The sequence below is a fragment of the Blautia sp. OF03-13 genome, from assembly GCF_003460685.1.
Taxonomy (GTDB): Bacteria; Bacillota; Clostridia; order Lachnospirales; family Lachnospiraceae; genus Fusicatenibacter; species Fusicatenibacter saccharivorans.
Window position 1 is genome coordinate 1 of sequence record NZ_QTVR01000010.1, and the last position, 115,343, is coordinate 115,343.

At 46.0% G+C, this 115,343-nt stretch carries 115 protein-coding genes, 2 tRNA genes and 6 pseudogenes (1 of these 123 running past the window's edge); 109 read left to right on the forward strand and 14 right to left on the reverse strand.

Annotation, left to right across the window (positions count from 1 at the left end; all coding sequences use genetic code 11):
* The 3 genes and pseudogenes from DXA55_RS17410 to DXA55_RS09115 form a co-directional block, all read left to right on the forward strand.
* Positions 1–241, forward strand: a pseudogene (locus DXA55_RS17410) (ABC transporter permease); the annotation flags it as partial.
* A gap of 19 nt (positions 242–260) precedes the next feature.
* Entirely contained in the window at positions 261–938 is a 678-nt protein-coding gene (locus DXA55_RS09110) for a response regulator transcription factor (protein WP_023922618.1), read from the forward strand.
* Entirely contained in the window at positions 935–1,918 is a 984-nt protein-coding gene (locus DXA55_RS09115) for a sensor histidine kinase (protein WP_242998447.1), read from the forward strand. Before DXA55_RS09110 ends, DXA55_RS09115 begins: the two co-directional genes overlap by 4 nt.
* Before the next feature lie 90 nt (positions 1,919–2,008).
* Here the strand turns inward: DXA55_RS09115 and DXA55_RS09120 are convergent, their stop codons facing one another.
* On the reverse strand, positions 2,009–2,257 hold the full coding sequence (locus DXA55_RS09120) for a DUF6061 family protein (protein WP_117813853.1): 249 nt from the start codon (positions 2,255–2,257) through the stop codon (positions 2,009–2,011).
* Positions 2,258–2,690: 433 nt separating this feature from the next.
* Between DXA55_RS09120 and DXA55_RS09125 the strand changes: the two genes are divergently transcribed.
* From DXA55_RS09125 to DXA55_RS09180, 10 genes are all read left to right on the forward strand, one after another.
* Complete coding sequence (locus DXA55_RS09125; RefSeq protein ID WP_023922615.1) at positions 2,691–2,861, forward strand: hypothetical protein; 171 nt, start codon at positions 2,691–2,693, stop codon at positions 2,859–2,861.
* Positions 2,862–3,002: 141 nt separating this feature from the next.
* Complete coding sequence (locus tag DXA55_RS09130; protein ID WP_023922614.1) at positions 3,003–3,902, forward strand: hypothetical protein; 900 nt, start codon at positions 3,003–3,005, stop codon at positions 3,900–3,902.
* Positions 3,903–4,329: 427 nt separating this feature from the next.
* Positions 4,330–4,683 carry a helix-turn-helix domain-containing protein gene (locus tag DXA55_RS09135; protein ID WP_023922613.1) on the forward strand — a complete coding sequence of 118 codons (354 nt, stop codon included), beginning with the start codon at positions 4,330–4,332 and terminating at the stop codon, positions 4,681–4,683.
* Between the two features lie 10 nt (positions 4,684–4,693).
* Positions 4,694–6,496 carry a hypothetical protein gene (locus DXA55_RS09140; protein WP_023922612.1) on the forward strand — a complete coding sequence of 601 codons (1,803 nt, stop codon included), beginning with the start codon at positions 4,694–4,696 and terminating at the stop codon, positions 6,494–6,496.
* Between the two features lie 851 nt (positions 6,497–7,347).
* Entirely contained in the window at positions 7,348–7,875 is a 528-nt protein-coding gene (locus DXA55_RS09155; RefSeq protein ID WP_117813855.1) for a replication initiator protein A, read from the forward strand.
* Positions 7,875–8,690, forward strand: coding sequence for an ATP-binding protein (locus DXA55_RS09160; protein ID WP_117814001.1), 816 nt, complete (start codon positions 7,875–7,877; stop codon positions 8,688–8,690). Before DXA55_RS09155 ends, DXA55_RS09160 begins: the two co-directional genes overlap by 1 nt.
* Entirely contained in the window at positions 8,687–8,896 is a 210-nt protein-coding gene (locus tag DXA55_RS09165; protein WP_117813857.1) for a MerR family transcriptional regulator, read from the forward strand. Before DXA55_RS09160 ends, DXA55_RS09165 begins: the two co-directional genes overlap by 4 nt.
* 133 nt (positions 8,897–9,029) lie before the next feature.
* On the forward strand, positions 9,030–10,229 hold the full coding sequence (locus DXA55_RS09170) for a site-specific integrase (protein ID WP_117813859.1): 1,200 nt from the start codon (positions 9,030–9,032) through the stop codon (positions 10,227–10,229).
* Between the two features lie 179 nt (positions 10,230–10,408).
* Positions 10,409–10,873 carry a low molecular weight protein-tyrosine-phosphatase gene (locus tag DXA55_RS09175; RefSeq protein WP_117814003.1) on the forward strand — a complete coding sequence of 155 codons (465 nt, stop codon included), beginning with the start codon at positions 10,409–10,411 and terminating at the stop codon, positions 10,871–10,873.
* A gap of 229 nt (positions 10,874–11,102) precedes the next feature.
* Entirely contained in the window at positions 11,103–12,041 is a 939-nt protein-coding gene (locus DXA55_RS09180) for a hypothetical protein (protein ID WP_117813861.1), read from the forward strand.
* Between the two features lie 122 nt (positions 12,042–12,163).
* Here DXA55_RS09180 and DXA55_RS09185 read toward each other — a convergent pair whose 3' ends face one another.
* Positions 12,164–12,418, reverse strand: a complete 255-nt coding sequence (locus DXA55_RS09185; protein ID WP_022461058.1) for a heavy-metal-associated domain-containing protein — start codon at positions 12,416–12,418, stop codon at positions 12,164–12,166.
* A gap of 289 nt (positions 12,419–12,707) precedes the next feature.
* Between DXA55_RS09185 and DXA55_RS09190 the strand changes: the two genes are divergently transcribed.
* Positions 12,708–13,610, forward strand: a complete 903-nt coding sequence (locus DXA55_RS09190; RefSeq protein ID WP_055228413.1) for an AraC family transcriptional regulator — start codon at positions 12,708–12,710, stop codon at positions 13,608–13,610.
* 10 nt (positions 13,611–13,620) lie between these two features.
* Here the strand turns inward: DXA55_RS09190 and DXA55_RS09195 are convergent, their stop codons facing one another.
* Positions 13,621–14,955: an MATE family efflux transporter gene (locus DXA55_RS09195; protein ID WP_022461056.1), complete on the reverse strand. Its 1,335-nt coding sequence runs from the start codon at positions 14,953–14,955 to the stop codon at positions 13,621–13,623.
* 314 nt (positions 14,956–15,269) lie between these two features.
* Between DXA55_RS09195 and pckA the strand changes: the two genes are divergently transcribed.
* A complete protein-coding gene (gene pckA, locus DXA55_RS09200) occupies positions 15,270–16,874 on the forward strand; it encodes a phosphoenolpyruvate carboxykinase (ATP) (RefSeq protein WP_022461055.1) in 1,605 nt (534 codons plus the stop codon).
* A gap of 33 nt (positions 16,875–16,907) precedes the next feature.
* Positions 16,908–17,108: a hypothetical protein gene (locus DXA55_RS16965; RefSeq protein WP_118601346.1), complete on the forward strand. Its 201-nt coding sequence runs from the start codon at positions 16,908–16,910 to the stop codon at positions 17,106–17,108.
* 6 nt (positions 17,109–17,114) lie between these two features.
* Here the strand turns inward: DXA55_RS16965 and DXA55_RS09205 are convergent, their stop codons facing one another.
* Both DXA55_RS09205 and DXA55_RS09210 read right to left on the reverse strand, forming a co-directional pair.
* Positions 17,115–18,605, reverse strand: coding sequence for an AAA family ATPase (locus DXA55_RS09205; protein WP_055228411.1), 1,491 nt, complete (start codon positions 18,603–18,605; stop codon positions 17,115–17,117).
* A 302-nt stretch (positions 18,606–18,907) separates the two neighbouring features.
* Entirely contained in the window at positions 18,908–19,834 is a 927-nt protein-coding gene (locus tag DXA55_RS09210; protein ID WP_117813863.1) for a DMT family transporter, read from the reverse strand.
* A 146-nt stretch (positions 19,835–19,980) separates the two neighbouring features.
* Here DXA55_RS09210 and DXA55_RS17075 point away from each other — a divergent pair, with 146 nt between their 5' ends.
* The 13 genes and pseudogenes from DXA55_RS17075 to DXA55_RS19285 form a co-directional block, all read left to right on the forward strand.
* Entirely contained in the window at positions 19,981–20,136 is a 156-nt protein-coding gene (locus DXA55_RS17075; protein ID WP_158565065.1) for a hypothetical protein, read from the forward strand.
* A 13-nt stretch (positions 20,137–20,149) separates the two neighbouring features.
* On the forward strand, positions 20,150–20,479 hold the full coding sequence (locus DXA55_RS09215) for a hypothetical protein (protein ID WP_117813865.1): 330 nt from the start codon (positions 20,150–20,152) through the stop codon (positions 20,477–20,479).
* 44 nt (positions 20,480–20,523) lie between these two features.
* On the forward strand, positions 20,524–22,077 hold the full coding sequence (locus DXA55_RS09220; RefSeq protein ID WP_158565066.1) for an ABC transporter substrate-binding protein: 1,554 nt from the start codon (positions 20,524–20,526) through the stop codon (positions 22,075–22,077).
* A 99-nt stretch (positions 22,078–22,176) separates the two neighbouring features.
* Entirely contained in the window at positions 22,177–23,181 is a 1,005-nt protein-coding gene (locus DXA55_RS09225) for an ABC transporter permease (protein ID WP_022462698.1), read from the forward strand.
* 15 nt (positions 23,182–23,196) lie between these two features.
* Positions 23,197–24,372, forward strand: a complete 1,176-nt coding sequence (locus DXA55_RS09230; RefSeq protein ID WP_199605771.1) for an ABC transporter permease — start codon at positions 23,197–23,199, stop codon at positions 24,370–24,372.
* Positions 24,373–24,459: 87 nt separating this feature from the next.
* Positions 24,460–25,467, forward strand: a complete 1,008-nt coding sequence (locus tag DXA55_RS09235) for an ABC transporter ATP-binding protein (protein ID WP_022462700.1) — start codon at positions 24,460–24,462, stop codon at positions 25,465–25,467.
* Complete coding sequence (locus DXA55_RS09240; RefSeq protein ID WP_022462701.1) at positions 25,460–26,278, forward strand: ABC transporter ATP-binding protein; 819 nt, start codon at positions 25,460–25,462, stop codon at positions 26,276–26,278. Before DXA55_RS09235 ends, DXA55_RS09240 begins: the two co-directional genes overlap by 8 nt.
* A 198-nt stretch (positions 26,279–26,476) precedes the next feature.
* Complete coding sequence (locus tag DXA55_RS09245; RefSeq protein ID WP_117813869.1) at positions 26,477–28,057, forward strand: sensor histidine kinase; 1,581 nt, start codon at positions 26,477–26,479, stop codon at positions 28,055–28,057.
* 255 nt (positions 28,058–28,312) lie between these two features.
* A complete protein-coding gene (locus tag DXA55_RS09255) occupies positions 28,313–29,761 on the forward strand; it encodes a response regulator (protein WP_022462703.1) in 1,449 nt (482 codons plus the stop codon).
* On the forward strand, positions 29,754–31,511 hold the full coding sequence (locus DXA55_RS09260; protein WP_117813873.1) for an ABC transporter ATP-binding protein: 1,758 nt from the start codon (positions 29,754–29,756) through the stop codon (positions 31,509–31,511). The genes DXA55_RS09255 and DXA55_RS09260 overlap by 8 nt, the downstream gene beginning before the upstream one ends.
* 115 nt (positions 31,512–31,626) lie before the next feature.
* Positions 31,627–31,896, forward strand: coding sequence for a spore coat associated protein CotJA (locus DXA55_RS09265; RefSeq protein WP_242998449.1), 270 nt, complete (start codon positions 31,627–31,629; stop codon positions 31,894–31,896).
* A gap of 105 nt (positions 31,897–32,001) precedes the next feature.
* Positions 32,002–32,172, forward strand: coding sequence for a spore coat protein CotJB (locus DXA55_RS18715; protein ID WP_330415203.1), 171 nt, complete (start codon positions 32,002–32,004; stop codon positions 32,170–32,172).
* A gap of 3 nt (positions 32,173–32,175) precedes the next feature.
* Positions 32,176–32,274, forward strand: a pseudogene (locus tag DXA55_RS19285) (manganese catalase family protein); the annotation flags it as partial.
* A 63-nt stretch (positions 32,275–32,337) separates the two neighbouring features.
* Here DXA55_RS19285 and DXA55_RS09280 read toward each other — a convergent pair.
* Together DXA55_RS09280 and DXA55_RS17305 are read right to left on the reverse strand one after the other, a co-directional pair.
* Positions 32,338–33,768: a recombinase family protein gene (locus tag DXA55_RS09280; RefSeq protein WP_117813877.1), complete on the reverse strand. Its 1,431-nt coding sequence runs from the start codon at positions 33,766–33,768 to the stop codon at positions 32,338–32,340.
* 181 nt (positions 33,769–33,949) lie between these two features.
* Positions 33,950–35,404 (reverse strand): GIY-YIG nuclease family protein, encoded by a 1,455-nt coding sequence (locus DXA55_RS17305; protein WP_199605773.1) that lies wholly within the window; start codon positions 35,402–35,404, stop codon positions 33,950–33,952.
* 638 nt (positions 35,405–36,042) lie between these two features.
* On the opposite strand from DXA55_RS17305, the gene DXA55_RS16970 reads away from it, so the two are divergent.
* Positions 36,043–36,228, forward strand: coding sequence for a hypothetical protein (locus tag DXA55_RS16970; RefSeq protein ID WP_147342007.1), 186 nt, complete (start codon positions 36,043–36,045; stop codon positions 36,226–36,228).
* 10 nt (positions 36,229–36,238) lie between these two features.
* On the opposite strand, the gene DXA55_RS09295 is transcribed toward DXA55_RS16970, so the two are convergent.
* From DXA55_RS09295 to DXA55_RS09305, 3 genes are read right to left on the reverse strand one after another with little or no spacing between them, the layout of a single operon-like run.
* On the reverse strand, positions 36,239–36,685 hold the full coding sequence (locus tag DXA55_RS09295) for a hypothetical protein (protein WP_117813880.1): 447 nt from the start codon (positions 36,683–36,685) through the stop codon (positions 36,239–36,241).
* A gap of 15 nt (positions 36,686–36,700) precedes the next feature.
* A complete protein-coding gene (locus DXA55_RS09300; RefSeq protein ID WP_117813882.1) occupies positions 36,701–37,159 on the reverse strand; it encodes a hypothetical protein in 459 nt (152 codons plus the stop codon).
* Between the two features lie 4 nt (positions 37,160–37,163).
* Positions 37,164–37,610, reverse strand: a complete 447-nt coding sequence (locus DXA55_RS09305; protein ID WP_117813884.1) for a helix-turn-helix domain-containing protein — start codon at positions 37,608–37,610, stop codon at positions 37,164–37,166.
* A 174-nt stretch (positions 37,611–37,784) separates the two neighbouring features.
* On the opposite strand from DXA55_RS09305, the gene DXA55_RS09310 reads away from it, so the two are divergent.
* Positions 37,785–38,000, forward strand: coding sequence for a DUF739 family protein (locus tag DXA55_RS09310; protein WP_117813886.1), 216 nt, complete (start codon positions 37,785–37,787; stop codon positions 37,998–38,000).
* A gap of 185 nt (positions 38,001–38,185) precedes the next feature.
* On the opposite strand, the gene DXA55_RS09315 is transcribed toward DXA55_RS09310, so the two are convergent.
* Positions 38,186–38,731, reverse strand: a complete 546-nt coding sequence (locus DXA55_RS09315; protein ID WP_117813888.1) for a hypothetical protein — start codon at positions 38,729–38,731, stop codon at positions 38,186–38,188.
* 189 nt (positions 38,732–38,920) lie between these two features.
* Here DXA55_RS09315 and DXA55_RS17080 point away from each other — a divergent pair, with 189 nt between their 5' ends.
* The 59 genes and pseudogenes from DXA55_RS17080 (at position 38,921) to DXA55_RS18105 (ending at position 91,126) form a co-directional block, all read left to right on the forward strand.
* Complete coding sequence (locus tag DXA55_RS17080; protein ID WP_158565067.1) at positions 38,921–39,070, forward strand: hypothetical protein; 150 nt, start codon at positions 38,921–38,923, stop codon at positions 39,068–39,070.
* Between the two features lie 103 nt (positions 39,071–39,173).
* On the forward strand, positions 39,174–39,311 hold the full coding sequence (locus tag DXA55_RS17085; protein WP_158565068.1) for a hypothetical protein: 138 nt from the start codon (positions 39,174–39,176) through the stop codon (positions 39,309–39,311).
* An 11-nt stretch (positions 39,312–39,322) separates the two neighbouring features.
* Complete coding sequence (locus DXA55_RS17090; RefSeq protein WP_158565069.1) at positions 39,323–39,496, forward strand: hypothetical protein; 174 nt, start codon at positions 39,323–39,325, stop codon at positions 39,494–39,496.
* A 192-nt stretch (positions 39,497–39,688) separates the two neighbouring features.
* A complete protein-coding gene (locus DXA55_RS09320) occupies positions 39,689–40,516 on the forward strand; it encodes a rolling circle replication-associated protein (RefSeq protein ID WP_199605775.1) in 828 nt (275 codons plus the stop codon).
* A complete protein-coding gene (locus DXA55_RS09325; RefSeq protein ID WP_117813890.1) occupies positions 40,455–40,877 on the forward strand; it encodes an RNase H family protein in 423 nt (140 codons plus the stop codon). The genes DXA55_RS09320 and DXA55_RS09325 overlap by 62 nt, the downstream gene beginning before the upstream one ends.
* 1 nt (position 40,878) lies before the next feature.
* Positions 40,879–41,364, forward strand: coding sequence for a hypothetical protein (locus DXA55_RS09330; RefSeq protein WP_117813892.1), 486 nt, complete (start codon positions 40,879–40,881; stop codon positions 41,362–41,364).
* A 9-nt stretch (positions 41,365–41,373) separates the two neighbouring features.
* Positions 41,374–43,506: a PcfJ domain-containing protein gene (locus DXA55_RS09335; protein ID WP_117813894.1), complete on the forward strand. Its 2,133-nt coding sequence runs from the start codon at positions 41,374–41,376 to the stop codon at positions 43,504–43,506.
* Between the two features lie 9 nt (positions 43,507–43,515).
* Positions 43,516–44,739: a hypothetical protein gene (locus DXA55_RS09340; protein ID WP_117813896.1), complete on the forward strand. Its 1,224-nt coding sequence runs from the start codon at positions 43,516–43,518 to the stop codon at positions 44,737–44,739.
* Between the two features lie 20 nt (positions 44,740–44,759).
* Positions 44,760–45,017, forward strand: a complete 258-nt coding sequence (locus DXA55_RS09345) for a winged helix-turn-helix transcriptional regulator (protein WP_117813898.1) — start codon at positions 44,760–44,762, stop codon at positions 45,015–45,017.
* Positions 45,010–45,429, forward strand: coding sequence for a single-stranded DNA-binding protein (locus tag DXA55_RS09350; protein WP_117813900.1), 420 nt, complete (start codon positions 45,010–45,012; stop codon positions 45,427–45,429). The genes DXA55_RS09345 and DXA55_RS09350 overlap by 8 nt, the downstream gene beginning before the upstream one ends.
* Before the next feature lie 18 nt (positions 45,430–45,447).
* A complete protein-coding gene (locus DXA55_RS09355) occupies positions 45,448–45,798 on the forward strand; it encodes a hypothetical protein (RefSeq protein WP_117813902.1) in 351 nt (116 codons plus the stop codon).
* Positions 45,799–45,808: 10 nt separating this feature from the next.
* Entirely contained in the window at positions 45,809–46,045 is a 237-nt protein-coding gene (locus DXA55_RS09360; protein WP_147342008.1) for a hypothetical protein, read from the forward strand.
* Positions 46,046–46,048: 3 nt separating this feature from the next.
* Positions 46,049–46,219: a hypothetical protein gene (locus DXA55_RS17095; protein ID WP_158565070.1), complete on the forward strand. Its 171-nt coding sequence runs from the start codon at positions 46,049–46,051 to the stop codon at positions 46,217–46,219.
* 48 nt (positions 46,220–46,267) lie between these two features.
* Positions 46,268–46,690, forward strand: coding sequence for a hypothetical protein (locus DXA55_RS09365; protein WP_117813906.1), 423 nt, complete (start codon positions 46,268–46,270; stop codon positions 46,688–46,690).
* Positions 46,691–46,976: 286 nt separating this feature from the next.
* Positions 46,977–47,049, forward strand: a tRNA-Asn gene (locus DXA55_RS09370).
* A gap of 96 nt (positions 47,050–47,145) precedes the next feature.
* Complete coding sequence (locus DXA55_RS09375) at positions 47,146–47,442, forward strand: hypothetical protein (protein WP_242998451.1); 297 nt, start codon at positions 47,146–47,148, stop codon at positions 47,440–47,442.
* Positions 47,443–47,445: 3 nt separating this feature from the next.
* Entirely contained in the window at positions 47,446–47,970 is a 525-nt protein-coding gene (locus DXA55_RS09380; RefSeq protein ID WP_117813908.1) for a TRADD-N-associated membrane domain-containing protein, read from the forward strand.
* Positions 47,971–48,043: 73 nt separating this feature from the next.
* Complete coding sequence (gene terS, locus DXA55_RS09385) at positions 48,044–48,817, forward strand: phage terminase small subunit (protein ID WP_117813910.1); 774 nt, start codon at positions 48,044–48,046, stop codon at positions 48,815–48,817.
* A complete protein-coding gene (locus DXA55_RS09390) occupies positions 48,804–50,162 on the forward strand; it encodes a PBSX family phage terminase large subunit (protein WP_117813912.1) in 1,359 nt (452 codons plus the stop codon). Before terS ends, DXA55_RS09390 begins: the two co-directional genes overlap by 14 nt.
* A 2-nt stretch (positions 50,163–50,164) precedes the next feature.
* Entirely contained in the window at positions 50,165–51,499 is a 1,335-nt protein-coding gene (locus DXA55_RS09395; protein WP_242998453.1) for a phage portal protein, read from the forward strand.
* A complete protein-coding gene (locus DXA55_RS09400) occupies positions 51,489–52,895 on the forward strand; it encodes a minor capsid protein (RefSeq protein WP_117813914.1) in 1,407 nt (468 codons plus the stop codon). Before DXA55_RS09395 ends, DXA55_RS09400 begins: the two co-directional genes overlap by 11 nt.
* A gap of 196 nt (positions 52,896–53,091) precedes the next feature.
* Entirely contained in the window at positions 53,092–53,424 is a 333-nt protein-coding gene (locus tag DXA55_RS09405) for a YjcQ family protein (protein WP_055268078.1), read from the forward strand.
* Between the two features lie 65 nt (positions 53,425–53,489).
* Positions 53,490–53,987 (forward strand): DUF2829 domain-containing protein, encoded by a 498-nt coding sequence (locus tag DXA55_RS09410; protein ID WP_117813916.1) that lies wholly within the window; start codon positions 53,490–53,492, stop codon positions 53,985–53,987.
* The gene (locus tag DXA55_RS09415; RefSeq protein ID WP_117813918.1) at positions 53,988–54,275 is read left to right on the forward strand and encodes a ribosomal-processing cysteine protease Prp; all 288 of its coding nucleotides are present in this window, start codon (positions 53,988–53,990) and stop codon (positions 54,273–54,275) included. It abuts the gene before it with no gap.
* An 88-nt stretch (positions 54,276–54,363) separates the two neighbouring features.
* Positions 54,364–55,032 (forward strand): DUF4355 domain-containing protein, encoded by a 669-nt coding sequence (locus DXA55_RS09420; RefSeq protein WP_242998455.1) that lies wholly within the window; start codon positions 54,364–54,366, stop codon positions 55,030–55,032.
* Positions 55,033–55,044: 12 nt separating this feature from the next.
* Entirely contained in the window at positions 55,045–56,247 is a 1,203-nt protein-coding gene (locus DXA55_RS09425) for a hypothetical protein (RefSeq protein WP_242998457.1), read from the forward strand.
* A gap of 16 nt (positions 56,248–56,263) precedes the next feature.
* The gene (locus tag DXA55_RS09430) at positions 56,264–56,479 is read left to right on the forward strand and encodes a hypothetical protein (protein WP_117813922.1); all 216 of its coding nucleotides are present in this window, start codon (positions 56,264–56,266) and stop codon (positions 56,477–56,479) included.
* A gap of 18 nt (positions 56,480–56,497) precedes the next feature.
* Positions 56,498–56,824: a phage head-tail connector protein gene (locus tag DXA55_RS09435; RefSeq protein WP_055267288.1), complete on the forward strand. Its 327-nt coding sequence runs from the start codon at positions 56,498–56,500 to the stop codon at positions 56,822–56,824.
* Complete coding sequence (locus tag DXA55_RS09440) at positions 56,821–57,123, forward strand: hypothetical protein (protein WP_117813924.1); 303 nt, start codon at positions 56,821–56,823, stop codon at positions 57,121–57,123. The genes DXA55_RS09435 and DXA55_RS09440 overlap by 4 nt, the downstream gene beginning before the upstream one ends.
* A complete protein-coding gene (locus DXA55_RS09445; protein ID WP_199605789.1) occupies positions 57,123–57,458 on the forward strand; it encodes an HK97-gp10 family putative phage morphogenesis protein in 336 nt (111 codons plus the stop codon). Before DXA55_RS09440 ends, DXA55_RS09445 begins: the two co-directional genes overlap by 1 nt.
* A 4-nt stretch (positions 57,459–57,462) precedes the next feature.
* Positions 57,463–57,849 (forward strand): hypothetical protein, encoded by a 387-nt coding sequence (locus DXA55_RS09450; RefSeq protein ID WP_117813928.1) that lies wholly within the window; start codon positions 57,463–57,465, stop codon positions 57,847–57,849.
* A gap of 9 nt (positions 57,850–57,858) precedes the next feature.
* Positions 57,859–58,389: a phage major tail protein, TP901-1 family gene (locus tag DXA55_RS09455; protein ID WP_117813930.1), complete on the forward strand. Its 531-nt coding sequence runs from the start codon at positions 57,859–57,861 to the stop codon at positions 58,387–58,389.
* Between the two features lie 55 nt (positions 58,390–58,444).
* On the forward strand, positions 58,445–58,876 hold the full coding sequence (locus tag DXA55_RS09460; RefSeq protein WP_117813932.1) for a tail assembly chaperone: 432 nt from the start codon (positions 58,445–58,447) through the stop codon (positions 58,874–58,876).
* Positions 58,877–58,905: 29 nt separating this feature from the next.
* Positions 58,906–59,241 carry a hypothetical protein gene (locus DXA55_RS09465; RefSeq protein WP_147342009.1) on the forward strand — a complete coding sequence of 112 codons (336 nt, stop codon included), beginning with the start codon at positions 58,906–58,908 and terminating at the stop codon, positions 59,239–59,241.
* Positions 59,216–62,668 (forward strand): phage tail tape measure protein, encoded by a 3,453-nt coding sequence (locus DXA55_RS09470; RefSeq protein ID WP_117813936.1) that lies wholly within the window; start codon positions 59,216–59,218, stop codon positions 62,666–62,668. Before DXA55_RS09465 ends, DXA55_RS09470 begins: the two co-directional genes overlap by 26 nt.
* A gap of 55 nt (positions 62,669–62,723) precedes the next feature.
* Positions 62,724–64,229 carry a distal tail protein Dit gene (locus tag DXA55_RS09475; RefSeq protein ID WP_158565071.1) on the forward strand — a complete coding sequence of 502 codons (1,506 nt, stop codon included), beginning with the start codon at positions 62,724–62,726 and terminating at the stop codon, positions 64,227–64,229.
* Positions 64,226–70,690 carry a phage tail spike protein gene (locus DXA55_RS18100; protein WP_158565072.1) on the forward strand — a complete coding sequence of 2,155 codons (6,465 nt, stop codon included), beginning with the start codon at positions 64,226–64,228 and terminating at the stop codon, positions 70,688–70,690. The genes DXA55_RS09475 and DXA55_RS18100 overlap by 4 nt, the downstream gene beginning before the upstream one ends.
* Positions 70,691–70,709: 19 nt before the next feature.
* A complete protein-coding gene (locus DXA55_RS09485; RefSeq protein ID WP_117813942.1) occupies positions 70,710–70,985 on the forward strand; it encodes a hypothetical protein in 276 nt (91 codons plus the stop codon).
* 15 nt (positions 70,986–71,000) lie between these two features.
* Positions 71,001–71,171, forward strand: coding sequence for a hypothetical protein (locus tag DXA55_RS17100; RefSeq protein ID WP_158565073.1), 171 nt, complete (start codon positions 71,001–71,003; stop codon positions 71,169–71,171).
* Between the two features lie 16 nt (positions 71,172–71,187).
* Complete coding sequence (locus DXA55_RS09490; protein WP_055267310.1) at positions 71,188–71,547, forward strand: hypothetical protein; 360 nt, start codon at positions 71,188–71,190, stop codon at positions 71,545–71,547.
* A 141-nt stretch (positions 71,548–71,688) separates the two neighbouring features.
* Positions 71,689–72,042, forward strand: coding sequence for a hypothetical protein (locus tag DXA55_RS09495; RefSeq protein WP_117813944.1), 354 nt, complete (start codon positions 71,689–71,691; stop codon positions 72,040–72,042).
* Positions 72,043–72,070: 28 nt separating this feature from the next.
* Entirely contained in the window at positions 72,071–73,627 is a 1,557-nt protein-coding gene (locus DXA55_RS09500) for a phage tail tip lysozyme (RefSeq protein WP_117813946.1), read from the forward strand.
* Between the two features lie 288 nt (positions 73,628–73,915).
* A pseudogene (locus DXA55_RS09505) lies at positions 73,916–74,485 on the forward strand (manganese catalase family protein); the annotation flags it as partial.
* Between the two features lie 165 nt (positions 74,486–74,650).
* Complete coding sequence (locus tag DXA55_RS09510) at positions 74,651–74,941, forward strand: phage holin family protein (RefSeq protein ID WP_022462708.1); 291 nt, start codon at positions 74,651–74,653, stop codon at positions 74,939–74,941.
* A gap of 61 nt (positions 74,942–75,002) precedes the next feature.
* Positions 75,003–76,115, forward strand: a complete 1,113-nt coding sequence (locus DXA55_RS09515; RefSeq protein WP_117813950.1) for an N-acetylmuramoyl-L-alanine amidase — start codon at positions 75,003–75,005, stop codon at positions 76,113–76,115.
* Between the two features lie 189 nt (positions 76,116–76,304).
* A complete protein-coding gene (locus DXA55_RS09520) occupies positions 76,305–77,294 on the forward strand; it encodes a hypothetical protein (RefSeq protein ID WP_117813951.1) in 990 nt (329 codons plus the stop codon).
* Positions 77,295–77,299: 5 nt separating this feature from the next.
* Positions 77,300–78,151, forward strand: coding sequence for a glycerophosphodiester phosphodiesterase (locus tag DXA55_RS09525; RefSeq protein ID WP_147342011.1), 852 nt, complete (start codon positions 77,300–77,302; stop codon positions 78,149–78,151).
* Between the two features lie 30 nt (positions 78,152–78,181).
* Positions 78,182–79,414: an FtsW/RodA/SpoVE family cell cycle protein gene (locus DXA55_RS09530; RefSeq protein ID WP_082426238.1), complete on the forward strand. Its 1,233-nt coding sequence runs from the start codon at positions 78,182–78,184 to the stop codon at positions 79,412–79,414.
* 95 nt (positions 79,415–79,509) lie between these two features.
* The gene (gene acpP / locus DXA55_RS09535) at positions 79,510–79,743 is read left to right on the forward strand and encodes an acyl carrier protein (protein ID WP_022462712.1); all 234 of its coding nucleotides are present in this window, start codon (positions 79,510–79,512) and stop codon (positions 79,741–79,743) included.
* A gap of 142 nt (positions 79,744–79,885) precedes the next feature.
* On the forward strand, positions 79,886–81,337 hold the full coding sequence (gltX, locus tag DXA55_RS09540) for a glutamate--tRNA ligase (RefSeq protein WP_117813956.1): 1,452 nt from the start codon (positions 79,886–79,888) through the stop codon (positions 81,335–81,337).
* Positions 81,334–83,154, forward strand: coding sequence for an ATP-dependent helicase (locus tag DXA55_RS09545; protein ID WP_117813958.1), 1,821 nt, complete (start codon positions 81,334–81,336; stop codon positions 83,152–83,154). The genes gltX and DXA55_RS09545 overlap by 4 nt, the downstream gene beginning before the upstream one ends.
* A gap of 150 nt (positions 83,155–83,304) precedes the next feature.
* Positions 83,305–84,296, forward strand: a pseudogene (locus tag DXA55_RS09550) (2-hydroxyacid dehydrogenase).
* Positions 84,297–84,459: 163 nt separating this feature from the next.
* Positions 84,460–84,819: a zf-HC2 domain-containing protein gene (locus DXA55_RS09555; RefSeq protein ID WP_055267330.1), complete on the forward strand. Its 360-nt coding sequence runs from the start codon at positions 84,460–84,462 to the stop codon at positions 84,817–84,819.
* The gene (gene polA, locus DXA55_RS09560) at positions 84,816–87,491 is read left to right on the forward strand and encodes a DNA polymerase I (protein WP_117813960.1); all 2,676 of its coding nucleotides are present in this window, start codon (positions 84,816–84,818) and stop codon (positions 87,489–87,491) included. Before DXA55_RS09555 ends, polA begins: the two co-directional genes overlap by 4 nt.
* A gap of 34 nt (positions 87,492–87,525) precedes the next feature.
* Positions 87,526–88,125 (forward strand): dephospho-CoA kinase, encoded by a 600-nt coding sequence (gene coaE / locus DXA55_RS09565; protein WP_055218848.1) that lies wholly within the window; start codon positions 87,526–87,528, stop codon positions 88,123–88,125.
* Positions 88,112–88,909, forward strand: a complete 798-nt coding sequence (locus tag DXA55_RS09570; protein ID WP_055218850.1) for an MBL fold metallo-hydrolase — start codon at positions 88,112–88,114, stop codon at positions 88,907–88,909. The genes coaE and DXA55_RS09570 overlap by 14 nt, the downstream gene beginning before the upstream one ends.
* Positions 88,910–89,008: 99 nt before the next feature.
* Positions 89,009–89,281, forward strand: coding sequence for an ACT domain-containing protein (locus DXA55_RS09575; protein ID WP_022462719.1), 273 nt, complete (start codon positions 89,009–89,011; stop codon positions 89,279–89,281).
* Positions 89,282–89,300: 19 nt separating this feature from the next.
* On the forward strand, positions 89,301–90,665 hold the full coding sequence (locus tag DXA55_RS09580) for a PFL family protein (RefSeq protein ID WP_055267333.1): 1,365 nt from the start codon (positions 89,301–89,303) through the stop codon (positions 90,663–90,665).
* Between the two features lie 227 nt (positions 90,666–90,892).
* Positions 90,893–91,126, forward strand: a complete 234-nt coding sequence (locus DXA55_RS18105; RefSeq protein ID WP_055267335.1) for a hypothetical protein — start codon at positions 90,893–90,895, stop codon at positions 91,124–91,126.
* Here DXA55_RS18105 and DXA55_RS17730 read toward each other — a convergent pair.
* A pseudogene (locus DXA55_RS17730) lies at positions 91,047–91,229 on the reverse strand (IS66 family transposase); the annotation flags it as partial. The gene DXA55_RS18105 and the pseudogene DXA55_RS17730 sit on opposite strands and share 80 nt — an antisense overlap.
* Positions 91,230–91,707: 478 nt before the next feature.
* Here DXA55_RS17730 and DXA55_RS09595 point away from each other — a divergent pair.
* The 3 genes and pseudogenes from DXA55_RS09595 (at position 91,708) to DXA55_RS09605 (ending at position 95,207) form a co-directional block, all read left to right on the forward strand.
* Positions 91,708–93,882: a hybrid sensor histidine kinase/response regulator gene (locus DXA55_RS09595; protein WP_117813963.1), complete on the forward strand. Its 2,175-nt coding sequence runs from the start codon at positions 91,708–91,710 to the stop codon at positions 93,880–93,882.
* A 24-nt stretch (positions 93,883–93,906) separates the two neighbouring features.
* Positions 93,907–94,644: pseudogene (locus DXA55_RS19560) on the forward strand (substrate-binding periplasmic protein).
* Between the two features lie 257 nt (positions 94,645–94,901).
* Positions 94,902–95,207 carry a response regulator gene (locus DXA55_RS09605; protein ID WP_055228394.1) on the forward strand — a complete coding sequence of 102 codons (306 nt, stop codon included), beginning with the start codon at positions 94,902–94,904 and terminating at the stop codon, positions 95,205–95,207.
* Between the two features lie 275 nt (positions 95,208–95,482).
* On the opposite strand, the gene DXA55_RS09610 is transcribed toward DXA55_RS09605, so the two are convergent.
* Positions 95,483–96,832 carry a tRNA(Met) cytidine acetate ligase gene (locus DXA55_RS09610; RefSeq protein ID WP_117813965.1) on the reverse strand — a complete coding sequence of 450 codons (1,350 nt, stop codon included), beginning with the start codon at positions 96,830–96,832 and terminating at the stop codon, positions 95,483–95,485.
* Positions 96,833–97,047: 215 nt separating this feature from the next.
* On the opposite strand from DXA55_RS09610, the gene pta reads away from it, so the two are divergent.
* From pta to ilvA, 11 genes are all read left to right on the forward strand, one after another.
* Entirely contained in the window at positions 97,048–98,043 is a 996-nt protein-coding gene (gene pta / locus DXA55_RS09615) for a phosphate acetyltransferase (RefSeq protein WP_022462726.1), read from the forward strand.
* 99 nt (positions 98,044–98,142) lie between these two features.
* Positions 98,143–99,339, forward strand: coding sequence for an acetate kinase (locus DXA55_RS09620; RefSeq protein ID WP_022462727.1), 1,197 nt, complete (start codon positions 98,143–98,145; stop codon positions 99,337–99,339).
* A 74-nt stretch (positions 99,340–99,413) separates the two neighbouring features.
* Complete coding sequence (locus DXA55_RS09625; protein ID WP_117813967.1) at positions 99,414–99,941, forward strand: YceD family protein; 528 nt, start codon at positions 99,414–99,416, stop codon at positions 99,939–99,941.
* 2 nt (positions 99,942–99,943) lie between these two features.
* Positions 99,944–100,123, forward strand: a complete 180-nt coding sequence (rpmF, locus tag DXA55_RS09630; protein ID WP_022462729.1) for a 50S ribosomal protein L32 — start codon at positions 99,944–99,946, stop codon at positions 100,121–100,123.
* Positions 100,124–100,332: 209 nt separating this feature from the next.
* Positions 100,333–101,115 carry a hypothetical protein gene (locus tag DXA55_RS17745; protein WP_242998459.1) on the forward strand — a complete coding sequence of 261 codons (783 nt, stop codon included), beginning with the start codon at positions 100,333–100,335 and terminating at the stop codon, positions 101,113–101,115.
* Between the two features lie 266 nt (positions 101,116–101,381).
* Positions 101,382–102,422: a phosphate acyltransferase PlsX gene (gene plsX / locus DXA55_RS09640; protein WP_117813969.1), complete on the forward strand. Its 1,041-nt coding sequence runs from the start codon at positions 101,382–101,384 to the stop codon at positions 102,420–102,422.
* Positions 102,412–102,645: an acyl carrier protein gene (gene acpP, locus DXA55_RS09645; protein ID WP_022462732.1), complete on the forward strand. Its 234-nt coding sequence runs from the start codon at positions 102,412–102,414 to the stop codon at positions 102,643–102,645. Before plsX ends, acpP (DXA55_RS09645) begins: the two co-directional genes overlap by 11 nt.
* Before the next feature lie 105 nt (positions 102,646–102,750).
* Positions 102,751–103,443 (forward strand): ribonuclease III, encoded by a 693-nt coding sequence (rnc, locus tag DXA55_RS09650; protein ID WP_022462733.1) that lies wholly within the window; start codon positions 102,751–102,753, stop codon positions 103,441–103,443.
* Positions 103,444–103,450: 7 nt separating this feature from the next.
* Positions 103,451–107,011, forward strand: coding sequence for a chromosome segregation protein SMC (smc, locus tag DXA55_RS09655; RefSeq protein WP_117813971.1), 3,561 nt, complete (start codon positions 103,451–103,453; stop codon positions 107,009–107,011).
* Between the two features lie 60 nt (positions 107,012–107,071).
* On the forward strand, positions 107,072–108,013 hold the full coding sequence (ftsY, locus tag DXA55_RS09660) for a signal recognition particle-docking protein FtsY (protein ID WP_022462735.1): 942 nt from the start codon (positions 107,072–107,074) through the stop codon (positions 108,011–108,013).
* A gap of 36 nt (positions 108,014–108,049) precedes the next feature.
* Complete coding sequence (ilvA, locus tag DXA55_RS09665) at positions 108,050–109,261, forward strand: threonine ammonia-lyase (RefSeq protein WP_055219017.1); 1,212 nt, start codon at positions 108,050–108,052, stop codon at positions 109,259–109,261.
* 204 nt (positions 109,262–109,465) lie between these two features.
* On the opposite strand, the gene DXA55_RS09670 is transcribed toward ilvA, so the two are convergent.
* Positions 109,466–109,550, reverse strand: a tRNA-Leu gene (locus tag DXA55_RS09670).
* 203 nt (positions 109,551–109,753) lie between these two features.
* On the opposite strand from DXA55_RS09670, the gene DXA55_RS09675 reads away from it, so the two are divergent.
* From DXA55_RS09675 to DXA55_RS09695, 5 genes are all read left to right on the forward strand, one after another.
* On the forward strand, positions 109,754–110,761 hold the full coding sequence (locus DXA55_RS09675) for a deoxyguanosinetriphosphate triphosphohydrolase (protein WP_055218880.1): 1,008 nt from the start codon (positions 109,754–109,756) through the stop codon (positions 110,759–110,761).
* A 16-nt stretch (positions 110,762–110,777) separates the two neighbouring features.
* The gene (dnaG, locus tag DXA55_RS09680) at positions 110,778–112,556 is read left to right on the forward strand and encodes a DNA primase (RefSeq protein WP_055218882.1); all 1,779 of its coding nucleotides are present in this window, start codon (positions 110,778–110,780) and stop codon (positions 112,554–112,556) included.
* Positions 112,557–112,661: 105 nt separating this feature from the next.
* Positions 112,662–113,804 carry an RNA polymerase sigma factor RpoD gene (gene rpoD / locus DXA55_RS09685; protein WP_117813973.1) on the forward strand — a complete coding sequence of 381 codons (1,143 nt, stop codon included), beginning with the start codon at positions 112,662–112,664 and terminating at the stop codon, positions 113,802–113,804.
* Positions 113,805–113,826: 22 nt separating this feature from the next.
* The gene (locus DXA55_RS09690; RefSeq protein WP_117813975.1) at positions 113,827–114,525 is read left to right on the forward strand and encodes a tRNA (adenine(22)-N(1))-methyltransferase; all 699 of its coding nucleotides are present in this window, start codon (positions 113,827–113,829) and stop codon (positions 114,523–114,525) included.
* A 118-nt stretch (positions 114,526–114,643) separates the two neighbouring features.
* Positions 114,644–115,343, forward strand: the beginning of a protein-coding gene (locus tag DXA55_RS09695) for a nucleoside kinase (protein WP_242998460.1). Its footprint extends 956 nt past the window's final position; 700 of the gene's 1,656 nt are visible here — the first part of the coding sequence; it begins with the start codon at positions 114,644–114,646; the stop codon falls past the right edge of the window.

Below are 115,343 nucleotides of genomic sequence, written 5' to 3' on the forward strand. Positions count from 1 at the left end.
GATTGCGTGGTTTATGGGACTTCCTGTATTGGTTGCAGCTGTCAGCAGTCTGTTTGGAGTCAGAGCGTTGTTTACAGGGATACTCTCGTCCCGAACCCGTGGGACAGTGTCTGAAATGCTACTTGTATCTACTGCTATGATTTTGCTGCTTTGCGTGATAGAATATATTTATATGAGAGTGGTCAAGCACTCCAGTGATCGGTATTTGCTGACACTGATGCAGTCGCAGAGAGAAGAATAATTGGGAAGGAGGTGCTGTCGTGAAAAGAATTGCTGTTGTGGAAGATGAAGTCTATATGCGGGAAGAACTCTGCAATATGCTCCAAAAGGACGGGTATCTTGTGGAGGCAATCACCGAGTTTGAAGATGCCGCTCGGCTCTTGGCAGCCCTCCGCCCTGACCTTGTGATCTTAGACCTGAATTTGCCGGAGATCAGTGGCTTTCAAATCTGCCAGGAGCTAAAGAATAAAACCGCTATCCCCGTCCTGGTGCTGACTTCCAGAGACCAGGTAAAGGATGAACTGCAAGCGTTCCAGTTGGGTGCAGATGAATATTTGACGAAGCCGTGCAGAAAAGACCGGCTTCTTGCCAGGGTATCCAATATTCTCAAAAGGTATGAAGGCCGTACCAACCTCATAGAGGGATTGGATTTCTTGTTGGATCAGCAGACTTACACACTTTATATTCATAACACCTCTGTGGTGCTTCCCAAAAATCAGGGAAAACTGTTGGTTGCTCTTTTGGCCAGTGGTGATGCTCTGGTCACGACGGAGCAGCTTTGCTTAGCACTATGGGGAACCACAGAATACATAGACGAAAATGCCTTGCAGGTTAACCTGACCCGGTTGAAAAAGACGATGTCCGGTCTGGAGATGAAGCAACGAATCGTTGCGGTTCGTGGGATGGGCTATCGTTTGGAAGCGGAGGTATCTCCATGAAGCAGTTTTGGCGCATAATAGAACGGTACTACCCTTGGCTGCTGTTGCTGCTGGGGGTGGATTGCTTTTGTTTTATCATTCTTTGGATTTCTGACATTCAGGCATTTCAGACCTTGATTGAGTTAGTGGTTCTGACAAGCATCCTTCTGTTTTCAGCGATCCTGTTTGTACTAAACAAGCGGGAGACCACCCGCCGGGAGCTGTTCCGGGATTTCCTCAGTGATCCTACCATCTGCAACGAGGAAAGGCTGCTCAGTGTCATCAGCCGGGAAGAAGGAGAATCTATCCGGCTTCTGGCCTCAGTTTTACAGGAACACAAAAATGAGAGCAGCAGTATGGCAGATGCCCTACGGGACTATGAAGAATATGTGGAAGGCTGGGCACATGAAGCGAAAACGCCCCTGTCGTTGCTGACCATGCTTTTGGATAACCGAATCGACGAAATATCGCCTTCCCTGCAAGCTAAGTTGGATTATGTCCGTAGTCAACTTCAGGAGAATGTCACGCAGATGCTTTACTATGCCCGGTTAAAGAGCAGTACAAAGGATTATCGGTTTGAAGATGTCAATTTGAATGACTGCTTGGGGGAAGTTCTGGAGGACTATGCCCCACTTCTGGAAGAAAAGCAGTTTGTAATTCTCAACAAACTGCAATATGAAACAGTTTATACAGACCGTAGAGGGATTCAGTTTATGTTGGGACAAATCGTGAGCAATTCCATCAAATATAGCAGCGATAGTCCCATGCTAATGATTTCCATGATACATTCGGAGACCGCAGATGTCCTTTCTGTTGAGGATAACGGCATTGGTGTAAAAAAATATGATCTGCCGTATATTTTTCAAAAGGGCTTTACCGGGGATTCTACTGACAGCCGAAAGAAAGCTACTGGTATAGGGCTTTACCTAGTTAAGAAGATGGCTGACGATCTAAACCTTCGTCTGGAGCTACTTCCCAGTGGGGAAAGGGCTTTAAGATAGTCATTTTCTTTCCAAAACTGAGATCCAACGGTGGAAAATAATATAAACAGAAAAACGCCCGCAGGATTTTCTCCTGCGGGCAGCATGTTGTCAGCTATCCAAAGGCTTGTATTCTGTTACAGTTTTCAAATAGGTTTCGGGATCGCCGTTCAAGATAAGGTCTGCATATCCAATCGGGTCATTATAAATCAGATAGTCAAGCTCTGACCGTTGATACATATTGTCGGCAACCTCGTTCTCCACTGCAATGGTATCAATCGCAATCATGCTGCTATCGGCGAATTTCAGTTCTACACAGCAGTTATCCATATTGTAGGCACAAGATATTAAGGTTTTCATGGTATGTCCTCCATAATTCGTAATATAAAGCGAAAATCCCGTCTGACTTCCTGTTAGAAATCAGACGGGATTTATCCGTATGCACCCCGGAAACCGTCAGCTAACAGTTGATAAGTAAATTAGTTCCTTATCACTGTTAAGCCAAGGCTTTGAGGTACTTTTTTTGATTTCAATGTGTCAAACTCCCGAAGAAGAGCAATGCAAAGGCGTTTTCCAGAAACAGTTCAAGATAATTTAATATAGCAGAAAGTGGCGCTTTGGCTTAGGCCGGGCGTTATTTTTGTGTGGTTTATTTTAGAGGTGTATGTTATTATAAAAAAGTATTGACAAACAGGATGATTGTGATATTCTATAGTATTCCAATTTATATTGGAATGGGCAACATGGCATACCGAGGTAATTGAAGCGTGGGCTTCAGAAAGGAGGTAGTGCTATGAGTAACTTATCCGTCACAATCGACTGGAAGTTTGTTGTTGCCCTTGGTGCGTCTGCAGTTGGAATCATTTTCGCAGTGAAAATGGATGACTACGCAGCCGAAAGAGTGTCAACCCAAATGGTTAATGCTTGCAAGGAGTTTGCAATTGCTGAACAGTGCAATTGTTAATTTCGTAGATAAGGGTGTATAGCCAAGAGGTTATATGCCCTTTTTTATTATTATGTTTGGGGGGGATTAAGTATGCATATACGAAATCGAATTTCAGATATAAAAAAAATAAGATGTAATGCGTGTCAGGACTATTTGAAGATGGTTGCTGTTGAAGATTGGAAAAATCAGTTATATGAGAAGACTCAGATAGCTGTAAAATATTCTCCAGCAAAGTATAAGCCTGCATATAAAATAATGAGAACAAGAGGTATCGAAAACTATGAAATTGACGATATGGATGTAACATTTATATCGGAGGTTATTCATAAATGTTCATATATATTCCCGTCCAAAGTTGAAACAAGAAAGGCAATAGAGCAACTTACGGAGGATAGAAATGTTAATGGTCATTCTGACGAAAATGAAGAGTGTGAGGAGTTATATAGATATGCGTTTCTTTCGCTTACGAATTTACAGCGTTTTATTGATACCGTTGATGAATGGGAAACTGATATCCCGGACGAGATTAGACTAGAATATAGGCAAAGATATTCAGCAGAAATTATTGAAATGCAAAAATCCATAGATGAAGAACGTATCGACCAGGTACAAAGAACAAAAGATATGGATAAAGACATTCAGAGGATTTTATCTAGTGACGATAGACTTAAAACTTGGTGTGACGTGATTAAAATCTATATGGATAGATCTTTTGTCATTGACCACAATATTGAGTTATATCAAGAGTTTATATTAAGAGCATCGAATGCAGGAATAATTCATGCACACGGACAAGCTGCCGACTACTATCTAAACACAGATAAGAATTGCGATGAAGCAGAGAAAAGAATGCGCTTATTGATGGAAGATAAGGATAATCTTTCAGCGGGGGATGTCCATTCTATTATGTCTGCAATTTCAATGTATATGATACGTGGAAATGTATTGTCAGATGGATTAGAAGATGTGGTGGTTACTTTGATAAACTGGGGATATCCGATTGAGAAGGATAGCACGGGTGTGTATGTAATGTTGAGCAAAAGGGAAAAATCTTTGTAGTCAACCATCCCGGTTTTACTACTATTTCGACTACTACATTTGTAGATGTACTTGCTAAATCTTTCCAAAGTGTAGTAAACTTTGGCAAAAATAATGAAAAAAGAGAAATGCCAAGAAATCCCGTAAAATGGGGCAAATCTTGGAATAAAGCGATAAATCACGAAACCTATTCTAAAGCTTTTCGTTTGCCAAGGCAGGACGCGTACTTTTTGGACAAAGCCTTATAAATCCAGTGCTTTTCTAATACATCTACATGATTTACATAGATTCCAGAAGACCTCGACTTGCAAAATAATCCTTTAGAAAACAACGGATAGCATTCGTGCTACCCGTTATTTTTTATGTATAATAGTCGGGAATGCTGACAAATTGGATGGGATATGATATATTGAAAGAAGTAAGTATATCTGACATTTTGGAGGCGAAGATGAAACGTACAATTGGAGAAAGATTAAAAAAAGCAAGAAAAGATGCCAAGATTCGACAGGGTGCTGCAGCTGAAAAGATGGAGATGTCTCGAACGACTTTAAGTGCAATAGAATCAGACAAAAGACTGGTCTGGGCTGAGGAGATTACAAAGTTTGCAGAGATGTATAAGGTAAGTGCGAATGAATTGTTATATGGATTTGCGGATGAATTTCCGGAGATAGAGTTCGAAGCGTTTCTTGGCAATTCTGAAATTAGAATGATCAACTATTCACTTCTTTATGATCGATTAAATGACAAAGACAAGGACAAAGTAATGAAGTATATAGTTTCTCTTTTAGAACAACAGAATTGAGGATTAATGGATGGATTTAGAAAAAATAGCAACCAGTGCAATCGTATCTTCAATATCTAAAACAGATACGTTGAGTGGATTTATAAATGATGGAGATAAAGAACCGTGTTGGGATGGCAATATTTATATACATGAAAATTCCAGACATTCGAAGAAGAATATTAAAAGAATACCTACTCAGGTTAAGGGGAAAGCTGTCAAGACAAAATCGGTGAAAGATAAAATTAAATATCGGGTCAAATATGATGATTTAAAAGCATACATGATGGATGGTGGAACATTGTTCTTTGTTGTGTATATTGAAAAAGAGACAGGTGAAGCACTTCAAATATACTACGCAGATCTTTTGCCTATTAGAATTATGAAAATACTGGAGCAAACGCAGGACTCTTATTCCATAGATTTTTTCAGTTTTCCATCAGATAATAAAGAAAAAATAGAAGTAGTTCTTAACGCATATAATGATGCTCAAAGACAAAAAAGTTTTGCAGGGAAAAGGTTGCCAACGATAGACGAATTGAACCGAAAGGGAATAATGGAAAGCCTCAGTTTTCACGTTACTCATGTAGGAAAAGAGATATCTCCAAATACAATTCCACAGGTAATGGAAGGCAAATCAATTACATTATATGCAAATATTAAAGGCAATCCTATAGGGATTCCAGTTGAACAACATCAGAATATTACACAGGTTACAACATGTCAGAAATTTGATAAGAAAATTTTTGTTAACGGAATAGAATACTATAATCATTATCTTGTTTTACATAGTGCATTTGATACGAAATTGATTATTGGTAATTGTCTAACGATGACAACACCGGTAGTTGCAGATGCAAATGAATCATCTATCAAAACCACAATTCATATCGATGTCAAAGGTACTTTACGAGAACAAATTAAAGGATTCGAGTTTATCCAAGCGGTTTACGCCAATAATGGATATGAGATTGAAAATACTCATATTTCAATCCTTCTAAAAGAAAAACACTTTGAAGAAAAAATACAAGGGTATTCTAATAGATTGAGTTGGTTAAAGTATATTTTGGATTTGTTGAAATCTATGCATGTTAAAAAAGATTTAGAAATTGAGAATTTCAGTGAGGAGGATGAGAAAAATCTTAATTTCTTGATTGCTGCACATGGCAAACATAAACCCGTTCGAGAGGAAGAGAGACAATTAGAGTGCCTTCAATTATTAAAAATATCAAATATTTCATTAGGTGTTATATATATCAAACACACTGATGGATACTATTATATGCATGATTATTTTGGAGAGCATCTGGAGTCTTATTGGAAAGATGGTGATAAAGCAACACGAATTTCACAGTTTACCGTAATGACTATGGCCGATTTCTTAAAATATGATAATATACGTCTTCCAATGATTGCTGATGATTTTAAATTATTACCATGTTCAGAGGAAATAATCAACGAGGCAAATCTTTTGATGCTCGAAATGATAAAGGCATATGATAAATCAAAAAATGATGAACTACTAGTTACAGCAAAAAAAATAAATGATTGGCTTCAGGAGCATCCTAAATTGATTGGAAGAGAAGTTTGTATTATCAATAAATACCAAATTAAGATCCGAAAAACATATCTAGGTTATTCTGATAAAGCGGAACTATTTTCGATTATTGAGAAATCAGAGAATAACAATTATCGGGCGGGGGCATTTATCTTATTGGGAGAATTTGATGAAGCAAAAAAGATTTTTGACTCTTATGGTGAAGAGCAAATGCAAGAGTTCATCAATTATCCAATATATACATTGTATCAGCAGAGCGGAGAGAACTTAATGTAGAATTGAATGATGAATTATAATAAATACATCAAGTCGAAACAAATTTCAGAGAGAGGAGGTGCTCAACATGATCGTATTGAGCTTTTTATGGGATACATTTAAATTAATTCTCAAATTACCGGTATTACTTTGCTTGGGGATTATATATTCAGTTGTAGGTATGATCAGAGGAATATACAGCATCTTCCACGCATTTTACTGGGTATTTCTTACACTTGCATGCAATGATACTATGGATAAATACCGTGTCAGCCATAAAATCAATTCTACGTTAAAAACATACCGTCTAGACAGCTACTTTTTTAGCTATTATCCAAAAGACATATAATATATAGGCTCAAATGGTGAAAGTGCCCATTTGGGCCTATTATTGTATGAATTCATGTGTACAACCAGAGCAAGATCCACCCGTGTATTACAGTATTGTCATTTTGACAATTTTGTATTACTTACGAGTAGCAGACTTGATGGAGATAACGTCCCCATACCCACGTGAAAATATAATTGCCGGCAATTACATTTTAGCAGATATGCAAGCATATCTGGATAAGAATTACAGACAACAAAATAATGAAATTTGATAAGGCATTCACTTGGAATAGGTGAGTGTTTTTTGTTTTCAAATATTTAATTAATCGAAAAAAATAAAAAAAAGTTTTCCTCAGGGGGCTATAAAAATGCCTCTCAGCGTTTCGTTTTATGTAAGGGTATTTTTGACAGGAAAAAATAAAAATTTTCATCAAGAGCCTGTATTTATGCCCTTCATCTTTTGAATATGTGTAAGGACATTTTTGAGCCGGCAGAAAAATGTTTTTTACAACAATTAGAAATAGAAACGAGGCGAGAAAAGAATGCAATATGAATACATGAAGGAGTCAGAGCAGATGCTTCAGTACTTCCAGTTTCCGAAGTTTTTGTTAAAGCTGTCAATCTCTCAAAATGCAAAATTTCTTTATATGATTTTGTATGACCGGGCACGGATATCGAGAAAGAATAGCTGGATAGACAAGTATGGAAATGTTTATCTGATATTTCCAATAGAGGAATTGTCTGTTCAAATCGGCAAATGCAAATCTTCTGTAAAAACAGCATTGAAGGAATTAGATGATATGGGATTATTGGTTCGCAGGTCCGGCGGATTTTCAAAACCCAATCATTTGTATGTGAGAATTCCATCTGATGAGATGGTTTTACAGCCGGTTGATGATAAGGCGGATGAAAAGATAGCTGCAACAGAGCCGGAAAAGCAACCATCATCTGGTCGTAAAAATGGCTGTGCAGAAGTCGGAAATATGGCACCTAGTAAAGTAACTGAGAAATATAAAAGAAATAAATATCATGAAGTAAATTATTGCTATGGGGAAGGAGAGAGTTTGTGATAAGAGAAGAAGATACTGTATGTGTAGGCAATGATGGTTTGCAATATTGCAAAGTCTGTGGGGAAGCGAAAGAAGTATTTTTCCCCAAGGGTGGATTTATGGGGATGAAGAAACATTCCAGGCAATGTGCCTGTGACAGAAAAGCGTATGAAGAAGAACAAAAATATTTTAAAGACAAAGAGCACCGGGAATTAGTTAGTAGAAATACGAGCATCTGTTTTGACGAGAGCAGAATGGAAGAGTGGACATTTGAGAATGCAGATATGTCAGATGCGGTAATGCATAAGGCAAAAAAATATGTTGATAACTGGGAGGAAATGAAAAGAAATCATATAGGCTGTTTGTTCTGGGGACCAGTTGGTACCGGGAAAAGTTATATTGCCGGGTGTATTGCCAATGCTCTTCTTAAACGAGAAGTAACGGTAAAGATGACAAATTTCAATACTATTATCGATGATATATTTCCGCTGGCAGACAAAACGGAATATATCAATGCATTGGCTTCTTACCAGCTTTTGATTGTTGATGATCTTGGAGTGGAACGAAATTCAGAATATGCGTTAGGAATTATTTTCAGTGTCATAGACCGCAGGATCCGTTCGGGACGACCTTTAATCATCACAACCAATCTTCCACTGAAAGAAATAAAAAACGAGACCATGTTAGATAAAAGACGTATCTATGACCGTATTTTAGAAATGTGTACGCCTATGTATGTTGGAGGCATAAGCAAACGAGAAGTGATTGCAAGTATGAAAATGGAGAAAGCGAAAAAGTTGTTGAATACAAACAAAGGGGAGGAGGACTGCGAATGAATCATACAGAAAAAACAATACCTGTTTGGAAGAAATATTCTTTAAATGTTTCCGAAGCGGCTGAATATTACGGAATTGGCGAAAAGAGATTAAGACAGATCGTAGGTGAAAATGAAGGAGCAGATTTTATTTTGGAAGTAGGTTCTCATATCCGATTCAAAAGGAAATTATTTGAAGATTATCTGGATACAGCCAGTACAGTTTAAGTAACAGAATAGAAAAATAGTAGTAAAAATAATGTTCATTTTATCTTAGCGAAGGGAAGGTCTTGTGGTATAATGAATAAACCGAGACGGTCTTCCAAGTTAAATGAACATTTAATGAAGGAGACGAAATATTATGAGTGAAAAAAGGAGAGATCATAGAGGACGTATATTACACAATGGAGAAATACAGTTATCTGATGGCAGATATCGATTTAAGTATGTCGATAAGATGGGAAAGGAGCACTGTGTATATAGCTGGCGCTTAGACCATAACGATGCAACTCCGAAAGGAAAGCGCCGTACTTTGTCGCTTCGGGAGATGGAGAAAAAAATCCAGGCGGACCATTTCGAGCAGATTGCAACAAATGGCGGAAATATGACGGTACTGGAACTTGTTGAAAAATATACATCAACCAAAACCGGTGTCAGACCTACTACAGTTGCAGGATACGGAACAGTTATCAATTTATTGAAGAAAGATCCATTTGGAAAAAGAAGGATTGATACGGTACGGATTTCAGATGCAAAATGTTGGCTGATACATCTTCAGCAGGTAGAAAAGAAAAGCTATAGTTCCATCCATTCAATCCGAGGAGTTCTTCGTCCGGCATTTCAGTTGGCGGTGGATGATGATTTGATCAGGAAAAATCCATTTCAGTTTCAGCTGATGGAAGTGGTCGTGAATGATAGTGTGACAAGAGAGGCAATCAGCAGAGCACAGGAACGAAAGTTTCTGCGGTTTGTGAAGGAGGATCCTCATTTTTGCAGGTATTATGAAGGAATCTACATATTATTCAAGACAGGTCTTCGCATCTCGGAATTTTGTGGTTTAACGATTTCTGATATTGATTTCAAGGAGCATACGATCAACATCGATCATCAATTGCAGAAAAAATCAAAAATCGGATATTATATTCAAGAAACAAAGACAACCAGCGGAACAAGAAAGATACCTATGACTGCAGATGTAGAGGAATGCTTTCGGAAAATAATAGAAAAACGAAACCCGCCCAAAGCAGAACCTATAGTAGATGGAAAAAGTGGATTCTTATACTTTGATAAAAACGGAAGTATTTGTTATTCTCTGCACTGGGAGCATTACTTTCAACACATCATTCAGAAATATAATAATACTTACAAAGTACAGATGAATGTTATCACACCGCATGTATGTCGGCACACCTATTGCTCAAATATGGCAAAATCCGGAATGAATCCAAAAGCATTGCAATATTTGATGGGCCACTCAGATATCAGCGTAACGCTGAATACATATACGCATGTAAATCTTGAGGATGCCAGAGAAGAAATCGCCAGACTTCGGATTGTGTAATTACGATTTTTAATTGATAACAGCAAGGTGTAAAATAGAAAAATATACACCTTATTTTACACCTTTTGCGGACGATATTATGCGAAAATAAACCAGGTTATGCCAGAAAGCAAAAATTTACAAAGGCTTACAAAGCCCGAAAAACCAAGAAAAACTAAGAAATGCGAGGTTATGCAACAATGATAAAAGTACTCTTTATTTGTCACGGCAATATTTGCCGCTCGACTCTTGCTGAGAGCGTATTCACCCACAAAGTAAATTCCCTCGGCCTTACCCACAATTTTGAAATCGACAGCTTCGCCACCAGCCGTGAGGAGATCGGCAATCCGCCGCACTACGGGACAGTCAATAAACTGCGCGAGGAGCACATTCCGCTCGTGCCGCATCACGCAAAGCAGATTACATGGAAGGATTACGAGCGCGCCGACTACATCATCGGCATGGATACCGCGAATATCCGCAATCTGAACCGGATGCTGAAGAATGATCCGGATGGAAAGGTTTACAAATTTCTTTCCTTCACCGGTTCCGGCCGCGATATTGCGGATCCGTGGTATACGGGAGATTTTGAGGCGACGTACCGCGATGTCGTGGAGGGATGCAACGGCTTTCTGGCGTATCTGCGCCGGGAAGGAAAAATCTGAAAAACAAAAAGCGCCGAAAACAAGGCCAGTGCCCATTTGCAGAGAATGCGGCACTGGCCTTTTACTATAAGAAAATCCTATAGCCACTCCAAAGAATTAGCAATTAGACGTAACCAGACAGATATGGTATGATAACCGCATAGAAAACATAGCGAAATAATAGGAAAACAAAAGCTTTCTTATTTGAAAATTCATTCGATAGAACACGCGAAAGAGAGGCAGAAAATCAATGGCGAATTATGATTATGAGATTATAAATGGAAGAAAAATCCGCGTAAGACCAAAAGAAACCGTATCGGAGATCGACAAAAACGGCTATTTCCGCAGACAGCCGAATCACTTCACGACTCTGTTCGGCGACGGTGAAAACGATCTGAAGGCAGAAGGTAATAAGAGATACCGTCTCGTCTGGGCAAAGCTGTGCCACTGGTCCAACCGCGCGGCGATCGTAAGAGAGCTGGAGGGCCTGGAAGATCAGATTTCCGTCAATATGGTAGAACATGCCCCGCATGAGAAAAACCTTGGCTGGGAATACGTTTACAATGAAAACAACATCGACCCGGTGCTCGGTGATCAGTTCCTCTCTGAGGCGTATTACCGTGCTGATGATGATTACCAGGGAAGAACGACCGTTCCGGCGCTGATCGACACAACGACGGGAAAGGTAGTCAACAACGATTACAACTGGCTGACCACTTATTTCGAGGTCAACTTCCGCCCATGGCACAAAAAAGGCGCGCCGGAGCTGTATCCGGTGGAGCTGCGGGAAGAGATTGACAAGATGAATCTCTGGCTCTTCGATAATATCAACAACGCGGTATACCGCAGTTCCTTCTCCAGAAGCAACGAAGGCCATTTCGACGGTGTGAACACCTTCTTTGCAGATTTTGCCGTGCCGCTGGCAGACGCCAAGGGAAGAATTGAGGGAGAGGAAGACGGCTTCCGCGCCAGCACACACTACGATCTGGCACTTCCGAAGATTGACTGGGATGCACAGTGGAAGGTTTCGACCGAGCGCGCCTACCTGTCCTCAGACCCGACCCATCCGATCTATCTTGGAAACAACCGCAGATTCTACATCGACCCGACCTGGTACGATCTGGGCGCAGAATCTCCGAAAAAAGAGGAGAAAGAAACGCCGCCGTCCTGCGGATGCTGCTGCGGCTGATCAAATCATAGATAAAAAATAGAAAACACCGTTTCAGAGGCAGATTTCCAAAAGGAAATAAACTTCTGAAACGGTGCTTTTTTCCGACGCACAAACTGCAAAAGGAAAGGCATGAAATCCGCTTATCGTCCGAAATGGAAAAATCCCTTTTTTTCATACGGCTCACTCGTATACGAAACCAGCTCATATCCGATGTCCTTGATCTGCTGTTTCAGATACGGAATATCGAGCGGCGCTTCGCTGATGACAACGGTCTCGCCGTTTTTTGCAGAAGAGTTTACTTTCTTTGGAGAGCAGCTCTTGCGGACTACATCATTCATATGGGATTCGCACATGCCGCACATCATACCATCAATTTTTAAGACTGTTTTAATCATACAATACCTGCTTTCTTCCGGGAATACAGCGAAACGAAAGCGTGCCGGACTGTATTCCTGGAGTTTGATGAAAAATTTGAAATCACATACCCTATCGGGGTATCTAAAATATAGCGCGGATGAAAAGAAATGTCAATAAGCTGATAAAATATGATAATTATTATCATTTAAGAAGGAAAAATACGGTCATGGAAGGGCGATTCGCCGGCAGAACATGGAAACTTGCCGGAATCGCAAAGTTCGTGTTACAATTGGGACAGCAGAGCAAAACAAGAGAGGAGACAAAAATATGCTCTCACAGATGAATTACCGAAAAGAAACACAGCCCCACGGTGATGAGCTTTTTCCGCTGAGCATTCACGTTTTCGAGACAGACCTGCAGAGTACCGTGCGGGTGTACTGCCACTGGCATGAGGAAGTGGAGCTCTTTTATGCAGTAAAGGGCGAAGCTGTTTTTCATATGGATACCGAGACCTTTCTCCTGCGGGAAGGGGAGACCGCCTTTGTCAATGCAAACCGTCTGCATGAGGTAGAGGGAATCGACGGACAGGAATTTACGTTTCTTGCCGTTGTATTCCAGCCGCGTTTTCTGTCCGGCACATCGCTTGACCGGATCCAGCAGCAGTATATCGAACCAGTGCTGTCCTCCGAGATCCGTTTTCCATCCAAGACAGAGCGGGGGACACGCCTTGCAGAAAAAACGGCACAGGCCATGCAGGAGATCCGAAATCTGCAGGAAAGAAAAGAACCGGGCTGGGAGCTGCTGTTAAAAGCGGAACTTCTGAAAATCTGGCAGGGATATTACAGTGCGGCAGAAAAGAACGGCGGAAAAACGGATGCCTCGACGAATTACCGTGTCAGCAGAATGAAAGAGATCCTCACATACATGAATGCTCATTTCTGTGAGGATCTCGAAATCGCGGAACTGGCGAGCCAGTTTCATATGAGTGAGAGCGCTTTCTGCCGCTTCTTTAAGTCGATTATGCATATTTCCGCCGTGACGTATGTCAATAACCTGCGGATTGCCGAGAGCTGCCGGCTGCTGCTTTCCACCGAGGAGGCGATCAGCAAGATTGCGAGCGACTGCGGATTCCGAAATATCAGCTATTTTAACCGAGTCTTCCAGGAACGCATGCACCAGACGCCGGGGCAGTTCCGCAGTTTATCCGCAGAAAACCGTACTGCGATATAAGATTCGGAACTTATGCAGGCTTCTGCGATCGGAATGCACGCCGCAGGAAGAAAAGTCCGGTCATATCAGCCAGTGCCCAGCCGATCGGAATGGCGATCCAGATTCCGGCAACGCCAAGCGCCGTGGCGGAGAAAAGGTATGCCAGCGCCACACGCATGCCAAGCGAAATGACGGTCAGAACAACCGACATCTCGGCGCGTTTGACAGCGCGGTAATACCCGTACAGCAGAAACAGCCATCCGATGCCGAGATAGAACGAGCCTTCCAGCCGCAGGTACTGTACGCCGATCGCGATGACCTCCATTTCTGATGCTTTCACGAAAATCTGCATCAGCGGATGCGCGAACAGATTGACAAGCAGAGAAATGACGATGGAAAAAGCAGCGCTCAGTGCAAAAGCATCTTTCGTGCCGCGCCGGATCCGCTCGTGATTTCCGGCCCCGTAATTCTGTGCGGTGAAAGTGGAGTAGGCATTTCCGAAATCCTGCACCGGCAGATAGGCAAAGGTATCAATTTTCACCGCGGCCGCAAATGCCGCCATGACCGCCGGACCGAAGCTGTTGACGAGCCCCTGTACCATCAGAATGCCGAAATTCATGACCGACTGCTGAATGCAGGTCATCGAAGAAAGATTCAGAATCTCTTTTAAAATGGAATGGCTGAAACGCCATTCTTTTTTTGACGGCAGCCACATGCGGCAGCGGAGCAGCACATAGAGCAGAATACCGACGGCGGACACATACTGCGCAAGAACCGTAGCGAGCGCCGCGCCTGCGATGCCGAACGGCAGTACAGCGACAAAGAGCAGATCCAGTGCAATGTTCAGCACAGCAGAGACAGCGAGAAAAATCAGCGGCACAGAAGAGTTTCCGAGCGCGCGCAGCATACAGGAAAAGAAATTGTATACGGATGTTGCAATAAGGCCGGCAAAGATAATCAGAAGATACGTCCGCATGCCGGGACGGACTTCATCCGGGACGCGAAGAAACGTAAGGATCGGCTCGATGCCTGCATAAACAGCGAGATTCAGCACGAGCGTAACGGCAAGGATCAGCAGAAACGCGTGGAGAATCGAAAGTTTTAAAGAAGAAAGATCTTTTCGTCCCTGATAAATCGAAAAGAGCGCACCGGCGCCCATCGACAGGCCGAGAAAAATGGAAGTCAGAAACGTCATCAGCGTATAGGAGGAGCCGACGGCGGCGAGCGCATTGCTTCCGAGAACGCGTCCGACGATCAGGGTGTCGGCAATGTTGTAAAACTGCTGCAACAGATTTCCTGCGATCATCGGCAGGGCAAACAGGATAAGAGAGCGGGAGATTTTCCCGCGGGTCAGATCGTAATACATAAAGAAACTTCTTTCCGAACATAATTGTTAATATTATAACATAAAAAATCAAAAAATGTCAATTTGCAGGATGAAGTGTACAAAAGTGCAATTGTCAGAAAATTTCGAAAAATCGAAGTTTATAAAATTTTTACAGATTTTGGGACACGTTCTGTAAAAAAACGGAAGATTTTCAGTTGATTTTTTTGGCCTTTTATGTATAATTAGAGTAGAAGAGGCCGGCTGGTCCGGTTTCTTAAAAAGGATACCTTCAAATTTCTGCATTTTGCAGAATGAAGCAGTATTACTATCAAAGGAAAGAGGTTAATTACAAGATGGCACAGATCGATTTAACAAAGTATGGCATCACCGGTACCACAGAAATTGTGTACAACCCTTCTTATGAGCAGTTATTTGAGGAAGAGACAAAACCAGAGCTGGAAGGCTATGAAAAAGGCCGGGAGACAGAGCTTGGTGCAGTTAACGTTATGACCGGTATCTATACAGGCCGTTCACCGAAAGACAAATACATCGTTGTGGACGAGAATTCGAAAGATACTGTATGGTGGACTTCCGATGAGTACAAAAACGATAACCATCCGGCAACCCAGGAAGCATGGGCAGCAGTAAAAGAGATCGCAAAAAAAGAGCTCTCCAACAAAAGACTGTTCGTTGTAGATGCATTCTGCGGTGCAAATAAAGATACCCGTATGGCTATCCGCTTCATCGTTGAGGTAGCTTGGCAGGCACATTTCGTAACTAACATGTTCATCAAACCTACAGCAGAAGAGCTTGAGAACTTCGAGCCGGATTTCGTTGTATACAACGCATCCAAAGCAAAAGTTGAGAATTACAAAGAGCTGGGTCTGAACTCTGAGACAGCAGTAGTATTCAACATCACAAGCCGTGAGCAGGTTATCATCAACACATGGTACGGCGGAGAGATGAAGAAAGGTATGTTCTCCATGATGAACTACTATCTGCCGCTGAAAGGCATCGCTTCCATGCACTGCTCTGCAAACACAGACCTGAACGGTGAGAACACTGCAATCTTCTTTGGACTTTCCGGAACAGGAAAAACAACACTTTCCACAGACCCGAAACGTCTTCTGATCGGTGATGACGAGCACGGCTGGGACGACAACGGAGTATTCAACTTCGAGGGCGGCTGCTATGCAAAAGTTATCAACCTGGACAAAGAGTCTGAGCCGGATATCTACAATGCGATCAGACGTGACGCTCTGCTTGAGAACGTTACTGTTGATGCAGAAGGCAAAATTGACTTCAATGATAAGAGCGTAACCGAGAATACTCGTGTATCTTATCCGATCAACCACATTGAGAACATCGTTCGCCCGATTTCTTCTGCACCGGCAGCTAAGAATGTTATCTTCCTGTCCGCAGACGCATTCGGCGTACTTCCGCCAGTATCTATTCTGACACCAGAGCAGACTCAGTACTATTTCCTGTCCGGATTTACTGCAAAACTTGCAGGAACCGAGCGCGGAATTACCGAGCCGACTCCTACCTTCTCTGCATGCTTCGGCCAGGCATTCCTGGAGCTGCACCCAACCAAATATGCAGAAGAGCTTGTTAAGAAAATGGAGAAGAGCGGAGCAAAAGCATACCTGGTTAACACAGGCTGGAACGGAACCGGAAAACGTATCTCCATCCGTGATACCCGTGGAATCATCGATGCAATCTTAAGCGGTGCTATCAACGAAGCTCCGACGAAGACTATTCCGTACTTCAACTTCGAAGTTCCGACTGAACTTCCGGGCGTTGATCCGGCTATCCTGGATCCTCGCGATACCTATGCTGATGCTTCCGAGTGGGAGACCAAAGCACTGGATCTGGCTGAAAGATTCATCAAGAACTTTGCAAAATATGAAGGAAACGCTGCTGGTAAAGCACTTGTTTCCGCTGGTCCGCAGAAATAAATTTTCTGAATTGACCGAAAGGAAGCCCCTGACATGAAAGTGTCAGGGGCTTTCTTTTATGAAAATATCTGGAGAAATAAAATAGTTTCCTGCCCGAAAGTACAGACTGATGGGACAGGAAACTATTTTACAGCACACTCTAAAATAATGCAAAAAATTTCAGCACCACAGAGCGTGAATTGTTGCGTCACTGGTTTTCGCCGTACCCTGATACGCCTTCAAAATAGAAAATAAGGCAGATCAGCAGGACAAGAGCAGTTCACGTACCATTTCTGCATCAAAGGTAACAGAGGAAACATGGTTGACTTCTATCTGATATAACGCATTTGCTGCGATATGCTCAGCAGCCTGCTCAAGATCACGAATACCGCTTGTGTTTTCGTGGCAGGAGATTACGGCATCGAGTCCTTCCGGCGTCAGAATGCATTCTTTTTCTTTCATACCGATACGTTTTAACACCTTTGGAAGTGCATAGCGGGAGAAAATGATTTTCTTTTCTTCCGGTGTGTAATCCGGAATTTCAATCACAGCGAAGCGGGACATCAGCGGAGCACTGATCTGGTCCTTGTCGTTTGCGGTTGCAATCGGGTATACACCGACGGTCGGGATCATACATTCGATATAGTTATCGGTAAAACCAAGATTATCAAGAAGGGTCAGCAGAACATCTGCCGGGTTTCCGTTTCCTTTGCCGGAGGCAGCCTTGTCGAGCTCATTGATGATAAAGACGAGATTGGATTCACCAGCCATGGAAAAAGCATCCATGATGATTCCCGGTTTTGCGTTTGCATAGATTCGGGAACTTCCAGTCAGCTGTTCCGGGTCATTAATCGAACTCATATCGAGTGTTGTCCACGGTAGTTTTAAGATACGCGCAACGGCATAAGCAATCTGCGATTTTCCGGTTCCGGCAGGACCGATCAGTAACAGACCATAGGCCGGCAGCGTATGAGTCCGGTTAATCTGAATGATGGTTTCGATAATTCTCTGCTTCACGCGTTCCATGCCATACAGTTCTTCATCGAGGATCCGGCGTGCTTCCACTGGATCAATGGCTTCAAAATAGTTGCTTTTCCATTGAATATTCATCATCATGGAGAGGGCGCGCTGTGCGTGACGACGTTCTTCGGGAGAGACTTCGTGGGAACGGGCAACAGCGAGGTTTCGACGAGCCCAAAGGCGGATATTGTCCGGCAGCGTTCTTCCGGCACAGTTCATAAAATCAGTGATGGATTGGATGCTGGTGAGTTTCATGCTGTCACCGGTTTCCTCCTGATCCTCATCCTCAACTTCTTCTTCCGGTGCATTGCTGGCGAGGAGACGCTCAATCATAAACTGTAAAAATCCATCCTCAGCCGAAAGCTTTGCGCCGCCACCGAAAGCGATCTCGCGGATTTTGTAAACTGCATAACCGTCGGATGTTTGTGTGCCGGAAAGGCGGACGTTGATATGGTTTTCACCGAGCCATTTTAAAAGGCTGACAAAACGGGCATCAATCTGGAGAATATCGGCGATGAAGGTTTCTTCTTCATTTTTAAATTCAAACGAGGTCCGTTTGGATGGGTTTGTGAAAATACCACAGGGATGATGCGGGAAAGCCTTCTCTTTTGTATCCAGAATTAGGATCGGCTGATCCGGAGAAGTAAACGGTGCGTTTGTGCGGAAAACAGTATACGTACATTCGGAAACTTTTGCTTTTTCCGGGGAATTGCTGAAATCAAAAACGGGCATGACAGAACCTCCTAATAAAATAAGTGCTTATTGGTACAATAAAAACAGTGTAGCACGAATTAAAAAATCCTGCAATCAATATGCAGGATTTTGTATTTTTATGCTATGAAAATATTGGGCAAGTGGATATTCGAAATGGAAGCAGGGGACTTACTAGATTCGGTTAAATTTTCGGAAGGCATAAAAAAGCCCTCCGGGCAGGATCACACTGCGGCGGAGGGAAATTATGTCATCAAAGCAAGCTGTCGTAAGAAAGAAGCTCGCAAAACAGGAATCTTTCTTACACTGAAACAGGAATGGCATCAGGAAACAGCGTTGGTTTTGGAAAATCCCGGAAGCTGTACCAGCACGATCGCTGCAAACATCAGAATACAGCCGGAGAGCTCGCGACCGGAGAGAGCCTGATGCAGGAGAATCCAACCGGCAAGAACAGAAAAAACGGATTCCAGGCTCATCAGCAGAGAAGCCATGGTGGGATTTAATCCTTTCTGCCCGATAATCTGCAGGGTATAGCCGACACCAGAAGAGAGAATTCCGGCATAGAGAATCGGTATCCAGGCGTGCAGAAGGTTGGAAACGTTTACGGTTTCAAAGAGGGCCATACAGACAGCTGACAGGATCGAACAGGTAAAAAACTGAATGCAGGACATTTTGATGCCGTCGACAAGCGGAGAAAAATGATCAATAACCAGAATATGTATGGTAAATCCGAGCGCACAGGCAAGCACAAGAAGATCGCCCTTCTGCAAAGAGAAGGATCCGTCTGTCATGCAGAGCAGATAGAGACCGACAACGGCAATGAGAACTGCGAGCCAGACCTTCGGTTGTACTCGTTTTCGGAGGAACAGGCCGCAGACCGGAACAAGGACGATGTAAAGTGCGGTGATAAAACCGGCCTTTCCGACGGTTGTGTACTGGATGCCGATCTGCTGCAGGGTTGAGGCGGCAAACAGTGCGACGCCGCAGAGAATACCGCCCGCCCAGAGCGTTTTTGGCTGTGTGCCATTTTCTGACGAAGCATCTGGCGGTAGGGTTCGCTTTTTACGCGAGGCGAAAAAGACAATCAGCGGAAGAAGCGTAAGTCCGCCGAGCAGGTTTCGTGCCGCGTTGAACGTAAAAGGTCCGACATAATCCATACCGGTCTGCTGTGCGACAAAGGCAGAACCCCAGATCACAGCGGTCAGAAGCAGAAGCGCTGACTGTCGGTACTTATGAGAAACAGTATTCATAATAGAAAAAACCTCCTGAAATTGATACGATATTCATCATAGCACAAACAGATGGAAAAAGCGAACGGAAAAATGTCGGAAAAGACGGAAAAATGGTACAAATAATCATAATGACGAAATAGTGCAGATGTTGCGAAAATGAATATGTGAAAAGTGATCAGAACAAAGAAAATTATAAAGGAAAAAATAAGCAACTCAACCAACGCAAAACAAAAAAAGAACACCAAAAACAAAAAATAGACACTGTTTTTCTAACAGCCTTTGTGTATAATGAACTCATCAAGCAAGAACGAAAACCTTAAGGAGGTAAAAAGTATGAAAAAGCGTAACATGAAAGTCCTTGCACTGTTAATGACAGTGACAATGGCAGGAACGATGCTTGCTGGATGTGGAGACAGCGGAAGTACAAGCACCGGTTCATCCGGAGGAACAACAGCATCCTCCAGCGGAACAGCAGATGCATCAAGCGATGCCACAGCAGCATCTTCCAGCACAGCAGATGCTTCCAGCGAAGATACCACAGGTTCAGATGATGTGGTAGGAGAGCTCCAAGAAATGAAACTCTTTACTTCGCAGGACAGCAGTGGGGTACCGTCAACGATTACAACCCAATGTCCGCAAACTCAAACAATGCAATGGTTATAGCACAGGGCGATGCTTCACGTGTACTTGTTTATGAAACTCTTTATATGTGGAATCCGCTGGATGCAAAAATGTATCCGTTGCTTGCAGATGGAGATCCGGTTTGGAACGATGCCCGTACCGAAATTACCGTTAAGATCAAAGCTGACGCAAAATGGAATGACGGCACACCGGTTACTGCAAAAGATGTAGCAGCTACCTATCATGCACATGTAGATTACAATTCTTCTACCGGCGCTGAAATGAAGAGCTACATTGCAGATGTTGTTGCACAGGATGACAGTACCGTAGTCTTCAAACTGACAACCGATGACTCCGGCGAAGCAGTTAACCCGGTTCTTGCGGAAAGATATCTGCCGATGCTCTACATCATGCAGGAAAATTATTTAAAGACCGTAGCTGACAGAAACAACAACGATGCTGAAGCAATTAAAATGGATAAGATGGACGATCTGGTAACTTCCGGACCGTACAAAAAATACTTTGACAATGACCAGAACGTAGTTCTGATCCGCGATGATAATTATTGGGGACAGGCAGATTCCATGTGGGGTAAGCTTCCAGTTCCGAAATATATTTCTCACCCGATCTTTAAAGATAACGCAGCAGCTACCACCGCATTCCAGAATGGTGATATTGATGTGGCACAGATATTCATCACAGACCTTCAGAAATTGTGGTTAGAGCAGGATCTTCCGATTTCTACCTATGTTGATGAAGCACCGTATCAGCTGTGTATGACAATGCCTACCCTGTTCTTTAATACAGAAGTAGAAGGACTGGATCAGGTAGCTGTTCGTAAGGCAATCGCTATGGCAGTTGACTACGATCAGGTTATTTCTTCAGCAATGTCCGGACAGTCTCCTACCTTCGCAGATGTTCCGCGTTCTGTCATGAACCCGACCGATAGTGAGCAGGCTATGGTGGATCAGGATGCCTTAAAAGAGTATCAGTGGTCCAATGCCGATGTAGAAGGTGCTAAGAAGCTTCTGGACGATGCCGGAATCGTAGACACCGACGGAGACGGAATCCGTGAGTACAACGGAAAGAACCTTTCCTATAAGGCTGAGTGCCCGACAGGATGGTCTGACTGGAATGCAACCCTTGAAATCGTAGCAGCAGCAGGAAAGAATATTGGTATCAACATTGAGACCTACTTCCCGGAAGCAGCAAACTACAGCACGGATTACAGTACCGGAAACTTCGAAATCACCATGCAGTCCGGCCCTGGTACATCGGTTGCCAACCCGTACATGAGATGCCGTTTCTTCATGAGCTCTGATTACAACGATCTTGAGGTTAACTTCAGTGGTAACTTCGGTCATTATCAGAACGACCGTGTAGATGAAATCCTTGCAGCAATTCCTCATGAGACCGATGATGCAAAACTGAAAGATTACTATACAGAACTTTCCAAGATTATGCTGGAAGATTGCCCGTGTGTACCGCTGATGTACAGACCGCAGGTATTCCACGAAGTAAACGAGTCCGTATGGACCAACTATCCGCAGAAAGACGATGGAACCAATGTTCCTCCGATGGACTGCACCGATGGTTATGGCGTAGCAGCACTGTACAATCTGGAACTGATTGACGGCTGATTTGCCAAACAGAAAGAAAGCACACACTGAATTGTAACAGAGGCGGCCGGAGCCGGGGTGCTCCGGCCGCTTTTACAAAATCAGAAGGAGGGTTCCTCTATGAAAGGAATGAAAAAGTATTATACGCAGAAGATCATGTGGTATCTTTTGACGTTAGTCTTTGCAGTGCTGCTGAACTTCATTCTTCCGCGTCTGATGCCGGGCGATCCGGTTTCAACTATTGCGTCCAAATCGGTAGAAGGTATGACCGATGCGACTGCAATTCAGAAAGTATATGAAGACTATGCAGCGAAATTTGGTATTAACAAACCAATGTATGTCCAGTTTTTTACCTGGGTAAAAAATGCACTTCGCGGTGATTTCGGCATTTCTTTCAGCCAGTATCCGCGTACCGTATCCGATATTATTTCCAGTTCGGTTCTGTGGACCATATGTTTACAGCTTCCGGCCATTATTGTTGGATGGATTCTTGGTAACCTGCTTGGTGCAATTGCAGCTTACATGAAAGGTGTTTTCGACAAGGCAATCCTTCCGGCATTCCTGTTTATCAGTAACGTACCTGCCTTTGGTATGGCAACCGTACTTTTATTTGTTTTCTCACTGAAATTACATATTGCACCTGCAGCAGGCGGCTATGCGAGCAGTATGATTCCGCATATGAGCCTTGCTTTTATGAAATCTGTGCTTTCACATTACCAGTTGCCGTTCTGGTCTATCGTAATCATCACGATCGGCGGCCAGGCTATTGGTATGCGTTCAATGTCAATTTATGAATTGAATGCCGACTATGTAAAATACAGTCGTTTCCTTGGAATCAAGGATCATACGATTGTGAAATATGTGTTCCGTAACGCAATGCTTCCGCAGATCACCGGTCTTGCAATGTCCCTTGGTACCATGATAGGCGGTAACCTGGTAGCTGAGATGGTATTCAGTTATCCGGGACTTGGAACAACGATGCTCTCAGCAGTTACCGGCCAGGATTATCCGCTGCTTTCTGCCTGTACGTTAATCATTACTATCATGGTTCTGCTGGCCAACCTGCTTGTTGAACTTCTGTATGCAGTCATTGACCCACGTGTCAAAGCATCCCAGCAGGATTAGAAAGGAGAATACGCTATGAAAAATACAATCAAACAGATTTTTCATTCAGGAAAATTCGTGACAGGATTTGTAATCTTCTTGGCAATTCTCCTGACTATTATCATCTATCCGCTTGTTGTGGCAAAAGATCCGCTGGCAATGATCGGAAACGGAAACTTTTTCAAACCGGGTACCTATCTTTCGATTCAGGACACCGTAAATTCCGGCAAAACGTATAAGATGAATGTTGATGCAACCGCATCCATCGTTGAAAGCAAACTGACAATGGACAACCGTTCTATGATGGCAGAATGGCTGGAAAAATACGGCGGTGTAGATGCCAGTGAAATCGATGTTACCGATGCAGAAGGTCTGATTGCTCTCTGGGAGGAAAAATATGACCCAAATGCAGAACAGAAAGGCCTTATCGCAGCAAAAAAGAAAAAATATCAGCGTCTTGACAAAGAGATCGATGGTATTTTAGAAGATGTTCCAACTATTATTGCCGAGAAAAATGAAGAGACCGGTGAGCTGGAAGAGGTTCAGAGCATCGACAGCAAGCAGTACATCAATGAAAAAGATGTCATTAACCGTCAGAACTTTGTTCTTGGTACAGATAACTTTGGTCGTGATGTTTTGACTGAGCTGATCTCTGCAACAGGTTCATCCCTGAAAATTGGTCTGGTTGCGGGAATCATTGCAACCGTGATCGGACTGTTCCTCGGACTTCTTGCAGGTTACCTTGGAGGTTTTGTGGACAACCTGATTCTGTTCTTTACCAACTTGTTCACTGTTATCCCATCCTTCGTTCTCTTGATCCTCATCTCCTACAGCGTAGGTGAGTCTCAGAGGGGAATCATGATGGTGGCACTCCTGATCGGAATTACCGCATGGCCGTGGACAACACGTTCCGTACGTTCCCAGGTTATTTCTCTTCGAAACCGTGACCATGTAAACCTTTCCAAACTGTCCGGCCACAGCATGCTGCGGATTGTCCTTACCGACATCCTTCCGTACGTTGCATCCTACGTTGTTATGGCCTTCATTCTCCAGATTTCCTCCGGAATTCTGGCAGAGGCACAGCTTTCTATGATCGGACTTGGACCGGCAACCACAAAGACTGCAACACTTGGTCTTATGATGCAATGGGCAACCCAGTACAATGCACACTTAAACGTGCATGGTGGGCATATTTCCCGGTCATTCTTGTAATCGCACTTATTTCATTCTCTCTTAACCTGATGAACACCGGTCTTGACCAGGTATTCAACCCGCAGTTAAGAGACTAAGGAGGCAGCTATGGGAAAAGTAATGCTGGAAGTAAACAATCTGAAAACGAAATATGTAACTCGTTTTCATGAAGATGTATACGCCGTAGACGGAGTCTCCCTGAAGATTGAGGAGGGAAAATCCCTCGGTGTAGCAGGTGAGTCCGGCTGTGGTAAATCGACGCTGGCACTGTCCCTGATGGGCTATTATTTCGCACCGCTTCACTACATCAGCGGCGATATTATCGTAGATGGAAGAAAAATTTCCGGAATGAAACCAGACGATGTCCGGAAAAATATTCTGGGCAATGAGATCGCCTACATTCCGCAGGCAGCAATGAATGCTCTGAACCCGACACAGAAAATCATCCGATTTGTAGAAGACGTTATTCATGCGCATGATCCGAAAATGCCGAGAAAGGATATTTATGATCTGGCAAAAGAACGTTTTCAGATCTTAGGCCTGCCGGAGGAGGTACTGCAGAAGCATGCGGTTGAGCTTTCCGGAGGTATGAAACAGAGAACCGTTATCGCAATTTCGACCATTCTTTCTCCGAAGGTACTGATCGCCGATGAGCCATCGTCCGCGCTGGATGTAACTTCCCAGAAAATGGTTATTAAAATGATGCGTGATCTGATGGAAAAAGGATTTATCAAATCCATGATCTTCATCACACACGAGCTGCCGCTTCTTTACAACGTAACCGATGATATTATGGTTATGTATGCTGGACAGATTGTAGAAAAAGGTACCGCAAAAGAAATGGTATTCGATCCGTTGCATCCATATTCCAAAGGTCTGATGGGATCGATCATCGTTCCGGAGGAAGGTGTAAGAGAACAGAAGCTGACTGCAATTCCGGGAACTCCGCCAAACCTGAAGCATCCGCCGGAGGGCTGCCGTTTCGCAGACCGCTGTCCTTATGCACAGCCAACCTGCCGCGGTATGAAACCAGAGGTCATCGAACTGCCGAACGGAAGAGAGTACCGCTGCCTGATGTCTGAGAGAAAGGTTCGGGAGGTGTATGCAAATGCGTGATGGTAAAGAATTAAAACCATGCCTCTCCGGAAGAGGCGTAACGAAAGTGTTTGGCTTTGGCGATGCAAAAACGGTCGCTGTAGACCATGTTGATTTCGATTTTCATGAAGGTGAATTTGTTTCTATCGTAGGAGAATCCGGATCCGGAAAAACAACCCTTTCGAAGATGTTGCTCGGGCTGATCAGCGTAACGGAAGGTGAAATTGATTTCCAGGGTAAACCAAGAGACATCTCGAACGGAAAGAAGAAAAAAGAGTACTGGAAGGGAATTCAGGCGATTTTCCAGGATCCGTTTGCTTCCTACAATATGTTTAAACGTGTAGATTCTGTTCTGCTGGATTGCATTAATATGCGCGGTGACAAGAATCTGCCGAAAGAAGAAAAAGAACGTCTGATGACAGAGGCCTGCAGCTTTGTAAACTTAAAATACGCAGAACTGACAAACAAATATCCATTTGAGCTGTCAGGAGGCCAGATGCAGCGACTGATGATTGCACGTATTTTCCTTCTGAAACCAAAGATTCTGCTTGCCGATGAGCCGACGTCTATGATTGATGCCTGCTCACGTGCAACGATCCTGGATATGCTGCTGAAGTTGCGTGATGAGATTAATATGACGATTATCTTCATCACCCACGATATTGGTCTTGCTTACTATGTATCCGATAATGTTTATATTATGGAGCATGGAAAATTTGTAGAGTCCGGTCCGGCAGAAGAAGTAATTCTTCACCCGACAGCAGCGTATACCAAACGTCTGATCAGCGATGTTCCAAAGATTTATGAACCGTGGGATCTGACAACAGTATAACAATGGTACGAAAGCTGTTTCCCCGGAATCATGCTTTGCGTCATATATGAGTCTTGCGAAAAGAGAGACGGTGCACGGAAAAAAAGTGTACCGTCTTCTCTTTTTGTCAATAATTTTTCTGAAAAAATTGCTTTTTAAAGAAAAAACTGGTAAAATTAGTAAGGTTACAGAACCGAAAAGAAAACTGGGGGATGAAAAATGCGAAACTGGTTTCGCGGACTGAAACTGAACCAAAAATTTACCGCAACAACGTTGATCTTTATTTTTATTCCGCTTTTTGGCATGATGTGCTTTGGGTTTAGGAGTATCAAAAAGAATGCCATAGATCATGGGGTAAATGAAGCAGTAACGGCAATAGATCTTACCTGTGCGGAGGTGAATGCAAAAGCGAATGCCTGCTCAATGGTTGTAGATACGCTGCAGGAGTATGAACCGTTGGAAAAATATCTTCTTCATCTCAGGAGGGGAGAGGAGATCTCGGAGAGCTATTATCAGCAATTTCGAAACAACAGCATCAGCATAATCGATAAAATGCAGGAGGCAATGCCAGATCTGTACCAGATCCATATTTTTGCCATGGCAGATGGTTTTCTGGAGCAGCAGCCGATCCTGTACCAGAAGGAAAAGATGAAAAACTGCGCCTGGTACCGAAGCTATCAGGGCGGAGGACAGTGGTTTTTTGACATACAGGAAAAAAATATTATCTCCGGTACAAAAAAAGAAAGTTCCCATTTGATGACTTATGTACGGGAGCTGCGGGATCAAAGCGGAGGAAGGCTTGGCGTGATCGAGGTATCCATGCGTATGGCAGACATATTTCCTGAAATCTATCGATCCGGTGACAGCAGCTGGGCCTGTTTTGTTGATGAAAATTGGAATTTATATGACTGCGGGAAGACAGCGGCGGCCTGCAAATGGCAGTCCTATCGGGGGCTGATTCTGTTCCGGGCAGGAATCCGTGACAAAAAAGAGAGTCAGCAGAGCGCCGTGATTGACCGGAAAAACGTTGCAATTGTGCTTCGGAAAGTCGATAAACTCAATGGAATGTTTGTAACATTGACCAATTTGGATGATGCAACCGGAAACATGATCAAACAGCAGCAGAGAATGCTGCTTGAATTTGCCGGCTTCGGGCTGCTTCTGATTGTGGTGGTCAATCTGATTGTGCGTGGCCTGCTGAAGGAGTTTTATGACGTCCTGTGTGAGATGCGTCAGATTGACAATGGAACAACAAAGATAAAGGTTTGTTACAGCGCAGAAGAGATGCGGGAAATGAGCTATGGTATCAACGGAATGCTGGAGAGAATTCAGAAACAGAACGAGGAAAGCAGCAAAAGGGAGGCAGCGCTGAAAGATACGGCAATCCGGGCAATGCAGAACCAGATTAACGCTCATTTTATTTATAATGTTCTGGAATCCATTAAGATGATGGCTGAGATTGATGAAGAGTATACGATTTCCGATGCGGTAACAGCACTTGGTGAAATGCTGCACTACAATATGCGCTGGAATAAATTTCTGGTAACCGTTCAGGATGAGATGAATTATATTCAGAACTATGTGGAACTGATGAATCTGCGGTATGATTTCACAATTACATTATCTGTTCAGATACCGGAAAATTTGTATCGGCAGGATATCCCCAAGATGTCTCTTCAGCCGATTGTGGAAAATGCAATCACACATGGAATTGAGGAGCTGGATGCAGACGCCGTCATTGAAATCAAAGGAATAGAGCATGAAAAGAGCTTTGAGATTGAAATCACGGATCCGGAATAGGCATGTCAGAAAAGCAGCTTGCAATTCTGAGACGTAAACTAAGAATGCGCCTGAATTCAGATACACAGCCGAAACATGGAATCGGGCTTCGGAATGTACAGGACAGAATCCACATTCAATTTGGAACAGAGTATGGACTGTCAGTTTATACAAAAGAGCATTGCTATACGAAGGTGAGCATTCATCTTCCCATCACGAGGGGGAAATATTCTCCGATGGATCAAGAGGGTGACGAGAAAGAGGAAGAAAAAGAAAATGAATACACTGCTGGTTGTAGAAGATGAAAAATTGATTCGACAGGGAATCGTGGCGATGATCCGGCGAAGCAGCGTGCCGGTGGAGGAGATTCTGGAGTGTCGAAACGGAGAAGAGGCATTGGAGATTTTGAGAAAACAGAGGGTGGACGTCATGTTCACTGATATCCGTATGCCCAAAATGGACGGTCTGACACTGGTCAACAAAATGGAGGAGCTGTCACAGAAACCTGTTGTTATTGTTTTAAGTGGCTATGATGAATTTTCCTATGCGGTTGAAATGATGAAACATGGAGTTCGGGACTATATTTTAAAACCGATCAAGCGGGAGACGATAGAACAGCTTCTGGAAAATCTGGAACGAGAGCTTTCGGAGACCCGGGAAACGGAAGAAGAGGAAGAACGGTGCTTTTTAAATCAGCTCCGTTATCTGATGATGAATGCAGAAATGGCCGAAGAAAAAGAATGGATGGATATGGAAAGCAGGATCCGGCGCCACATCGGAAACGACAGCTTCCGGATCCTGCTGACCAGCAAGGCAAATGGGGAACGGTTTTCGAAATGCAGCGGAATTCTGCTGGAAGGCGTAGAAGGAGGAGTTCTGTATCTTCTGCCGGAACCGGAGGCAGAGCGGATCATGAAAGAAAAAGATGAGAGATTTTGTCTCGGAGTGGGAAAAGAACATCGTTCTGTGATGGAAATTCCAGAGGCATACCAGGAAGCACTGCTGGCCCGGGAAATGGCATTTATACAGAAAAATCCTGTGGAAGAATATCAGAAAAAATGTTTTGAGGAAAAGCCGGAGCTGGCACAGTTTCAGGAAAAATTTATTCTGCAGGTGCCAACGGACCGGGCAGATACTATGCTGCGAAAAATGCGGAACTGGTATTTTGAGGCGGCGCATCAGAGGGTCTCCCCCTATCAGCTTCTGACAGTGACGGAAGCAATCTGCAAAGAACTGGATCTTTTTTACCGCATGCCGGAAAAACAGGAAAAATGTCCGCGTCCTCTGCAGTACCGTGATGCAGATCTGTTTCTGGATGCGTTTGAAGAATGGATACACGTTTACAGGGAAAGCCTGAAAAGTCAGACAGCCGGAAAAGAAAAAATGGAAGAGGCAATTTCATATATTCGGGAAAATTATGCAAAAGATCTGAATATGGCAATGGTATCTAACCATATTTGTATGAATTATTCGCTGTTTTCAGCAGCGTTTAAAGAACATACCGGTGTGAATTTTGTGAACTATCTGAAGGAGATCCGCATTGCGGAGGCAAAGCGTCTGTTGATTCAAACAGAAGATAAAATTACGGAAATTGCCAAACAGGTTGGATTTGAAAATGATAAGCATTTCATGAAATCATTTAAAACGGCATGCGGCGTATCACCGTCTGAGTTCCGAAAAGATTATAAAATGGTTTCCAACGGAAAGGGAGGACAGGATGAGTAAAGAAAAAGAAACCGGAAAAGAGAAGGGAAGAATCCGCCAGCTGGCGCGGTATTACATTCCATATAAGGGATTGTTTTTTAACGACATGTTTTTTGCAATGCTTGGAGCAGCCATTACACTGGTGATTCCGCTGATTGTACGGTATATTACGAGTACGGTTGTGGAAAAGCCGCTGGAGCAGGCAACGGGTGAGATTATCCGCCTCGGTATTCTGATGATTGCTATGGTTCTGGTTGAAATGTACTGTAACTTTTATATTGCCTATTACGGCCATGTGATGGGGGCGCGGATTGAGCATGATATGCGGAACGAGATCTTCGGCCATTATCAGAAGCTTTCGTTTGCTTTTTTCGATAACCAGAAGGTCGGCCATCTGTTGTCACGCATCACAAGCGATCTGTTCGATATCAGTGAGCTTTTACATCATGGGCCGGAGGATATTGTCATTTCGTTTATCAAACTGATTGGCGCGATGATTATTCTGTTTGTGGTAAATCCGATGCTGGCATGTGTGCCGCTTGTGGTTATTGTGGTGATGCTGCTGTTTGCGTTAGTGATGAACAGCCGCATGAAGAGTGCATTCAAGGAAAACCGCCGCAGAATTGCGGATATCAACAGCCAGATTGAGGACAGCCTTTCGGGGATCCGTGTTGTCAAATCGTTTGGAAATGAGACAGAGGAGATGCGTAAGTTCAATGCGGGAAATGACCGTTTTGTCGATTCGAAGAAGGTCAGCTACCGCTATATGGGAATTTACAATTCGGGAATGGGAGCCTTTTCGACGCTGATTACCGTTATTTCGCTGATTGTCGGCGCATTGCTGATGACAGGTGGGAAGCTTGGGGCGGCCGATCTGGTTACCTTTCTTCTGTACATCAACAACTGCACAGATCCGGTGAAAAAGCTGGTGAACTTTACGGAGCAGTTCCAGAATGGTTATTCCGGTTACGAACGTTTCCTGGAAATTATGAGCATCGCACCGGACATCCAGGACAAGCCGGATGCACTGCCACTGAAGAATGTGCAGGGAGAAGTAACCTTTGAAAACGTTTCGTTCCATTATGAGGAGTCGAAGGAGAATGTGTTAAGCAATGTGAATCTGCATGTCCCGGCAGGAGACTATGTGGCGCTGGTGGGCAGCTCCGGCGCCGGAAAGACGACACTCTGTTCTCTGCTTCCGCGTTTTTACGATGTGACAGAAGGAAGGATTCTACTGGATGGAAAGGATATCCGCGATGTGAAATTGAAGGATCTGCGCGATGAAATTGGTATTGTGCAGCAGGATGTGTACCTGTTTGCGGGAACGATCATCGATAATATCCGTTATGGCAGACCAGATGCAACGGATGAGGAGGTCATCCGCGCAGCGAAAGCGGCCAATGCACATGAATTTATCATGGAGCTGGCGGACGGCTACGACACCGATATCGGCCAGCGCGGCGTAAAACTTTCCGGTGGCCAGAAACAACGGCTTTCCATCGCCCGCGTATTCCTCAAAAACCCGCCGATCCTGATTTTCGACGAGGCAACCTCAGCGCTCGACAACGAAAGCGAAAAAGTCGTCCAGAAATCTTTGGAACTTCTGGCGAAAGACAGGACAACCTTCGTGATTGCGCACCGGCTGTCCACAATCCGGAATGCAAAGCGGATTCTGGTGCTGACGGAGAATGGAATTGCGGAGGAAGGCACACATAAGGAACTGCTCGCGAAGGGCGGGATTTATGCGCATTTGTATGAGATGCAGTTTTGATGAAAATTTCATTAGTATGACAGAAAGGCAGCGGAAGAGAAACCGCTGCCTTTTTTGACACTTTCTTATTTTCTTCATACTCTATAAAGAACAGAAAATGAAAGAGGAACATGGTATGGATTCATCCCGTATGAATCGCGGCTGCTGCGGTGCGAACAATATGCAGAACCGCCGCGCCGCTTCAAACAATATGGAACTGAAGATGGAATCAAGGAATTTCCCGCGGAAAATGCAGCATGTAGATCATATGATACCTGCAATGGCGTACGTTCCGATGCAGCGGTTTGAACAGATCTATGATCTTTCCGCTGCATTAAAAAATGGAACCTTATTCCCGGAACTCTGTAAACCATTCTGTGGAAAGGGAGGAGGACAGTGCCTATGATGCCGCAGATGCCATCCCGCGAAAAGCTGCTCGCCTGGATTGATCAGGTCAGCTTTGCTGTTGTTGAAATGAACCTTTACCTCGACACCCACCCGGAGGATGAAGATGCACTTGCCTTTTCCGGGAAAAGTGGAGCTTCGAAAAGAAGCACTGAAACAGTACGCCGAACAGTACGGCCCGCTCACGATCGATACCGCCAACGACCGCATGAGCCGTTCTTTCGAATGGGTTATGCAGCCATGGCCGTGGGAAGTCAACCGGAAAGGAGGGTGCTGACGGATGTGGAATTATGAAAAACGCCTCGAGTATCCTGTAAACATCACGACACCAAACCCCAAAATCGCCCAAATTATCATGAGTCAGTACGGTGGCCCGGAGTTCCGTACCAGATGATACGGAAAAATCCAGTGTTTATGCGGGTTTGCGGACTTTCGAAAAAAATCAGGAGACGAAAAAGTCGAAATACATGGTTCCGGAAGCCTTTTCGTAGACGATACGATCCACGATGGAGCGGAGCAGAAGTCCTTTTTTCTCGGCTGGTTCCTCTGGATTTTTCAGAATATCATTGATGTTTTTTATCTCTTTCCGGAAATCTTCTTTTGAGATTGTTTCCGGCAAGGCGGCGGGCGTAAGAACGCGGTCCAGTTCTTCCTGCAGGCTCTGTCGTTCTTCGGCGAGCCTTTTTTTGTTGGCACCGTATTCCTCCAGCGTATCAATCCCATTTTCATAAGCCATCTTCACGCGGGCTTCGCGGACAGCCAGATGGTCAAGAGCCTGTTGCAGTCGCTGGATGGTTTCATCGTCTTTTTGCTCCTGCTTTCGGTCCCGGACGCTGAAAGAGAAGTCCGCGCCGGCAAGGATATCATCGAAGTAACGGTAGACGGTTCGCTCAGCCTTGGCAACCGTGATTGAGTTGGAACCCTTGTGGAAGCCTTTTGCATATTTCCAGCATTGAAAGTACGGACAAGATGTGCTCCCGGCCGTTACCGTCATCGTAGCGCCGCAAATTGGACACTTTAAGAGACCGGAGAGCCAGTGGCGGCAGGTTGATGGGTTGCGGCTCTTAGGAGAGCGTCTGCGGGCATCCATGCGCTTGATACGATCCTGATAGCGTGCCGGATCCAGCCGCGTCTCGTGTGTGCCATCGAAAGAGATCCCATTCCAGACCACAGTACCAGCGTAGAAAGGATTACGCAGTACACGTTCGATCGAGCGGCGCTCCATGAGATTTCCGCGTCTGGTGCGGTATCCAAGATCATTGCATTTGCGGGCGATCGCCGTCGGATCCAGATGCTCAAGATCATATTGGTCCATGATGTATTTGACAATCTGGTATTCCGCTTCATCGATCACAAACGGTTTGCCGCCGCCTGCCGCCTGGTATCCAAGACATGGCGTTGTTTGGTAGCCGTGCTGCAGGGCCTTTTCCTTCATGCCGCGCAGAACTTCACCGGATAGACGGATCGAGTAGTATTCGTCCATCCACTCGATAATACGCTCGATCAGCGTGCCGAACGGGCCGTCAATCAGCGGCTCGGAGATGCTGATTACATCAATATTATTCTTTTTGAGGAGCGACTTGTAGACAATGGATTCCTCCTGGTTGCGCGCGAAACGGCTGTATTTCCAGACAAGGATCACGTCGATTGGATGGGAGTCCTGCTTTGCAAGGGCGATCATCTCCTGAAACTTCGGCCGCCGGTCCGCATGCCGGCCGGAGACGGATTCCTCAAAGATAAACTCTTTGGCGATGACAATCCCGTTTTTCTTTGCGTAGTCCAGAAGCAGACGCTGTTGCGCATCCGGAGAGAGTTCGGTCTGATCCGCGGTGCTGACGCGGATGTAGAGAGCACCATTTTTAAGTGCTGACATAATATCACCTTCTTTAAGGTTTCAATTTTGAATATAAGAAAAAATGCCAAACAAACGTTCTGCTTGTCTGACGTTTCCGAAGATGATACAATATGTTTTGTTGAGAAACGGTATCATTCTTCGGAATGTTACTGAGCCGTCCTGGTGTTGGCGCACTGGGGCGGTTTTTTAGTTATGTCTATCAATCGTCTTCATCATCGGAATCAGATAAAATGTAATCACTGGAATAATTTTCAGTAGTAGACAACGATTGACGATATTCTTCAGCAGCCATTGTTCGATTGAATTCTGCAGTCGGATCGATGTCGGTCACTATTTTCTCCAGATCATCAATAGAAACATAGAAAAATTCTTTCCTCATGTTTACTTTATTGACTCTCTTATTGTTTAAGACCGTGTGCAAACGATTTTCCAGGCCCACAGCATCATCAGAGAAAATAAAGCTATGTACATCGAATCTAAACGGAACGGAAGCATTTCCGAGTTCGTCGATTCGGTCTTGCGGATTTAATCTTCTTGTCATGCCGATTTTGAAAACATTTTCTCCAAAGGATCCAAGATTGCTGATTACGTATACGTTGCCGGCTTTTCCATTTGCAAGGTTGGAAATTTCTTCTTTCTTTACAATGACCTGAGAAAGCTGAGCCTGCAGTTCGAGAATACGAGAATTCAGCTTTTCGGTTTCAGCTGTACTTGCAGACTCCAACTGATTTTTCAACTTTTCAATTTCTGTAATATATTTTGATTCTTCTTTTTCTACTTTCTTCTTTTCTGCTTCCAGAGCTTTTCTTTCCTGAGCTTCTTGTCGCATCTGTTCACGAATAGCCAGCTGTTCCTGACGGGACTGCTCTTTCTTTACGTAGTAGTTATACTCAATTTTCACAGCGTTGATAAACAAATACTCTATTTCACCGATAAATTTTGTTAAAGTGCCTGCGATGCTCTGGTTTCCTTCACCTGCAATTTTCAGATATTTTGCGCTTACATTTTTTACATCTTCAATGGACTTTTCCAGCTTTTCATATTTAAGGTTATAAAGAATGTTCTGAAGTTCAGCACGTAAAGCGATGACCATAAGGCTGTAAATGGATTTGTTTGCCTTCGTAGTATATCTGGAAGAATATTGAGAAAGCAGTTTGTCTATCTGCTTTTCATTTTCTCGGTAAGCTTTTCTCAGGTCTTTTACATCCATACAGTGAAGCTTTAGGGTAACAGAAGGAGAAATGAGCTCATAATCGTCAAAATCCCTTTGTGAGAGTTTACAACCGCTATAAGGTACGTCGGATTCAAAGAAATTTTGAATAGCATGATCGACGCTGAGATATAATTCTTTTGATCGAGCCAGTTTGCGCTCGATGGTTTTCGCTTGCTTGGTCAGCTTTTCCAATTTTTCGGAAACAGAGGTGATTTCCTCCTGTAATTTACTGATCGTGGTATTATCATCCGCAATTTCTTTGTCCTTTTGTTCAACATAGTGGTCAAGCTCTTCTTTCTCGGAACGAATTTTTTCAGAAGCCTGAATGTATTCAGTAATTCCGAGAGAATCCATTTTGTCTTGCATTTCTTTGATCTGCTGATGTAATTGTTCGTTTTCAGCTTTTATTTTTGATGCTCTGAAGATATCTAAGAATCTCATAAAGATCCCCCTGTAAGTATAAATTTTGAAAAGACTGCAAATACTATCGGCATCATGAAAATATTAATAGCAGATATCATTTACAGTAAAAAATTATCGTATCGCCAAGTGTCGTTGCTGACTGGAATACTGAAGTCTACAATAAACGATTTGTGCAATGGCAAGATGCCACGGCTTGATACCCTTTTTCATAGACATTCTCCTTTTTGAAATGTATTTTGTGCGGGATACAATATCCCATGTATATACGTTTAACAATTCAAAAAATTACGGATTAATTAAAGTTTATATATGGTTTCCCACTTAGCATCTGTGATTTTTTCTACTTTTTTTACAGATAATTTTCCACCTGATTTAGCTAGATGTATCATGAAACCATGTTTTTTTGCCAAAAAATTAAACGAGCTTTGCCGATGCTTCCGTCTTGCATATAATGAATTTCCCCGAAATAATCTTGCGGAGGATTGAGATCTTTATGAGAAGCATATGCGTAATGGAGGGACAAAGGATATTTAGACAATTTACCCGTTTGCGTGTAAGGACATGCTTCATAAAAAGTAAAATCTGTAGAATACAGAAATTTATTCGTATCTATGGATAGACGATTGCTCAAATGAGCTTGTTTAAGAGCAAATGAAATGAGCTTATTTAGTTGTTTAAATTCTTTTTCAATTAGGGCTTTATCAGACGAAGGAACTGTTATAATTCCATGGTTTAAGCTACTCGGTATATTTCTGCCGACAGGCAGTATAACAGGAGAAGAAGCATCAGGAACTCCAGAATACCTTGGTGAAGGATGTCTTTCTTCGATAACGGATGAGTGACGTTGTATTGCTAAATTCCTTTCGGGGTTGGCTTATCTAATTCGTCAAGATAGCCATTTCTTTTTAAAAATGTTTTTTCTGCTACGAAGTCAATTCCATATTCATATTCAAAATATGCAGGTGTTTTTTTATTACTGTATTTTTTTAACCAATATAGCATATAAATATGTCCAGGCAACAAACCATCGGAGTAGCGTTTCATCATTGATTTAGAGACAAGGGATTGCTGAGAAAACGTTTTGGCCTGTTCAAACCAATTAGTATTAAGCTCACGGTCTTTGGAAATAAAAGGCATTTCTGGATAATCCTTGTAATATAGATCATAAATTTTTTGACAATAGTTATCACTGGCTTTTGCTGACTGAGAAAAATTTATTTGCTCTGGGAAAATAGATTTGTTATCAAGTGGTTCAGGGGATAGAGCTTTTTTTATTTTAAAGAGATCGAAAAATCCCATATTATCACCTCAATTTTATAATTTTTTAAAAACAATCAAATTCGGTATGAAATATATAACATAATTATCAATAGATTTGCACATTCCATATTTACTCTGGTAGTAAACCAGACATTCATTCAGATATTTCTCTGTCACATCAAGATATTCGGAGATCTCATACTGATTTTTGCAGCCATGTTCGTATGCTTTAATCAAACCAAACAGGCCAATCTGTTTATCATATCCCCAAGCCCTTGCCCGAAGTTCCTGCTTCCTATTGGAAATGTCGCTTTCATCAAGGATATTCCCATACGTTGTATGATAATGTCCAAGTTCCTCAGCTAGAACGCAGGCCTTTTCAGATTGACTTGATAGCCCTTTATGAATAGCAATTCGATTATTGCAAATACGTCCGCCGTAGCCTGGAATATCTTTTTCTTTTACAATCAAATTCATGGAATCTGATTCCATTAGTAAGTCTTCGTAAGTCAAATAATCACTCCCACTCTTTAGGATCCGTCATAATATCGTCAGCATGCTTTTTCTGCTCTGGAGTAGCACCCTGATTGTGAGCTGCCTGTAGCTCGTATTCCATACGCTGGGTGGAGAGGAGATTTGTGGCGTAAGTTATGACTTTCTTTTTATTGGAAGAGTCAAGTTGTGTGTAGATGTCATTCAGTTGCTTCTGATCGGCGGGAAGAGGAGCAGGGGCGAGAACTGGATCTAGTTGCCGCTCCATCGGGACATCTGCGCCTATGAGCCACGCTTCGTTAACATCTAAAGCCTTTGCTATTAAATAGATATTATTTTGCTTTGGTGTATATCTACCAGAAATATAAGAGCTAAGAGCACCTTTACTTATTCCTGTTTTTTCGACTAGATCAGCTTGCTTAAATCCTCTTAATTCCATTGCAGTCAAAATACGCTGAGAAGTTGTACCCATAATGTATACCTCCTTATAGGTGAATAGTATCATAAATGTTTAGAAAACGCAACATTTTTATTTTAAAAAGTGAAAAAAGGTTTAGAAAACTAAAAAAAACATATTGACAAATCTGAATAATAGGATTATACTGCAAGTAGTTTAGAAAACTAAACAAAGAAAGGAGAAAAAAGAATGGAGTGGAAATATGATAAACTCCGAGGAAAGATCAAAGAAGTGTGTGGAACACAGGATGTATTTGCTGAAAAACTCGGAATAGGACGTGTTTCATTGAGCCAAAGATTAAATAATCAGCTAGAGTTTTCGCAAGATGAGATATTTAAATCATGTGAGGTGCTTGGAATTGATTTTTCGGAAATGCCAGCGTATTTTTTTACTTTAAATGTTTAGAAAACTAAACAATAGTGTAGCTAAATGCAAGTAGGATGCCATGATAACTGAGAGGGGGTGAGATGATGAAGGTGAATTACGGATCATACATAAGAGAACAGGCAATAAAAAATCTGCTATCTTCACAAGCGAAAATAGCAGAGACTGGGAATGCAAGAGGACTTGTTATATTGTCAAAATTCATTTTAAAGATTTCGCACCAGTTTGATAACGAAATCTTGGAGTTGGGGTTTGAAATAAACAACAAGAATTCCGAGTATCCACCAGATGAAGGTAAATAGGACATTGCATATCTTGTAAGCGGTAACTTCAGAGGATATTCCAATATAAGCCAGTAATGATTTTGGTAGGAAAACGATTAAATCAATCCAGTAAAACGGATTAAAACTATCAAGCATATTTTTGCGGAACACGCCTTCTGCCTCTTCGAACATGTTTAATACAGTGACAGAAAATTCGGTTCGTGTGCTCGGAAACATAGAGAAGGTACTTACATTTCCTGAAACAATTTTTCGATTTCCGATATGCTCGGATACAGGGATTTTTATATCTTTGACATGAGCTTTTTCAAACAAGGAAAGTACTTCTTGACGATAGAGATTCATATCGCTGCGTTTATGCTCAAGAAATTCAGAAAAATATGTTTGTAGTTTTTTGATTCTAAAATAATGCATTAAATTTGTAAGAAATTTATATGCAACAACCAAAAGAAATAATGCTAAAAAGCGCATGGTATCGTTTATCCTTTCGCGTTAATGATGTCTTTGAAAAAAGTCCCACAGGAAGGACCAGTTCCCATGGGACGAATACAAAAAACAATTTGCAACTACATAATAGCTCAAAAATGGTTATGAATCAATAGAAAATCATTACGGAGCCGGGTTGCATACGATAAGGAGATAAGGAAGAGGTGATGCCTTATGAAAGAAATCATGGTTGTTACTCGGATCACGATCGGAGGACAGCAGTATACAGCAGAGGAACTCGGAGAAGAGAAAGCAAAAGAGATCGTTCGCCAGCGGATGGAAGCCGCGGTGGAGTCGATGGGGTATGAAAGGACGCAGAAATGAAGAGATCAGATAAAGCGGCGCTGGCGGTCGGCGCGGTTGGTACATGGATCTACATCGGCGGCGTGGACTCGGATTTGTGGGGCCGTGCCGCCTGGGAGCTGGAATGTTCTTAGTGGCGTTGGCGGTCGAAAAAATCGGTGATTACGTTGAAGAGTGCCGCGAGGAGCGGGAAGAACGAGAAGAAGAGCGCCGGGACGCAGTGTTTGTGGCGTGGATCCGGAACGGATCACTGAAAGGATAAGGAAACGTAGAATGAAAAAAGAGAGATTGACGGTAAAGAATCCAGATGGAACATACCGTATCTGGATGGATCGCGCCGGAACATTCCGGCTTGAGGCTCAGATGAATTCTATTTTTGCGTATGGCGATCTGGTCAACAAGCTGGGTCGGTATGAGGACCAGGACGAAGAAAAACATAAAAAATAACTCCTGCCCAAAAGCAGGAGCCCGTAGCCGGATGGCATACTTATTTCGACAAGATAAATATACCACCCGGCTGTAAAAATGTCAAACCGGGAGGGGAAACCCGCCTGTATTTTTAACAAAAAATCGGGATATAAAAGGGCAGAGACAAGCCCTTTTCGGACTCGATAAAGATATTAAAGATAGGACAGACAGATGGGAACAAAGCGGGAAGAATACAGGCTTCGTGGGGGAGACATCCTCGAGATAAGAGAGTTCCACGATGGCCGATATGGAGCGCCGGGACAGCGGCGGGAGAAAAAGAAAAAGCCGACAGAGGAGCAGATGCGGCAGGCAAACGAGAGAGAGAAGATCCGGAGATGCCAGCTGCGGATGATGACGTACTTCCATGAGGGCGACTGTCTTGCAACGCTGACATACCGGCAGGACAAGAGGCCACCCAATATGAAAGAGGCATTGAAAGATTTTCAAAAGACAATCCGAAAAGTGCGGAAGGAATATCAAAAACGGGGATATGAATTGTTCTGGATCCGGAATATTGAGCGGGGAACAAAGGGAGCCTGGCATATCCACATTGTTCTTAACGAGGTTGGGGATACAGCAAGTATTTTACAGCAGGTATGGGGAAAAGGCGGTGTCTGGTCGTGCGAAATCAAAAACAGTCAGTTTTACAGCGAAGATTTTTACCAGATCGCCAGCTATCTGACCAAGAGCGAACACCGGACCGAACATAAATCGAACGGGGACGCTGCGAAGCCGCGGTTAAAAGAAACGAGCTATAACACTTCAAGGAATATGCCGCTGCCGGAGCCGAAAATTCAGAAACTTGTCCGCTGGCAGGAGGAGACAAAGCCCCGCAAAGGGTATTACATAGCAAAGATTTATGAGGGATATAACCCGGTAACCGGATACAAATACAGACAGTATACGATGATCCGTCTGGAGAGGAGGCGAACAGACTATGATGGCGACCGACGTTTACGTCGAGACAAGCATAAACGCACCACAGGAAAAAAAACGTAAGTGGGGTTATGTGCTGGAAGCTCCGGGAGGGAGAACAGTATACCAACTGGGTGAGACGACTGGCACAATGCATGGAATTACGCTGCAGGTTCTGATCAAAGCGCTTCGCCGATATCAAAAGCCGAGCCGGATCACGATTCATGCAGCGGATGAGTGGGTTATGCAGATGCTGCTACATCAGCTCCCGGCGTGGGAGCTGAATGGATTCACCAATGCAAAAGGGGAGCCGATCAAATACCGGGAAGACTGGGAGCAGCTGGCAAAATTAGTCAAAATACATACAATCACGATCGCTCCGGGACGGCACGCGTACAGTGCCTGGCTGCAGAGCGAGATGGAGAAAATGGAAAGAGGGAAATAGGATGTTTGAAAGATTTGGAGAAATGAGTTCTGCAAAAGAAATCAATGAACTGGCGGAGAACCTGTTTAACGAGGGAGACAGAGAAAGCCTGGAAGTGCTGGCAGAAGAAAATGGGATTCCGGCAGATTTTGTAGAGCTGTTCTGCAGCGGAGAGATTCCGGCACTGTGCGATCCTATGACGGCAGCGCTTGGAAAAATCGAGGTGGAAGCAGAAGAGCTAAAGCCGCAGGAGCTGATGGCGGACTGGGTGGAGTACATGAAAGCACAGTGTATGGATAATGAGATGATTGCCTTCCAGGTGCGGAAAAAAGGGAAAAGTTTAAAAGGCTGCATCGGAGCAATATTGCAGTGGTCCTTCAAGCACCAGACGGAAATCGACAAGGAATTGCTGAAAAAGGCTGGAATCACAGCAGGAAGGGTAACACACGGAGAGCCGGGGATGGCGACCGCAAAGAAGATCATCCGGGAATATTACCTGGGAAAGTAGGCGGAGCAGATGAAGAAAAAAGCAATTGAAAAAATCCCGTATATCGGATTGAAAAAAACAAGCAGAAAAAAAGATGTGAAATATGTCGGGGTTGCCGAAACAAAGATCATCGGCGGAGCAGAACATCTGCTTCTAGAGGTGTACAAAAATGAGAAAAATGAAAAAGATATACCGGAAGTACGCATTGCTCTTAATGAGAATGATTTTGGAACGTATTTCCCGAAAACAGGCGAGTGGAACAGAAAAAAGATAATGCCGAATGGCGGCTATTGCCGGACAATCTGGGAAAAAACAGGTGAGGGAAACGGCTGGAGAGAACAGGAAAAAATAAACATTTTGCAGAATGAGAAAGATTTGGGGAAAATTCGGAATTTTTGCAAAAATAAAATTTACAGCGAAAAACACTGGTGGGAATATATCCAAAAATACCAGGACGATATTACGGTGAGAGAGCGAAGAAAAACAGCAGACAGAAAATACCAGAGAAGAGCGGAAGCACTGCAGGATCGGATCAACCATACGAAAGAACTGCCGGAACAAAGAATCCTGGACTGGGCGAACAAGACCTGCTTTGGAAAACTGCATTATTTGTATTACAAAAAACACGGAAGCTGGGTACAGATCGCCTGCAGCAAATGCGGAGGAGTGACAGATGCCAGATGGAAGAGCGGGATTTCCTATGAGAGTCAGTTCCAGAGGATGGTAAAGGAGCCAAAAGAAGGAAAATATGGGAAATGCCCGATGTGTGGAACACTTGGGGAGTATAAATGCCAGGGGAAGGCAAAAGGAACATACAGGAAGCAAGCATTTTATTTTCTGGGACAGAGATATAAAGAAAATGGAATCGTCCTGCGCTACATAGAAGTAGAAAAAAGATGGGAACTGGAGTTGACTGCCGGAGAAAAAGGAACGGAAATGCAAGGCGCATGCGAAGAACTGTCAGGGATAGAAATAGCAAGGGCATATCTGAAACCAGGGGAAAAAGTTCAGATCGACTATCAAAAACACAGCTGGTACGAAGGGAAAGATTACTGGGATGACTGCAATCTTGCAGGACTATCAAACATCGTAATAGGTGAAGGGAAGATCCTGCCAGAAACCTATCGGGAAATGCAGGATACAGCATTCCGGTACAGCGGTCTGGAAGAATATGCCGATAAAGGGGGAAAAGTAAACCCGATTGATTATCTGGAAAGATACCAGCAGATTCCGCAGCTTGAGATACTGTCAAAGATGGGCCTGACAGAAATTGTAAGGAGAATAACCAGAGGGGAATGCGGAGTGATAGAGGATCAGAATGCAAAACGCCTGGATGATTTCCTGGGTATCCAGAGAGAAAGAACGGATCAGCTTATACGGACAGGTGGGAACGGGAAATTGCTGGATGCGATGAAGACGGAAAAAAGACTGGATCAGCATTGGACAGAAAAGCAGGTGGAGCAGATGGCCGAAACGGGGTTGAGAACTGACAGTGCTGGAATTGCCCTCAGATACATGACTGTGCAAAAAATGTTAAACCGAATTGCGAAGTATGCCGGATGCGAATATGGAACAAAGTGCAGCACGGCAATCAACAAGATTCGGAGAACAGCGATTACTTACACAGACTATCTGAGAATGAGGGAAGAAAGGGGCTATGATTTACACAACAGTGTATATCAGCAGCCAAGAGAACTTCAGACCGCCCACGACCAGATGGTTGCGGAAATCAACCAGGAAAAAGTCGAGAAACGACTGAAAGAAGTGAAAGAAAAATATCCGGAGATCAGGGAGCAGTACAGAAAACTGAGAAAAGAATTTTTCTATGAGGATGATACATACCTGATCCGGCCGGCAAGATCCGCAGAAGAAATTGTGACAGAAGGAAGGATCCTGCATCACTGCGTAGGAGGAGATAATTATCTGACGAAACACAATGAAGGGACAAGTTATATCCTGATGCTGCGCTTCCAGGAAGAACCGGAAACGCCGTACATCACAGTAGAAATCAGTGCTGCAGGCAAAAACATCCTGCAGTGGTATGGAGCTTATGACAAAAAGCCAGACGAAAATCACATGAGAGAATGGCTGAAAGAATACCTGCGGAAATTGAAAGATGGAACGCTGGCGGAAACAGAAAAAATCACGATCAAAACAGCATAGGAGGAAGAGATGGAAGAGTATACACAATTAACCCTGGATGATTGGCTGGCTATGAAGGAGAGTTTGAAACAGGATCTGATCGGAGTACAGGAGAGCTTTGTGCGGATCGGTTACATACTGCGGACGATCGAGGAGCAGGAACTGTACAAGAGAGATGGATACGAGACGATAACGGAATTTGCCAAAGCGGAATATGGACTGAGCGCTTCGACAATTTCCAGATTCATAAACATCAACCGGAAATTCAGTGTGGCAGGCTATTCGGACCGCCTGCGGCCGGAGTTTGCCCAGATCGGGAGCAGCAAACTTTCCGAAATGCTTTCCATGCCGGACAGTGATCTGGAGATGGTACGGCCAGAACTGCCAAAGGAGGATATCCGGGAGCTGAAACGATTCAACAAGGCAGAGCCGGAACCAGAAAAAGCGGACTCGCTGGAAAAGCTGGTGCTGAAATTCCTGGAAACCAATCGGGAAATTGCGAAAGAACTGGAAGAGAGCGAGGCGTATGCGGCCGGAGAAGTCGAGAAGATGGCGGAAATCGTCAATCCATCCGGGACCAAAACGTTCCGGATGGGCCTGTTCTTCATGGCCATGTACGAGAACGACATCCAGATTAAACAGTTTGGCCAGACACCGCGAAAGATGAGCTGGGCAGAATTTTTCCAGATTGCCAGAAAAATACTGGAAAGCCAGGAATGGCAGGCAGAAGAGGTGGAAGGGACAGAAGAACGGGAAGAAGCTCAAAAAAGCAGGGAAAGTGTGGAACAGGAAAGAAAACAGGAAAAAGCATCTGAAGGGATGAATGAGATCCGAGGAGAAGAAAAAGCACCTGGAAAACCGTCCGAAAACAGAATTGCGCCGGCGCAATTAAAAACGCCGGAAAAGCCTGTAAATACAGAAGCGGAGCCGGTTTTGGAAACAAAAAAGAATGAGAGAAAAGAGGCGGGAACGGAAGAGACCGTTTCAAAAGCAGAAACCGGTATTCCGGAAGCAACAGAGGGCGATATGGAGCAGCTGCCAGGGCAGATGAACATGCCAGAGGACTATCCGGGAACAGAAAGTATCGAAGTGGTCGGAAAGGCAATGCCGAGAAAAGATTATTTTGATACCCTTACCGCCTGGGGACTGTCAGTGTATCTTTCAAAATATCTTCCGGCGGATGTTTTGACAGATCAGAAGAGATTGTATCAGTGGATACAGAAGCCAGTTGACGAAAGGGGATATGAATTTTGAGCAGGAACAAGGAAGTGCGAATGCATAAAGGAAAAGAAGGAGCAGCGATCCAAGAAGAAGTATACCGTTATGTTGCGAAGTATATCATGGAGCATGTATATGCACCAAGCTATAAAGAAATTGCGGATGCATTGAGTATATCGGTGTCAACAGCGAAAAAACATATTAATGAACTCATAGATGAAGAAATTTTGGAATCAGATGCGGAAGTGAGAGAACAGAGAGCATTTCGAATCCGTGATACAAGAATAGTAAAGAGGAGAAAAAGCGATGAATAAAGTTATATTGATGGGAAGATTAACCAGAGATCCGGATGTCAGATACTCTTCGGGAGATGGCTCTACGGCGGTAGCCCGTTACATACTGGCTGTTGACCGCAGATTCCACAGAGACGGCGATGCAACAGCAGATTTTATCGGTTGTGTAGCATTTGGACGCCAGGCAGAATTTACAGAGAAATATCTGCGTCAGGGAACGAAGATCGCCATCACCGGTCGGATCCAAACCGGAAGCTATACGAACCGTGAAGGCAGGAAGGTTTACACAACCGATGTGGTTGTGGAAGAGCAGGAGTTTGCAGAGGGTAAGAACGCGGAACGTCCGCGGGAGCAGGGCGCAACACCGCAGACAAATACGGACGGTTTCATGACTATCCCGGATGGTGTCGATGAAGATATTCCATTTATGTAAGCAGGAGGAGCGAAGAGAATGTTATTTCCGAAACCAACAAAGAAAAAGAAGAGAAGAAAGCACAGGGAGAGCTTATTGCAGAATAAGGAGAGTAGGATCTGCTATCTCTGCGCAAGAGGGGGGGATTATAGCTGGAAGACGGTGCTTGAAGAGCACCACATCTTTGGCGGCCCCAATAGACATTTATCTGAGGAGTATGGATTAAAGGTATATATCTGCCCGGAATGCCACCGGACATCCGCCAGAGCCGTGCATCAGGATCCGGCAGGAGCGGCAAACTGCTATCTGCAGGAGGCGGGGCAGAAAGCATTCGAAGAAAACTTTCCGGAATTAAATTTCAGAGAGGTATTCGGCCGGAATTATTTGTGAGGGATGGAAAATGAGAAAAATACCAGAAGAGATGGAGAGAATGATTCTTGAGATGTTGCAACGGGGTGAAATGTATAAAACGATTGTGGACAGAACAGGGGTATCGGAAACTACGGTCGGAAGAGTTGCGAGAGAAAATGGAATCTGCAGACTGAAAAGAAATGCGGAAAAGTGCAAAGAAGGTTATCCTCCGGCATTGTTGGATGAATGGGATAGAGTAAGACTTGAGATCTTACGGAAAGGATAGGGTATGAGAGAAATTATTGAAATATTGCTTGCCTGCGCAGGGATGATCGGCGCGGCGGCGTGGCTACTGAACCGGACAGAGCGTCCAAAGGATCCGGAAGAAGATGCGGAGCAGGAAGAATATTTAAAGAAGTGGAACGAACAGCACGGAAAGCGGAAACATAATGCTGATTAGGAGTCAGAACGAAAGGATGTTAATGGAAATGACAGGGAGGTGGTACCCATGGAGCAGTACAAAGAAGAGAATGAAAAGAAAAAAGAATACCTGAAGAGATACCATGCGGCAGAATTGGCAGAAAAAGAGATTCAGGAAGAAATCGATGATCTGCGGATGAATAAAATGTTTCCGGCACTGATCCAAGATGGGATGCCACACGGGAGCAGTTGCATGGATCTTTCAGAGTATGCAGCACAGCTTGATGAGCTGCTGACGGAGCTGAAAGATCAGATGGAGTTGAGAATCAGAATCCGGCGAAAGATTACGTGGGAAATTGAACAGATGCAGAATGAGACTGAAAAAACAGTCTTGAGATTGAGATATATTCATTGGCTGCGGTGGGAGCAGATTGCGGAGAGAATGGGCTATAGTTGGAAACAGATACATAGAATTCATGGGATGGCGTTGACGAACTTCAAGATGACATAGAATGACATACTGCATGTGTGGTATAGTGTAAGAGCCAGAGAATGGATAAGGGATCATTCCTAAAAATCTCCTTGCATGTATTTTGAGCGGCGGTCAGGTGTCACAGCTTGACCGTTGAATTGGGCAGCATCAGCCCATGGAAAAAGTCCGAATGATGTACGATGTTGAACGAAGCCCCAGACATCTGAACTGAGAGCGATGCACCGCCTTAGAGAGATTGACAAGGCCTGCTTGAATTTTATAGTTATGTAGTGCCATAACTACAAAAAACGGTAGGAAGTGCTATTGGAATGTAGCTCAGCAGGTAGAGCGATTGACTGTTAATCAATATGTCGTAGGTTCGACTCCTACCATTCCAGCTTTCCATTGACTGGAGAATCATCTCCCATATACTTCTTTTGAAACGTCCTGTAGAAATGCAGGGCGTTTTATTGTGAGGAAAGGCTAGAAAAAATATGAATAAGGTGGTAAAATGGACAAAAATATATATTGGGAGAAAAACAATGCAAAAAATTGACGGACAAGAGCTTATTGATTATCTAAATGATAAATGGCATGGTGCAAGATGTCCTTTATGTGGAGAAGGAGTATGGAATGTAACGGACAAAATTTTTGAATTGAGAGAATTTAATGATGGAAATTTTGTGTTAGGCCCTAACAGTGCTATTACGCCTGTTATTCCAGTGACATGTTCAAATTGTGGAAACACAGTATTTGTAAATGCACTGATTGCCGGATTATTAAAGGAGTAATGTATGCCGCTAAGGGAAGAAGTAACTCAAAATTTTAAGCTTGATAACAGCAATGAAATTAATAAGCGATTTTCTAAAAACAACTTCAAAATAGAGGACAATTGGATTCCGGATAAGGCGAAGAGAGGATATCATGAGCAATGGTTAAATCAATCAAAATGGGCATTTAGACTTAGTTTTTGTGGAAGTATTTTAGGATTTGCGGTTATTGTTTTCGGAATTATAATTAGTGCAAGAACAAGTAATACTGAATGGCCAGGTATAATCGCGGGAATTGTTATAGAAGCGGTTTCTGCGTTGTTTTATGGATTGTCTAATCGGGCAAATGAAAAGATCACAGAATTTTTTAAAGAATTAACAAAAGATTCTAATGTTAAAGATGCAATTAATTTGTGTGACAAAGTGAAGGATGATGATGTGAGGGATTGTTTGATAGTGAAACTTTCACTTCATTTATCTGGTATATCTGAAGAAAAAATATGCAAAGATTTTAAGGAAGCATGTGATGTAAATAAAAAAGATGCATAGAAATATTCAATTTGAGAGCACCCTTCGGGGTGCTTTTGCTTTACAAAAAAACGACGAATCGAGGTGATGGAACATGGCCCGGGCGCCAGATAAAAGAATAGAGCAGGCAAAGGCCATGTACCTGAAGGGCATGAAATTGGTTGAGATTGCAAGTCAACTGAATCTGCCGGAAGGAACTGTTCGCCGTTGGAAATCTACTCACAGATGGGATAACGAGCGTTCGGATAAAAAAAGCGAACGTTCGGATAAGAAAAAAAGAGGCGGTCAACCGGGAAATCAAAATGCGACCGGTCCGCCGGGAAATAAGAATGCAGTTAAGACAGGAGAGTTTGAAGCTCTCTTTTTTGATTGTCTGGATCCAGAAGAAAAACGGTTGACTGAAATGGTGACGCCGGACAAGGAGCAGTTGCTCCTGCAGGAAATTCAGCTATTGACTGTGCGGGAACGGCGGATGTTGAAAAGAATTGAGATGCTGAAGAACATGGAGCAGCCGACGGCCGATGAAAATATTGAGCCAGAAGAACAAGTTCCAGCGGGAATGAGTGTTACCGGATATCGATCTGGAATTGAAAAAGGAAAACCAACTGTTTTAAAAGAATACGAGGGGATTTTGGGACAGATCCAGTCCATAGAAGATGCCCTGACCCGTGTGCAGGCACGGCGTCAGCGAGCCATCGAGGCCTTGCATAAATTTGGTTACGATGATGCACGGCTGGAGCTGGCAACAATGCAGCTTGAATTTGAAATGAGCAAACAGGATGTTCAGCAGGAAGAAACCGGCGATGATGGATTCCTTTCTGCGATGAATGCCGTGGCGCAGGAAGTCTGGGGTGATGAGAGTGTATGAGAAGATCTCATCGTTGAAAACAAAGTTGCAGAATCTCACGCGAAACATTAAAAATTGTCAGAAAGACCAGACATTCCATTTTTCGCCGTTTTCCAGAAAACAGAAGCAGGTTCTTACCTGGTGGTGCAAGGATTCGCCAGTCCATGATAAGGATGGAATCATAGCTGACGGCGCGATCCGATCCGGAAAGACCGTCAGCATGTCACTCTCATTCGTAATGTGGGCGATGAGCACATTCAATGGTCAGAACTTTGCTATGTGCGGTAAAACCATCGGTTCTTTCCGGCGAAATGTATTGTTCTGGTTGAAACTGATGCTCAAATCCAGAGGATATTCCGTAACTGACCGCAGAGCGGACAACCTCATTTTGATCAGAAAAGGCGATGCTGAGAACTACTTTTATATTTTCGGCGGAAAAGATGAGCGTTCACAAGATTTGATTCAGGGTATCACGCTGGCGGGTGTGTTCTTTGATGAGGTTGCACTGATGCCGGAATCCTTCGTCAATCAGGCAACCGGCCGATGCTCCGTTGAAGGTTCCAAGTTTTGGTTTAACTGCAACCCGGACGGTCCATATCACTGGTTTAAGCTCAATTGGATTGACAAGAGGAAAGAAAAACAGCTGCTGTATCTCCATTTTACAATGGATGACAACCTAAGCCTATCTGAGAAAATAAAAACCAGATACCGAAACATGTATACCGGGGTGTTCTATAAAAGATACATCCTGGGCCTGTGGGCTATGGCTGAGGGTATTATCTACGATATGTTCAGCGAAGCACAACATGTGAAAGATCCATCGTTATTTGAAAAGTTATTGCTTGACAGCAATAGATATGTCAGTTGCGATTATGGAACTCAAAATGCAACGGTGTTTCTCCTGTGGGAAAAAGGAACGGATGGCGTTTGGTATTGTACGAAAGAATATTATTATTCTGGACGAGAGGAAGGAAAGCAGAAAACGGATGCAGAGTATGCAGACGACTTGGAAAATTGGCTGGATAAGATGGAAATTCGCGCAATTATAGTGGATCCTGCGGCTGCTTCTTTTATTGCGGAATTGCGAAAACGTGGATTCAAAATCATAAAAGCCAAAAATGATGTAGAGGATGGAATTCGATTGGTAGCAACCAAATTGAATTTGCAAAAAATTGTATTTTCAACGGCGTGTATAAATACAATTAAAGAATTTGCATCTTATATTTGGGACAAAAAAGCTGCTGAAAACGGAGAAGACAAGCCAGTGAAGCAATATGATCATGCGATGGACGCTGTACGATATTTTGTATATACAATACTTGGGGAGCGACCACGGCTGAACAGAAAGGTGAAAGGAGGGATATAGAAGTGCGAACGAATTTGTATAGGCTGCCGTCGGAAGAGACGCTGACAGATGCCAAATTGAACGAATTTATCATGCGGCATTCCGGAGAGTGCGCATTTAGATACAGCAGGCTGCAGGAGGCCTACGAGACGGATTACCCGATCCTGCATGAGCCGTTAAAGCCCAAGTGGAAGCCGGACAACCGGATCATGGTCAACTTTGCGAAATACATTGTGGATACGATGAACGGATTCTTCATCGGGCATCCGATTAAGCTGCTGGTCGATGATGGGAACGAAGCGGTTGAAAAATATGTTGAGTTCCTGGATCAGTACAACGACCAGGACGATAACAATGCAGAGCTGTCTAAAATCTGCAGTATCTTTGGCAAGGGTTATGAAATGTATTATGTGGATGAGAATGGGAATATCGGTATTACATACCTGAGCCCGCTGGATGCATTCATGATCTACGATGATTCTGTGCTGGAAAGGGAACGATATTTCGTGCGGCTGTATTACGATTCGAATCAGATCCTTCATGGAAGCGTATCGGACGAGACGAAGGTCCGCTGGTTTACAATCAAAGGAAAATTGCTCTGGGATGCAGACGAGAAGATACACGGCTTCGACGGCGTTCCGGCATCGGAGTACGTAGAAAACAAGGAGCGTATGGGAATCTTCGAGCCGGTCCTTACGATGATTAATGCATACAACAAGGCGATCAGCGAAAAAGCCAATGATGTTGACTATTTCGCGGATGCCTATCTCAAGGTTCTTGGTTCCAAGCTGGAAGAAGACGATGTGGCGCATATCCGGGATGACAGAATCATTAATTTCGACGGGGACACCGAACGGTTGATTGTCGAATTTCTTCAGAAACCGGATGGTGATACCACGCAGGAGCATCTGATCGATCGCCTGGAAAAGCTCATTTTCCATATCAGCATGGTGGCCAATATCTCGGATGAGAATTTTGGCACCAGTTCCGGCATCGCCATGAAATATAAGCTGCAGGCAATGAGCAACTTGGAAAAAACGAAAGAGCGGAAATTTACCAGTGGAATGAACCGGAGGTATCGTCTGATTTTCTCAAATCCGGTCTCAGGAATGAAAAAAGATGACTGGGTGAAGATCCATCCACATTTTACGCCGAACTTCCCGGCAAACCTGCAGGAAGAGGCAGAGATCGCGAAGAATCTGGAAGGCGTTGTCAGCCAGGAAACACAGCTCGGCGTGCTGTCAATCGTGGATAATGTGCAGAATGAAATCGAGAAAATCGATGCAGACCAGGATAAGGTGAGAGCGGATCCGGTAATGGAGCAGATGTTTGGCGGCGGTGGACAGGATGACGAGTAAGGAATACTGGAAGAAGCGTGAGACGGAGCATGCCAGGCAGAATAAGATGTCTGAGCAGGTTTATGCAGAAGAGATCCGAAAGACCTATGCGTATATGGCAGACCAGATCCAGAAGGAGATCGATGGATTTTATACAAAGTATGCCACAAAAGAGGGAATCTCACTGGCGGAGGCAAAAAGGAGAGTTTCCAAGCTTGACATCGAAGAATACGGCAGGAAAGCGGCGAAATACGTCAAGGAAAAAGATTTTTCCGACCAGGCGAATGAAGAGATGCGGCTGTACAATGCGACCATGAAAATCAACCGTCTGGAGCTGCTGAAAGCCAATATCGGGCTGGAAATGGTATCCGGCTTCGACGAACTGCAGAAATACTTTGACAAGACGCTGACACAGCAGACAATAGAAGAATTTCGCAGGCAGGCGGGCATTCTTGGCAATTCCGTGCAGGAAAATGGGAAAATGGCGCGGGCAATTGTCGATGCGTCATTCCATAACGCCACTTATTCCGATCGAATCTGGATGTATCAGGATATGCTGAAAGCAGAGCTGGACAAGCTGCTGAAAACAGGGCTGATCCAGGGCAAGAACCCGCGGGAGCTTGCGGTGCACCTGCAGAAACGCTTCGGTGCAAGCCGGGAGGATGCAGAGCGGCTCATGGTCACGGAGCTTGCCAGAGTCCAGACAGAAGCTCAGAAACAGTCCTATATCCGAAATGGATTCGAAGAGTATACATACGTTGCCTGCGGGAATGCAGATGTCTGCGAGCGGTGCCAGGCGTTGGACGGTAAGCATTTTAGGGTGCAGGATATGATGCCAGGGACAAATGCGCCGCCGATGCATCCGCGATGCCACTGCTCTACGGCGGCCTATGAAGACAGCACAGAGTATGAGAAATGGTTGGAATTTCTGGAGCAGGGTGGTACCACAGAAGAATGGGAAGCTTCGAAAAACAGAAAGGCGAGATACAAAGACAACGAAGGCATATTCCAAACATTGGATGGCAGATCAAAGGGGCGAGACGTTATCAAACCTCGAAATATCATGAAAGAAATGAAAAAGTCCAGCATCGGAACGGAAATGTTGGAATATCTTCAGGAAAATGATATTCAAATAAAGGTATGGTACGGAGTTGATGTCGACGAGGGACTGGATGGACTTTTCGAAGATGGTGAAATCAACATTTATGCTGATAACACCAAAACGGTTCGTGAGACAGCTATTACAGTGATTCACGAGGCTACACATGCCAAAATCAACAAGCCAAACACCAAAAATCAAGAGTTACAATGTTATATGAATGAGTACAGACATCAAAACATCGAATTGACAGAAAAAGTTGTCCAGGATATAATTAATCATATAAATGATAAATATCCGAATCTGAAATGGGAGTGATTGTTTATGACGAATACTCTGAATATTCCACCTCATGAGAGAGTAAAGCTCTTGAGAAAAGGCGAAAAAGTTTTGTGCAAGAAATGCAAAAAAGGCATTATGATTCCAGTTGGCGACCGCGAAAAAACAAATACTTTTTACTGTGATTCTTGCAAGAATCAGTTAATTATCAACTGATGATAAGGAGACAGGGCAAATGGCTCAGAATGATTATTTCGTGATTGTATACCAGGTACTGAAATATCTGTATGAATGCTTGAAAAAGGGCGAAAAACCAGAAGCGTGTTACCTTACAGCATCGGCTTATAATATTCCTGAGAATTATTGGCAGTATATCATTTTAAGTCTGATTACAGAAGAATATGTAAAAGGTATTGCTGTTAATCATACGAAAGATGGCGTGCTTTTAGGCGATCTGCCTGATGCCATTATCACGCCAAAAGGTATTTCTTATCTGTTTGAAAATTCGTTGATTGAAAAGGCAAAAAGGACATTGAAAGATGTAAAAGAGATGGTTCCGTTTGTATAATTAACCACCAGTCGAGAGGCCGGTGGTATTTTTATGCCCATTTTTAAAGAAAAGAGGATTTGAAAATGAAGTTTGAAGAAGCATTGAAAGTGATGAAATCTGGAATTAAAGTGAAATTACCGTCTTGGGGAGGATATTGGTACTGGAATCCGAAAAAAGAAACCATCATTATGCATACCAAAGACGGGAATGAGATGGACATCAGAGAGACTCAGGTGGTCGAATATACGGTAGGCAACATTCTTTCTGATGAATGGATTGCTGCAGATGAGAGCAATTGTCCGCAGCTCGGAGGAGAAGCAGCCTTTTCTTTCGGTGAAGCAATTAAGTACCTGAAAAGAGGATTCAAAGTAGCACGTAAAGGCTGGAACGGGAAGAAACAGTATATTCAGCTCGCAACCGGAATTTCCTACAGAACTGCAGATGATCAGATCGTAAATTGTGAGCATGATGCAATCGGCAATATGGCGGTAGCTTTCGTTGGAACTTCTGGCGTGCAGATGGGGTGGCTTGCATCTCAGGCGGATATGCTTGCGGAAGACTGGATTTTTGCGGAGGCGTAAGTGATTGAAGTATCTGTTCGCGAGAACGAAATTAAGGTATCCGGTCATGCAATGTATGCACCGAACGGGCAGGATATTGTCTGTGCAGGCGTTTCCAGCCTCGTGCGGACGCTGATCCGCTCGATTGAGGACCTGACAAGGGATGAAATAGAATACGAAGTATCGCCCGGATGGGTTGATATACAGTATGGGAATCTATCGGAGAAAGCAAAAACTCTGGTGGATTCCTTTTTTGTCGGCGTCTGCTTGATGGCCGATGAATTTCCGGAGCATGTCCGGATCGTGTAACCGATGTGACCGAAATGTCGTTAAACTATGATTCTGGAGCAACGGCACGGGGCTTTTATAGAACGGGACGGGGCAGAAAGGACCGAACATGAAGTATAAAAACAATCGTTGGAGAATCCCAATGATCAACCTGCAGTTATTTGCAGATGGCGAAGGAGACGGCAGCGGAGCCGGAGACGGAAACGAGGACGGAGCTGGAGCAGGTTCTGAAAATAGCGGCAATGAGATGTCATTTGATGATTTTCTGAGGCAGGCAGAGAATCGAGCGGAGTTTGACCGCAGGGTCAATAAAGCGGTAAACACAGCAGTGACCAAAGCACAGGAAAAGTGGCGGGCACTGACTGATGACAAGCTTTCAGAGGCGGAAAAGCTCGCGAAGATGACAAAAGAAGAGAAAGCGGAGTACAAAAACCGTAAGCTGGAGAAAGAACTGGCGGATCTGAAACGGCAGAATGCACTTTCGGAGATGTCAAAAACAGCCAGAAAGATGCTGACAGATGAAGAAATTAACATCCCGGATGAACTTCTGACGCATCTGGTATCTGAAAGCGCTGAGGATACCAAGACGGCGGTTGAAACTTTCACGAAAATGTACAAGGATGCAGTGCAGGCAGCCGTAAAAGATGCCCTGAAGGGGAATGCACCAAAGGGCGGATCCGGCGGAAAAGGCGCTGTGACGAAAGAGCAGATTCTCGCAGTCAGCAACCCGATCGAACGGCAGCGGCTGATTGCGGAAAATATCGCATTATTTCAGTAGGAGGAAAACAGCATGCATAAAATCGGAAAATTAGGACTGCAGGTATTTGCGGCACCGGATAACATGACAGGTCAGGAACAGATCCAGGTAAAAGCCCGTGAGATTGACTTTGTAACATCTTTCGGCAAAAACATCCAGGCACTGCTTGATGTTCTGGGCATTGCCCGAATGATCAAGAAGGACAACAATACTATTTTAAAGACCAAAAAGGTAACAGGAACCCTGCAGTCCGGAGAGGTGAAAGAAGGAGAAGAAATTCCATACTCCCGGTACGCTGTAGAAGAGATTCCGTTTGATACCATCCGTATTGAAAAATATCGCAAGGGAGTAACCTTGGAAGCAATCGCAGAAAAAGGATACGATGCTGCAGTGCAGGATACCGATGAAGAGTTCAAAACCGATCTGCAGAATGTTGTCATGGACAAACTGTATACACAGCTGAAAGCAGGATCGTTGACTGGCCACGAAAGTACCTGGCAGATGGCGGTTGCTATGGCGATCGGAAAAGTCAAAGATAAATTTAAAAAGATGAAAAGAACAGCCACCGGCGTAGCAGTGTGGGTGAATACGTTGGATGTGTACAAATATGTTGGTGCTGCGGATATTTCCCTGCAGACTGCCTTCGGATTTGAGTACATGAAAAAGTTTCTGGGCGCAGAGGTTGTGTTTGTAAGCTCTGAAATCCCGGAAAACGTTGTTATTGCAACTCCACTCAATAACATCGTCGGATATTACATCGATCCAGGCGACTCTGAGTTTGCAAAGGCCGGTCTCAGTTACACAACAGACCCAACCACTCATTTCATCGGCTTCCATGCACAGGGTACCTATGAGAGAGCAATTTCGGATCTGTACGCTATTATGGGTCTCAGAATCTTCTGCGAATATCTGGATGCTATCGCCTATATTTCCGTTGGTAGATCTGATGCGCAGACGCTCGGAACTCTGAATGTAACATCTGAAGCAGGAACAGAAGATGGAAAGACTAAGATTTCTGTAAAAGAGCAGATCATGTCTGTGAATAACTATTGGAAGTACAAAGATGCGGCATCCGCAACTACCGTGAAATACGGCGATGATGTGAAGAACTGGAGCAAATGGGATGGAGAGTCCGAGATCGCATCTACAGCAGGGCATCAAATTACGCTGGTTGAGTGCGACCAGAACTACAAAGCAGTTCGTTCCGGCGATGTAACAGTAGCTGTGAAGAGCTGAGAAAGGGTGATGGTATATGTACAGAGTAATCGAGTATTTTACTGATTTGCAGGACAATGACCATGAATACAGAGCAGGCGATACCTTCCCGCGTGAGGAACTCAAGGTATCCGAAGCCCGCCTGGCAGAGCTTGCATCTGCTGAAAATCTGCGTGGTATCCCACTGATTGAGCTGGTGGAGCCGGAAAAGGCAGGCAAAGGGAAAAGCAAGAATAAGGCAGTAGATCCTTGACGGAGTAGGAGGCGGCCTATGATCGAAGATCTGAAACTGCTTCTTGGGATGGAAGATACAGACAAAAAGACAGAACAGCAGTTACAGCTGATTCTGAATGCCACGAAACAGCGGCTGAAATTTCTTCTTGGCGGTCTGGAGCCGCCGGAAGAGATGGAATACATCATATTGGATGTTTCGGTCATTCGATTCAACCGGATCGGCTCGGAAGGGCTCTCCTCTCACAGTGTTGAGGGCGAGAGCCTTTCCTGGTCAGAAAATGATTTTGCCGGGTACATGGATGATATTCAGTCCTATCTGGACAGCCAGCGGGAGGCAAGAAAGGGAAAGGTAAAGTTTCTGTGAGATATGATACACCAGTTTTCTTCCAACGGGTCCTGCCGGGCGAATATGATTCGAAAACCGGAAACTATGCTGCAGACCAGGTCACAGAGGTGCAGAAAATGGCTTCTGTGATGGATACGAGAGCAGAGATCATGCAGATCGTATACGGAGGAATCCGTCAGGGCAGCGTGACCGTACAGCTTCAAAATCATTACCAGAAACCGTTTGATCGGATCCGGATCGGGAACACAAACTATAAAGTGGACTATACGCGGAAACTTCGCGTGAAACAGACTTTTATTTTATCGGAGGTGGTCTGATGCCGAAAATCAAACTGGAAGGAATGGAAAAACTGCAGGTCAAATTGAAGAAAAACGTGCAGATGAGCGATGTAAAGCGGGTTGTAAAGGAAAATGGAAAATCTTTACAGGAGGCGGCACAGAGAAAAGCACCAGTAGATACCGGTACGTTGAAACGGAGTATTGGTCTTGAGATCCGGGACGGAGGTCTTACGGCCGAGATAGAGCCGACAGCAGAGTACGCAGCATACGTGGAGTATGGAACCCGTTATATGAATGCGCAGCCATACATGCGGCCTTCCTACACGGCTCAGAAAGGGAAGTTCAAATCCGATCTGAAAAAGCTTACGAGGTGATACCATGGATCCACAACAGGAATTATTCAGTGCATTACTTCTGGAATTGAAAAAACAGTATCCGGACAGTGTGTATGACACGTTTTTACCGCCGGAAGGCACGCCATATCCGTTTATCTATCTGGCAGACAGCGTTTTAACCGACAAAGCCAATAAAACGGCTGTGTTCGGCAACGTAAGCCAGACAATCCACGTCTGGCACGATAATCCGCGGCAGCGCGGCATAGTTTCACAGATGCTTCTGCAGATCAAGCAGATTTGCAGACATCTGGAGCACACCGGCAACTTTTCCTGGTCCGTGCAGGACTTAAATCAGAGAATATTGCCGGACACAACCACCAATCAGCCACTTCTTCACGGTATCGTGGAAGTGACTTTTTTATTCAGTTAGGAGAACAGCATGAGAAAAACAATTGATTTACAGTTATTCGCAGATGCGGTACGTGGTAAAAAGATCGTTTATCTGTACCGTCTAAAAAAAGATGCGGCTAAAAATGCAGCTACAGCATTAGCGTTTACGACAGAGAACGGCAGAACGACAAGCAAGGATGCCGATACCACAGAGACAAAGGATGGCACGATCCGTACCCCGGGAGCAGCCGAGGTTGAGATTACGGCAACCAGTATTCTTGCCAAGGGCGACACACTGATCGATTCTCTTGAAGATGCCATGATCAATGATGAACTGGTCGAGATCTGGGAAGCAAATCTGGATGATCCAGCAACCAGCGGAAGCAATAAATTTAAAGGAAAATACTTCCAGGGCTATGTGACGGAGGTAGAAAAGACTTCAAACGCCGAAGATATGGTGGAGGTGTCTCTTACCTTTGGTGTCAATGGAACCGGTCAGAAAGGTGATGTAACCGTAACGACCGCGCAGCAGGAAATAGCAGCTTACGTATTTACAGATACGACAAAAACAGGAGCGTAAAAGTGTTGAGGGCGAGAAATCGTCCTCTTTTTGAATAGTAAAGGAGAAAAACGATATGGAACTTACAATCAACGGACAGGTGTATCAGTTTAATTTTGGCATGGGATTCCTTCGTGATGTAAACAAAAGAATTCAGGTGCCAGTTGACAATTTAAAAGATGTCAGCAAAGGAATTGGTCTGAAATATATGATCGGCAGCGTCATGGATGGAGAGGTGGAGCCACTTGTAGATCTGCTGGATGCAGCAAATCAGGGGCAGACTCCGAGAGCTACAAAAGAACTGCTGGATGATTATATTGATGATCCGAAAACAGACATCGATAAACTTTTCGAGGATACACTGGGTTTCTTAAGGACAGCCAATGCTACGAAGAAAACCGTCGCGGAAATCGAGAAAGCAGTGGCAGCGGAGAAAGAACGTCAGGAATCTTTGAAGAAAGCACTGGAGGAGTTTCAGAAAAAGGCTCAGGACGAGAAGAAACAGTAGATTTCGAAAAAGTTTATCACGATGTTGCTGTGAACTGCTTTCGGTACTTCAATTTTACATCGTTCGAACAGGTGGATCGCCTGACAGTAGCTCAGTATAACGTCATGATGGAGGCACTGGAGCTGAAAATGTTTGACCGAAATTTCGAAGCACACAGACAGGCATATCTTGATTTTGCTGTGCGTGCAGAGCGAAAATCCGGCAAAAAGACAGTTCCGGTCTATAAAAAATTCCAGAAATTCTTCGATTATGAGCGGGAACTTGAAAATTTGAAAAAAAAGAGAACAAAAAAGACAGATCCTCGTTTTGTTGGACTTTCGAAGCTGATCAAGAAAGGAGATGGTGAAAACGGCAGAATCTTATAGCGTAAAAGCGGTTCTATCAGCGGTAGACAGCAATTTCTCTTCGACGATGAAATCGTGCAGCGATACAGCAGAACGGCTACGCAGTACCATATCCAGTGGACTTGGATTCGGCGCAATGGCGGCAATTGGTGGAAAAGCAGTTACAGCAGTTGGAAGTGCGCTTAAAAGCGTAACAACAAACGCGGTAAGCGCAGGTATGAGCTTCGAAAGTACAATGTCTTCCGTTGCAGCCATCTCTGGGGCTACAGGGTCAGATTTTGATAAATTGTCAGACAAAGCAAAACAGCTAGGTGCTTCCACGAAGTACACATCCAGTCAGATAGCTTCTGCGATGGAATATATGTCGATGGCGGGCTGGAAGGCGGATGAAATGCTATCCGGTATGGATGGCGTTATTAATTTGACTATTGCATCTGGCGGTGATCTGGCGAGGGCATCCGATATCGTTACGGATGCATTGACTGCATTCGGAAAACAGGCCAAAGACAGCGGAGAATTCGCCGATGTATTGGCGACCGCTTCTGCCAATGCGAACACGAATGTCGATTTGATGGGCGAAACCTTCAAATATGTCGGCTCTGTAGCTGGCGCAATGGGTTACTCGATTCAGGATATAGCTCTTGCGACTTCTATAATGGCGAATAGTTCTATCAAAGGAAGCGCCGCCGGTACGGCACTTCGCGCCACGATTACACGTATGGCAAAACCGACGGAAGAATCTAGCATGGCAATGTCTGCATTAGGCCTTAGCCTTACTGATGCTAACGGAAATATGAATTCCTTTGCCCAAATTATGAAAGATATGCGAAAAGGCATGCAAGGGTTGACTGAGGATGAAAAAGCATCTTATGCGGCTATGCTTGGTGGGCAGGAGGCAATGTCTGGGCTTTTAGCGATTGTTAATGCAAGTGATGAGGATTTCAATAAGCTTTCTGATGCGATCAACAATGCATCTGGAGCAGCAGAGACGATGGCAAGCATCAAAGCGGATAATCTGCAAGGTGCTGTTGATAAGCTTAAGTCTGGAATTGAAGGTATTGGAATAACCGCGTTTGAACAGGCAAAGGGAAAACTCAAAGAATTTGTAAAGAATATTACATCCGAAATAAGTGACGCCAATAAAAAGTTGGCTGATGGAAAGTACATTGAAAAAGCAATTCAGTGGGTTGAAAAGCTTGGATCAGCGTTTAAAAATGGCGGTTTGGAAGGCGGGCTGAAAGAAATTGGAGGCCTTCTGGATGGAACCGGCGAGAAGGTAAAAGCTCTTGGAGCAGTTCTTGGAACTTTAGGTGTTGTTACCAAAGCAAGCGATTTTTTCCAGAGCAATACATGGAAACTGGTATCCACAGGTATTGGAGGCATAAACAAAACCCTAAAAGAGACACCACAATGGGCAAAAAATGCTGGAAAAAGCCTTGGAAATGTATTTAGTAATTCGAAGCTTGGCGGAATATTACAGTCTGCAGTTGGAAAAATAAAAAATCCATTTAAAGATATTCTGGATGCCGCCACATTAGATGGTGCCAATGGGATACAGAAAATTGGTGTGTTGGGCGGAAAAGTTGTACAGACAGTTACATCAACCGTACAGACGGTTGGAAAATTGATTTTTGGTGTTGGTTCAAAGATGTTTAGCGGCTTGAACCAGATCATGGGGCTTGCAATGAAAGCATTGATGCCAGCAGCTTTGATTGCTGTCGTACTCGCCGGGCTTGGACTGCTCTATCAGACTTTTGGGTCACAGATCGATAGTATTTTGCAACTGGCACAGACACAGGGACCACAGTTTATCACGAATTTGGTCAATGGAATGGCCAGCAGGCTGCCGGACCTCATTCAGCAAGGTGGACATCTGGTTTCTGAATTGCTGGATACGATTACAGCCAATCTGCCAGCCTTGATTACGGGTGGCGTAACGCTGGTTCAATCTCTGGTATCCGGTTTGATCAGTGCCCTTCCAGAACTGATTCCGTCAGCAGTCAGCATGGCAACGACACTTATTACAGGAATTGCTTCAGCGTTGCCGCAGCTCATTATGACCGGCATGCAGCTTTTACTTGCATTGGCGCAGGGAATTACTGAGAATCTACCATCATTGATTGATTCTGCGCTACAGGCACTAAGTTCCTTTGCACAGGGTATTTTGCAGAATTTGCCTACCATATTGATGACGGCAGCTCAAATCATTGGAACGCTGGCGCAGGGAATTATAGGAGCGATTCCGCAATTGGTGGCAGCCCTTCCGCAGGTACTGTCCGCTATGATTGACACGATTATGGCAACAGATTGGCTGGAAGTTGGAAAACAGGTTGTTCTGGCTATTGGGGAAGGAATTTTTGGCGGACTTTCTAAGATTGGTGGAAAGATTGGAAAGTTCTTCGGTGATATCAGCGATTGGTGTACTGGAGGAGAAAAGGGTGGTAAAAGCGTAACGTCTGGTACAGTATCGGGAATTAATGCCGGAAGTTCACAGGTATCCAGTGCGGCAAATGCACTCGGAAATACCGCGGCAAGCAGTACGGCGGCTGGAATTCAGTCTGGAATTGGAAGTGTTGCTGCATCCGCCAGCAGCATAGGTGACGCGGCAATCAATGCGATTACATCCGGAATCAACAGTGGCAACGGAGCTTTGGCATCAGCGGGCACGAGTGCAGGAACAGCAGTTACAGAAAGCATGGATGCAGGGTTAAAACCATTGAATAATATTGCGTCCACATCGATGAACAATTTTTCAAGCACAATTTCGAGTAGTGGGACAAAAGCAGTTTCCAATGTAAAAAATGTTTCAAAGGCAGTGAATGCGGCGTTGAAAACGACAGAACCGGCGGCGCTTCGCAGTGGTCAAAGCGTTGGAAACAATATGGCAAACGGAATCAGGTCAAAAAGCAGTACTGTAACGAGCGCATCACGCGCACTTGCAAATGCGGCAAAGGCACCTCTGAGCAACGTAAATACTTATTCGTATGGCGCATACATCGGCATGGGTCTTGCAAATGGTATGGCAAGCCAGGTTGGACATGTAAGGGCAGTGGCGGCACAGCTTGCGGCGGCTGCAGAAGCGGCGATCCGGGCAAAAGCGCAGATCCACAGCCCATCACGGGTGACAGATAAACTCGGCAATTATTTCGGTATCGGCTGGGTCAACGGCATTATGGATCATGTGCAGGAGGCGAGGCAGGCCGCCATGGAATTGATACAGGTTCCGGAGCTTACACCTGCGCCGGAAATCGGAATGAGCCTTCGGACAGGATCTGAAGACCTGAACGACAGCTACCAGTACAGCAGTAATGGAAAATATACCATCTATGTACCCGTTAATCTGGACGGAAGAGAAATCGGAAAAGCGACCGCAACGTATACACGAGAAGAAATTGAGAAACAGGAGACAAGGGAGAACCGAAAGAAAGGCAGGAGAATGAATGTATAACTTTGTAGATACAACAGAGCGATACCCAGGGCAGAACCTGCCTTCGGAGGCTCTCATGTTTAATGGAAGTTATCTTGAGAACGTAATTCCCGGCTATCGGACACTTTATGTGTCCGGCCGGGAAATTTTGGGTACGGAGATTACAGATCTGGAAACAGGCGTGTCTGACGGTACAAAGTATCGACGAAAGCGTTATCAGCCAAGGACTATTGTGGTGGGATATCAGCTGGTAGCCGAAGATAATGCAGCTTTTCGCAGTGCTTACAACAAACTGAATGCTCTTCTGGATGCAGAACAGGCAACCCTTATTTTTGCAGATGAACCGGACAAATATTATATCGGAACAAAGCAGGGAACGAGTGAAGTGCCGGCGGGAAGAAATGCGATCACTGCGGAGCTGGAATTTTACTGCGCGGATCCATTCAAGTATTCGGTGGAAGAATTTACGGTGAATCCGACTGCGGATGACGGAAAAACGTTCATTGTGTCGTACAACGGCACTTATCGGGCCTTTCCAAAGCTTCAGGCAGTAATGCACAGTGAAAATGGAGTAGTAGGTTTTGTAAATGACTCCAAGAAAATTCTTCAGTTCGGTGATCCGGATGAGTTGAACGGAGAAACATACAAAAAAAGCGAACTGATAACAAGCTATGCTGACCAATATGTCTGGTCACAGGATGCGGCGTGGAAAGATGATACAGGGAGCAACTTCTTATACAGTAACAGCAAGACGGCTGGAAAGCTGGGTGTCATGAGCGTAGACAGCATCAAAGGTCTGTATCTGGCCAGCAGTGGATATGTAAGTCCAAACACAAACGGCTGGAATGGAGCTATGAAATCTATTGATGTGGTAGATTCCAATGGAGCAAAGGGAGCGACGCACCTCTATTGTTACATGAACAGCTGGTTTGAAACTGGTCTTATGGGGCAGACGGGCTGCCAGGCGATTGCTTTCTGCGATGCGAACGGAAAAATGATCTGCTGCCAGGAGATATACAAAACCGATACGATCGGAAACACAGCGCACATGAATATGTGGGTAGGTGGAAACAACCCGCGTATCGTCAAAACATATACTTTTGAACCTTGCCATCGAAAAGATGCAAACCCATACAGCCAAACGTATGGCGCAAGCGACATGATGAAACATGGAGAGAAAATACGTTTTTTCTGGAAGGGCAGTTATCCGGAATTTACAGTTCCAGAATTAAAAAATGTGAAAGTGGCAACAGTGAAATTGTATTTGGGACAGTGGGGAAGTCGAAATACAGGAAATCAGCTTGTCACCAGAAATTATTTCCGCGGCATCTTCGTGAGAATTGACAATGTAGAAAAATGGCGTGATATTCCGAATAAATTTTCGGTAAATCAGGTTTTGACAGCTGACTGTAGCAATGGAGAGGTCATGTTACAGGGACTTCCGAGACAGGATCTTGGTGCGTTGGGCAACGATTGGGAGAACTTTTGCCTGCAGCCTGGAATGAATCAGATCCAATGCATTGCATCGGACTGGGCAACACAGCCAACATACACAATGAAATACAGGGAGGTGTTTCTATGATTTTATATTTTGCGGACCGACATATGAATGTCCTTGGGCAGGCAAGCACAGAGCTACCGAAGGGATTGTACATTTCTGATGATCTGAAAACAGAAGAGGTGGAAGCAGGTGTTGCTACACTAGAATTTACGCTGAATTACACGGCGAGCACGCGGAATGATGCGAAACAGTATGGTTCTGTTGGCAATTATATTCTTCGGAAGAATGGCGATGAGCAGGAATTTTATACGATCATTACCAGCGAAGAAAATATTTTCAAACAGGAAGTAGAAATCTATGCCGAGGATGCCGGTATGGATCTCCTGAACGAGACAGTTGGCGAATACAAAGCAGACAAGGCATATCCAGCGAGCTACTATGTTGAAAAATTCAGCGACGATTCCGGCTTTGAAATTGGAATCAATGAGGTCAGCAATTATAACCGGAAACTGTCCTGGGAGGGTGAGACCACCGCTTCTGAGCGTATTTTGAGCGTTGCCACGCAGTTTGACGCGGAAGTTTCCTATACTTTTGAAATCGACCGGTTGAAAATCAAGCACAAATATATCAACCTGCATAAGAAGCGCGGCGTAGATCAGGGGCGAGAACTTCGGATCAACCGGGAAGTGAAAAATATCATTGTAAAAAGTTCAGTAGAAGATCTGGCTACGGCACTTTCCGTTACCGGCGGATATCCGGAAGACAGTGAAACGCCGATCAATCTGAAAGGGTATAAGTATGATGACGGTGATATTTATCTGTCCGGCAGCACGATTTATTCCCGGAGCGCGGTGGCAAAATGGAGCCGGTATCTTTCCGAGAAAGGGAATGGAACTGGGCATATCGTCCAGACGTATACTTATGATACTTTAAGCCAGTCGGAGCTGTGCAACCGTGCTGTATCCAAGTTGAAAAAGATCTATGATGCTGCGGTATCCTATGAAGTGGAGCTGGCATATCTGCCGGATGGAATCAAGATCGGCGATACAGTCAATATCGTAGATGACACCGGAGAATTGTATCTGTCCGCGCGGATCATGAAGCTGGAATCTTCCATCTGCAACGATGAGTACACAGCGACACTGGGCGAATATCAGCTTAAATCAAGTGGAATTTCCGAGAAGATGGAGAACCTGGCTGCGCAGTTTGAGAAACTGGCAAAGAACCGGACATTTTACACATGGGTTGTATTTGCTGATACAGAAACGGGCGATGGAATATCAATCAAATCTGCTGGAAAAGCATACATGGGTATTGCATACAATCGGACGACAAAGCAGCCGGTTCTGACAGATCCGAGCGTCTACGCCTGGGTAAAGGTTGTTGGAGATCAGGGAATTGCGGGGGAGCCTGGAAAAGACGGTCTGACAAGTTTTTTTCATGTGAGATATGCTGATGTTCCGAACCCGACAGCGAATCAGTTGCGAAAGGATACAGGAAAATATATCGGTACCTATGTGGACTATATACTGGAGGACAGTACAGATCCGACCAAGTACACCTGGCGAAAATTTCAGGGCGATGACGGAGAGGACGGCGCCGATGGAACCCCTGGAGAAAACGGTGCGAATGGTGAAACCAGTTATCTGCATATCGCTTATGCAACAAGCGCGGATGGAAAGACAGGCTTTTCGACAACCAACGCCGTCGATAAAACGTATATAGGCCAATACGTGGATTTTACCAAGGCTGACAGCACCAATCCGGCGAAGTATCGTTGGAGCAAATTTCAGGGGCCGAAAGGAGATAAGGGAGATCCGGGCGAGCAAGGACTGCGCGGCCTGCAGGGCGATAAGGGTGATCAGGGAATCCAGGGACCAAAGGGCGAAAGTGGCAAATCCACGTATACGCATATTGCTTATGCAAATAGCTCTGATGGAAAGGTCAGTTTCTCCGTTTCTGATTCGAATCGTGATTATGTCGGAATGTATGTAGATGAGGTCGTAGCGGACAGCACAGACCCAACGAAATATGCTTGGAGTAAGATTAAAGGTGCCGATGGTACGCAGGGAATCCAAGGAAAGCCGGGAGCAGATGGAAAAACACCGTATTTTCATATCGCTTATGCAACGAGTGCGGATGGAAAGACAGGCTTTTCTATTACTGAATCAACCGGTAAGACGTACATCGGTGTGTATACGGACTATACAAAGGCAGATTCTACCGACCCATCTAAATACAAGTGGACAAAGATTCAAGGACCGCAGGGCACGCAGGGACTGCAGGGAATCCAGGGACCACAGGGGGAGCGAGGTATTGCTGGAAAAGATGGACAGAACGGAGCTACAACATATTTTCACATTAAGTATTCTGCAGTTTCGAATCCGACGTCTGCAAGCCAGATGACAGAGGTTCCCAACACTTATATTGGTACCTACGTGGATTTTACGGAAATGGATTCAAACGATCCTGGAAAATATACATGGTATAGGCTTCAGGGGTTACAGGGCGAAAAAGGTACGCAGGGCCTTCCTGGGAAAGATGGATCGAACGGAAAAACTACCTATCTTCATATCAAGTATTCCAATGATGGGGGTAAAACTTTTACAGCGAACAGTGGTGAGACACCGGGAGATTATGTTGGAACATGTACCGATTTCAATCAGACGGATCCGACGACAGTTGGCTCGTATATATGGGCTAAAATTAAGGGAGAACAGGGTCCGCAGGGCTTGCGCGGCCTGCAGGGTGAAAAAGGTGACCAGGGAATTCAGGGACCCAAAGGCGCTGACGGAAAAGATGGAAAAACGACGTATTTTCACATCAAATATTCTGCGGTTTCGAATCCGACCTCTGCGTCTCAGATGACAGAGACACCGTCAAAATACATTGGAACGTATGTGGATTTTACACAGACGGATTCGGATGATCCGAAGAAGTACAGCTGGCAGCAGCTGGAAGGTTCGCAGGGTCCACAGGGAAAACAGGGAATTTCAGGTACCAATGGAGCAGACGGGAAAACCAGTTATCTGCACATCAAATATAGTAATGACGGTGGGAAGACATTCACCGGGAACAGTGGTGAGGATATTGGCGCTTATATCGGAACATGCGTGGACTATGCAAAAGATGATCCTACAAGTGTCGGAATGTATAAGTGGGCGAAAATCAAAGGCGAGGCTGGAGCCAAAGGTGATAAGGGCGATACTGGTGCAAGTGGAAAAGGCGTTAAATCTACTGCAGTAACATATCAGGCAAGTTCGTCTGGAACTACGATCCCTACTGGAGTATGGTCAGCAACTCCTCCGGCGACAAGTGCGGACAAACCATATTTCTGGACTCGTACGATCATCACCTATACGGATAATACAACTTCAACTGCTTACAACGTTGGTAGTACACCGGAAGGAATTGTCGTCGGCGGACGAAATTTATACAGTCTGAGTGGTTTTTCGGCTACTTTTAAAGCAAACACAACTTCATCATCTGTCAATACCATGACTGGCGTTATAAGTTTAAAGGCCTCCGGATCTGATTTATACATAGGAGACGCTCTTTATGCGGTAGGTGAACTTGCGACATCTAGGAATGGTCCGATTATGGATGTGAGTGGAGCAACAGCGGTTACATTTTCAGTAAGCAATCCTCTATTCACGAAAAATTATTATAATTTTCTCGATGAAAATAAGAAAGCACTTGCTATATATACGGCAATTGCCAATAACAACGGAACAATACCAGTTCCAACAAATGCCAGATATCTTACGATGAGATTTGGTTATGGCTCGGCTACATCTGGGACTATATATACGTTAAAAATCAAAGTCGAAAAAGGCAATATGGCCACGGACTGGACACCAGCTCCAGAGGATTATGTATCTTTTGTTGATGTTGAGTATTATCTTTCAACATCGGCAACATCACTTTCTGGTGGATCATGGTCGACCACAGCGCCGACATGGGTTAATGGAAAGTATATGTGGAGCCGTACGGTAACAACGGACGGAGCTGGTAACAGAACGTATTCGCCGAATCAAAATGGAGTTTGCATTGCAGGAGCACAGGGAGCAACCGGAGCCAAAGGTGACAAAGGAGATACTGGAGGGACTGGTGCAACCGGTAAAGGCGTTAAATCTATTGTAGAACAGTATTACAAATCAACGTCAGCAACAGCCATGTCCGGCGGATCGTGGAGCACGACTTATCCTGGGTGGGAGAACAGTAAATATATTTGGACGAGATCGGTGATTACCTATACTGACAACACGACTTCAACGACAACAGCTGTATGTGTTACTGGAGCAAGAGGTGATAAAGGTGCTACTGGAGGAACTGGTCCAACTGGAAATGGTATCAAGAGCATAACGGAGCATTATGCTGTTTCAACCTCGAATTCATCGGCTCCTACGACATGGTCAACGACTGTGCCAACGATGACTGAAACAAATAAGTATTTGTGGAATTATGAAACCATTACATATACAAATAACACCACAAATGATACAGCTAAAAGGGTTATTGGCGCTTATGGCAATAAGGGAGCCACTGGAGAAGATGGAAAAAATGGTACAAATCTATGGGTAAATCCGCTATTTGAGTCAGGAAAGCCTCAGATAACAAGGATTGATACAAGTGTCACAGCTCCAAATGGCGCGGCAGTTAATATACTTGATAGCAGAGATCATCAAAATAGCTCAACAGCTTTTCCAGTATTTCCGGGACACCAGTATCGCATAACTGTTCACCGAAAGCGGATAACGGGTTCCCTCGAATTGAACTCCGGCATATGGTACATAACGCGGACGTCTGGACAACCTTACGATACAATTGTGGTGCCGACATCAACCAAAGATCTTGGTAACAGTTGGCAGGAAGCGACATATAACTTCACTTGTCCATCAGGAAAATCAAAAGGAAGCGTATATTTTCAGATAGATCAGCAGAGAAACAATATCACAACTAAATGGTATATTGCAAATGTCATTTGTGTTGATATAACAGGCTTAAAAGGTGATACTGGAGCCAAAGGTGATAAAGGGGATAAAGGAGCAACTGGTCCTCAGGGACCACAAGGTCCTCAAGGGGTAAAAGGCGATAAAGGTCCTCAAGGTCCACAGGGCGCTGCAGGTAAGGACGCAAATCAGGTAGTGCATACGGTAAATGGAAACGGTGAGTCAAATCTTTATGTCGAATTTGCTACAATAAAGATCACAGGTTCGTATGCAAATCAGCCAACAACATTTAAACTTGGTGGCAGAGGTTTTGAGACAACAGATGTCCAGTTTAGTTTTATCTCTGCAAATAACTCAGATCCTGGATTGGATTTCCTAAGATCTTCAGGCGGATGGTCATTATGGATTTATAAAAAGACTACTTCAACGTGGGGCCTTATAACAAGATTAAATGAACCGTATGGGCAGCTGAGAGTATTTAACTATACTCAAGGTTCTGGTCCATATACAGTGACGTGGACATCAACCAAATTAGCTTCTTTACCATCTGGTTCAATTAATGCGAATCCTTTACAAGCAGCAAAAACAGCCACCAACTTTATGCAGTTTACTGATGGGACCGGATTGGAAGTTGGTAATAAAACCAGCGGATCTTGGTCTGGTTATCGGACTAAGATTTCAGCATCAGCATTTGAGATTCTTAACCGGGCAGGAACGACACTCGCATATTATGGTGATAAGTTGATACAGCTTGGAAAGAACGCAAAAGATGCGGTTATTGAGTTATGTGGCGGTGTCGGTAAGATTTTGGTTGAAACAAAATCCGGCAATGCGGCTCTGTCAATCCAGAGCGAATATGTAGATATTAAAGGTGTCCACGAATCTGTATTGGAGACATCAAGTTCTTCTGGAAGCTGTATAGCCGGAGCTGTTGACGATTCTTTTGTTGTAAATACTTACTCGGATGCCAACAACAAAGCAAACCTCGATATTGGTAACGGTAGCATTATTCTTGAATCAAAGAAGAAAGGTTATCAGGCAGAGGTCGAATTTTATGGCTGTGGCTGGTCTGGAGGAGTGTATACTGGAGCGTTCGCACCGACCAAGGCGTACTCCGAAAAGATTATGTTAGGAGATAGTGGAAGAGTATGGGAGCGTTTGATTGTTAAAAACTCCCCACAGGTCACATCCGATCGCCGCGCCAAAACAAACGTATTTCCACTCGGTGAGAGCAAGATCAATAAGACGGATATTCATTCAGAGCTGTTCGATCGCTTAAAACCAGTTCAGTATCGGATGATTGACGGTGATGGGCGCATTTGTTATGGATTCGTCGCACAGGATGTCGTAGAAGCCATGCGAGAACTAGGAATCCGAGAAGACGAGCTGGATCTGGTACACCACGACAGGAAGAACACTGAGGATGGCTATATTGATACTTATAGTATGGTATATACCAATTTGATTGCGGTAATAACGCATGAGCTTCAACTCGAAAAGCAAAGAAGATCGAACCTTGAAGTAGAGGTTGCGGATCTAAGAAGTGAACTTGAATCCATGAGAGATAATATCTCTGGAGATACAAATTAATTTTTAGGAGGACAAAAATATGGCAGTATCAGCAACTTACACAAAGGACATTCATTATTCTGGAATCATCACAGTTGATGGCGAGACTGTTGTGTCTATGGACGCCAATATGGATGCAAAACATCCGGATGTTCCAATCATCAATCGCTACATCAACAACGGTAGAAAGTATCGTGCCAATAAAAAGGATATCGATGATGTTGTTGATAAATTTGAGAATGACATCTGGACTGAATATGACAATTATGCAGCAGAAAAAACATCAGGATCGGATCAGAACACAGAGAAAAAATAACAATCAAGGGGAGGAATGATGACAAAGTTGCAGATTATCTCAAGGATCTGGTCGACAATCTATGATCTGATTTTTCTTGCCAAAGGAACGCCGACAAAGAGTTTGGAAGAAATAGAGACAGATCTTGACGTCATCGAACATGCATGCCAGAAGTACGCAGATATCGACGATGATGAAATAGCGTGAAAGGAAGGAGATGCAAATGGAATTATTGATTGCTGCCGGTGTGCCGTCTGCGATCGTTGCTTTCTGTTTTTGGCTTCTGGAAAGACGTATCCAGAAACGGGCAGAAGCGGAGAAGATCGAACGGGCACGCAGGCAAAAAGAACAGGATGAGAAAGAAAAGAACCGTGAAGATCTGCAGTACATGATGCTGCGAGCTTTAGACGGCTCTCTTTGCTTATCAGAAGCAACAGCCAAAGCAGTGCAGAGGATTCCAGACGCAAAGTGCAACGGTGATATGCACGCAGCTTTAGACTATGAGCTGGAACGAAAGCACGATCTTGAAAATTTCCTGACGAGGCAGGGAGTGAATCACATCGTACATAAAGACGAACCGTAGATCCATAAAAGCGTAATCGGCTTTCTATGGTTCTTTTTATGTTTCGCTAAAATTACCACGAATACAATTTTAGATGCTCCACGCGGCTATACAAAGCTCACAAGGGTATCACAGGAGAATAAAACACAGGAGGAAACCAGAATGGAATTAATGAATGTATTATCGCAGATCCCACTGCCGGTTGTAGTTGCAGTAGTGGCGGTGCTGGTGATCGTAACACTGGTGTGCGTATATCAGTACACGAAAATGAAAGGCCTTGATGGCATCCGAGGAGATGTTTATCAGCTTATTCTCAAAGCAGAGCATGTATACAATGCATCTGGGCAGGGAGAACAGAAACTGAAATGGGTAGTACAGCAGGCGAGATCGCTGCTGCCAAGGTGGCTGCAGGTGATCGTGTCAGAAGAAATGCTCATTAAAGTAATCGAAGAATGGTTTGCAGCAGTAAAAGATCTTCTTGACGACGGAAAGGTGAACGGGTCTCGGAAGAATTGAGAACCTAAGAAAGGAGCGTTTGCGAGAAATGGCAATAGAACGGAATACAAATACGGATATCCTGTTTAACAGTCTGATGGCTGCCGGCTGCACACTTTACGGCGCGTGCGCAGCAATGGGAAATATCTATGCAGAGTCCGGAGCGAATCCCCGGAACCTTGACAATCTTTGCGAAAATAAGCCTGGATACAAATACACAGATGCCACGTATACAGAGGCGGTAGACAGTGGAGAGATCACAAGAGATCTGTTCCTGCATCCGCTGGGAGACTCCAGACAGTATGGTTACGGCTTCTGCCAGTGGACGTCCGCTGGAAGAAAAGCCGGCCTTTACGATCTGGTTAAGTCCAGAGGAGTGTCCATCGGAGATACGAAGACGCAGACAGAGTACATGCTGAGCGAATTGAAGACGAGCTATAAGAGTGTCTGGAAGGTATTGCAGACCGCAACCTCAGTGCAGGAAGCGTCCGATATCTTCCTGGTCAAGTTCGAGGCTCCAGCGAACACCGGATCAGCAGTGAAGAAAGCAAGGGCTTCTTACGGGGAGCAGTATTTGAAGATTTACCAGAATCAGAAGAAGGAGGAAAACAAAGTGAGCAAAATTGAAAATGCAGTAGCAAGAGCAGAGGCGATCGCCCTGGATGATTCGCACGGTTATGACCAGGTGGACCGTTGGGGCAATCCGAATTATGATTGTTCAGGGCTGGTAATCAGCTGCCTGGAAGCAGCCGGAATCCCGGCAAAGTCCAGCGGAGCAACCTATACCGGCAACATGCCGGACGTTCTGCCGAAAATCGGGTTCAAGGATGTTGTAAAATCCGTGAATCTGGCAACCGGTAGTGGAATGATCCGGGGAGATGTTCTGCTCGGAAATGGACACACGGCATTTTACTGCGGCAGCGGAAATCTGGTCCATGCAAGTATCAACGAAAAAGGAACGATCACCGGTGGCCAGTCTGGAGATCAGACCGGTAGAGAAATCTGCATCCGCAGCTATTACAACAAACATTGGGTCCATGTGTACCGCTATGTTGGAGGCGCAGCAACCGGTTCTGGAACTGTAAATGTAAGAAATTATCTCCAGAAAGGTGATTCCGGAGATGCAGTAAAAGAAATGCAGAAAATGCTGAATGGCTGCGGATTCGGCTGTGGAAGCGCTGGCGCAGATGGAGTTTTTGGCGGAGATACAGAAAAAGCCCTGCTGGCATTCCAGGAATTTTATAATCTGGAACAGGATGGCAAGTACGGCCAGGCATCAAAAACGAAGCTGGTTTCCGTGTATAACGGGAAGGTTTCAGCTGCTGCTCCAGAAAAGAAGAACACTCCGTCTTATATTGTTGGACATGAGTACACCTTGCAGGTAGAGCTGAAAGTCCGCACGGGTCCTGGAACGAATTACTCTGCAAAGAAACATTCGCAGCTGACGCCTGACGGTCAGAAGCACGACAAAGACAAGGATGGCTGCATTGATGCGGGAACCACCGTGACGTGCCAGGAAATCCAGCGGGTCGGAAACAATATCTGGATGAAAGCACCGAGCGGATGGATGGCTGCCTATTACGGCGGGCAGGCGTTCATTGAATAATTTAGATAAATGTACTACATATGCCCTGGGCATCTTCGGATGCCTGGGGTTTTTTGAGTTTCAAAGAACGTAAAAAGCCCCGGGAGATTCCCGGGGGCAAAAAGAAACGCCGCAGCTACGCGGCGAAAAGAATAATTCTTTTTTCTGGTCATTTTGGATGTTCTGACCATGTGTTATAATAACATGTATATAGAAGAAAAGCAATAAAAATTCCCGGGCAAATTACCCGGGAAAACATATTGTATCATCGAAATTTTTACAGTTACAACATATCATCTGGTATTGCATTCCGGTGGACCGGATGGAGAGATGGGCGCATCCATGCGGTATCTCTCTCAGCGTTTCACAGCACCGAACCGAATTGTAGCAGGGGTGTTGAATGATGTTGGGACAGAAGAACTCGCACACCTTGAGATGGTTTCAACGATCGTTCATCAGCTCACCTGCAATCTTTCTCTGGAAGAAATTCAGAACTCTGGTTTTGCCAATTACTATGTAGACCACACAGCCGGAATCTGGCCGCAGGCGGCTGGCGGAGTTCCGTTTAATTCTTGTGAGTTCCAGTCGAAAGGTGATCCTTTGACAGATTTGTTCGAAGACCTCGCTGCGGAGCAGAAAGCCCGGTCAACGTATGATAACATCCTTCGTTTGGTAAAAGATCCTGAAGTTGCAGATCCGATTCGTTTCCTGCGGGCGCGTGAAGTTGTGCATTTCCAGCGTTTTGGTGAAGCACTGCGTTCTGTACAGGATGAATTGAATTCGAAGAACTTTTATGCGTTTAATCCGTCGTTTGATGCAAAGACTTTCTGTGCGGCACCGCAGCCAGGGGCAGGTCAGGGGAATTGCTGCACAAGATAGTAAATTAAAAATCAAAGAACAGCACACCACTGGAAAATCCCATCTGAAAAACAGGTGGGATTTTTTGGGTTTACAGTAAGAAAATCTTATCCAGTCGTAAATCATTATCCCATCATAATATAGAAAAAAGACTTTCAAAAACAGAAAAGTCAGAAAGGATGTTCCATGGAAGCAATGAATTATGTAAAGCCCGAACTCATCGTCGTTGCGTTCGTGCTGTATTTTTTCGGTGTTGCTTTGCGGCAGGCGCAGGCGGTGAAGAATAAGTACATTCCGCTGATCTTAGGCGGCATCAGCATGGTGCTGTGTGCGGTTTGGGTGATGGCGACGAGTGAGATTGAGACGGCGAAGGAGGGGGCGATGGCGGTTTTTACGGCGGTCACACAGGGGATTCTGGTGGCGGGGCTGAGCAATTATGTGAATCAGATTATCAAGCAGATCCATAAGCCGGAGTGAACGGCGCTTCAAAAAATCTGTGTTATGCCGGAGCAGTCTGAACCGTCAGAAAGGGGAGAATATGAGAATTGATCGGTCGTATCTTGGCAATCAGAATACGTATGCGGAAAACAATCCCAAATGTATCGTAGTCCACAACACCGACAACTTCGCAGCAGGTGCCGATGCGCGGGCACATGCGAGAGCACAGCATGACGGGAATTTCCAGAACATTTCCGCACACTATTACGTCGATGACGGTGACACAGCCTACCAGGCGGCACCGCACAGCCGGGGGTGCTGGCATGTCGGCATTAATTACGGCGGAAAAAATCTGTTTCAGCAGTACGGCAACAAGAACAGCATCGGTGTGGAGATGTGTATGCAGGCCGGGTATAATTATGAAAAAGCATTTGAGAATACTGCGGCACTGGTGCGGGAGATCATGCGGGAGACGGGGATTCCGCTGGAAAGAGTCTATCGTCATTATGACATCTGCAGCAAATACTGTCCGAGCCAGATCATGAACCGCGGTGACTGGGACCGCATGAAGCGGATGATCGGAAGCGGTGCAGGGAGCACAGGAACGGGAACAGCAGGCAGCGGAACAGGAAAAACGTATGCGCCCGGGATCTATCAGGTGCAGACAGCGGCCCTCAACATCCGTCAGGCACCGGATGCGGACAGCAGGATTGCCGGAACGATCCGGGATCAGGGAAGCTACACGGTGACGGAAATCCAGAACACAAGCTGGGGACGGCTTCTCTCAGGGGCAGGCTGGGTTAACTGCCATACAGCGTATTGCCGTTATGCCGGTCCCGCAAAAGAAAAATCGGCAGAGACAGCAAAGTCATCCGGAAAGACAGTCGCAGAGGACGGAATCTGGGGCGAAAATCTGACGCGCCGTCTGCAGGAACTTTTCGGCACACCGCAGGATGGAAAAATCAGCAATCAGCTGGCCGTCAACCGGAAATTCTGTGATGGCATCACAGCCGCCGAGTGGGACAGTACGCCAAAAGGCGGATCGGCCCTTGTAAAAGAAATGCAGAAATGGGCATCGGCCGGCATGGACGGCTATATCGGTCCGCAGACAATCCTCGCCTGGCAGAAAAAACTCGGCACGCCGATCGACGGCACAGTAAGCAGCCCATCCGCCATGGTAAAAAAACTACAGAAGTGGTGCAACCAGAAATAGAAAAAAGAATACTCAAAGACCCGGTTTTGTGTTATACTGGAAGATAGTTTAAAATGAACAGAAAGAAAAAGAGCTTCAAAAAAAGACTCGAAGTGTCAAATGTAAAATACAAAAGAGAAAAAATAAAGGTAATTTTTGCATACAGATTCATCGGGGGGAATTGCGGCTGACAGGAGAGAACAACAGCAGATGAGAAAAAAGGCAGTAAAAAATGCAGGAATGATACGAATTTATCTGAATATGGCATGGAAACTTTTGCAGAAAAACCTGCTTAGCATCGTGATATTTGAGACGGTCTACCGCCTGTTTTCCAACCAGCTGGTTTCAAGACTCGCCAATGCGGCGATCAACTTTTCCTTAAAACAGCTGGGAACGAGTTATATGACATCGGAAAACTTCAACAAGATCATGTTGCATCCGCTGACCCTTCTGCTGATTTTTGGAATTCTGCTTGTTTTCTTTTTCTGTATGCTGTTTGAAATCTATGCTGTCATGGCGGCTCTGGAGGCCTCCTGGAAACGAAAACGGATTTCCGTTCCTGTCATGATGCTTGCCGGCGGAAGAGGAGCCGCACAGTTTGTGCGCGCCCGCCCGTGGACCTGGTTTTTCTACATGGCAGCGAGCTTCCCGTACCTTTGGCTGCACAGCAGCTACAGCGCCATCCGCAGTATGAAACTGCTTCAGGTTTCCCTGACGAAGATTTTCAATGCCTTCCCGGCATACTGGATCCCGGTGGTGCTGACGATTCTGCTTGTCGCGTTTTCGTTTGCGTTTTCCTACACCATCCCTTTCCGGTGCATGATGACGGAAAAAGAGAAAAATACCCATCTGCGGGTGCGCCAGACACTGGAAAAACGCGTGCTGCGTGAGCTTGGCATCAACGTCTCTTTCCAGGTGATGATTTTTCTGATTACGTGGGTTCTGTATCTGATTTTCGGAACGGCTGTCGTTGCCTATGCAAAGCTGGTGAAAACGCCGTCTACCGTTGTCAGTACCGTCATCGTCTACGGTGACTGGGTCAAATCGACGATGAGCCTGATCGGCGGAGCGTTCGGCCTTGTCGGAAGCATTACGTATCTGTATCTGATTTTTATCCGTTCCTCCCGAAAGGCTACCAGAAGAGCCGGACAACGAAAAAGCCGAGCTCGAAGCTGGTACGCACCTTCTGCGGTCCGGTAACGGCGGTGGTTCTCACGATCGCCATGCTGGCGGGAGAAACGGTTTATCTTGTATATGCCATGCGCGCAACACGTGCAGAGGCAACGGCTTCCTCCCAGTATATTTCGGTGTCAGCGCACCGGGGCGGAGCCAGAAAAGCACCGGAAAATACGATGAGCGCGATCAAATATGCAGTGGACAGCATGTCGGATTACGCGGAGATCGATGTACAGGAGACGAGTGATGGTGAGATTGTCCTTATGCATGACACAAATCTGAAGCGGACAACCGGTCTGAATGCCAGCATCTGGACCCTGACCTACGATGAAATCAGCCAGCTTGATGCCGGTGTACGATTCAACAAAAAATTCCGCGGCGAGCAGATTCCGAAGCTGGAAGAAGTCATCGCGTACGCGAAAGGAAAAATCAACCTGAATATCGAAGTAAAATACAACGGCCACAACCAGAATATTGTCAAAAAAGTGGTGAAAATCATCGAGGACAATGACTTTGTGGATCAGTGTGTGCTGACTTCCATGAACTACAATTTCCTCAGGCAGGCAAAGAAAATCAATCCGGATATCAAGACCGGGTATACGATGAAAATGTCGTACGGAGGCCTGGAGGATATGGACGCGGCGGACTTCTTTTCTGTAAAATATACGTACATCACAGAAAGCTTTGTAGAGCATGCGCACAGTCTTGGTAAAGAAGTCTGTGCCTGGACGCTGAATTATCAGGGAGATATGCAGCGGATGGTCAACTGCGGCGTGGACAACATTATCACGGACGATCCGGAGCTGGTGCGTAAGGTTATCCTCGGAACGACCGACCGAAATCCGGGCTTTGTCAGCCTGCTTGGCTATGCACTGAAATAAATGGAGTAAAACAATGGAGGTGGAAACTTCATGGCAGAGAAAGTAAACATGCCATCCCAGAAGAAAGAAAAGAAGAAAAAGAGGAAGAAAAAACTTCCTTCGGATTTTTATGATTATAACCTGCTGGCCTGCACCATTCTGCTGGTCAGCTTCGGACTGATTATGCTGTACAGCGCGAGCGCCTACGAGGCGGCCAGTACATTCAAGGGAAATGATATGTATTATTTCACGCATCAGGCGGGGCTTTCTGCTATTGTTCTGGTGGGGATTGTGATATTGTCGAAGTTTGTAGATTATCATAGTGTATGGTTCCAGCGGATTGCAGCACTGGTATACTGGGGAAGTCTCCTTCTGATGGCGGCGGTAAGGTTTACGCCGCTTGGTTATGAAGCCTATGGGGCGAGAAGATGGCTCCGGATCGTCGGTGTCAGTCTTCAGCCTGCGGAGATTGGAAAGCTGGGGCTGATTCTGTATTTGCCATACATTATCCTGAAGATGGGAAAAAATATGCGTACCATCCGCGCAAAAGCGATTGTCCTCGGACTTGGCGTGCTGCAGGCGCTGGCTGCGTGGATTCTGACGGACAACCTGAGTACCGCCATTATTCTGGGACTCATCGCCTGCGTCATTTTGTTTCTGGCGGACCCGGAGGTAAAATTTTATGCGCGTGTGATTCCGGGCGCGGCGGTAATTGGCGTTTTTGCGATTATCATTTTAAAAAATAATCTGCAGATCTTTGAAAGAATAGGCGGTGACTTCCGGTCGAACCGTATCTATGAATGGCTTTCCGGAGGCAGCTATCAGATTCTGCAGGGACTTTATGCGATTGGCTCCGGTGGATTTCTCGGAAAAGGACTTGGCAACAGTACGCAGAAGATTACAACAATTCCGGAAGCACAGAACGATATGATCTTCTCGATCATCTGCGAGGAGCTTGGAATATTTGGCGCGCTTCTTGTATTGCTGCTGTTTGGCTACTTGCTGTACCGTCTATTTGTGGTTGCACAGAATGCGCCGGACGCGTATGGAATGCTGATGGTGAGCGGCGTTTTTGCACATATTTCCATTCAGGTTATTCTGAACCTGTGTGTCGTTCTGAAACTGATGCCGGCAACGGGAATTACCCTTCCATTTATCAGTTACGGAGGAACATCGGTGCTCTTTATCCTGACGGAAATCGGCATTGCCCTGTGCGTCTCCCGCTTTATTGTGTTCCAGGATGGAAAGAGCGGAGAAGGAGAGGCACAGGCGGAAGAACAGTAAAAGTAGAAAAATCTATTGACAAATGCCGGAATAACAGATACACTTTTTTCGAAAGAAATACTGGCTGCCGGGTAGAGGCAGGAAGGAGCAGAACAATGTTAGAAAAGATAAAAGAAATTTTAGTAGAACAGCTCAACTGTGATGCAGACAGCATCAACGAAGATACCTCTTTTAAAGATGACCTGGGTGCAGATTCCCTGGATCTCTACGAGATGGTTATGGCATTAGAAGACGAGTACGGAATTGAAATCGACACCGACGAACTGACAGACCTTTCTACCGTCGGCGACTTTATGGAATATTTGAAACAGCACGGCGTAGAGGTCTGAAAAAGAGCATTGCCGCTGGCAAAAGTGGAAGGATGGTGCAGCTCGGAAGAAACGCCGGGCTGTTTTCCATTCTAAATAAATGGTGGAAGGGAACAGACAAAAGGATTGTTCCAGAAAAACCAGAAATCAGGAGAAAAGAAAAATGAGCAATGTAAAAACAAGATTTGCACCGAGCCCGACAGGCCGGATGCATGTAGGAAACCTGCGTACTGCCCTGTATGCGTATCTGATCGCAAAACACGATGACGGAACCTTTATGCTCCGTATCGAGGATACCGACCAGGAGCGTTTTCAGGAAGGCGCACTTGATATCATCTACCGTACCTTAAAAGAGACCGGTCTGGTACACGACGAGGGACCGGACAAAGACGGCGGCTGCGGCCCGTACGTACAGAGCGAGCGTAATGCAGCAGGTCTGTACCTGAAATACGCAAAACAGCTGGTAGAGCAGGGTGACGCTTATTACTGCTTCTGTGACGCAGAGCGCCTGAGCCAGTGCAAGCGTAACGTAGGCGGAAAAGAAATCTCGATCTACGACAAACACTGCCTTGGTCTTTCCAAAGAGGAAGTGGAGGCCAATCTGGCAGCCGGCAAACCGTACGTCATCCGTTTCAATATGCCGACCGAAGGAACCACAACCTTCCACGATGAGATCTACGGAGACATCACCGTAAACAACGAGGAGCTGGAAGACCTGATCCTGATCAAATCCGACGGATATCCGACCTACAACTTCGCAAACGTCATCGACGACCATCTGATGGGTGTAACCCACGTTGTCCGCGGTAATGAGTATCTGTCCTCATCCCCGAAATACAACCGTATTTACGAGGCATTCGGCTGGGAAGTTCCGGTTTACGTACACTGTCCGCTGATCACCAACGAGGAGCATCAGAAGCTGTCCAAACGCTGCGGCCATTCTTCTTATGAAGACCTGATCGATCAGGGCTTCTTAAAAGATGCCATTGTCAACTTCGTAGCCCTTCTTGGATGGAGCCCGGAAGGAAACCGCGAGATCTATTCTCTCGAGGAGCTGGTAAAAATCTTCGATTACCACCACATCAGCAAATCTCCGGCCGTTTTCGATATGACAAAACTCCGCTGGATGAACGGCGAGTACATGAAGGCAATGGACGACGAGAAGTTCTATGAGATGGCGCTTCCGTATATCCAGAAGACAGTCCACCGTCCGCTCGATTTTAAGAAAATTGCAGCCATGGTAAAAACAAGAATCGAAGTATTCCCGGATATTGCAGACCTCATCGACTTCTTCGAGGAAGTTCCGGAGTACGACGCTTCGATGTACACTCACAAAAAGATGAAGACAAACGAGGAGACCTCCCTTGCGCTTCTTCAGGAAGTAAAACCGCTGCTGGCAGCGCAGGAAGATTTCAGCAATGATGCTCTCTTTGAGATGCTCAGCGCATTCGGAAAAGAAAAAGGATACAAGACCGGTTATATTATGTGGCCGATCCGTACCGCTCTTTCCGGAAAACAGATGACACCGGCCGGCGCAACGGAAATCCTTGAGGTTCTGGGAAAAGAGGAGTCTCTTGCCCGCATCGACAAAGCGATTGAGAAATTATCCAAATGATATATAATGATTCACAAAAAAAAGCGGTGATGCATACCACCGGCCCCATGATGGTCCTTGCCGGACCGGGGTCGGGGAAAACCGCAGTGATTACGGGGCGGACCTGCCAGCTTGTAACGAGCGGCATTTCCGCCTCTCGTATTCTTGTCGTAACATTTACGCGTGCAGCGGCAAAAGAGATGAAGGAGCGGTATTTAAAGGCGATGGGAAAGACGAGTACCCAGGTCACCTTTGGAACGTTCCACGGGGTATTCTACGCGATTCTGCGCCATACGTACCGCATGTCCGGCAACAATATTTTAAGCGAGGAAGAGAAAAAGCGGCTGATGCGCGAGCTGGTCAACCACTATGCCAGAGACCTGGAGGAAGAGGATCTCGAGGAAAATCTGGCGCGCGAAATCAGCACTGTGAAGAACAATCAGATCCCGCTGGAACATTACTATTCCGCCTGTATGCCGCAGGAAAAGTTCCGCGAAATCTATGAGGCGTATGAGAAATGGCGGAAGGAGAACAAAAAACTCGATTTCGACGATCTGATGGTGCAGTGCAAACGTCTCTTTCTGGAGCGGCCGGAGGTCCTCCGCGCCTGGCAGCACAAATTTCAGTATATCCTGATTGACGAGTTTCAGGACATCAGCCCCGTGCAGTATGAGATTGTGCGGATGCTGGCGCTGCCGGAAAATAACCTCTTTATTGTCGGGGATGACGATCAGTCGATTTATCAGTTCCGCGGGGCCAAGCCGGAGATCATGCTGAATTTTCCGAAAGATTACCCGGGCGCGGCGCAGGTAGTGCTCGATAAAAATTACCGTAGTACGGAATTTATCGTGAAGCGGTCCCAATGCCTGATCCACCACAACAAAAAGCGGTATGAAAAGGCGATTTCCACCGACAACGAGAAAGGCGCTCCAGTTGCAATCCGGGGATATAAGAACCCGCGCGAGGAGATGCGTGCCGTTGCCGAGGAGCTGCGGGAGGCGGAGAAAAACGGCTGTCCGTATGAAGAGATGGCGCTTTTGTTCCGCACGAATCTTGGCTGCCGGACAGCAGTAGAGGAACTGATGGAAGCACAGATCCCGTTCCAGATGCGGGATGCCCTGCCGGATCTCTATGACCACTGGATTGCGAAAGATCTGCTGACGTATCTGAATCTTGCGATGGGAAGCCGGAAGCGCGGCGAGTTTTTAAAGATTGCCAACCGCCCGAACCGTTATCTGTCGCGGGATGCCTTTGAGGAGGCGAATGTTTCGTTTGATGCACTTCTGGAATATTACGAAGAAAAAGACTGGATGTGCCAGCGGATCCGCAAACTGGAGCAGGATATCACGACACTGACGCATTTATCGCCGTTCGGCGCGGTCAATTACATCCGCTATGCGATCGGCTATGAACAGTATGTGAAGGAATATGCTGCATACCGCCATCTGAAAGAGGATGATCTGATTTCCGTTTTGGACGAGCTGCAGGAGGCGGCAAAGAGCCAGAAAAGCATCGAGGGCTGGTTTGCACATATTGAGGAATACCAGCAGAAGATGAAGGAAAAACAGAAGCAGCGCGCAGAGAGTGCGGAAGGAGTTATAGTTTCCACCCTGCACAGCGTCAAGGGACTCGAGTACGACAAGGTCTATCTTCTTGACGTCAACGAGGGCGTAATGCCGTATCAGAAAGCAGTCCTTGCGGAGGCGATCGAGGAGGAGCGGCGGATGTTCTACGTCGGAATGACGCGCGCCCGGAAAGAGCTGACGCTCTGTTATGTGGAGGAACGGTTTGAAAAGAAAGTCGAGCCGTCCCGGTTCCTGGACGAGGTGATCCAGTAAATTTGTACTGTTGTGAAAGATGTTGAAAATAAATTTACTAATTGATAAAATTTTAACAAATAATACATTGACAAAGTTTTAACAATGAAGTATAGTAATGACTGTAAGCGGGAACAATAAGATGACCGCAAAGCGAGGAGGAAAAACATTATGAAAATTTTATTTTATGATACCCAGAACTACGACAGAGAATCTTTCGACCGAACCAAAGAGCAGTTTCCAGAAATTGAAGTGGAATATTTAAAAACCGGCCTTGCTGCAAGAACCGCTTCCCTGGCAAAGGCTACGATGCCGTGTGCGCCTTCGTAAACTCCGATGTCGGAACAAAAACCGTAGAAGCACTGCATGAGGCAGGCGTCAAGCTGATCCTGATGCGCTGCGCAGGCTTCAACAACGTAGATTTAAAGACAGCTGCAAAATACGGCATTGATGTACGCCGTGTACCGGGTTACTCCCCGGAGGCTGTAGCTGAGCATGCGATGACACTGGCCATGACGGTCAACCGCCACATGCACAAAGCATATACGAAAGTAAGAGAAAACGACTTCAGCCTGGGCGGACTGATGGGATTTAACTTCTATCAGAAGACCGCCGGAATCGTCGGAACCGGAAAAATCGGTGCGGCTATGGCAAGAATCTGCCGCGGTTTCGGCATGAAAGTCATTGCTTACGATGTGTACCAGAATGAATCCTTAAAAGATTTTGTTACGTACGTAACTCTTGATGAATTGCTGGCACAGAGTGATCTGATCTCCCTGCACTGCCCGCTGATGGACAGCACATACCACATGATCAACCGCGAGAGCATCAAAAAGATGAAAGACGGCGTGATCCTGGTCAATACGTCCCGCGGAGGTCTGGTAAAGACAGACGACCTGATCGAGGGAATCCGTGCAAGAAAATTCTTCGGCGTCGGCCTTGACGTATACGAGGAGGAAACCCCGAACGTATTCGAGGACCGTTCCGATGAGATTCTGGAGCACTCCACCACAGCACGTCTCCTGTCCTTCCCGAACGTTATGATCACTTCACATCAGGGATTCTTCACCGAGGAAGCACTGCGTGCGATTGCAGAGACCACACTGCAGAATGCGCTGGATTTCGAGGCAGGAAAAGAGACCCCGAACATTGTCCGTGCATAATGGAAATCCACTAGAAAACAGTTATCTTATAAGAGAACAAGAGACAACCCATTTTCGGCGGGTTGTCTCTTTTAAATTATGAGAAAATAGTGTATGATGGTAGATAGCAGAAAAAACGGCCAGAGAAAAACACTGGCCGGATACAAAAGGAGAGCAGGACTTTATGGACTGTAAAGAAGCAGAAAAATTAATACAGCCATACGTGCAGGGAAATATGCCGGAGAAAGAGATGGAACCGTTTATTTCCCATATCCGGAAATGCCATACATGCCACGAGGAACTGGAGACATATTTTATTGTGAACCGTGCGATGGCATATTTCGAGGATGACGCGCCCGATTCCTACAATCTGACAGGACTTCTGGAACGCGATCTGGAGAAAAAAGAGGAAGAAGCGAGATACCGCCGGTACAAAGATACGTTTTTTCGGGTGCTGATGCTGATTCTCGTTCTGTTTCTGGTGCTCCTGGCTCTGCACTATTTTGAAGTGATAGAATTACCCTGGCTGAAAGGATTATTATGAGTGATAAAATCGTATTACTGGACGGACACAGTATTCTGAACCGGGCTTTTTACGGCGTACCGGATCTGTCCAATGCAGAAGGACTGCACACGAACGCCGTATATGGATTCCTGAATATTCTGTTTAAAATTCTCGATGAGGAGCAGCCGCAGTATCTTGCCGTGGCGTTTGACCTCCATGCACCGACATTCCGCCACAAAATGTATGACCCGTACAAGGGAACGAGAAAGCCGATGCCGCAGGAATTGCGCGAACAGGTCCCGGTGATCCAGGAAGTGCTCGCAGCAATGGACATTGAGATTGTCACAAAAGAGGGCTATGAGGCGGATGATATCTTAGGAACGCTCGGCCGCAAATGCGAGGCGGAAGGGATGGAAGTTACGATCGTATCCGGAGACCGCGACCTGCTGCAGCTTGCAACGGACCACATTCTGATCCGGATTCCAAAGACCGTAAAGCGTGTGACGACGATCGAAAATTACCATACGGCAGAGGTGCTGGAAAAATACAGTCTTCTCCCGAAACAGATCATCGATCTGAAAGCGCTGATGGGCGATACCGCAGACAATATCCCGGGTCTGCCGGGTGTCGGCGAGAAAACCGCGACGAAAATCCTGCTGCAGTACGAGACACTGGAAAATGCGCATGCACATTTCGAGGAGATCAAACCGAACAAGGCAAAAGAGGCGATGCGTGATCATTATGATCTGGCGGAATTAAGCAAAAAACTTGCAACGATTGATACCGATGCGCCGGTGGAGCTCGACCGTGAAAAAGCGGCACTCTCGAATTTTTATACACCAAAAGCGTATGAGATGTTCAAACGTCTGGAGTTTAAAAATCTGCTGGGCCGCTTCGAGGAGACGAATGCAGAACCAGAGGATGCCGTCTTTCTGCGCACCGTAACGGATTTTTCCGAGGCGGAAGAACTCTTTGGAACCATCGCGAAGGAGGAGAAGGCAGGAGCCGCTCTTCTGACAGAAGAAACCCCGAAGGACGGACCGATGGCAGATCGGAGCCGTTCACTTGTCGGTATGGCAGTTGCGTATGGAAGCGGAGAGCCGGATGTTGTTTACTTCCCAGCAGAAGGTTTCCTGACCGGAGATTATTTAAAAGAAAAATTGACTGAGCTGCAGAAGCAGATTCCGGTTTTCTGCGTCATGGACGGAAAAGAATTTCTGAAGGATATGCCGGACGCCGATGAAGCCCATCTGTTTGATGCCGGAATTGCCGCGTATTTATTAAATCCATTGAAATCACAGTATTCGTACGATGATATCGTAAAAGAGTACGTACACCGCTATGTGCCGGCAGTGGAAGAGATCTTCGGCGGAAGCAAGATTCCGGCCGCAGGAAAGATGACGCCGGAACAGCAGGAGTCGTATGCAGGTCATCAGGCGTATGCTGTATTTGCCGCACAGGAAAACATGGAAAAGCTGCTGAAGGAGCAGGACATGTGGGATCTGTACCGGAATGTGGAGATTCCGCTGGTGTTTACGCTCCGTCAGATGGAAGCGGATGGAATCGCCGCAGAAAAAGAAGCACTTTCCGTTTACGGAGCTGAGCTGGCGGAGCGGATCGGAGAGCTGGAGGCACAGATCTACGAGGAGGCCGGCGAGGAGTTCAACATCAATTCCCCGAAGCAGCTCGGCGTGATTCTGTTTGAAAAGCTGCAGCTTCCGGGCGGCAAAAAGACCAAGACGGGTTATTCCACCGCCGCCGATGTGCTCGAAAAGCTCGCACCGGATCACAAACTCGTTGCCGATATTCTGGAGTACCGCCAGCTTGCCAAACTGAAATCGACGTACGCCGACGGTCTGCAGGCCGTGATCGGGAAAGATGGAAGAATCCATTCGACATTTAACCAGACCATCACCGCGACCGGCCGCATCAGCAGTACCGATCCGAATCTGCAGAACATTCCAGTGCGGATGGAGCTTGGCCGTCTGATCCGGAAAGCCTTCGTGCCAAAGCCTGGCTGTGTCTTTCTGGATGCCGACTATTCCCAGATTGAGCTCCGCGTGCTGGCCCACATGTCGGGCGATGAAAACCTGATCGAGGCGTACCGCGAGGCGGAGGATATCCACCGCATGACGGCATCGAAAGTGTTCCATGTGCCGCTTGAAGAGGTAACACCGCTGCAGAGAAGAAATGCGAAGGCGGTCAACTTCGGTATCGTATACGGCATCAGTTCGTTCGGTCTGGGCCAGGATCTCGGCATCAGCCGGAAAGAGGCAGAGGCCTATATCCAGCAGTATTTCGAGACGTATCCGGGTATCCATGAGTTTTTGAACCGCTGCGTAGAGGATGCCAAAGAGAAAGGCTATTCCGTGACGATGTTCGGACGCAGACGGCCGATGCCGGAGCTGAAATCGAGCAACTTTATGCAGCGGTCATTCGGCGAGCGCGTTGCGATGAATGCGCCGATCCAGGGAACGGCGGCGGATATTATTAAAATAGCGATGATCCGCGTGGCGAAACGGCTGAAAGAGGAGCAGTTAAAGACCAGACTTCTTCTTCAGGTACACGATGAGCTGCTGCTGGAAGTGCCGGAAGACGAGCTCGAAAAGGCAGAACAGATCCTGGAAGAGGAGATGACCGGGGCAGCACATCTGGCTGTCAAACTCGAGATCGATATGCACACAGGAAACAACTGGTACGAGGCGAAATAGCGCACTCATACCAGGAGCGAAAGGATACAAAAGAATGAAAGTTTTTGGAATTACAGGCGGCGTGGGCGCCGGAAAAAGCGAAGTGCTCACGTACCTTGGACAGAATTATGATGCAACGGTGATCCAGGCGGACGAGGCAGGTTACCTTGTGATGCTGCCGGGCGGCGAATGCTATGGAGAGATTGTGAAGCTGTTCGGCAGACAGATCACCACAGAGACCGGCGAACTTGACCGGAAACGGATTGCTGAGATCGTTTTTCAGGACGAAGAAAAGTTAAAAGCCCTGAATGCGATCGTTCATCCGGCGGTAAAACGGTATATCAAAAAAGCCATTGCAGCCGCGGAAAAAGCAGGGACGGAATACGTCTTTGTGGAGGCCGCACTCTTAATCGAAGAAAAATATGATGAAATTTGTGATGAACTGTGGTATATTTATGCGGATGAAGAAGTCCGGAAGGAGCGATTGATCGAAGGACGCGGCTATTCTGAGAAGAAAGTTCGCGAAATCATGGCAAATCAGCTTTCCGAGGATGAATTCAGCAGCCACTGCGATTTTGAAATCGACAACAGCGGCGATTTTGAGGAAACAAAAAAACAGTTAGACCATAGGATGAAAAGATATGAAACTTTGTAGTATTGCAAGTGGTTCGAGCGGAAACTGCATTTTCGCGGGAAGCGAGACCACAAGCCTTCTGATCGATGCGGGCATCAGCGGAAAGCGCGTGGAGGCGGGACTGGCTGTTCTCGACCGCAGCGCGAAGGAGCTGGATGGCATTCTCGTGACACATGAGCATTCCGATCATATCCAGGGTCTTGGCGTGCTGGCGCGCCGGTACGGTATTCCGATTTACGCAACGGATGGAACAATTCAGGCGATGCAGCAGACGAAGAGCCTTGGAAAGTTCCCGGAGGGGATTTTCCACACGATTCACGCGGATGACACGTTTACGCTGGGTGATATCGCCGTACATCCGTTTACGATCTCCCACGATGCGGCAGAGCCGGTCGGCTACCGCATGGAATCCGGCGGGAAATCGATTGCGATCGCGACGGACCTTGGTGTCTACAGCGATTACACGGTTCAGAATCTGACCGGGCTGGATGCCGTTTTGTTGGAGGCAAATCATGACGAGAACATGCTTGCGGTCGGACCGTACCCGTATCCGTTAAAACAGCGGATCGCCGGGGCGAAAGGCCATTTATCGAACCTGGCGGCAGGCCATCTCCTCTGCGAGATTCTGCACGACAATCTGCAGGAAGTGCTGCTCGGCCATCTGAGCAAGGAAAATAATTATGAGGCACTGGCCTTTGAAACCGTGGCCTGCGAGGTCACAACGGGTGATAATCCGTATCACTCGGGTGATTTTCATCTTGCTGTCGCTAAAAGAAGCGAAGTATCACCGTTAATTGAGGTTTAAATATACATTTTTAGAGCTACATACCATGTTTTTCGCAAGGCCGCCATTACCGGTTTTTCCGGGGCTTTGACATAAAACCAGAAAAAGGAGAATGGAAACATGAAGAAGACAATTATCACTGTCGTAGGCAAGGACACCGTGGGCATTATCGCAAAGGTATGTAATTATCTGGCAGAGAACCAGGTAAACATCGAAGACATTTCTCAGACGATTGTGCAGGGATATTTCAACATGATGATGGTAACGGACGTCTCCAAGAGCGAGAAATCCAACGCAGAGCTTGCAAAAGATCTGGAGGAGCTTGGAAGTTCCATCGGCGTTGTCATCCGCTGCCAGCATGAAGATATTTTCAATATGATGCACCGTATCTAAAGCGAAGGAGAAAAACGACATGATAAATCTGTTTGAAGTAAAGGAAACGAACGAGATGATCGAAAAAGAGAATCTGGACGTTCGTACCATTACCCTTGGAATCAGTCTTATGGACTGTATCGACTCCAATCTTGACAAGCTGAACCGCAAAATCTACGACAAAATCACGACGACTGCCAGAAATCTGGTTTCCGTAGGTGAGGAGATCGAGGGCGAGTTCGGTATTCCGATTGTAAACAAGAGAATTTCCGTTACCCCGATTGCCTTAGTCGGCGCAGCAGCCTGCAGAACGCCGGAGGATTTCGTGACGATTGCACAGACTCTGGACCGTGCGGCAAAAGAAGTCGGCGTCAATTTCCTCGGCGGCTATTCCGCTCTGGTAAGCAAAGGTATGACGACAGCAGATGAACTTCTGATCCGTTCTATCCCGCAGGCACTGGCTGTTACGGATTTTGTCTGCAGCTCCATCAACCTTGGCTCTACCAAAACCGGTATCAACATGGATGCTGTCAAACTGATGGGTGAGATCATCAAGAAGACGGCGGAGGCAAGCAAAGAGAACAACTGCCTTGGATGCGCAAAACTCGTTGTTTTCTGCAATGCACCGGACGACAACCCGTTCATGGCAGGCGCTTTCCACGGCGTAACCGAGGCGGATGCCATCATCAATGTCGGCGTTTCCGGCCCTGGTGTTGTCAAACATGCTCTGGAAAAAGTACGCGGCGAGAACTTTGAGGTACTCTGCGAGACGATCAAGAAGACCGCATTTAAGGTAACGCGTGTCGGCCAGCTCGTTGCGCAGGAAGCTTCCAAGCGGCTGAACATTCCGTTTGGTATCATTGACCTTTCCCTGGCACCGACTCCGGCGATCGGAGATTCCGTTGCGGATATCCTTGAGGAGATCGGCCTCGAGCACGCAGGTGCACCGGGAACGACAGCGGCGCTGGCACTTCTGAACGATCAGGTGAAAAAGGGCGGTGTTATGGCATCTTCCTATGTCGGCGGCCTCTCCGGCGCATTCATCCCGGTTTCTGAGGACCAGGGTATGATCAACGCAGTCAACGACGGCGCACTGACCATTGAAAAACTCGAGGCAATGACCTGTGTCTGCTCCGTAGGTCTTGATATGATCGCCATCCCGGGAGACACGAAAGCATCGACCATCTCCGGAATCATCGCAGATGAGCTTGCCATCGGTATGGTCAACCAGAAAACAACGGCAGTCCGCCTGATTCCGGTCATCGGAAAAGGCGTGGGCGAGACCGTAGAATTCGGCGGCCTCCTCGGCTATGCACCGATCATGCCGGTCAACAACTTCTCCTGCGAGGCATTCGTCAACAGAACAGGAAGAATCCCGGCACCGATTCATTCGTTTAAAAACTAAAGAGAAAGCTGAAAAGCCGGCAGTGATCCTGAATGGAAAGGATCGCTGCCGGCTTTTTTTACTATCTGCGCAAATAAAAATAGTAATTTTAAGGAATGTATAGTATGATATATTACATACTGATAATTTTACTCGCAACCCATAAAAAGTGTAAGAAAAAATGAATTATTACGGGGAACTTCAGCGATAGCAGCCGTTGTTCTAGCAATACCTCTGCGGATGTGCATGTGAAGGCCGCCATAGAAAACACAAAGTATTATTTGAACAAAAACGGCAAAATGCAGACTGGCTGGCAGAAGATCGGTGGAAAATGGTATTACATGGATAAGAACGGAGCGCTGCAGGAATCTAAATGGATCAGCGGAATTTATTATGTAAAAGTCGATGGGCAGTCCGTTCGTCTGATGAAAGACCGGAAAGCTTTCCTTCCTCCCGGTAAATCGCACGGATCGGGTTCATGATGAGGTACAAAACAGACTGTTTCCTCAGATCTTTCGGTATGACCTCCAGTGCCTCATGGAACTTGCGCCTGTAATGTACCCAGCACCCTGCGATCTTCAGATCTCCAAAATATGATGTTCCTCAACTTCGACTTTTCAGGCACAAAGCGGTAACATCTTGATATGGCATCTGGAAGCTGTTTTCATTCTTTTTGCCGATCTGTTTTTTCTTTTTGGCTGCTCTTATTGGACAGCACGATCTGTTCCATCATCAGCTGCATCTTATCATTGCGGGTCTGTGTCTGTTTTGTCAGTTCCTCCATCTGATCCTGAAGACAGAGAAACAGAAGAAAATATATCTGCCGAAAGTCCATTTCCGTTTTTGATACACATCACTGGAACTTCGGGCACAGTTGCTGTTCTTTTTTGCTTTTAACGCTAAAAGGTAATGTTTTTCTTGTGTGCAGTAAAGTGTTAGAGTATAATAAAACCAGTTTTTTTGCATAAGTTTAGGCGGAGAATCCTGCCGTAGCAGGATCCTTTCTTACGGTGTTATTTCACAGACGTAACCATAATAGTTTTACTGCAGGGGGGGATAGAAAATGAAAACAAAAGAGATTCAGGAACTCTATCAAATAAAATTACATAGTATGGACACGATCCTGCATCAGATATCGCTTATGGATCAGGTGGAAAATGAGCAGGAGCTGTCAGAAATTATTCACTCTTTGTTGCAGGCGATTGGAAACTATACAGGGGCAGACCGGGTATATGTTTTTGACTGGGAAACTGATCAGAAGGACAGTCTGAGCAATGCATTTGAATGGTGTGCCGATGGAGTGGCACCAGAGATAGATAACCTTCAGGCAATCCCGGTCAGTTCGATGCCGAACTGGGTGAAACGATTTGAAAACAAGGAAGTAATCGTGATTCATGATCTGGAAGCGACAAAAAATTCTGAACCGGAAGAATATGAATTGTTAAAAACACAGGAAATATGTTCCTTGATTGCGGTGCCGATTTATGCCAATCATCAGATGAATGGATTCATCGGGGTAGATAATCCTGATTTGAGGCAGAATGAGATTTCCATTACACTGCTGTCTGATGTTGGCGGACATCTTGGATGTGTGAGGGAAAATCTGAAAAGTACGGTACTGTTGAAAAAGGCTCTTGATGAGGCGACAAAGAGGTCAGAGATTATTGCCGCAATTGCTACGTTGTATGTAACAATCGTACAAGCCAATGTTAAAGAGCGGACATATGAGCTTTTGAAAGGCCATGACCTTGTGCAAAAAATCCTTGGACAAAAGGGGAAAATTGATGATGTTATGGAAAGACTTCCAACAGCATTTGCCGCCCAGGAAGAGAGAAAAAAATACCGGGAGTTTCTTGACTTTGATACATTGACAGAGAGACTTCGTAATACGAATTTTGTTTCGATTGAATTTATGGGAGTAAACGGAGAATGGCGGCTGGCCAGATTTATTGTAAAGAGCAGAGATGCACATGGAAACGCTGTGGATGTGCTTTATGTCGTACGAGATATTACGGAAGAAAAATCACGGGAACTCATGTATCAGAAACAGCTTAAGGAAAGCATGGAAGATGCTCATCGCGCGAATCTTTCAAAAACAGCCTTTCTCCGGCGTATGAGCCACGATATCCGTACACCGCTAAACGGAATCGTGGGGATGATCCATATCGCTGAAAAATATAACAATGATGTGGTCAAGTTAAGGGAATGCAGGAAGAAGGTACTTCAGTCCGCCGATTATCTGCAAAATCTGATCAACAATGTCCTGGATATCAGCAAACTGGAATCCGGTTCCCTTGTGTTGGAACATAAATCCTTTGATCTGGCAGAACTGTTAAGGAATAATCTGACGGTTGTTGCAATGAGTGCTTATGAGAATGGTGTAAGATTTGAAGGCGGCGTGGAAGCAAGCACAATCCGCCACAGATATTTGATTGGAAGTCCGGTACATCTGAGCAGGGTTTTAATGAATCTTTCTTCCAACGCGATTAAATACAATCATTTTCATGGAACAGTGAATGTTCATTGCGAAGAATTATCGGATGATGGGAATATAGCTGTTTTTCAGTTTGTATGTTCAGATACCGGTCTTGGTATGAGTGAAGAATTTCAAAAACATGCGTTTGATGCTTTTGCGCAGGAAGGCAAACAGTCAACTACAACATTCAGTGGCTCCGGTCTGGGACTTTCGATTGTCAAAGATATTGTTGAACGGATGGGTGGAACGATAGAACTGGAAAGCGAAGAAAATGTAGGAAGCACGTTTACGGTTACGGTTCCATTTGAGATAGATTATTTGGTTGAAAATAATGATTCACAGAAGGACAGCTACTCACAGGATATGGATCTGTCAGGAAAACGGGTGCTTCTTGTTGAAGATAATGTCATTAATATGGAGATAGCCCATGCAATCCTGGGGGAGGAGCATCTGAACATTACAGAAGCGAAAAACGGAAAAGAGGCATTTGAAATATTTCAGAATTCCAGGTTGGATGAGTATGATGTCATCATCATGGATGTGATGATGCCGGTCATGGATGGGCTGGAAGCAACAAAAGCAATTCGTATGCTGGAACGTGAAGATGCCAAAAAGATTCCAATCATTGCCATGACGGCAAATGCTTTTGAGGAAGATCGGAAAGCATGTCTGGAGGCCGGGATGAATGAACATATTGGAAAGCCGATTGATATTCCGCGATTAAAAAGAGCGATCACAAAACTGCTGACAAAAAAGGGGTAGTAAACGCAAAAACATAATCATTCATTGAAATTAAGAAAAACTATAGTAATTTTATTAGGACTTTTGATATTTAGCAGTCACCCTGGCAGGGTGCAAAAACACAGATAACACGAAAGAAGAAACCGAAAAGCCTGTTATTACCCTCGGCAGCGACAGCTATCCACCATACAATTATCTGAATGAGGATGGTGTACCGACAGGAATTGATGTAGAACTGGCTACGGAAGCATTCAAAAGAATGGGATAACAGGTGAAGGTTGTCCAGATCAACTGGGAGGAGAAAAAAGAACTGGTGGAGAGCGGCGAGATTGATTGTATCATGGGCTGTTTTTTCTATGGAAGGACGTCTTGACGATTACCGCTGTCCAGTCCACAACCAAACCGGAAAGCATCTTTCTGAACCGGACGGATGAGAGGATCCCAAAGCTGGGAAATCTGATCATCCTGGGACACCGGGAGCTGATCTATACGTTTCTGGGAAAAGGATATGTAGATGCGGTTGCTGCACACGAGGAATCTATCGTTCAGTATAGGAAGGATTATGATGCAAGCTTCCGTATCCTGGAAGAGCCTCTGATGATCACCGGAATAGGCGTTGCTTTTGCAAAAGAGGATGACAGGGGAATCTGTGAGCAGATGGGCCAGACACAGGAAGAGATGCGTCTGGATGGCACATCCCTGAAAATCATTGAAAAATACCTGGATGATCCCCAGAAGTATCTGGAGGTGGAGAAAAACGGATCCAGCTGCTCGGCGGTCTGATAGGAATCTGTGTAGCTGTAGTCTCTCTGTTTTATTTCTTCCACGCAGAAAAAGCAGAAGCAGAGAAAAGAATGGTGGAGATTGTAAACTATGTGAAAGTGCAGTGTTCCACTACACCCATTATAATGAATCTTCGGAATCCAAAAGTCTCCTCCGTGCCATTGAAAGTGCCAGACAAATGAGTACAAATATTAAAATGGAAACAGAAAACGGCGGGCAGCTAAGAGAGGATTTCCTGAAAGAAAAAAGGTGCCGACGTGACAAAAACATGGGATGGTCAGGAAGCTGTTGAACTGTTCAGAAATAGTGAACCTGGTGAATTTGATGTCATTCTTATGGACATTATGATGCCGGTCATGAATGGTTATGAAGCTACAAAGATGATTAGGTCTCTGGACAGAGAGGATGCAAAGAAAATACCGATCATTGCAATGACAGCAAATGCGTTCACGGAGGACAGAATAAGGGCAAAAGAAGCAGGGATGAATGAACATGTTGCTAAGCCTGTTGATGTGGAATTACTGATGAAAGTAATTTATAGCGGGAGTGCTATGAAGCATTAATAGTACATGAGAAAACAAGGAGGAATTCAGTTGTTGGAGAAAGCGGTTCAGGCTGCAATATATGAAAAAGCTCTTAAAAATCATTATATAGAAATCCTGTACATTGATTTTGAAGATACTCATGCGTTATGCATCTGGCAATATAGATGATCTTAATCGGATAAAACAGCAGATGACGATGGAAGCAATCACACAGGGAACAGCAGAACACATCATGCATCATGTTATGATCAATTTTATACTGAATGGTGAGATGCGTTTCATGCAGTTTGACTTTACAAGAGAAAGTGCAGATACAAAAAATGTTTTCCTGTTTGTGGAGGACTATACAGTTCCACAGCAGTAGATGATGATGCTGCTGGAAAAAAGCTGGTTCTATAACAGAACCAGCTTTTTTGTGTATCATGGACGAACTGTGTCCCTGTTTTGTGAGAACGGACAGTCTCGTAAAAAAGAGAGGCCTGTATATCGCTCTCAAAGGCGGCAAGTGCATCGCCGGTAAGAAGCCGCGGGGCGTCGGCTGCCTTGGCAATGAGCGGCAGAGAAGAACGTCTTCTAATCTCTTTTAACAATGCACCGGCACTTTTTCGGAAACCGAGAACACGGTTATAGCCGGCCGGGTACAATGTTTTCTGGTTCAGAAGCAGATGCATCAGGGCGCGGCTGATGCGGGTATACGTCATTTCCTTTGTTTTAAGCTGCATGGCGAATTCTGAAAATGAGGAGCATGCGTGGCGCTGGCGGAGGATGCGGTTGGCAAGATCCGGCGAGAGGTCGAGACAGGAGGAGAGAGATCCCTTCGTCTCCGTGAGGAGCCGTGCGGCGAGGAGCAGGCTGAAATCATCGGCGGTCAACAGTCCATGAGATGCGACGGCATTCTGAAAAGCGTGAAAGACCGCTTCTGGCATGCAGGAGGCGAGCGCGGACAGTTCCAGATCCTTATGCGGATTGGAAAAAAGAAGATTCCGCATTGCTGTAGCAGAAGGGAGTGCATGTGTGAAAAGCGCTCCTTCGTGGTAGCCGCTGCCCTCCCGGCGGATCGTTACCGGCCGAATGCGGCTTTGTGACAGCAGAAGTGCCTGGACATATTCAATGCCTAAAATATTGTTTGGTTCTTTTAAAAAGGTATCAAGTTCTTCTTTTGAAAGCGAAGAGAAGGAAGCGCTGTCAGAAAAATAAGCGGAAAGTGCCTGTGCGCGCGCCGTCGGGAAGGAAAGTCCGTTCCGAAGCAGACCGGAGAGCAGCTCACGGTATTCCTCCGGCTCGTGGAGCAGAATATCAGCGAGTTCCAGAAACGGCGCCGTGTCTCCGTATTCACTGCCAAAGCAGAGAAAATCGACACAGCCAAGCGCAGTAAGAAGCGATACCGCCCCGCGTGCAAAATGCTGCGCACTGCCGAGCGCAAAGTGACACGGAAGCTGTAAGATAAGGTCCGCGCCGCCAAGAAGCGCCAGCTCCGCACGGTCGTGCTGATCGAGAATGGCAGGTGCGCCGCGCTGGACGAAATCGCCGCTCATAATCACGACAAGATAGTCTGCCCCGGTCAGCTCCCTGGCTTTTGCCAGCTGATAAGCATGGCCGTTATGAAAAGGATTATATTCTGCAATGACTGCGGTAATGGTCATAAAACGTACCTTCTTTCGAAAAAAATAGCACGATTCCAAATAGAGAGGAACCGCGGATCACATAGCCCTATCGTAACAAAAACAGAAAAGGAATGCAAGAATTCCTCCGTTTTGGATTTTTTGTCCAGTTGTTTTGAATTTTATACTTGCGAAAGGGCAAAAAGCGTACTACAATGAGAATATCGAGTAAATTTATCGAAAGGAGTCAAAAGATCATGGGATTTATTGACACAATTAAAGCAAGAGCAAAAGCAGACAAAAAAACAATTGTACTGCCAGAGTCAGAAGACAGAAGAACATATGAGGCTGCTGCACAGATCCTGAAAGAGGACCTTGCAAATCTGATCATCATCGGAAGCGAAGAGGCAGTAAAGAAAGGCAGCGAGGGACTGGATGTCTCCAAAGCTACTATTGTAGATCCAGAGAAAAACGAGAAAACACAGGCTTATGTAGATAAGCTGGTAGAGCTTCGTGCAAAGAAAGGCATGACTCCGGAGAAAGCAAGAGAGACCATCCTGAATGACTATACATATTATGGCGTTATGATGGTTAAAATGGGAGATGCAGACGGACTTGTTTCCGGTGCCTGCCATTCTACCGCAAACACCTTACGTCCATGCCTGCAGATCTTAAAGACCAAACCAGGCACAAAACTCGTATCCGCATTCTTCCTGATGGTAGTTCCGGACTGCGAGTACGGCGATGACGGTGTATTCGTATTCGGTGACTGTGGTCTGAACCAGAACCCGAATCCGGAAGAGCTGGCTGCAATCGCAGAGTCTTCCGCAGAGTCCTACCGCATGCTGACCGGAAACGAGCCAAGAGTTGCTATGCTTTCCCACTCCTCCAAAGGAAGTGCAAAACATGCTGATGTAGACAAAGTTGTTGAGGCTACTAGAATTGCAAAAGAAGCAAACCCGGATCTCGCACTCGACGGCGAGCTGCAGCTTGATGCCGCTATCGTTCCAAGCGTAGGTGCATCCAAAGCTCCGGACAGCAAAGTAGCAGGAAAAGCAAACGTTCTGATCTTCCCGGATCTGGATGCCGGAAACATCGGATACAAACTGGTACAGAGACTGGCAAAAGCAGAAGCATACGGCCCAATGACGCAGGGGATCGCAGCTCCAGTCAACGATCTGTCCCGTGGATGCTCCGCAGAGGATATCGTTGGTGTTGTAGCAATCACTGCTGTACAGTGCCAGGCACAGTAAGCACGAAATAAAACCAATTACAAGCGGTTTTCTGGCCGGCTGCGGAGAACAGGCCGGCCAGAAGTTTTAATAAGAATTTTAAAATAGGAGAATTTAGAAATGAACGTATTAGTAGTAAACTGCGGAAGTTCCTCTCTGAAATTCCAGCTGATCAATTACGATAACCGTGACGTCCTGGCAAAAGGACTCTGTGAGAGAATCGGTATCGACGGACGCCTCGTTTATGAGCCAAAGAACGGCGAAAAAGAGGTAACAGAAGCAGCAATGCCGACACACGTAGAGGCAATCCAGATGGTTCTGGACGCTCTGGTAAACGAGAAGAGCGGCGTCATCAAGAGCCTGGAAGAAGTAGATGCCATCGGACACCGCGTTCTGCACGGCGGAATGAAGATCACAAACTCTGTTATCATCGATGACGAAGTAATCAAAGTTATCGAGGAGTGCGCTGACCTCGGTCCTCTGCACAATCCGGCAAACCTGATGGGAATCAATGCCTGCATGAAACTGATGCCGGGCGTTCCGAACGTAGCAGTATTTGATACCGCATTCCATCAGACCATGCCTCCGAAAGCATATATGTACGGTATTCCGAAAGAGTACTATGAGAAATACGCAATCCGTAAATACGGCTTCCACGGAACTTCTCATAAATTCGTATCCAAGAGAACCGCAGAGTTCCTTGGCAAAGACTACAACGATCTGAAGATCATCGTATGCCATATGGGAAATGGTGCTTCCCTTTCCGCTGTAAAGAACGGCAAATGTGTAGATACCTCCATGGGCCTTACCCCGCTCGAAGGTGTGATCATGGGAACCCGTTCCGGAGATATCGATCCGGCTTTTGTTGAGTATCTGTGCAACAAAGAGAACCTGACCGTATCCGAGGTTCTGAACATTCTGAACAAGAAATCCGGTATGCTCGGCATGACCGGCATCTCCAGCGATTACCGTGATGTATCTGCAGCAGCAGAGGCAGGCAATCAGGATGCCATCAACTGTCTGGAAGCATACGCTTACCGCATTATCAAATACATCGGTTCCTACATCGCAGCTATGGGCGGCGTAGATGTGATCACCTTCACCGCAGGCCTTGGAGAGAACGCTATTCCGCTTCGTGAGACCATCTGCAAAGCATTTGAGTTCATGGGTCTGGAATTCGATTCTGAGGCAAATAACTGCCGCGGCGTTGAGAAGATCATCACCAAAGAAGGCTCCAAGATTACAGCATGCGTGATCCCGACCAACGAGGAAATCGCAATCTGCGAGGAGACCGTAGAGTTAGTAAAAGGAAAATAAAAAATAATTCAAAAAGCAGTTGACAATTCTTACCTTCCCGGGTATAATTGGTAAAGTGTGATTAGGAGAACAATATGAAAATCAGTCTGACCAAGTTATTTGCGCAGGACGGAAAGTCCGAAAAGTATGAAATTCCGCTTACATCCGAAACTTTTTCGATCGGCGGGCAGGACTATCGGGTAATCGAAAAACATCCTGTTATCCTTGGCCTTACGCATGAAGGCAATCGTGTGATCACGATCACCGGCAGCGCAGACCTTACAATGGAGATTCCATGTGCAAGATGCCTGACACCGGTAGCGACTCCATTCCAGCTCAAGTTCGATCTGCAGATTGATCTGAATCTGTCAGAGGAAGAACGCGAGGAAAAAGAAGAGGACTCTTCGTTTGTGGAGGGAGACGCACTCGATGTGGAAGAACTGGTTCGTAATGAACTCATAGTCCAATGGCCGATTCGAGTGCTGTGTAAAGATGACTGTAAAGGAATCTGCAGCCGTTGTGGTGCGAATCTGAATATTCAGACCTGTGATTGTGATACCACAGGGCTAGACCCCCGAATGGCTGCAATCAAAGATATATTCAGCAAATTTAAGGAGGTGTAACTATGTCCATTTGTCCTAAGAATAAATCTTCCAAAGCAAGACGCGATAAGAGAAGAGCAAACTGGAAAATGTCTGCTCCGAACCTTGTAAAATGCAGCAAATGTGGTGCTCTTATGATGCCGCACAGAGTTTGCAAAGCTTGTGGTTCTTACAACAAAAAAGAAGTCGTTGCAATGGACTAATATCCATCAGTCGGAATTGATCCGCTGGATCGATTCCGATTTGCAATGCAACGAAGAGGCTCCCGGTATCCGGGAGCTTTTTTGCGTTTCCGTAGGCCGCATATAAAAGATTTGACGCGATGCATTGGGATGTGCTATAATGGTCTCGTTGAAAAATGAAATAATATTGCAACATTTTCGTAACAATTATAAAAAGGAGTGCAAAGCATATGAAGAATAGACGAGTAATGTTTCTGGCAGCATGCATGTGCAGTGTAGTATTCCTCTCAGGATGTTCCACAGACAGTCTGATGGATAAAATGATGGGAACCACGACGACGGTTTCGTCTTCGGCCAGTGTAGATATTTCAAAAGAGGACAGCGATGCTGTTCATGTAGATGCCAGTCTGGAAAAGCCGGCTTTTACAGTGAATCCGGTGGAGAGTCTGGAAATAGAGTCTGGAAGTACCAATGGAAAGCTGACCTGTGAAGCAACGGTTTCCAGCGGCGGCACGGTGACGTATCAGTGGTATAAAAACAACGTCAATTCCAATGGAGGCGGAACTCTGATCGAGGGTGCGACAGACACAACGTATGTGCCGGATACTACAACAGAGGGAACAGATTATTACTATGTTGTAGCAACAAATACGGTTGATAAAACCGTTTCGATGGCGACAAGTACCGTTGCACAGGTAACTGTCGTTCCGGCTGGACAGTGGATTCAGGATGATACAGGGTGGTGGTACAAAAACAATGACGGCAGTTATCCGACATCCGCATGGAAAAATATCGGCGGATTCTGGTATGCATTCGATGGGAACGGCTATATGCGGACCGGCTGGTTTCAAGACGGAGACTCTTGGTATTATCTGGCGGATGACGGCAAGATGCAGACCGGCTGGATTACGGTAGATGGAAAAGAGTATTATCTGGAAGACAGCGGCCAAATGGCACATGACACAACCGTAGACGGGAAAGAACTTGGCTCTGATGGTGCAAAAGTTTCTTAAAAAGAAGATTTTGAAAAGAATTTTCAAGGATATCTGAAAAGAAAAAAACAGGAGTGGATGGATTCTGCAAGAAAGCGGGGTTCTTCCGCTCCTGTTTGTTCTGCAGGAGAAAACAGCGGAGGGCATTTATGCTTGATTTTTGCAAAGGAGTTTAGTATAGTTAATACAGCACTTGCATAAGTGCTTTTAGAGCGTGGTTGAAAACGGTTTTTTGAAAGAAAAAGAGTTTTCAAACGCGCTTTAGAAAAGAGAAAAGAGGAAAAAGCATGAGTGACTTAGTCAGAGTTGCAGTGGACGCGATGGGCGGCGATTATGCGCCTGTGGAGCCGGTAAAAGGCGCCATTGAGGCCGTAAACGCAGATGAACGCGTCAAAGTCCAGCTGGTCGGCCAGGTGGATGTCATCGAAAAAGAACTGCAGAAATATACGTACCCGAAGGAGCGGGTTGAGATCGTTCCGGCAACCGAGATCATTGAGACGGGAGAGCCGCCGGTCAATGCGATCCGTCATAAAAAGGATTCTTCGATCGTTGTCGGCATGAAGAAAGTGCGCTACGGAGAGGCAGACGCGTTTGTCTCATCCGGAAGCACCGGAGCAGTCCTGGTCGGCGGACAGACGATCGTAGGACGCATCAAAGGCGTAGAGCGCCCGCCGCTGGCTCCGCTGATCCCGACGAAAGACGGTGTATCCCTTCTGATCGACTGCGGTGCGAATGTTGATGCAAGACCGTCCCATCTGGTGCAGTTTGCCATGATGGGTTCCATCTATATGGAACACGTTGTCGGCATTAAAAATCCGCGTGTGGGAATCGTGAATATCGGTGTGGAAGAAGAAAAAGGAAACGCGCTCGTCAAAGAGACGTATCCGCTTCTGAAAGAAAACCCGTATATCAACTTTGTCGGCAGTATCGAAGCAAGAGAAATTCCAAACGGAGCCGCAGACGTTGTTGTCTGTGAGGCGTTTGTCGGAAACGTTATCTTAAAGCTGTATGAGGGCGTCGGCGCGACCCTGATTTCCAAGGTAAAACAGGGCATGATGACATCTCTGCGCAGTAAAATCGGAGCCCTTCTTGTGAAACCGGCGCTGAAAGAGACACTGAAGTCTTTTGATGCCAGTGAGTACGGCGGAGCACCGCTGCTTGGCTTAAAAGGACTCGTTGTAAAAACGCACGGAAGCTCAAAAGCCAACGAATTTAAAAATTCCATTCTCCAGTGCATTTCATTCAGCGAGGAGAAGATTCCGCAGAAAGTGCAGGAGCATCTGGCAGACTATAAGAGCAGCAGGGAGGCAGCGAAAGATGGAGTTTGAAAAATTACAGGAGATCATTGCGGATGTATTAAACGTAGATCCGAATGAAGTAACCATGGAGACAACCTTTGCAGATGATCTGGGAGCGGATTCCCTGGATGTATTTCAGATTGTGATGGGAATTGAAGAAGAATTTGATATCCAGATCGAAGCAGAAGAAGCAGAGCACATCGTATCGGTTGAGGATGCGGTGGAAGCGATCAAAAAGAAACTGGCAGAATAATAGAAAATGGCGAAGGGGCTGTTTGCTAAAGGACAGCCCCTTTGTTACCGTCCGCAGAACACCTGCAAACGGTAACTATGAGGAAGGACAGGCTTAAAACAGGTTATGAATAATATTGATAAACTCGTGGATTTGGAAAAGAAAATCCAGTATAAATTTCAGAATTTCGGACTGCTGGAGATGGCGATGCGCCATTCTTCCTACGCAAATGAGCACCATATGGAGCGCCTGGAGTGCAACGAGCGTCTGGAGTTCTTAGGAGATGCCGTGCTGGAAGTTGTATCCAGCGAATTTTTATACAAGACATTCCCGCGTCTCCCGGAGGGCGAGATGACGAAAAAACGCGCCAGCCTCGTCTGTGAACCGGCACTGGCATTTTGTGCCCGTGAGATTGACCTTGGCAGCTTTCTGCTCCTTGGAAAGGGCGAGGAGGCAACTGGCGGCCGTCACCGCGATTCCATCGTTTCGGATGCCATGGAGGCAACGATCGGTGCGATTTTCCTGGACGGCGGCTTTGAACCGGCAAAAACGTTCGTTCTGAACTATATCTTAAACGATATCGAACACAAACAGCTTTTCTACGACAGCAAAACGATTCTGCAGGAGCTGATCCAGGGTGAGACGGATGAAGAGATTGTTTACACCATCTTAAAAGAAGAGGGACCGGATCACGACAAGAGCTTCTGGGCACAGGTCAGCGTCGGAAAGAAAGCGCTCGGTACCGGAAAGGGCAGAACGAAAAAAGCGGCAGAACAGGCAGCGGCATACGATGCAATTCTTGCCAGAAAAAAAGCGTAGGTGAATTATGTATCTCAAATCCATTGAAATGCAGGGATTTAAGTCGTTTGCCAACAAAACCATTCTGCAGTTCCACGACGGTATTACCGGCGTTGTAGGGCCGAACGGCAGTGGAAAGAGCAATGTTGGCGATGCGGTGCGCTGGGTGCTCGGCGAACAGAGCGCCAAGCAGCTCCGCGGCGGAAATATGCAGGATGTTATTTTCTCCGGAACCGAGACGAGAAAGCCGCTCGGCTACGCGTCGGTTGCAATTACACTCGACAATTCCGACCACAAGCTGAATGTCGATTTCGAGGAAGTCACGGTGACGAGACGGCTCTACCGCTCCGGTGAGAGCGAGTATCTGATGAACGGCGCATCGTGCCGGTTAAAGGACATCAACGAGCTGTTCTATGATACCGGTATCGGAAAAGAAGGCTATTCCATCATCGGACAGGGTCAGATTGATAAGATCTTAAGCGGTAAGCCGGAAGAGCGCCGGGAGCTGTTTGACGAGGCGGCAGGAATTGTCAAATTCAAGAGAAGGAAGGCCGTGACCGAAAAGAAGCTGGCGGAAGAGCAGCAGAATCTGGTGCGCGTCAACGACATTCTCTCGGAACTGACAAGGCAGTTAGAGCCGCTGGAACGCCAGTCTGAGACGGCAAAGATTTATTTAAAGAAGAAAGAGGAATTAAAGATCCTCGATATCAATATGTTTCTGCTCGAGATGGAGCGCATCCGGAACGATCTCACGAAAGTAGAAGACCGGTACCGGATTGCAGAAGAGCAGTTAAAGAGCACGAAAGAGGCTTTTGAGCATACGAAGCAGGAGTATGAAAAGCTGGAACAGGAGCAGGAAAAACTGGACCAGACGATTCTTTCTGCGCGCGATCAGGCGGGGGAGAATGCACTGAAACGCCAGCAGCTCGAAAACCAGATCGAGGTGTTGAACGAGCAGATTCATGCATCGGAGAGGAACAGCGACACATTAAGAGGACGTCTGGAGGCGATCCGCGCGGAGAGCCGCACAAAGACGGCAGAAAAAAATACATATCAGGCAGAAAAGGACGGACTTCATGAAGCACTTCTTGGGTCAGAGACGGAAAAGAGTGAGAAAGAGGCCGCTCTCTCGGAATGCCAGGAGCAGATCCAGGCAGTCGAGCTGCAGAGTGAACAGGATAAGAGCGAAGTCATCGGCCTTCTGAACCAGCGGGGTTCCACGAAGGGAAAAATGCAGCGCTACGATGCGATGCTCGAGCAGATCGGCATCCGAAAGGCAGAATTAAGCCAGAGGGTGCTGCATTTAAAGACGAGCGAGTCCGAACAGAACGGGCAGATGGAAGAACTGCAGAACGCGTTTGAAGCGCTCGGAGAGACGGTAAGCAGCCTGAAACAGCAGTACCAGGAGGCAGATCAGAAGATTACCGCGCTGACGGCGGATCTCTCGAACCAGACGAAAGAGATGGAAGCCGGCCAGACCAATTACCACAGAGAAGCGTCAAGGCTCGAATCCTTAAAGAACATCACCGAGCGGTACGACGGCTATGGAAACAGTATTCGGAAGGTCATGGAGCAGAAAGACCGGAATCCCGGCATCCACGGCGTTGTGGCGGATCTTCTGCAGGCGGAGAAAAAGTACGAGATGGCGATCGAGACCGCACTTGGCGGCAGCATTCAGAATATTGTCACCGACAATGAGGCGACGGCGAAATACCTGATTGAATACCTGAAACGGGGCCATTTCGGCCGTGCGACGTTCCTTCCGCTCACCAGTATGCGCGGAAAAAAAACGCAGGTGAATGAGGATGCGGCAAGAGAAACCGGTGTGCTTGGTGTGGCAAATGCACTTGTTTCGTACGACCCGGTGTATGAGGGCCTTGTGGCACAGTTGCTTGGAAGAACGCTGGTGGTCGACACGATCGACCATGCCATTGTGATCCAGCGGAAATACCGTCAGACGCTCCGCATGGTAACCCTCGAGGGCGAGCTCTTGAGCCCGGGCGGTTCCATGACAGGAGGTTCGTTCCGGAACAACAGCAACCTGCTCGGAAGACGGCGTGAGATTGAGGAACTCGAAAAGAGCGTACAGGGTCTTGCGAAGGAACTGCGGGAAATCCAGCAGGAACTTGAAGAGAAGAAAAATAAGCGGAATGAAATCCGCGATCTCCGCACCGAGCTGAATGAAAAACTGCAGCGGCAGTACATCGAGCAGAATACGGTGCGCCTGAATCTGGAAAAAGCGCGCGAGAAAAAGACGGAAATCCGTCTGGATTTTGAAGCGCTTCAGAAGGAGAGTCTCGAGATTGAAAATCAGATCGCCGAGATTGAGCGGAACCGGAAAGTCATCGGTCAGGAAATGCAGGAATCGGTGGAGCGGGAAAGCACGCTGCAGGAGAATATCCAGAAGGCGCAGGAGGCGCTTACAGGGCTTCGCCGCCGGGAAGCAGAATATACGAAGGATCTTGAAGAAATCCGGTTAAATTACGCAAATCTGTCCCAGAAGGATGGATTCCTTGCCCAGAACATCCGCCGTCTTGAGGAAGAGACGGGAAAACTGGAAGCGGAAAGCCGCACCATGCTGGAAAAAGCGGCGGAGGAAAAAGACGATGTCAAAAGGAAACAGCAGGACATCGTGGAGATCCAGAAGACGATTGCAGCAGCAGTGCAGGCAAAAGAAGAGGAAGACCGCCGGATTGTGGAACTGCAGGAGAAAAAAGAAGCATTAAGCGCAGATCACAAAGAATTTTTCGAGAAGCGGGATCAGCTCTCCGACCAGATTTCCCTGATGGACAAAGAGTGCTTCCGTCTGAACAGCCAGAAAGAAAAGCTGGAGGAGACAAAAGAGGCACAGACCTCGTATCTCTGGGAAGAGTACGAAGTGACACCGGGCCACGCAAGAGAGTTCCAGATGGAGGAGATTCCGGAGCGCAGTGAATTAAAACGGTGTGTGCTGGAAGTAAAAGATGCGATCCGGAAACTTGGCTCTGTCAATGTGAATGCGATTGAGGAGTACAAAGAGATTTCGGAGCGCCACGCCTTTCTCGATGCACAGCACACCGATCTTGTCAAGGCGGCGGAGACACTGCAGGGCATCATCGATGAGCTGGATGCCGGTATGCGCAAGCAGTTCACGGAAAAATTCGAGGAGATCCGGAAAGAGTTTGACCGCGTGTTCCGCCAGCTGTTCGGCGGCGGAAAGGGAACGCTGGAGCTCGAGGAGGACACGGATGTACTCGAGGCAGGTATCCGCATCATTTCCCAGCCGCCGGGAAAGAAACTGCAGAATATGATGCAGCTCTCCGGAGGCGAGAAGGCACTGACCGCGATTGCGCTGCTTTTTGCAATCCAGAACTTGAAGCCGTCCCCGTTCTGTTTACTTGACGAGATCGAGGCGGCGCTCGACGATTCCAACGTAACGCGTTTTGCGCAGTATCTGCATAAGCTGACAAAAAATACCCAGTTCATCGTCATCACCCACAGGCGCGGTACGATGACGGCGGCAGACCGTCTGTACGGCATCACGATGCAGGAGAAGGGTGTTTCTACCCTTGTTTCTGTCGATTTGATCGAGGGAGAACTGGACAAATAGAAACGAATAAGATACAATACGAAAGAAGTAAGATAGAAAAGATAAAGGGAGGCGAACGGTATGGCGGAGGAGAAAGTAGGCTTTTTCAAACGTCTTGTCAACGGTCTGACGAAGACCCGAGACAGCATTGTAGCTGGAATTGATTCTATTTTCAGCGGCTATTCCAATATTGATGACGATTTTTATGAGGAGATCGAGGAGATTCTCGTCATGGGAGATATCGGCATCAATACAACGACCAAAATTATTGACCACTTAAAAGAGCGGGTGGCAGAAGAGCACATTACCGATCCGGCAGAGTGCAAACAGCTTCTGATCGAGAGCATCAAAAAACAGATGGATGTAGGCGATACAGCCTATGAATTTGAAAACCGGAAATCGGTAGTGCTGGTGATCGGTGTCAATGGAGTCGGAAAAACGACCTCCGTCGGAAAGCTGGCCGGCCTTCTGAAGGATCAGGGCAAAAAGGTTGTTCTTGCGGCAGCAGATACGTTCCGTGCAGCGGCAGGCGAGCAGCTCACGGAGTGGGCGCACCGCGCCGGCGTGGATATCATCGGCGGACAGAACGGAGCAGATCCGGCGTCCATCGTGTACGATGCAGTCGCAGCGGCAAAAGCCAGAAATGCGGATGTGCTGATCTGTGATACGGCAGGAAGACTTCACAACAAGAAGAACCTGATGGAAGAGCTCCACAAGATTTACCGGATTCTGGAAAAAGAGTACCCAGAGGCATACCTGGAAACGCTGGTGGTGCTGGATGGTACCACGGGCCAGAATGCGCTGCAGCAGGCAAGACAGTTTGCAGAAGTGGCAAATGTCACCGGTATCATTCTGACGAAGCTGGACGGAACTGCAAAGGGCGGTATCGCCGTTGCCATCCAGTCCGAGCTTGATATTCCGGTCAAATACATCGGCGTGGGCGAGAGCATCCACGATCTACAGAAATTTGATGCAGACCAGTTTGTAAATGCACTGTTCCATACATCCGAAGAGAATGCTTAAAAAAGACAACAAGGAGAAAAGACTATGGCAGAAGAAATGCTGACACTCCCGAAATTTGAGGAAGCGTCTGAAATCGTAAAAAAAGTAACACAGGAGACCAAACTGGTTTACAGCAAATATTTCAGCGAGCAGACGGGAAATAAAGTCTACTTAAAACCGGAAAATATGCAGCTGACCGGCGCCTATAAGCTGCGCGGTGCCTATTACAAAATCAGCACCTTAAGTGAAGAGGAGCGCGCAAAAGGACTGATCACCGCATCTGCAGGAAACCATGCACAGGGCGTTGCGTATGCGGCAAAATGCTACGGTGCAAAGGCTGTCATCGTAATGCCGACTACCACACCGCTCATCAAAGTAGAGCGTACCCAGAGCTACGGCGCTGAGGTTGTTCTGTACGGAGATGTGTACGATGAGGCATGTGCAAAAGCATACGAGCTTGCAGCAGAGCATGGCTATACCTTTATTCACCCGTTCGATGATCTGACCGTTGCAACCGGCCAGGGAACCATCGCTATGGAAGTGATTCAGGAGCTTCCGCTCGTAGATTATATCCTTGTTCCGATCGGAGGAGGCGGACTGGCTACCGGTGTTTCCACACTGGCAAAACTGCTGAAACCAAACATCAAAGTCATTGGTGTTGAGCCGTCCGGAGCAGCCTGTATGAAGGCTTCTTTTGAAAAAGGCGAGGTAACGACCGTATCGCCTGTCAGCACAATTGCAGACGGTACTGCAGTACAGACACCGGGATCCAAGATTTTCCCGTATGTAAGACAGAACCTGGACGAGATCATTACCGTGGATGATGATGAGCTGATCGTAGCATTCCTTGATATGGTAGAAAACCACAAGATGATCGTTGAGAACTCCGGTCTTCTGACTGTGGCTGCATTAAAGCATCTGGATGTCAAGGGCAAAAAGATTGTTTCGATCTTAAGCGGCGGAAATATGGACGTCATCACCATGTCTTCCGTGATCCAGAACGGACTGATCCAGAGAGACCGTATCTTTACTGTATCCGTTCTTCTGCCGGATAAACCAGGCGAGCTGGTACGCGTTTCCCAGGTGATTGCAAACGAGAACGGAAACGTCATCAAACTGGACCACAACCAGTTCTTCACAACGAACAGAAGTGCTGCAGTAGAGCTCCGCATCACAATGGAGGCATTCGGCACCGATCACAAGAACCGTATTGTCAAAGCACTGGAAGAGGCTGGCTATACACCGAAGATTGTAAGACCGAACCTGTAAAAACAGAAATTGCAGAGAAAATTCTGAAAAAAAGAAAAATAAAAATCAGAGGAGATCCGAAAAAGAATTTCCTCTGATTTTTTTTGAAAGAAAGATAGTTTAGAAAGACAAAAAGAAGAGCAGCAGAAATTTTTATCTGGATTTTATCTGGTCTGATTCTTTTTGAGTAGGAAAAAACCCTTGCATACACAAGGGTTCTCATTCTGCGGAAGATGGGACTTGAACCCACACGATCGCAATGACCACCAGATCCTTAGTCTGGCCTGTCTGCCAATTCCAGCACTTCCGCATGTTCTTTAAGTTTTTGTCATCTCGCTGACGACAAGATGTATTATAGCACCAGAGTTGTAAGCCGTCAACACTTTTTTTGAAAAAATTTGAAAAATTTGAAAAATAAAAAAGGAAATCGGAATCGGGCACCGAATATAGGAAATAGGAGGACAATGAAAAGAACTGTTACAGGCATATTACCGGGAAAGAGGTGGTCTTCGTTTGAACTTGAGAGAATCGTTTGAAGAACGGGAATTTCAGGAGCTGAGTCCTTATGCGGCGCACAGCCGGAATTCCAGAGGAAGGGACCGATATGAACCGGAGTGTGACATCCGCACCGTCTACCAGAGAGACCGGGACCGGATTCTCCACTCCAAAGCCTTTCGCAGGATGAAAGACAAAACACAGGTGTTTCTCGCTGCGCAGGGCGATCATTACCGGACCCGCCTGACGCACACACTCGAGGTGTCCCAGATTGCCCGCACGATTGCGCGGGCGCTGAATCTGAATGAGGATCTGACCGAAGCCATTGCGCTTGGCCACGATCTCGGACACACGCCGTTTGGCCATTCCGGGGAAGCGGCGCTCAATGCGGTGCATCCCGGGGGCTTCCGCCACGCGGAACAGAGCGTCCGTGTCGTGGAGGTTCTAGAAAAGGAAGGACAGGGCCTGAACCTGACCTGGGAAGTGCGGGATGGAATTCTGAACCACCGCACGGCGGGAAAGCCGTCGACCCTGGAGGGACAGGTTGTGCGTCTCTGCGACAAGATCGCCTACATCCACCACGATATGGACGATGCCATCCGTGCCGGCATTTTAAGCGAGGATGACATCCCGATTACGATCCGCGTCGTCCTTGGCGATACATGCCGCGAGCGGCTCAATACGCTGATCCACGACATTGTGGAGCAGAGCCGCGGAACGGAGTATGTGCGCCAGTCGGCGGAGATTGCCGAGGGCATGCGCATGCTGCGGGAGTTGATGTTCGCGAACGTCTACCGCAACCCGGAGGCGAAAAAAGAGGAGGAGAAGGCAAAGAAGATGCTGATTTCCCTCTACACCTACTACCAGGAGCACCCGGAACAGATGTCCCGCGAGTACCGGAATCTGATCGGGTGCGGCGAGGACAAGACACAGGTAGTATGCGATTACATTGCCGGTATGACCGATCAGTATTCCATGCACAAATACGAGGAGCTGTTCGTGCCGAAAGCCTGGGCGGTTTATTAGATACAGGGAGGAAAAAATGCGATATTCCGATGATTTAGTGGAAGAGATTCGTATGAAAAATGACATCGTAGATGTGATATCCGGCTACGTAAAGCTGACAAGAAGAGGAAGCTCTTACTTCGGGCTCTGCCCTTTCCACAATGAGAAGTCCCCTTCCTTTTCCGTCAGCCCAGGAAAGCAGATGTATTACTGCTTCGGATGCGGAGCCGGAGGAAATGTTTTCACATTTTTGATGGAATACGAAAACTTCACGTTTGTGGAAGCCTTGAAATTTCTGGCCGACCGGGCCGGGGTGGAGCTTCCGCAGATGGAGTATTCGAAAGAAGCAAAGGAGCAGGCGGATTTAAAGAACACGCTGCTGGAAATCAACAAACAGGCGGCGAAATTCTATTATTACCAGCTCCACACCGAACGCGGAAAACAGGGCTATGATTACTTAAAGGGGCGCGGTCTTTCGGATGATACAATCCGGAAGTTCGGTCTTGGCTACTCAGATAAGTACGGAAGCCTGCTGTACCGCTTTTTAAAAGAAAAAGGGTATGACGATGAAATCCTTCGCCAGTCGGGATTGTTTCTGGCGGACGAAGTGCACGGTATGCAGGATAAGTTCTGGAATCGTGTCATCTACCCGATCATGGATGCCAACAGCCGCGTGATCGGCTTCGGAGGCCGTGTGATGGGGGATGGAAAGCCGAAATACCTGAACTCGCCGGAGACAAAGATCTTCGACAAAAGCCGCAACCTCTATGGGCTGAACCTGGCGCGCTCTTCGCGGAGGAAAAATCTAATCATCTGCGAGGGCTATATGGATGTCATCTCCATGCACCAGGCGGGCTTCAACAACGCGGTGGCATCTCTTGGAACGGCGCTCACCTCGCTGCAGGCAGGGCTCATGAAGCGGTACACCGACGAGGTTCTTGTGATCTACGACAGCGATGAGGCGGGTGTCAAAGCAGCACTCCGTGCGATCCCGATGCTGAAAGGCGTCGGTCTTACCACGCGTGTCGTCAATTTAAGGCCGTATAAGGACCCCGATGAGTTTATCCAGCACGAAGGCTGTGAGGCGTTCGAAAAACGCCTGGAGGAGGCGGAAAACAGCGTTCTGTACGAGATCCGCATGAAGGAGCGTGACTTTGACCTTGCCGATCCGCAGGGCAAATCCGATTTTCTTCATGAAGCGGTGCGCCGCCTTGTAGCAATTGAGGATGAGATCGAGCGGAACAGCTATCTTGAGGCTGTGGCGGGAAAGTACGGCATTGCCGTCGAGGTACTGCGCAAGCAGGTCGGCCAGATGGCACTCTCGGGAGCCGGAAGGACGGAGAGCGTAAAACCGCGGAATACAGCCTCAAACAAAAAAGAAAAAGAGGGCGGCGTCGAAAAAGCACAGAAGTTGATGCTGACGTGGATGACCTCTTATCCGGCGCTCATTGGAAAGCTGGAAAAATATATTACGCCGGCGGATTTTACCACCCCTCTCTACCACCAGATTGCAGAGATGATTGTGCTGCAGTACCACGAGGGCGGCGTAAATCCGGCAAAGCTTTTGAATCAGTTTGTTGATTCCGAGGAGCAGAAAGAAGTTGCAGGCCTTTTTAATGCCACAATCCCGCTGGAGACAGAGGAGGAAAAACGGCGCGCGCTGCACGATGTGATCTGCAATATGAAAGAGAACAGTATTGCATATCAGTCGGCGCATATGAATGTGACCGATATGGCGGCGCTGCAGAAATTGATGGCAGATAAAAAAAGCCTGGAGCGGTGGAAAGCAGGGGAACTTCCGGAATTCACTTTTTAAGCAAAACTGGATACCAAAGAAAAACCCTGGAATCTTCTGTTCTGTGTGTTTAATTTCGCAGGACAGGGACAGAATATATACAAGCTATGGAAGGATGGACAGTCAATGGAGTTCGATAAAGTAAAATTTATGGAAAAATTAAAAGAGCTGGTAGCATACGGCAAGAAGAAAAAGAGCGTCCTGGAATATCAGGAAATCAACGACTTTTTCCGCGATATGCCGCTGGATGCGGAGCAGATGGAGAAGGTATTTGAGTACCTGGAGGCAAGCGGTATCGACGTACTGCGTCTCTCCGACATGACCGAGGATCCAAATGCGGCAGACCGCGATCTTCTCCTTCTGGACGACGATGACATTGACCTTTCCGAGGAAGAAGAGATCGATATGGAAAACATCGACCTTTCCGTTCCGGAAGGCGTCAGCATTGAGGACCCGGTCCGCATGTACTTAAAAGAGATCGGTAAAGTGCCGCTTCTTTCCGCAGAGGAAGAGATCAAGCTGGCACAGAGAATGGAAGAGGGCGATGAGGATGCGAAAAAACGTCTGGCAGAGGCCAACCTTCGTCTCGTTGTTTCCATTGCAAAACGTTATGTCGGCCGCGGCATGCTGTTCCTGGATCTGATTCAGGAAGGTAACTTAGGCCTCATCAAAGCGGTTGAAAAATTCGATTACCGCAAGGGATACAAATTCTCCACCTATGCAACATGGTGGATCCGCCAGGCGATCACAAGAGCGATTGCAGACCAGGCGAGAACGATCCGTATTCCGGTTCATATGGTAGAGACCATCAACAAGCTGATCCGCGTTTCCCGTCAGTTACTGCAGGAGTTAGGCCGCGAACCTACGCCGGAAGAGATCGCAGAGGAGATGCACATGTCTGTGGAGCGTGTCCGCGAGATCCTGAAAATCTCCCAGGAACCGGTTTCCCTCGAGACACCAATCGGTGAGGAAGAGGACAGCCACCTCGGCGATTTCATTCAGGACGACAATGTGCCGGTACCGGCAGACGCGGCAGCATTCACCATGCTGAAAGAGCAGCTCGAGGATGTATTAAGCACGCTGACTGACCGTGAGCAGAAGGTTCTGCGTCTCCGTTTCGGACTCGATGACGGCCGTGCGAGAACCCTCGAAGAGGTTGGTAAAGAGTTCAACGTTACAAGAGAGCGTATCCGTCAGATTGAGGCGAAAGCGCTTCGAAAGCTCCGCCATCCGAGCCGTTCCAGAAAACTCAAAGATTATCTGGACTAAGTTTTTGGTCAGGAGAAAAGACATGCAGTTATCAAAAAGACTTTCCGCGGTAGCGGAGTTTGTCACCCCGGGCGGCTGTCTGGTCGATGTGGGAACAGATCACGGCTATGTGCCGATTGCGCTGCTGGAACAGAAGAAGATTTCCTCCGCAATCGCCATGGATGTGAACCGCGGACCGTTAGAACGGGCCAGGGAGCATATCGCGCAGTATAACATGGGGGACTACATAGAAACACGGCTTTCCGATGGCCTTCATGCCCTGCAGGCGGGGGAGGGGGATTCTCTCCTCATCGCGGGCATGGGCGGCGGGCTCACCGTAAGGATTTTAAGTGAGGGTGAGCCGCTGCTGTCCGGCTTTGGTGAGCTGATTCTGGAGCCGCAGTCAGATATCGACCGCGTGCGCGCATGGCTGCTGGAGCACGGATTTTACCTTGCACAGGAGAATTTCGTGGAGGAGGATGGAAAATACTATCCGATTCTGCGGGCAGTGCATGGGGAAAAGGAAGATCTGAAGGCGGAGGAGCTTTTCTATGGACCACGCCTTCTGGAAAACCAGAATCCGGTGCTGTTGGAATATCTGCAGAAGCAGCAGAACCAGAACAGAATACTGATCGGCCAGCTCTCTGGCAATCCGGGGGAGAAGGCGGCACAGAGGCTTTGTGAATTAAAAGAAAAAGAGGCAATACTGGAATCTGCGCTTGCGCGGTTCCATACGATGTAACGACAGCGTTTTATCATGAGGAGGCGTGTCTGAAAATTTCAGGTTTTATAATTTTCGGGCGCGCCTTCGTTTTCACTTCTGAATTTTCAGAAAGTTTTGCAAAAAGGAGGGATTACAAGTGATTCAGGTAACAATTGATGGAAAGAAATATGAATATCCGGAAAATTGCTCTTATTATGAGATTGCAAAAGATTTTGAGAAAACGATGGATGCTCCGATTGTCCTGGTGAAGGTGGACGGACGGCTGAGGGAGCTGCACAAGCAGCTGAAAAAAGACTGTGAACTGGAATTTGTGACGACGAAGGATGAGATCGGACATAAAACGTATCAGAGAAGTCTTTCCCTTTTGCTGGTCAAAGCAGTATACCATGTGGGCGGCTACGATAAGATCCGTCATGTGATGCTGCATTTTTCGGCAGGTTCGGGCTTTTTCTATACAGTGGACGGCGATATCACGCTGAATCAGGCGTTTTTGGACGAAGTAAAAGCGTATATGCATGAACAGGTGGAAAAGGCGGTGCCGATTTATAAGCGGAGTGTCGATACGCACGAGGCGAGAGAACGGTTCCGGCTGCATGGCATGACGGATAAAGACCGCTTATTCCGTTACCGCCGTGTCTCCCGTGTGAATCTGTACAGTCTCGGGGATTTTGAAGACTATTATTATGGATTTATGACGTATGATACGAGTTATCTGAAGTATTTTGATCTCTATTTATACGATGACGGCTTTGTGCTGCAGATGCCGGAGAAAAAGGCGCCGGAGACGGTGCCGGCGGCGAATCTCTCCCCGAAGGTGTTCCAGGTGCAGCGGGAAT

What these genes read in the sequence shown, in the direction of transcription:
- DXA55_RS09115 (WP_242998447.1), top strand. Translation starts at nt 935, where the DNA reads ATGAAGCAGTTTTGGCGCATAATAGAACGGTACTACCCTTGGCTGCTG.
- DXA55_RS09120 (WP_117813853.1), bottom strand. Translation starts at nt 2,257, where the DNA reads ATGAAAACCTTAATATCTTGTGCCTACAATATGGATAACTGCTGTGTA.
- DXA55_RS09125 (WP_023922615.1), top strand. Translation starts at nt 2,691, where the DNA reads ATGAGTAACTTATCCGTCACAATCGACTGGAAGTTTGTTGTTGCCCTT.
- DXA55_RS09130 (WP_023922614.1), top strand. Translation starts at nt 3,003, where the DNA reads ATGGTTGCTGTTGAAGATTGGAAAAATCAGTTATATGAGAAGACTCAG.
- DXA55_RS09135 (WP_023922613.1), top strand. Translation starts at nt 4,330, where the DNA reads ATGAAACGTACAATTGGAGAAAGATTAAAAAAAGCAAGAAAAGATGCC.
- DXA55_RS09140 (WP_023922612.1), top strand. Translation starts at nt 4,694, where the DNA reads ATGGATTTAGAAAAAATAGCAACCAGTGCAATCGTATCTTCAATATCT.
- DXA55_RS09155 (WP_117813855.1), top strand. Translation starts at nt 7,348, where the DNA reads ATGCAATATGAATACATGAAGGAGTCAGAGCAGATGCTTCAGTACTTC.
- DXA55_RS09165 (WP_117813857.1), top strand. Translation starts at nt 8,687, where the DNA reads ATGAATCATACAGAAAAAACAATACCTGTTTGGAAGAAATATTCTTTA.
- DXA55_RS09170 (WP_117813859.1), top strand. Translation starts at nt 9,030, where the DNA reads ATGAGTGAAAAAAGGAGAGATCATAGAGGACGTATATTACACAATGGA.
- DXA55_RS09175 (WP_117814003.1), top strand. Translation starts at nt 10,409, where the DNA reads ATGATAAAAGTACTCTTTATTTGTCACGGCAATATTTGCCGCTCGACT.
- DXA55_RS09180 (WP_117813861.1), top strand. Translation starts at nt 11,103, where the DNA reads ATGGCGAATTATGATTATGAGATTATAAATGGAAGAAAAATCCGCGTA.
- DXA55_RS09185 (WP_022461058.1), bottom strand. Translation starts at nt 12,418, where the DNA reads ATGATTAAAACAGTCTTAAAAATTGATGGTATGATGTGCGGCATGTGC.
- DXA55_RS09190 (WP_055228413.1), top strand. Translation starts at nt 12,708, where the DNA reads ATGCTCTCACAGATGAATTACCGAAAAGAAACACAGCCCCACGGTGAT.
- DXA55_RS09195 (WP_022461056.1), bottom strand. Translation starts at nt 14,955, where the DNA reads ATGTATTACGATCTGACCCGCGGGAAAATCTCCCGCTCTCTTATCCTG.
- pckA (WP_022461055.1), top strand. Translation starts at nt 15,270, where the DNA reads ATGGCACAGATCGATTTAACAAAGTATGGCATCACCGGTACCACAGAA.
- DXA55_RS16965 (WP_118601346.1), top strand. Translation starts at nt 16,908, where the DNA reads ATGAAAGTGTCAGGGGCTTTCTTTTATGAAAATATCTGGAGAAATAAA.
- DXA55_RS09205 (WP_055228411.1), bottom strand. Translation starts at nt 18,605, where the DNA reads ATGCCCGTTTTTGATTTCAGCAATTCCCCGGAAAAAGCAAAAGTTTCC.
- DXA55_RS09210 (WP_117813863.1), bottom strand. Translation starts at nt 19,834, where the DNA reads ATGAATACTGTTTCTCATAAGTACCGACAGTCAGCGCTTCTGCTTCTG.
- DXA55_RS09215 (WP_117813865.1), top strand. Translation starts at nt 20,150, where the DNA reads ATGAAAAAGCGTAACATGAAAGTCCTTGCACTGTTAATGACAGTGACA.
- DXA55_RS09220 (WP_158565066.1), top strand. Translation starts at nt 20,524, where the DNA reads ATGTGGAATCCGCTGGATGCAAAAATGTATCCGTTGCTTGCAGATGGA.
- DXA55_RS09225 (WP_022462698.1), top strand. Translation starts at nt 22,177, where the DNA reads ATGAAAGGAATGAAAAAGTATTATACGCAGAAGATCATGTGGTATCTT.
- DXA55_RS09230 (WP_199605771.1), top strand. Translation starts at nt 23,197, where the DNA reads ATGAAAAATACAATCAAACAGATTTTTCATTCAGGAAAATTCGTGACA.
- DXA55_RS09235 (WP_022462700.1), top strand. Translation starts at nt 24,460, where the DNA reads ATGGGAAAAGTAATGCTGGAAGTAAACAATCTGAAAACGAAATATGTA.
- DXA55_RS09240 (WP_022462701.1), top strand. Translation starts at nt 25,460, where the DNA reads ATGCGTGATGGTAAAGAATTAAAACCATGCCTCTCCGGAAGAGGCGTA.
- DXA55_RS09245 (WP_117813869.1), top strand. Translation starts at nt 26,477, where the DNA reads ATGCGAAACTGGTTTCGCGGACTGAAACTGAACCAAAAATTTACCGCA.
- DXA55_RS09255 (WP_022462703.1), top strand. Translation starts at nt 28,313, where the DNA reads ATGAATACACTGCTGGTTGTAGAAGATGAAAAATTGATTCGACAGGGA.
- DXA55_RS09260 (WP_117813873.1), top strand. Translation starts at nt 29,754, where the DNA reads ATGAGTAAAGAAAAAGAAACCGGAAAAGAGAAGGGAAGAATCCGCCAG.
- DXA55_RS09265 (WP_242998449.1), top strand. Translation starts at nt 31,627, where the DNA reads ATGGATTCATCCCGTATGAATCGCGGCTGCTGCGGTGCGAACAATATG.
- DXA55_RS18715 (WP_330415203.1), top strand. Translation starts at nt 32,002, where the DNA reads ATGCACTTGCCTTTTCCGGGAAAAGTGGAGCTTCGAAAAGAAGCACTG.
- DXA55_RS09280 (WP_117813877.1), bottom strand. Translation starts at nt 33,768, where the DNA reads ATGTCAGCACTTAAAAATGGTGCTCTCTACATCCGCGTCAGCACCGCG.
- DXA55_RS17305 (WP_199605773.1), bottom strand. Translation starts at nt 35,404, where the DNA reads ATGAGATTCTTAGATATCTTCAGAGCATCAAAAATAAAAGCTGAAAAC.
- DXA55_RS16970 (WP_147342007.1), top strand. Translation starts at nt 36,043, where the DNA reads ATGAGCTTATTTAGTTGTTTAAATTCTTTTTCAATTAGGGCTTTATCA.
- DXA55_RS09295 (WP_117813880.1), bottom strand. Translation starts at nt 36,685, where the DNA reads ATGGGATTTTTCGATCTCTTTAAAATAAAAAAAGCTCTATCCCCTGAA.
- DXA55_RS09305 (WP_117813884.1), bottom strand. Translation starts at nt 37,610, where the DNA reads ATGGGTACAACTTCTCAGCGTATTTTGACTGCAATGGAATTAAGAGGA.
- DXA55_RS09310 (WP_117813886.1), top strand. Translation starts at nt 37,785, where the DNA reads ATGGAGTGGAAATATGATAAACTCCGAGGAAAGATCAAAGAAGTGTGT.
- DXA55_RS09315 (WP_117813888.1), bottom strand. Translation starts at nt 38,731, where the DNA reads ATGCGCTTTTTAGCATTATTTCTTTTGGTTGTTGCATATAAATTTCTT.
- DXA55_RS17080 (WP_158565067.1), top strand. Translation starts at nt 38,921, where the DNA reads ATGAAAGAAATCATGGTTGTTACTCGGATCACGATCGGAGGACAGCAG.
- DXA55_RS17085 (WP_158565068.1), top strand. Translation starts at nt 39,174, where the DNA reads ATGTTCTTAGTGGCGTTGGCGGTCGAAAAAATCGGTGATTACGTTGAA.
- DXA55_RS17090 (WP_158565069.1), top strand. Translation starts at nt 39,323, where the DNA reads ATGAAAAAAGAGAGATTGACGGTAAAGAATCCAGATGGAACATACCGT.
- DXA55_RS09320 (WP_199605775.1), top strand. Translation starts at nt 39,689, where the DNA reads ATGGGAACAAAGCGGGAAGAATACAGGCTTCGTGGGGGAGACATCCTC.
- DXA55_RS09325 (WP_117813890.1), top strand. Translation starts at nt 40,455, where the DNA reads ATGATGGCGACCGACGTTTACGTCGAGACAAGCATAAACGCACCACAG.
- DXA55_RS09330 (WP_117813892.1), top strand. Translation starts at nt 40,879, where the DNA reads ATGTTTGAAAGATTTGGAGAAATGAGTTCTGCAAAAGAAATCAATGAA.
- DXA55_RS09335 (WP_117813894.1), top strand. Translation starts at nt 41,374, where the DNA reads ATGAAGAAAAAAGCAATTGAAAAAATCCCGTATATCGGATTGAAAAAA.
- DXA55_RS09340 (WP_117813896.1), top strand. Translation starts at nt 43,516, where the DNA reads ATGGAAGAGTATACACAATTAACCCTGGATGATTGGCTGGCTATGAAG.
- DXA55_RS09345 (WP_117813898.1), top strand. Translation starts at nt 44,760, where the DNA reads ATGCATAAAGGAAAAGAAGGAGCAGCGATCCAAGAAGAAGTATACCGT.
- DXA55_RS09350 (WP_117813900.1), top strand. Translation starts at nt 45,010, where the DNA reads ATGAATAAAGTTATATTGATGGGAAGATTAACCAGAGATCCGGATGTC.
- DXA55_RS09355 (WP_117813902.1), top strand. Translation starts at nt 45,448, where the DNA reads ATGTTATTTCCGAAACCAACAAAGAAAAAGAAGAGAAGAAAGCACAGG.
- DXA55_RS09360 (WP_147342008.1), top strand. Translation starts at nt 45,809, where the DNA reads ATGAGAAAAATACCAGAAGAGATGGAGAGAATGATTCTTGAGATGTTG.
- DXA55_RS17095 (WP_158565070.1), top strand. Translation starts at nt 46,049, where the DNA reads ATGAGAGAAATTATTGAAATATTGCTTGCCTGCGCAGGGATGATCGGC.
- DXA55_RS09365 (WP_117813906.1), top strand. Translation starts at nt 46,268, where the DNA reads ATGGAGCAGTACAAAGAAGAGAATGAAAAGAAAAAAGAATACCTGAAG.
- DXA55_RS09375 (WP_242998451.1), top strand. Translation starts at nt 47,146, where the DNA reads ATGAATAAGGTGGTAAAATGGACAAAAATATATATTGGGAGAAAAACA.
- DXA55_RS09380 (WP_117813908.1), top strand. Translation starts at nt 47,446, where the DNA reads ATGCCGCTAAGGGAAGAAGTAACTCAAAATTTTAAGCTTGATAACAGC.
- terS (WP_117813910.1), top strand. Translation starts at nt 48,044, where the DNA reads ATGGCCCGGGCGCCAGATAAAAGAATAGAGCAGGCAAAGGCCATGTAC.
- DXA55_RS09390 (WP_117813912.1), top strand. Translation starts at nt 48,804, where the DNA reads ATGAGAGTGTATGAGAAGATCTCATCGTTGAAAACAAAGTTGCAGAAT.
- DXA55_RS09400 (WP_117813914.1), top strand. Translation starts at nt 51,489, where the DNA reads ATGACGAGTAAGGAATACTGGAAGAAGCGTGAGACGGAGCATGCCAGG.
- DXA55_RS09405 (WP_055268078.1), top strand. Translation starts at nt 53,092, where the DNA reads ATGGCTCAGAATGATTATTTCGTGATTGTATACCAGGTACTGAAATAT.
- DXA55_RS09410 (WP_117813916.1), top strand. Translation starts at nt 53,490, where the DNA reads ATGAAGTTTGAAGAAGCATTGAAAGTGATGAAATCTGGAATTAAAGTG.
- DXA55_RS09420 (WP_242998455.1), top strand. Translation starts at nt 54,364, where the DNA reads ATGAAGTATAAAAACAATCGTTGGAGAATCCCAATGATCAACCTGCAG.
- DXA55_RS09425 (WP_242998457.1), top strand. Translation starts at nt 55,045, where the DNA reads ATGCATAAAATCGGAAAATTAGGACTGCAGGTATTTGCGGCACCGGAT.
- DXA55_RS09430 (WP_117813922.1), top strand. Translation starts at nt 56,264, where the DNA reads ATGTACAGAGTAATCGAGTATTTTACTGATTTGCAGGACAATGACCAT.
- DXA55_RS09435 (WP_055267288.1), top strand. Translation starts at nt 56,498, where the DNA reads ATGATCGAAGATCTGAAACTGCTTCTTGGGATGGAAGATACAGACAAA.
- DXA55_RS09445 (WP_199605789.1), top strand. Translation starts at nt 57,123, where the DNA reads ATGCCGAAAATCAAACTGGAAGGAATGGAAAAACTGCAGGTCAAATTG.
- DXA55_RS09450 (WP_117813928.1), top strand. Translation starts at nt 57,463, where the DNA reads ATGGATCCACAACAGGAATTATTCAGTGCATTACTTCTGGAATTGAAA.
- DXA55_RS09455 (WP_117813930.1), top strand. Translation starts at nt 57,859, where the DNA reads ATGAGAAAAACAATTGATTTACAGTTATTCGCAGATGCGGTACGTGGT.
- DXA55_RS09460 (WP_117813932.1), top strand. Translation starts at nt 58,445, where the DNA reads ATGGAACTTACAATCAACGGACAGGTGTATCAGTTTAATTTTGGCATG.
- DXA55_RS09470 (WP_117813936.1), top strand. Translation starts at nt 59,216, where the DNA reads ATGGTGAAAACGGCAGAATCTTATAGCGTAAAAGCGGTTCTATCAGCG.
- DXA55_RS09475 (WP_158565071.1), top strand. Translation starts at nt 62,724, where the DNA reads ATGTTTAATGGAAGTTATCTTGAGAACGTAATTCCCGGCTATCGGACA.
- DXA55_RS18100 (WP_158565072.1), top strand. Translation starts at nt 64,226, where the DNA reads ATGATTTTATATTTTGCGGACCGACATATGAATGTCCTTGGGCAGGCA.
- DXA55_RS09485 (WP_117813942.1), top strand. Translation starts at nt 70,710, where the DNA reads ATGGCAGTATCAGCAACTTACACAAAGGACATTCATTATTCTGGAATC.
- DXA55_RS17100 (WP_158565073.1), top strand. Translation starts at nt 71,001, where the DNA reads ATGATGACAAAGTTGCAGATTATCTCAAGGATCTGGTCGACAATCTAT.
- DXA55_RS09490 (WP_055267310.1), top strand. Translation starts at nt 71,188, where the DNA reads ATGGAATTATTGATTGCTGCCGGTGTGCCGTCTGCGATCGTTGCTTTC.
- DXA55_RS09495 (WP_117813944.1), top strand. Translation starts at nt 71,689, where the DNA reads ATGGAATTAATGAATGTATTATCGCAGATCCCACTGCCGGTTGTAGTT.
- DXA55_RS09500 (WP_117813946.1), top strand. Translation starts at nt 72,071, where the DNA reads ATGGCAATAGAACGGAATACAAATACGGATATCCTGTTTAACAGTCTG.
- DXA55_RS09510 (WP_022462708.1), top strand. Translation starts at nt 74,651, where the DNA reads ATGGAAGCAATGAATTATGTAAAGCCCGAACTCATCGTCGTTGCGTTC.
- DXA55_RS09515 (WP_117813950.1), top strand. Translation starts at nt 75,003, where the DNA reads ATGAGAATTGATCGGTCGTATCTTGGCAATCAGAATACGTATGCGGAA.
- DXA55_RS09520 (WP_117813951.1), top strand. Translation starts at nt 76,305, where the DNA reads ATGAGAAAAAAGGCAGTAAAAAATGCAGGAATGATACGAATTTATCTG.
- DXA55_RS09530 (WP_082426238.1), top strand. Translation starts at nt 78,182, where the DNA reads ATGGCAGAGAAAGTAAACATGCCATCCCAGAAGAAAGAAAAGAAGAAA.
- acpP (WP_022462712.1), top strand. Translation starts at nt 79,510, where the DNA reads ATGTTAGAAAAGATAAAAGAAATTTTAGTAGAACAGCTCAACTGTGAT.
- gltX (WP_117813956.1), top strand. Translation starts at nt 79,886, where the DNA reads ATGAGCAATGTAAAAACAAGATTTGCACCGAGCCCGACAGGCCGGATG.
- DXA55_RS09545 (WP_117813958.1), top strand. Translation starts at nt 81,334, where the DNA reads ATGATATATAATGATTCACAAAAAAAAGCGGTGATGCATACCACCGGC.
- DXA55_RS09555 (WP_055267330.1), top strand. Translation starts at nt 84,460, where the DNA reads ATGGACTGTAAAGAAGCAGAAAAATTAATACAGCCATACGTGCAGGGA.
- polA (WP_117813960.1), top strand. Translation starts at nt 84,816, where the DNA reads ATGAGTGATAAAATCGTATTACTGGACGGACACAGTATTCTGAACCGG.
- coaE (WP_055218848.1), top strand. Translation starts at nt 87,526, where the DNA reads ATGAAAGTTTTTGGAATTACAGGCGGCGTGGGCGCCGGAAAAAGCGAA.
- DXA55_RS09570 (WP_055218850.1), top strand. Translation starts at nt 88,112, where the DNA reads ATGAAACTTTGTAGTATTGCAAGTGGTTCGAGCGGAAACTGCATTTTC.
- DXA55_RS09575 (WP_022462719.1), top strand. Translation starts at nt 89,009, where the DNA reads ATGAAGAAGACAATTATCACTGTCGTAGGCAAGGACACCGTGGGCATT.
- DXA55_RS09580 (WP_055267333.1), top strand. Translation starts at nt 89,301, where the DNA reads ATGATAAATCTGTTTGAAGTAAAGGAAACGAACGAGATGATCGAAAAA.
- DXA55_RS09595 (WP_117813963.1), top strand. Translation starts at nt 91,708, where the DNA reads ATGAAAACAAAAGAGATTCAGGAACTCTATCAAATAAAATTACATAGT.
- DXA55_RS09610 (WP_117813965.1), bottom strand. Translation starts at nt 96,832, where the DNA reads ATGACCATTACCGCAGTCATTGCAGAATATAATCCTTTTCATAACGGC.
- pta (WP_022462726.1), top strand. Translation starts at nt 97,048, where the DNA reads ATGGGATTTATTGACACAATTAAAGCAAGAGCAAAAGCAGACAAAAAA.
- DXA55_RS09620 (WP_022462727.1), top strand. Translation starts at nt 98,143, where the DNA reads ATGAACGTATTAGTAGTAAACTGCGGAAGTTCCTCTCTGAAATTCCAG.
- DXA55_RS09625 (WP_117813967.1), top strand. Translation starts at nt 99,414, where the DNA reads ATGAAAATCAGTCTGACCAAGTTATTTGCGCAGGACGGAAAGTCCGAA.
- rpmF (WP_022462729.1), top strand. Translation starts at nt 99,944, where the DNA reads ATGTCCATTTGTCCTAAGAATAAATCTTCCAAAGCAAGACGCGATAAG.
- DXA55_RS17745 (WP_242998459.1), top strand. Translation starts at nt 100,333, where the DNA reads ATGAAGAATAGACGAGTAATGTTTCTGGCAGCATGCATGTGCAGTGTA.
- plsX (WP_117813969.1), top strand. Translation starts at nt 101,382, where the DNA reads ATGAGTGACTTAGTCAGAGTTGCAGTGGACGCGATGGGCGGCGATTAT.
- acpP (WP_022462732.1), top strand. Translation starts at nt 102,412, where the DNA reads ATGGAGTTTGAAAAATTACAGGAGATCATTGCGGATGTATTAAACGTA.
- rnc (WP_022462733.1), top strand. Translation starts at nt 102,751, where the DNA reads ATGAATAATATTGATAAACTCGTGGATTTGGAAAAGAAAATCCAGTAT.
- smc (WP_117813971.1), top strand. Translation starts at nt 103,451, where the DNA reads ATGTATCTCAAATCCATTGAAATGCAGGGATTTAAGTCGTTTGCCAAC.
- ftsY (WP_022462735.1), top strand. Translation starts at nt 107,072, where the DNA reads ATGGCGGAGGAGAAAGTAGGCTTTTTCAAACGTCTTGTCAACGGTCTG.
- ilvA (WP_055219017.1), top strand. Translation starts at nt 108,050, where the DNA reads ATGCTGACACTCCCGAAATTTGAGGAAGCGTCTGAAATCGTAAAAAAA.
- dnaG (WP_055218882.1), top strand. Translation starts at nt 110,778, where the DNA reads ATGCGATATTCCGATGATTTAGTGGAAGAGATTCGTATGAAAAATGAC.
- rpoD (WP_117813973.1), top strand. Translation starts at nt 112,662, where the DNA reads ATGGAGTTCGATAAAGTAAAATTTATGGAAAAATTAAAAGAGCTGGTA.
- DXA55_RS09690 (WP_117813975.1), top strand. Translation starts at nt 113,827, where the DNA reads ATGCAGTTATCAAAAAGACTTTCCGCGGTAGCGGAGTTTGTCACCCCG.